The following is a 115343-nucleotide window of genomic DNA, read 5'->3' on the forward strand; positions in this document are numbered from 1 at the left end:
CTTATTTCAAACTGACCCACTACCAGAACGCGCTGTTTCTTTTCGCCATGGCCGCCACCTGCCGAGAAGCGCGTGGTTGGAGGTAGGACGCGGGTGATCGCTGTTCCGGAAGTACGGAGTGTGCCGTCGCGGAATGCTGTGTCCACGTAGGCGCGGGTTTCGTCCGGGCGAAGGTTCTCGTCAGTGATGATCTGCTCGAGCTCGGCATCGCGCCTTTTTGCAATGAACGATCGCCATTCGTTGTCGACCTCTCCTGTGGCGGAAAGGGAGTCTACAAAGTCCTCGACCAGATCCTTCTTGTTCCTGAGCGTTGGCGAGGAGTCAACGGCGCGAATGATCTGAGCGCGGATTTCGACGTCGTTGCCGTCGCCCTTTGCCTCGCGAAACTTTGCCACGAGCATCAGGATGTAGTCAACATTGATCTCGACCTGCTTGATCAGCTCGATCTCGAAGACGATGTCGTCGTTGATTTCCTCCTTGTCAGAGTCTCGGCCCTGCCGGAAGTCAGCGTAGATGTCGAGGTAGACGCTTCGGTAGTCCTGCCCATGCCGTTCGCTGAGGATCTCGTGTCCCTCGAAGTCATCGAAGGATGTCAAGATGTTCTGCAATCTCAGGATCGCGCCAAAGAGGCTGACGAAGTCCTTCTTGGCTTGCTCGCCAACGATCTGTTTGCCAAGTGGGAAGGTCGTCACCAGTTCCTGCACCTTCGCTTCGTACTCGCCGTAGTATTCGCCGTATGGCTTGAGAATGGCGATGCCCTTGGCGTCCTTGTTGCCGAACAGTGCCAGGGCGTCGTTCGTCTCTTGCTCAAGGTCGCGGAAGCTGACGATGTTGCCGTAAGCCTTCACCGAATTGAGAATGCGGTTCGTGCGCGAATACGCCTGGATCAAGCCATGGGCGCGAAGGCCTTTATCGACGAATAGAGTATTGAGCGTGGTCGCATCGAAACCGGTCAGGAACATGTTGACTACGATGACGAGGTCGATCTCGCGGTTCTTCATCCGGAGCGACAAGTCCTTGTAGTAGTTCTGGAACTTCTCGTCAGAAGTGTCGTAACTTGAGCCGAACATCGTGTTGTAGTCTTTGATCACGGAGTCCAAGAAGTCGCGTGAAGAGCTGTCGAGTGCGCCAGTTTCGAAGCCTTCCTCTTCGAGGGCACCATCCTCTACAGCTTCGTTGGCGGCAAAGGTGAAAATCAGCCCAATCTTGATGCGTCGGTCTGGAGTCGATCCCTTTTGCAGCTCACCAAACTGCGCGTAGTACCGCTTGGCAGCCTCGATCGAAGCCGTAGCAAACAGGGCATTGAATCCTTTGACACGGCTGGGGACCCTAAGAGCATCGATCTTGTTCCGGCCGCCGGCAACATCGCTCACGTTTGCGATCAGGGAGTGGATATAGCCGCTTGAGCGCTTCGTCTTCTGATCAAAGTGCTCCAGGATGTATTCAGCTACCTGGCGTACACGCTCGGAAGCAAGAAGGGCCTTCTCGGTGTCGATCGCGGAGACCTTTTTGTCGAGGACATTCCCGACCTTCATCGTGTTCACGTAGTCGATTCGGAAGGGCAGGACATTCTTGTCGCTGATTGCATCGACAATCGTGTAGGTGTGGAGCTTCTCACCGAACGCCTGCTCCGTGGTCTTCAGTTGAGGGTTACCACCGCTCGACATGTTGGCGGTAAAGATCGGCGTCCCAGTGAAGCCAAACAGGTTATAACGCTTGAATGCACGTGTGATCGCCGTATGCATATCGCCAAACTGGGAGCGATGACACTCATCGAAGATGATCACGATGTGACCCCCAAAGATCTCGTGCCCCTTGTTTGCCGCGATGAAGGTCGCGAGCTTTTGGATCGTGGTGATGATGATATGAGCGTCTTTGCTCTCGAGTTGCTTCTTGAGAACTGAGGTGGAGGTGTTCGAATTGGCCGCGCCCTTTTCAAAGCGGTCATACTCGCGCATGGTCTGGTAGTCGAGATCCTTGCGGTCAACCACGAAGAGCACTTTGTCCACACTCGGCGTGTGGCTGGCCAACTGTGCGGTCTTAAACGACGTCAGCGTCTTGCCCGAACCTGTGGTGTGCCAAACGTAGCCGCCAGCCTCGACTGAACCGAGTTTCTTGTAGTTGGTTGAAATCTCAATCTTCTGGAGAATGCGTTCAGTCGCCGCGATTTGATACGGACGCATCACCAGCAGCATTCGGTCGGCGGTCAGCACGCAATATCGGGTCAGGATGTTGAGGATCGTGTGTTTGGCGAAAAACGTCTTCGTAAAGGCGCCCAAGTCTTGGATCGGCTTGTTCTTAGAATCCGCCCACCAAGAGGTGAATTCAAACGAGTTGGAAGTCTTCTTGACCTTCTTTGCTCCGGCGGCGTCCTGGATGTGCTGCCTGCGCGTTGTATTGCTGTAGTACTTCGTCAGTGTCCCGTTGCTGATCACGAAGAGCTGAACGTATTCAAAGAGTCCAGATCCCGCCCAAAAGCTGTCCCGCTGGTAGCGGTCGATCTGATTGAACGCCTCGCGGATGTCCACGCCCCTTCGTTTGAGCTCGACGTGTACCATCGGCAAGCCGTTCACGAGCACAGTCACGTCGTAGCGATTGGCACGCGCACCTTCAACCTCGTACTGATTGATGACTTGGAGGCGGTTGTTGTGGATGTTCTGCCGATCGATTAACTTGATGTTCTTCGTTGTGCCATCGTCGCGAGTAAGGAGCTGAACCGGTTCTTCCTGGATCCGAACGGTCTTCTCCACTATGCCGTCGTTCTTGCCAGCGATCTTGGTCTCATAGAACTGCTTCCACTCGGCGTCGGAAAACGTGATGCCGTTCAGAGTTTCGAGCTGAGTCCGGAGGTTGGCGATCAGTTGCTCTTCCGAAGTGATCTTCAGGTGATCGTAGGCTTGCTTCTCAAGTTGATGGATGAGGGCGCGTTCGAGGGCGTCTTCGCTCTGGTAGGTTGCCTCACGGACAACGCTCTCGGGCACGTACTCGGCCACAACAGTGCTCTCGTTGGAAACTGCGATGGGGTCGTACTGGTAGGCCTTGCGCTCTTCGCTCATCCTGCCTCCTGGAATGTGAGTAAGCGGTTACGGTAGTGCTCGTACTGCTGGCGTCGGGCATTCAGCTCGGCTGGAAGGCCACTGGCGAGGTCGTTCACGAGGGCATCAAACTTGTCTAGAAGGGAAACGATCTGCTCTTGCTCTGATAACGGCGGGATGGGAATCGAAACAGATGCCATAGCGTTCGCCATCAGCTTAGGGTTCCCCATTCCTGCGCTCACGTATGCCTTCGCATGTCTCAAGAGCTGGTAATACATAAACTTCGTTGAAAGCACGCTTCGATCCTTTACCTTTAGTAAACCGCACACATTGGTGATACTAAACCGCTCATTGTCGTGAAAAAACACGGAACCCGCGTTCGCGCCATCCGTAGTCCAAGTGACAGATTCGAAGTCATATGCGTAGGTATCGATATAGCCGAATACCCCACTGTTTTGGGTTTGTGAAGAGTAAACAGGGTAGTCTCCTGCATGATCTCGAAGGAAATCCTTCGAAATTACTCGGCCTCGTGAAATATCACAGACTTCACCCATTCTTGCCCAACTGACTGCCCCTCTCTCCCCATCGGTGAACGTCAGCAGTCGGTCACGATAAAAAGTGTACTGAACCCATCGGGCGTCCAGCTCTGCCTCCAGCTCTGCCTCCAGTTCTGCCTCCAGCCTACTAAAGGTATCAAGAACCCTTACAATCTCTCGCTGTACCTCGATAGGTGGAACGGGAATGCGGAGTTTTGATAGGCTCTCTCCTGAAAGACGTCGCACCTTCGTTCCTGTGATGCTGCGCTTCTTTTGGTTCTGGAATTGGTCTGATTGGAAGAAATACGACACATACTTTGGCTCAAGCGAGTGGTGGTAGATACAGGCATCACCGCTTACGGCAACCTCGGTAGTGCCAATCCAAGCAACTGCTTTGCCAACCGCCTCATCATCTTCGCTGGTAGTCGCAATGATGAGGTCGCCGGGCTCCGCTCGGCGAAGTTTCTTGGCAAACTCTGGCTTTACAAAAGAAATTGTGGTCTCCGCCGATGTGCCATAGTGGGTGTGAACTTGCCCGTAATGAATAGCAGGAAAGCCACTATCGGTCAGGTCACTCTTTTGCAGGCCGTTTCCGCGAATGAACTGACCGACCTCACCTAAAGTCTTGAACTCGACCCCGATTGGGCAAAGTTCTTTAACTAGATCGTCGATTTTGCTCATACGAAGAAATCCTCATCAATTTCTACGATGTCCACGGACTGCTTCACCTGGACTCCGACTCGGTACTTAATCATCAGGTTGAGAAGGAGTGCGCCATCTATTAGGATGATGCGAGCTCGAGCATCGCGTTGTGCGTACTCTTTCGCGCCAGGACTGAATCGCCCTGTGGTGATCATGACTCCCTGTTCTGCTTTCCCGCTCAGGGCTCCAACAAAGGCTTGAACTTCGGGCCGATTGACGGCGTTATCTCTGCCGTACCGCTTCGCTTGGATGTACACCTTACTGAGTCCGAGGACATCCTGGTCAATGACACCATCAATCCCGCCATCGTTGACGAGGTCAGTCGCCGCCGCTTGACCTCCGGTTCCGCCGTAACCCATAGCAACGAGAAGCTGGACGACCGCATGCTCGAAGAAGGCGGGCTCACTGGCCGTGAGTCGCTCGAATAGCTGGGCCTTTACATCCCCTTGGATGAGTTCGATGCCCTGCGAGATCATCTCGACCGGATCAAGTGATTCGGCTTCAGGAGATTCGCCTTTCGTACCAGTGGCATCAGGCTTGGGCTGCTTTGATTTTGGGGCCCACCATTCGTCTCCATCCTTGGCGACGGCACGAAGATCGGACTCGGTTATGCAGTCCGGGTGCTTGGCAAGGAACTCCCGACCGAAGGGAGTGATCACATATGTGCCTCGCTTCGGACGTTCCAACGCTCCGACGCGAGACAGGTAAGACGCAGCCCACCCTATCCGGTTGGCAACCACTTGCTGGCCCGATGCAAGGAGCTCCGAACGCTGATCTGGAGTAAGTCGTTCGGCGTCGGAGACGGCAGAGATCAAATCTCGCAGGACTCGAGTGCCTCCATCTGACTGGACGCGCAGAACTGGAACCATAAACTCATCCCAAGTCGGAATCCCGCTCATTTGTTGCTCCTTTCCAAATCAGCAACTATGTTATCAATCTGCGACCGGATCACCGCCTGCCTCGCGACGATTCGGCTGATTTCGGTATTCAGGGCTGTGATATCGACCGCAACCGAGGTATCGAGTCTTTCGACATAGGACGTGACCGAGATAGTGTAGTTGTTCTCGGCAAGTTCTTCTTTCTTAACTAGCCTCGTGAAGTGATCCACATCCTCGCGGGCAGTAAACACATCGAGGATCTTCTGTTGATGGTCAGACGTCAGCCTGTTCTTGTTGCCGACGCGAGTGAACTCCGCCGAAGCATCGATGAAGAGTACGGAGTTGTCCTTCTTCGACTTCTTGAGCACGATGATGCAGGTCGCGATTGTCGTGCCGAAGAAGAGGTCTGGCGGAAGTTGTATGACTGTGTCGATGTAGTTATTGTCGATGAGGTATTTGCGAATCTTCTGCTCTGCACCGCTACGATAGAGCACTCCAGGAAACTCAACGATGGCTGCCGTGCCGTTAACGGCAAGCCAACTGAGCATATGCATCGTGAACGCAAGGTCGGCGGCTGCCTTTGGGGCTAACACTCCGGCCGGTGCGAACCGAGGGTCATTGATCAGGAGAGGGTTGCTGTCGCCGTCCCACTTGATGGAGTACGGCGGATTAGAGACGATCGCCTCGAACGGCTCGTCGTCCCAATGTTGCGGGTCTACAAGGGTGTCACCATGCGCAACATCGAACTTCTCATAGTTCACGTCATGCAAGAACATGTTGATGCGGGCGAGGTTGTAGGTGGTCAGGTTGATTTCCTGCCCGTAGAACCCTTGGCGGACGTTTTCTTTGCCCAGCACTTTGGCAAACTTCAGGAGAAGGGAGCCTGAGCCGCAAGCGGGGTCATACACCTTATTCACCTGGGTCTTGCCGACTACAGTAATGCGGGCAAGAAGTTCAGAGACCTCCTGGGGCGTGTAGTACTCGCCGCCGGATTTGCCAGCTGAGGATGCGTACATTTGCATCAAGTACTCGTAAGCGTCGCCGAAGACGTCGATGGAATTGTCCTCGTAGTTGCCGAGAGGCAGGTCTCCGATGGCGTCGAGGAGCTTTACCATCTTCTCGTTTCGCTTGGCAACGCTTTGCCCAAGCTTTTGGGAATTCACGTCGAGGTCGTCAAAGAGGCCCTTGAGGTCGCCTTCGCTGTCTGTGCCGACCGCCGAACCTTCGATGTTCTTGAAGACCCTTTGCAGAGTCTCATTAAGATTCTCGTCCTTAGGTGCTTGTTTACGGATATTCTGAAAGAGTTCGGAGGGGAGGATATAGAAGCCCTTTTCTGCTACAGTCTCCGTGCGCCCGAACTCGGCGTCCTTGTCGGAGAGCTTCGCGTAGTCGAAGTCCATTTCACCCGCTTCACGTTCGAGCTTATTGATGTAAGCAGTCAGGTTCTCGGAGATGAACCTATAGAAGAGCATGCCGAGGACATAGGACTTGAAGTCCCAGCCGTCGACGCTGCCTCGAAGATCGTTCGCGATCCGCCAGATGGTCTTGTGCAGCTCAGCGCGCTGCGCCTCGCTCGTGGTTGGGGCCATTAGAACGCCCTCCCCAGGATCCGTTGTTGCGCCATCTGCAAATCACCGGCTTGATAGCCGACCTGTGCTCCTGATTCCCCATTCACCATATTGTCGCCCTGCCGTGTCTGGTTCATTGTGACCGATGATCGTTAGCCCAATCCTAGCCTGATTCGGCCCAGATGGGAAGCTGCGTTGTCTCGGAGTGTCCACAGTTGCGCCGACAGATGTTCTTGAACTTCCATGGCAGCATGGCCAACTGCTACCGATGCGGGCGGGCGATCGAGGACGATTTGCGCATTCGGCGTCGAGTGAAGACCGGCGAGTGGGTTCGGCGTCGGTATCCAAAGTCCTCGGTCAGCCACGTTCAATCCACCTTCGGCATGCGGATCGTGTGCAAGTGGTGCGCAGGGCAGATCGACCGGCAGGAGCTTCGGGTCGCCTTTCGAGGACACATGGCCGCACTGATCGCGCTCGCGACCCTCATGGTCGCGCTCCTGCTCCGTGGGTTCGTGTGAGTTCTAGCAAACAAAGAAAGACCCCTCGCGATTGCAAGGGGGAGGAATCAAGGGGGTGTGGCATCTAGGCTGGCTCTTCTTCGAAGCTCACGCCGTGCAAGTAGTCGGCCGCCTTTTGTGCCTTGGAGGCAGCCACGACCACGGCCCTGGTGTCCGACTTGAGCGCGGTCAGCCATGACTCGATGTAGCTCGCCGAGTTCTCGACGAGCGAGTTGTCGAGCCCGATGCTCGCGCAACAGAAGGCAGAAGTCAACTCCGCTACCAGCTCTTCGCGACCGTAACAGGCGGATCCGAACTGGACTTCTCCCGTCACTGAAGGACGGTTGAGGCGCTTCTCGTGGCCCGTGGCATGACCTAGCTCGTGAAGAAGGGTCGCATAGTAGGCGTCGGGGCTGTCGAACGTAGAAAGTGGCGGAATCTGGACGACGTCTTCGGCGGGTCTGTACCAGGCTGAAGCTCCTTGTTCTCGGATCGTTGGCGGGTCTTGGACGGCCTTCACGAACGCTTCAGCCCGATCGATCCGAGCATTGAGGTGTTCCGAGCTTGTCAGGGACAGGCTGGGGAGTTCCAAGCCGTCGCACTGCTCCGCGTTGAAGACGTGGTACTTCTTAAGGATCGGGATTCGCCATTTGAGGACTTCACCGGTCTCTTGGTCGGTTCCCTCGACGTTCCAAGGCTTCCAAAACACGACCGGCGTGGATCGCTCGCCTCGGCGCACTGTACCGCCGAGCTCCTTGGCCTGGTTGAAGGTGAGCCACCGATGGTCTCTGAATGGACTGAGCGCCAGAAGGAAGACGTTGACGCCCCGGTACGGCTTCTTGCTCACCGCGTTGGCAGGGAGCGAGTCACCACCGGCCCACGGCTTTCGCCAGGGTACGACGCCCCGCATCAGTGCGTTCGTGATCTGGGCCGTGACCTGCTCGTAGACTTTGTCGTTCACGAAGCCACCCCTCTCTCACTGGGGAGGCTGCGATGGATTTGAATGTGCATGTTGACCTCGATTGCCCAGAGCCCCGTGGCCCTGGGCTGAGGCAATCCTACGAGCGTCTTGAGTCGAGTTCAAGAACTGCGTTGTCTGTGCAAGTCTGCCGCTCCTAATTGCACGGATGTGGCAGAAGTTGGGTCATCTGGTCGATCGCCGTTTGATGTTAGGGACACGCCCGGCACTAAGTGCCGCCAGCGGGTCGAGAGGACTCGACCATGGCCCTTACCAACCAGAAAACGGCGCCCGCAAGAGTGGCGCACCTCGACACTCCTCCTCGGCGCTGTACGCGCTATGAGGACGAACCCAGTTACTACGAAGCCGGGGCACTTTGGCTCTACGGCAACGTCCGACTGCTCCACGCCAAGCTCTCGTGCATCGAGACCGCCTTCGGCCCTGGCCCTTGGGACAGGTCGGCTCTCGACGAAATCGAGCAGGCGGCCGAACGCCGGATCCTCAACGCCGAGATCCTCGTCTGCGGCGTCCACAACGAGGCGCACCAGCGTGCGGCCGTGGTTCCGCTCCGATGGGGGGCGCCGAGAGTCATCGTCTTTTCCGGCGGCATCCGCGTCCACCTTGGCGACGACCTGAAGAACGAGCCGTTCCGCGCCGCAAGGCTCTGGCGTTACCAATGGGACTCGCGCACCGACCTCGCCGTTTCCCGTCGGGCGCCCCACAAGCTCCCGACGTTCTCCCGGTTCAACCCTACGGTCGACCGCCTGATCCGCTCGCTTGCGGACGGCGATTGGCCCGGGCTCTCAAGCCCCGTCGATCCATTGACGCGCTCGTCTGCGCCGTCAAGTTCCCAAGCCCTGCGGTGACGCAGGGCTCTCTTTGTATTCAGTCTAGAGCCGTGACGCGCTCTGCTAGGAGCAGGAACGACTCGCGCATGTCCCGACCCAATGCTCTGACATAGTCCACGAGGTCGACGAACTCGACCCCTTTCTCCCCGTTCTCAACCTTGTGCACGTAGTTGTTGGGCCTGGCCATAGAAAGCGAGAGTTCTCGCTTGGTCAACCCCGCCTCTTTCCTCCATTCGGCCAAGGTCATTCGGAGCACGTCGTGCTCCCTGCGTTCGACTGGCTTAGGACGTTGCACATGGTTACCGTCCCTTTCACAATCATACTAATCTAGTATGATTGTAGGACTGTGGGCAGGTCGTGGAAGACGAGAGTGGCCATCCCATTCCCGGCGGTCGCCGGTGCGATCCGCGGGCAGCTGTGGAGCCTAGGCACAGGTGGAAACTACTTCACCGGGCGCTTTGAAGCGGCCAAAGCGAAGGCGGTTCAGGTGATCGTGCTGCCTGGCGAGACCGTTTGGGACGTGGGTGCGCACCGGGGTTATTTCACGCTCGTGCTTGCAGAGGCGGTGGGCCCTTCGGGGCGTGTATACGCCTTTGAACCGGATCCTGACAACCTGGCGCTCTTACGACGCCATGTGCTGTGGAACGGACTGCGGCAAGTCAAGGTCATGCCTTGTGCACTCGCGAACAGTGAAGGCAGGCTTCCGTTTCAAAGAGGCTCATCGTCGCTTGCCGGAAAACTAGACTTGAGCGGCGACCTTTTTGTCGACGTGCGGTGTCCCAGCTCGCTGGTCACGTCTGGTGAGTGTGCCCGACCAAGCTTCGTGAAGATCGACGCTGAGGGCGCGGAGTCCGATATCCTTGAGGGCATGTCGCCGTACCTGGACGATCCTCGACTGGCGCTCGTGGTCTCTACCGACAGTTCGCAGTTGCACGAAGCTTGTCGCCGGAAACTTGAGTCTGCAGGATTGACAGTGATTGACAGCGGAAAACTCCGTGCACGGGATCCCTGGAGGCAGTTTGGAGATGTTGAGCTATTCGCGTTTGGCCGGGATCGTTTGCCTCTGCCAATCGTCATGAAGCATATCGAAGCAATCGGCGGGGATCCGTAGCTAGACTGTTCGCAAAATACAGTACTTAACGAGAGTTGCTTGATTGATCCTGAAGGGCTATTGTGGAAATACTAGTCACAGTCGGAAAAAATGGAGAAACCAGTTTTCTTTGAACTAGACGGCAAGTTTGCTGCTTTCGTACCAAAATCAGACGGAGGAGCCTCAGTAATTAAAGACTCTGGAGCACCTAATATCGCAGACTTCATGCAAACTGGCACTGTAATCGGTTTTGATGATTTGCCAGAGGATTTTCAAGCTTCAGTTCAAGAGGTGTTAGCCAAGTCCAAAGCTGCCTGACACCCATTGCTACTATACTTGTAGTATCAGTAATAGGAGAAGTAATGGACAAACCAACTTTCTTTGAACTAGACGGCAAGTTTGCCGCTTTAGTACCACGACCAGATGGAGGAGCTACAGTAGTCAAAGACTCTGGAGCACCTAATTTCGCAGACTTCATGGAAACCGGCTCTGTAATCAAACCAGAAGCCGCTCCCGCTTCTATGCGAAGGTCTGTAGAAGGTGTTTTAGCTAGGTCTAAGGCCGCCTGATACCCTTTAATCCCTTATCACTCCTCGGAGCAGGGCTTACTCAGTCACACCCATCTCTGGCACGTACCTGATGCTAGTGATGAGCCCGTACGTACCTGAGCAGTTCCCACATCACCTTGCAGTCAACTAGGTTGTACTCCTCGATCTCAGCCATGAGCGGACGACCGTCGTCAAGCGCAGACTCGTTTGGGGAGTTTCCCCGGGCTGCCGCTTCCTTGTAGCACCACCATGCGGCGGCCATCGCAGCGATGCCGTCGCCTACAGCGCTATCGCCCCAGACTGTGTCGATGGCACCGCCCTTCGAAAGCGCTCGAGCGATCGGCTTGATGCTAAATCCGGACACCCCTGCGATGGTGACTGGCTGGGCTTTGAACACCTTGTCCATGAGGTCATACCAGGGGAGTGTGCTCCACGGCTCCTCGTTGCTACGCTCGGCTGCCTTGGCGACTTCTTGCGGCTCGTGGCGATACCAGTGGTAGAGCCTCGGCTGGGCTCCGGGTGCAAGGCGCATTCGAACCTTGCCCATGTGTTCCAGCCAAGCTCGGATGATCTTAGCCTCAGCTTCGACAGACTCATTTTCTGCAGTCCAAACTTCGAATCGGAACTCACCCTCTTCCTCGTGTCCGCACCCGATCATAAAGATCATCTCCTTCCCGTTCGGGAGGGGTAGTTTTGAGAAGTCGTCGTTCATGCTGTTGAAGGTTTCGAAGTCGACGAAAAACTCGAAGTGGGCCGGCTCGAACCACTCTTCTCGGTTCGCCTCGAACCGTTCCGGAAGCATGAGGACAGCTGCTTCGCTTGGCTGTGAGAGTTGATCCATGATCGACTTTTTCGCCTCGTGCCACGGTGAGTCTTCGTTGTTCTTGGAGTTCGGTCGAAGTCTTGCGTCGCTCGGCGGACTGACTTGCCACGAGCGGCCGTGCTCTTCAAGTTCGATGAGCCAGTCGATGCCCCGCTCGATCTGCTCCAAGACCCTGGGATCATTCGGTTTCGCCCATCCGAGTCTTGAAAAGCATCCAAGCCTCTTTCCTGCAGACCCGGAGAGACTTCGTCCCAAGAGGAACGCCGGAGCTGGTTCGCGCTGGAGCATCTCGGCCAGGGCGTGCTCATAGATTGAGATCTGCACCTTGTCCCACTTGTGACTTGCTGCGAGGTCGCCATTCTTGTTGAGATCTAGCCCCTTGTACTTGATGTCGAGAACATAGTAGTGCCCAGCATCAAGATCACCGAGTGAGCCAGGAACGACGGACTCCAAAACGTCGCCACGAACGATTAGGTCTGGGACTCCGAACAGTCCATGGGCCCTGTCCCGCACAAGTCCCTGCCAGATAGCCGGCTGCCCGGCGGAGACAGCCGCGAGGGTCGCCTCATACGCTGAATCCTCATTGGCCGCCGCCCCTTGGATTGAGGTGAAAGCGATTCGCTCCTGGAGGAGGTCGAAGACCCGCGATTCGAACTCCCGTCCCTTCGCGCGTGTGAATACTCCAAGATCCGCTTGGGGAACGTACCCAGGCAGATCGGTGTCCTTGACGAATCCCGCTTCCTCGCCGTACCTTTCCAGCCAGTCCAGCAACGGGTCTTCCAGAACCCAGTTTCGAAGTTCAGAGGCGGCAATCATATGCACGTGAGACTATGGTAGCGGCTCCGCCGACTTGCTCGCAGGTACAGCGTGCGATTCGGTCGTGCCAAGGTTACTCCCAATCTAGCGATTTCGACTGTCTTGCACCAGCGCACCAGATCGCTTGACCGCCCTAGTCCCATTTAGAACAGAGAAGGTGAATACTCGCCTTGGCGAGCCTCAAGGGTTCGGCGTGAAGCGGCCGAGATGGTCTCTTTACCGAGATTTGCTATGATGGGGCTGATTTCAAACGGCCTTATGAATCCCCAGCTCCTCAAGCAGCTCAATCAGCTCGATGGCCTAAAGCATGGGCGCCTCGGCGATCAGGAGGTCTACTTGCATGAAGATCACCGCTGGCTCTTGCCGATTGTCTTCGACGCCCAAGAGAGGTCACTTCTTCCCAGTCCATGCACGCTTGTGATGTTCGATGCGCACCACGATGGGCTCGTGCCAAACAAGCTGGATAAGGTACGTTACCTGTCAGCCCAGGGTGTTACAGCACATGGTCTCATCGAACTGTGTGCAAACGATCTCGCAAAGAACGATGATGATTGGGTGATCGCTGGGATGGAACTTGGCATATTTGACCATGCCGTTGTCTTCGGTGTCGAGCATCATGTGCCGATGGACAACTGCATTCATCATATCGATGCGGCCGGTAAGAGACACTTGATTTGGGCGTCTTGTTATCTGCCAGGAACCGGCCTTCTGTATCAGGGCGAACTGAGCGATCATGCCAAGAGCGAGCACCTGAAGCAGCTCTGGGATATTCTCGACTGGGAGTCAATCAGCGGGAAGTTCCAGTTCAAGGATGATGCTCCGACTCTGCTTCTTGACTTCGACCTCGACTGTTTCTCGGCCACATACCGAAGCGCTCGCTTCACTTGGCCCGACGCTGTCTATGACCAAGAGCTACACCGAGTCTCTGACTACAGACCTACCGAGGGGTGGACTGGGAGGCTCTTCGTCGACAGGATTCGAGATCGGGCCGGGATCATAACCATCTGTCGAGAGGCTAGATGTTGTGGAGGCGAAAACATTTGCAATGAAAACCTTGCACAGGTGCTGAAACACTTTTTCGACCAGGAGTTACAGCTCTTCGGGAAGCCTGCCAACAAGTGATGCCGTTAAGATAGTCGTGCCCGTCGAACAGATTGGATCCGATCGCAAAGGCAAAGTCGCCTGGACGCCGGGTCAAGGGTAGCGCAATGTCGAAGTCGCTACTCTCTGGCCGTGTTCGGAAGCCCACGATCCGATGGTAAAAGGGCGTAGTTGCACAGATTGCATGCCCTGATTGCGCAAATGTAAACTCAGTGATCAAAGATATCCGGCTCTGGTAGGGCCGGAAACACCTCGTTGGACAGCTCCGCACAGGTTCTAACGTGGTGTAGTAATGCCCACCAATCAGAATTCGATCCCGCAGAATCCCCGACTTCATGCCTATGAGAGCGGGGATTTGCTGGTTCTAGTGACAGTAGTTTGTCGAGGCGCGGATCGATCTGAATTTCGAGCGATCCCAGAGTGAGAGTGTACGAGGCTCCAAAGGTGCGTGCGACCGCCTTCTTCTGCTCGAGTGAATTTGACGAGACACGGGCGTACGCATCGCGAGTGAAGCAGAGGAGGTTTCTGGCGCTTTCGTACTGGTTCCTGGTTCTGACTTCTTGTGTCTCTTGTTCCCAGTGGACTCGGTTCAACTCTGCTTGTAGCCGACTCTTTGTTTCTCGGAACTCATCGGGGGAATAATCGCCTTCCAGATAGCGATCACTGAGGCGGTCGAGTTTGGCCCGGATGCCTCGAGTCAATTGGTGTCGCTCTTGGGAGATCGCCTCATCGGCGATTCGAAGTTCGCCATGTTCGCGCTCGAGTACTCCGAGGGCCCAATCGACGAATTCGGGCGCGAGCCGCACCCTTTCGAGGTCTTGCAAGAGTACTGCTTCGAAGTCCGATTCTGTCACAGCGCGCTTCGGACAGCCATTGCGTCCGCACCGATAGTATGTGTACAGGCGTGAGTTGCCCGTCTTTGGATAGTGCTTCCATTTTCGTTCTCCCGTCACGGCGGCTCCACAAACGCCGCATTGGATCAGGCCCGTGAAGGCAAACTCGTGAGACTTAGGTTTCGGCCTGATCTCACGCCCGAGGATGATCTGCGCTTGCTTGAACTGCTCTTTGGTGACCATGGGTTGGTGCGTGCCCTCCATGAGCTCGCCTTCGAATTGAAAGTAGCCGCAGTAGAATGGATCACTAAACATTTGATAGAGGCCAGACGGCAGGAGGGGTCGGTCTCCTTTCTTGAGCGACCTTCTTGTCCGGTAGCCCATTGCATTGATGCGCTCCAAGATCCTAGGCCCGCTGTAGGACCCGGTAAGCAACATGTCCCATGCTCTCTTGAGTAGATGGAATCGGGCCGGGTCGGGCACGTGGTCTTTGGTGATGGGGTCGACCTGATAACCTGCCTTGGGTCGATACGGGTACATCCCGCGCCTCACTTTTCCCTCCAAACCACGTCGGACACCGAGCCGAAGATCGATGATCTCTTGGTTGGCAGCACCCTGTTCGACGGAGAGGAGAAGGACGTTGTCGGAGGACAGATACTCTCGTAGCGGCGTGAGGATGCTCTTCAGCACGCCCGTTTGCAAGAGCCACGAAACGTGTCCGCCATCCACTGGATTACGGGAGATCCTGTTAAGGTGCCAGGCTAGGATGCCGTCGGCCTCTCCGCGGCGAATCTTGGCCAGCATCTCGTTGAAGACGGGGCGCTCGCCTGGAGACTTGGCCGAGTGCTTCTCGATCAGTTCACAGGCGACCGTCAAGCCACGCTTCGCGGCCAAGTTTCGGAGCTCGGCGAGTTGGTCGTCGATGGACTGGACTTGGCGGTCTGAGTTGTCCGTGCTCTTCCGGGCATAGAGGATGTACCGCGTAGTTGCAGGCATAGAACATGTGTAGGTAACTGGTGGCAAGATAGTTGGCTTCGTCCAAGCTCAACTCTATCGAAAAGACGTCGCGGTACAAGTCGCGAAAGGACTCAACCTCCGCAGAATTTGGCAGGGGAAGCCGCATACGATCACGAAATCGTGTCGAAGCTCTGATGGGAAACGGCGCCACGACCGCGCAATCGTTGCATCGACGCTCAAGCACTTGTTCGGTCTATGTTCGGTGTGTTGTCATAAATGACATGAAGCACCCACCCTCAACGCAGGCCTTCGGGCCGGTCATCAATCGGTTCACCGACGTGATGGCGCATTCAGACCGGTTCGCCTTCAAGGGCACGACAAGACTTGCCCTTGACGCCGGAGTCAGCCCCTCTTCGGTCTCGCGCCTCATCCATGGGGAGATCAACCCGTCGTTCGTCTTGGTCGCCCGCCTGACCGCGGCGGTGGAGAAGGAACTCGGGTTCCGGATCGATCCCAGGGATCTTGTGGCGGAGTCTGGCCGTTTCTTGACCTGCTTCACTTGCGGATTGGTCGGGTGTCGGGGTTGCCTTCCCGACAACGCCCGTGACGAGTTTGGGTCACTAAAACCAGCATATGAAGGGGTCGCGCCAGGAACCTGGGTGACCTCACGCTACCCGAAAGGGTACAGCGAGAAAGGAGTCCGATGACCGATGTCCAAGTGAAATACGCGTTGCAGAACTGCTCGCTCCACTCGCTCCTCATGCTCACGTCCAAAGCGCTTAAGCGGGCCGGGTTCGGTGACGTGCAAATCCTCGACCGTCGGCAAAGCCGTCAGAAGTCGCGCTATGGCGGTCACGAACTCTTGTGCCAGACCGAGTTCGGGACGGTTCCGGCCAAGGTGGTGGTTAAGGTCGTGCGCGACTCGGTCAGGCAGCGAATGCTCGACGAGCTGGCCGGGACGGTGATCCGGCGCAACGCCGACATGGGGATCCTCGTCGCCACAAAGCACGTCTCAGCCCTGGCACGACGCAACCGGGAACGGTACAACCCCCTGCGGCTGGAGATCATCGACGGCGACGCGCTGGCCGGCCTTCTGGCCAAGTACGGCATCGGAGTGCGACCCCACGGTGAGGTCGACTACGCCTTCTTCGGCAAGCTCGAGGAGCAGTCGTTCCGGGTCTTGTCGTTCCTAGCGTCGAGCCAGTCATGAGCCTCGAAGAGAAGACACAACTCGCGGTCGCGCTCATGAGGATCGGGGTCAGCAAGCGCGGCGTCGAGGAGCTCCTCACCAACTACCCGGTCGAGACGATCAAGCGCCAGCTCGCGTTCTTGCCGTTCCGCAAAGCGAGGCGGCCGGAAGCCCTCATCGTCGAATCGATCCGCAACGACTTTAGCCCGCCAAAGGAGTTTTACTATGCCTCGAATCAAGCTCACCCTTCCTCGGCCGCTCACGCCGTGGACGAAGGTGCCCAACCATCTGATCCAAACCTTGCTCCCGACCTTGACCGACACGGAACTGCGGCTGCTCCTGATCCTGTTGCGCCAGACCACGGGCTGGAACAAGCCGGAGTCGACGGTGACCTTGCCGTACCGCCGCTTGATGCAATGGACTGGTAGGAGCAGCGAGACGGTTTGGAAGGCCGTCCAGTCGCTCAGGGCCAAGGGACTTATCCACAGCCCGAAGGCAAGGACGATTCAGAGGCTGAACGACAGCGTTTCAGAATCCGAGCAGCAACAATACAAAGACAGTCTTCAGATAGAACAGCGACCGGGCCAGAGTTGTCCCCAGCATGCCGCCGACCAGGCTTCTTTGGCAAGAGGGATTGGCAAAGAAGGTCAGGTTTTGGCTTGAGCCTGGCACAGACTCAAGAACCCCGCACAAGGCTGTGCGGGGTTCTGTGCTAGGCAAATCCCGACCGACAGACCGACGACAAAACCTGCAGACAGGGCGGGAGGGCGGGAACTATAGACCTTCCGTCGCCCGCAAGATCAGCTGGTCGGCAGCTCGGTGGTGATGGAGGTTCATCCTCTCGAAACAGTAGTCGGAGATTCCGCGAAGCCGTTCGAGCGCCTCCTCCGTCTCGTTGCTGGCAAGGCAGAGTTTGGCCCGCGTCAGGGCTGACTTCTCGACGATCTCCATGCCGTCCTTGAGGCCCTGCTCTTCAATCTCCTCGAGCGTTTGTTCTGCCCTGAACACGTCTCCCATAGTGATCTCGACCCTAGCCCGGACTTCCATGCCCATGTAGTAGAAGCCTGGTGAAGCCCCGATGTCGATCGATCTTTGGACGGACTGGCGTGCCTGTTCCAGGAGGTCGGATGGCTGGGGGTGCCGCTCGTGGGCGCGAAGGACGTTCAGGGCAAAGTCACGGTCCATCTGTGAACGCCGGTCTTTCCAGCGCTCCCTCTCGGCCGGCGAGGAAGGAGAGTAGTTCGTCGCAAAGGAGACAGCGGCAAGGTGGGCTCCCATCACCGTTTTCGAGGTGGCGCTCTCGAGGTTTCGAAGAGCATTGGCCTTCATCCAAAGGGCCGTCAAGTGGTCGACCCGGTCGTCCCGTTCCCGTGCGCTTCGCTCCATCTCATGGATGATCTGAGCGGCCGCACCTGGTCGAGAGAGTCTCAGTAGCAGGTGGGCGGTCTGCTCTGACAGGGTCTGCCAAAGCTCTTGATCGTGGACGACGCTTCGACGTGCCAGGGCCAGGTCTACGGCACGAGTTGGGAGCTCTTCTGCGAGCTCAGCGATCTGGGTCAATAGGGCGCCGTCCTCCGCAGCCAGACTCTCAAAATCCTGCACCGGCGAGCAATCGCGAAACCAGGCTCTACGGATCTGCTCTTGAAGTGCGAAGGACTGGAACGCCGCGAGCAACCAAGAAAGGGTCTCGCGGTCAGGAGTCTCGGGCCCCTTCACGATCTGACTGATCCTCCCCTCTGACTTGCCTGTGGCGACCGCGAATGTCTTGTTCGTTCCGAACTCGCGCACGATGGCCTCCCTGAGCACCAGGCGGAAGTGCTTCGGTTTAGTCGGGGCTAAATAACCCGTGGTAAGGGGCGGATCGTTCACTTAAGATCGCCCAGATTATGGGCCAGACATGGTTATCAGACTATTTTTCGAAGCCATTGGATTTGCCTTCCACATGCTTTTCGACTTCATTGAAGGGCTCGGGCGAATGTTCTCCGGCGAAGATACGAGCGGGCTGGGCGTCGACTTGGAGACTGGCCGTCGTTTTGGCTTCACTTGGAAGGATCTCCTGCGGCATTGCTACATCCTGGGAAGAACCGGTTCTGGCAAGACATCGTTGATCTTGCAGATGCTCGAAGCGGACGTTCGAGCGGCCCACTCCGTCGTTGTCGTGGACTTGCGCGGAGACCTCGTCTCCGGCGTCTTGGCAATGTGCGAGAGGCTCAAGGTCGGGCCTGGTCGAATCACGCTGATCGACCTTCGCGAGGAATCCGGTGGGCACGGGTTCGACCCCCTTTCCGGGGCCGGAGCGCCGTACGTGCACGCGCTCCACCTTCTTGAGGTCGTCTCGAACGAGCGCACGAATTGGGGGGTTCGGATCGAGGAGACGATGAGGTGCGCCCACATGCTCTTGTCCGCGGCAAAGAAGCCGCTGACGTGCATCGAGTCGGTGTTCTTTGACGAACAGTTCCGGAACGCTTGCATGGAGTGCGTCCAAGACGAAGCAGTCGTCGGGTTCTGGACGAGGTTCGCTCTCTTCAGCCCTGCCAAACAGCAGGAATATGCCCTTGCAGTCTTGAACAAGCTCACGCCGTTGCTGGCGGTGCCGCCCCTGAGAAACGTGCTCGGCAGCGATACGCCGATCGATCTTGGAAAGGAGCTGGCAAACCGGGGCCGGATCATCTTGGTCTCCCTCGCCGTGGACGAACTGCAGAGGTCAGGACGAATGTTCGGAAACCTGGTCGTCTCGGCAATCGCGAGGGAGATGATGGCCCGGGTTCGCGTTCCAGAGAAAGACCGAAACCCCGTCCGGATGTACGTCGACGAGTTCGAGAACATGGCTTCGGAGGCGTTCGAGGGCCTGATCGCCGAGGGGCGGCGGTTCAAGTTGTCCCTGGTGCTCTCTCACCAGACGCTCGCACAACTGCCCTCAAAGCTCCGGTCGGTGGTTCGCAACAACGTCGGAGTCCAGATCCTGTTCCAGTGCGGGTTCGAGGACGCCCAGGCCCTCAACCGGGAGATCCAATCTGAAGACGACGACGAAGACGGAGACCTGAGGGCGCTCGAAGTCGGGGAAGCGTACGTGGTGGCAGGCGACGGGACGGTGAAGTCTGTGCGGTTTGATGCCCCGAACGAAAGTCAGAACGTTCCTGTCAGCGACCAGTACCGTGCCCTGGTCCTTGACCGGCGACGCCGTTCGTCCGCGCAGGAGACCGCGCCGGACTCTGACAGTCAGGGGTCGAGTCAAGTCGACCTGGACGAGTGGCTTTGAAACTCACCGGACGCGACCTTCGGGTTCTGGGTGACGCGGCTCTGAGCCACGTCCTGAGCCGTGACCAACTGTTGAATCTGGGGTACTTCACGTCGGTGTCGCGGTGCAACCGCACGATGAGAAGGCTGCACGAGGCCGGTCTTGTCCGCGTGCTTAAGACCCCTTTCTTCATGCAGAACCTCTATTCAGTGCGGACTGAAGCCTCGGACCTACTGGACGCGCGAATCGCCGCTCTCGTGAAGGGTCGGAGCTCTTCACCCCGGTTCCTGCAACACGCCCTCATGGTGACCGAAGCAAGGATCAGGCTTATCGAGAAAGGAGCGACGGGTTGGCGGTTCGAAGCCCAGGTGCGAGACTCGTTCACCCTCCACGGAGCGAGGCACGACGTGAAGCCGGACGGCATGGTCTGGATCGATGGCAGACCCGTCCTCCTCGAGGTAGACCTAGGTCATGTCGCCTCCGGCAAGTTCAAGAGGAAGGTCGACACGTACAAGAGCTATGAGCGTTCCGGCGCGTTCGCCGGCGCCTACGGCTCCCCGAAGCTCTCCGTCGTCACTCTGACGACGGGCCAGACAAGGAAGCGCCGCCTCGCCAACCTGGCTGGCCTAAGCGACATATTCGAGTTCTTCACGTTCGAGGAGTTCGGAATGCGCCTCATCGGAGCGTGGTCGTGAGTTGCTGAAGCATCGGTATAATTCGGCGCAAGAGGCTCGCCATAAGGGTAGACCAACGATTCGGTAGGTACGAGGTCGTTCGTGAGATCAGTAGGTCGAACGACGTCACGTACGAGGCGTGGGATCCTGTGAACCGCCGCAAAGTCTCAGTCAAAGCGCTGGTCACCGACCAGACCCTGCCCCCTCGTCGATGGGCAGAGAGATTCGCCCGATACGAACGTGAGGTGCGAGTCGGAGAACTGGTCTCATGTCTCTACGTCTTGGAAGTCTTGGATAGCGACCTCGAGCATGAACCACCTTACATCGTCTACGAGTACCTAGAAGGAGAGACGCTACTCGACCTGCTGGACAGGTCTGGAAGCCTCCCCTTCAAAGAGAACTCTAGAATCATGGGGCAGGTGCTTGGAGGACTCGTCTCGGCCCATGAGAAGGGTGTAGTTCACCGAGACATCAGGCCCGAGAACATTGTGCTGGGAAAGGGTGGCTACGTTAAGTTGACTGGTTTCGGCCTCGCCAGTTTCCCTGGTGAGAAGACGTTGTCGGTTCCGATTGAGAGTTGGGGGGCTTCGGGATACCTTTCGCCAGAGCAGTTCGAACGAGGCAGCAGTGACGCAGCGACCGACCTTTGGGCTGTCGGTGTCATAAGCTATCTCATCGAGACGGGCCACATGCCGTTCAACGGGGTTACTGTCGAGGAGATTGCGGTAGCAACGTTGCACCAAGAGCCCGACTGGAGCTCAATCGAGAACGAAGATTTCGAGTTCTTCCTAAAGAGCATGTTGAGAAAGGATCCTGCGCAAAGGCCCCCGGACGCACTCGTCGCCGTCGCTCTGCTTTGGGAGGTTGACATGGACGACTATATCCGAGCAACGGAACCTTCACCCACTAGATCTTCACAGGACTCGGCTCAAACGACGCCCGATCGCCAGCCACTGACCCAAACGAGCCCGAACTCGTCAGGGATCGGCTGGATTGCGGCCGTGATGCTGTTAGCCGCCCTCACCTTGGTCTGGGTGGTGGCATCTGGCGCACTCCCGAGCGCGGGTAACAGGAGCCACGACAACCGCGTTGGTTCCGCCAAGGACGGTATGAGTCTCGGAGGTGCCGCGGTCAAGTTGCCGACCAGTTCCGCTGTGACAAAGCCGACCAACGCTGCGAGGAACAAGCATTCCCAAGAAAAGGTTGCGAAACCAGCGAGTCGCGATCATTCAGGTACGCCACCTCGAAAACCGTCGCAAGCAACGTCGCATCCAAATGTTTCGAAAAGATCGAACACGGCCAACGAGCAGCCCATCCATCAGCCTAGCGGCGCTGTGACCGATGGGCCAAGGTCTTCTGCTAAGCGGGACTCCGAGACACCCCTACATCAAGGAGGCGGATAGTGCCGTTGCCCCAACTTGAGACACCATGCCAGTTGAGGCCGAGTGTGTCCGAAGTGCAATTCCGTGGATCGTGGCGGGGGAGTGATTTGCAACAGTTGGCTCAAAGGAAACCATCAAGATGATCCTCATTTCACAATTGAGCTTCTTGCTCCTTGCATTGTCAAGACCCGAGACTGTCCAAACGGAACCCGGAGTCCCGCTTTCGACACTAGACTTCGTGGTGAATCATGGATGTCAGTGGTTTGAAGGGAAGCGGTCGATTGCCAGTCATATCGTCAAGGGTGGTCTGGGGAGGATTAGTAACAACGTTGAATGGGAAGATCGGACGGGCCCGATCTTTGCGATTTTTGACCTTGAAGGCAAGTACAGCCGATTCAAGGTCGTTTTCGGGCTCCCCGATGACATAGACCAATCGCTAAAAGGCAAGTACACAGTGAGCGTCGACGGTGACGTGATCGCTCACGGAGACACTGACAGCACCGCTGCTTATCAACCGCTCGACCTAGATGTCTCCGGTGGCAGGACACTTCGAATCGAGTTCCAGCTGTGCTTTGTCGCGGATCCGATTCTGTACAAGTCCAAGCCAATGATCTCTGGCGACGGGCCCCGCCTCATCGAGCCGGAGAACAGGACGACCATTTCGGGCGATTCGGTCAAGCTTAAGTGGGCGTCCGTTGAGGGTGCGACTGCCTACGGTGTCGAATTGATCAATACGCAGTTAGATTCAGAGGCTCAGGCTGATGACCGGATTCTTGGCTACACCGTTCGGAACGGTAAGACAGAGTTGGAAATCGAAACTGACAAACTGGCGGCAGGGACGTACCGATGGTGTGTGATCGCCTTTGGGCCGACAAGTGCCCTTTCAGGCTTCAGCAAGGAAAGAGCCTTCACGGTCAAGAAGTAGCGCGACCCACAGCGACATCTAGGGCAACTTAGAGTCAACCGATTGTAGGTCGCGTCCTTTAGCCTCGACTAAAGAACGGGCGGGTGCGTCGAGTTGCTCTCAGGGAATGAGCCTAACCTGCGTTCGTGCCGTCGGATTCTCGCCTACCCATAGGAACGAACAGCGAGGGAGCACAGCGATACCTGGGGTGCTCTCACTCGATGTTCGAGGAACTCCGGTCTCGCCGGATCGTGCGTAGTCTGCGGAGGGACTGGTATTCGTACGACGATCTAGACGACGCCATACGTCTACTTCGCAAGGAACGCGACCAAGGGATACAACCCAGACATGCAGACACCACCGAAAGCCTACCGAGTCAAGAACCGGCCCAACCTCTGGGCCGCAAAAGGCGTCGATCCAGCTACCCTTCGACGGAAGAACTACTTCGGCGGATCGGCTGAAGAAGCATCACGGAAGGCGGCAAGTTCGTTCGGGAACTCTGACGATTTCAGTCTGTTCCAGCACTATACGTACACGTATCTGCCGACAGTGAAGCACCGAAGCGCCAACTGGTTGGCGCAGATCGCGTGGTCGATGGACAAACACGTCCTGCCCGAGTTCGGCCATCGGGACATCCGCGACCTCAAGCGGCCCGAACTCCAGCAGCACTTCAACCGGCTGAGCCGGGATATGAAGGCGTCGAGCCTGGAAAAGGTCAAGATCGTCTTCAGCGGCGTCATGCGATTGGCGATGGCCGACGAGATCATTGCGAGCAACCCGCTCGCGTTCGTCCGCCTGCCGGCCAAGGATCCGGTCGAGAAGACCGTCCTGAGCCTCTATGAGCTCAAATGCCTTGTGGATGCTTCTGGAAGGCTCGTGAAGCCCTTTGTCATCTTGGCCGGTTGCGCCGGGCTCAGGCTGGGCGAGGCGGTCGGCGTGACCCGCGCCGCGGTTTCCAGGGAGGGCGTCCTCGCCGTGCGCCAACAAGTGCTCCAGCTCAAGGGCCGGTGCGAAGTCACGAACAAGCTGAAGACAGACCACAGCCGTCGCGACATCCCGTTGCCTTCGGCCATGCGGGAAGCCCTGCTGGACTGTAGTCAGGTCAGTGACATTTGGGTCTGCTCCGACACGAAGGGTGGGTACGTGAAGCCCAAGAACATCACCCGCGAGCTGAAGGCCGCCTGCAAAGCGGCAGGCGTGCCCGAAGTCAGCCCGCACGAGTTGAGGCACACCTTCATCTCGACCATGGACGCCGAGCTCGAAGCCCCTCGCTCCGTCGTCATGGCGCTCGCCGGACATGCCAAACAGACTATTACGGACGGGTACTCGCACGTAAAAACCGAACAAAAACTCCGGTGGATGGAGCGGTTCTGGACTCAGATGTCTACGGCTTGTAGCCCAGAAGCGTGGGCTACAAAGCCGAGAATCGCAGGTTGAATTGAACCTGACAAAACTTGTGGTGCCCAGGAAAGGACTCGAACCTTCACTCCCTTGCGAGAACTAGTACCTGAAACTAGCGCGTCTACCAATTCCGCCACCTGGGCACGGGGCGAGCCGGGAATATACCCCGCTCGGACGGGGCGCCGCCCGGGTTCCAGGGACGTCGACCGTCCGGACCGGAACCCAGACGGCGCCTCTCAGTGCATGTCCTTGTCGCCGTAGAGGGTCTGGACGAAGGCGATCTGCCCCAGGTGGTACGTGAAGTTCCAGCGGGGGTAGTCCATCATCTCGGCCACCGTGAAGTCGCGCCCGCCGTCGTAGGGCAGCCACTTCGTGCGCTTGAGGTCGTCGTCGGACAACGTGGAAAAGAGCGCGAACAAGGCTTTGAGGTTCCGGTCGCACTCGGCTTTGCAGGCGTCCACGTCCGGGAACGCGTCCATCTCCTGCTGGACCTTGGCCTGCGTCTCTTCGCTCCATTCCGGCATCGGCTTGTCCTCGATGATCTCGGCCGCCCACTTTCCGCACAGGGCCATTTCCTGGCAAAGCTGGAGCACGCTCCGTGACGTGTCCGAGGCCTTCCAGGCGACCTTTTCGTCCGGAACGGCCTTCGCGTACCGGAACGCTTCGTCGGCGGCCTTTTGGGTCGCGTCCTTCATATACTCTTGATAGTCCATTTTCGTCTCCTTGCCGGCAGATAGCAGACAACTGTCTGCTATCTTACCACAGGTTCGGCGAGAGATCGGTCCGCCGAGGCTCCCAGAGGCTCCAAGTCCGGATATTCCGGGTGCCACATGGCCTCGTCGATCCGGGAGGCCAGTTCCGCGTCCTCCAAGGCGTCAGCGACCCCGGCTGCGATCGCAGCCCGCCCGACTGCGGCGGCGATCCTTCGGGACACGTCGCGGATGGCGGTGAGCGGCGGGAGCACCGGGCCACCGGGACACTCCTTGGCGAACGCCGCCAATTCAGCGGACGCGGCCATGAACATGCTTTGGGTCACCCTTTTGGCCTTCACGGCGACGACGCCGAGCCCGACGCCAGGGAACACGTAGCTGTTGTTGCATTGGGAGACGCCGATCGTGCGACCCTCGTACGGGACCGGTGGGAACGGACTTCCGGTCGCCACGATGACCCTCCCTTCGGTCCAGGAGACGAGGTCTTCGGGCGTGGCCTCGGCTTTGGACGTCGGGTTCGAAAGGGGGAAAACGACCGGGCGGTCGACATGGCGGGCCATTTCGCGCACGATCTCTTCGGTGAAGGAGCCCGGTTGTCCGGACACGCCGATCAGGGCTGTCGGCCGGACGCGGCGGACGACTTCGTCGAGCTTATAGCAGCCGTCCTCCGACGCTGTCCAACCGTGAAGGCTCGCAGCGTCGCGCGCGAACCGCCGTTGGAACGGCAAGACGCCTCCGCTGCCATCGTGGACCAGGCCCTTCGAGTTCAGGAGCCAAAACCTGCGGACGGCTTCGGATTCGGGCGTGCCCGTCGCCACGAGTTCGTCGGCCAACTGTCCTGCGATTCCGACGGCGGCAGAGCCCGCTCCATAGAGCACGACCCGCTGATCGGCAAGGCTCGTCCCGGTCTGGCGCATCGCGGCCAGCATCGCCGAGACGGTGACCGCGGCCGTGCCTTGGATGTCGTCGTTGAAGGTGCACAGCTCGTTGCGGTAACGGTCCAGGAGCAGCGACGCGTTGTCCCGCGAAAAGTCTTCGAACTGGAGGAGGACGCCCGGCAGCGTCCGCTTGACGCTCTGCACGAAACGGTCCACGAAGTCAAAGTACTCTTCGCCCCGGATCCTCGTGTGCCGCCATCCGAGGTAGTGCGGGTCGTTCAACGACAGTGGATTGTCGGTCCCGGCGTCCAACAGCACGGGCAGCGTGCGTGCCGGATGGATGCCACCGCAAAGCGTGTAGAGGGAGAGCTTCCCGATGGGGATGCCCATGCCGCCCGCGCCCTGGTCGCCCAGACCGAGGATCCGTTCGCCGTCCGTGACGACGACGACGTCGACGTCCTCGAAGGCGCGGTTCGCGAGGATCGCATCGATGTCGTCCCGCTCGGGGAACGGCACGAAGAGGCCGCGAGGACGGCGGTAGATGTGGCTGAAGTGCCGGCAGGCGTCGCCGACGCAGGGCGTGTAGACGAGCGGCATCATCTCTTCCAAGTGGGTCAAGAGGAGCCGGTAGAAGAGGACTTCGTTCCGGTCTTGCAACGACCGGAGATAGATGTGTTTCTCCATCGCGCTCGGCTTGAAGCTGAACTCGTGGTACGTGCGTTCGAGCTGTTCGCCGATGTCGGTGACGTGGGGAGGGAGGAGGCCGTCGAGTCCGAACGTCGAGCGTTCGTCCTCGGGGAACGCGGTCCCCTTGTTGTAGACCGGCGTCTCGAGCAGGTGGAACCCGCCGAGTCCGGTCTTGACGATGTCGCGGCGGCCGTTCCGGCCCCGCTCGATCTGGAATTGCATCAAGGATCACCCCTGAACCGGTGGCACTTCGAGTGTATCGCGGTGCCGGTGAGGGCCCGGGGACGTCCGGCCGACGGTCCGGCCGTCCTCTCTTGTACTCAGGGAGCCGCCGAAGCTATACTGGTGGTTCTGCAGATGCACGACACGACCTTCCGAGGAGAACACGAATAGGCCGGATGCCGATGCGGCGCCCGCGCCGCGAACCCCTGCCCGACATCAACGAGCGCCTTTTGCGCTTCGACCAGGTCCGCGTCGTCGGCCCGGACGGCTCGCAATTAGGCGTCATGGCGTGCCGCGCCGCGCTGGACATCGCCCGCGGCGAGGGCCTCGACTTGGTCCTGGTCGCGGAAAAAGCGACCCCGCCCGTCGTCAAAGTCGTCGATTACGGCAAGCACAAGTACGAGCAGTCCAAGCTCAAGAAAGACAAGAAGCCCAAGGGCCAGGACGTCAAAGGGGTAAAGTTGAGCCCCAATATCGGCGAACACGACGTGCAGGTCATCGTCAGGAAGGCCCGTACGTTTTTGTCCGAGGGGGACAAGGTCCGGGTCGTCTGCCGTTTCCGGCAGCGCGAGCTGGCCCACCCGGAAGTCGGGAAGCGGAAGATCGAGTCGGTCATCGAGGCCGTCGCCGATCTCGGAAAACCGGACAAGGACCCGTTGCTGAACGGCCGGGAAATGGTCGTCGTGATCAACCCGCTCGCGGGCACTGGAAAGAAAGATGGCAAAGCTGACAGCAAAGAAGACGGCGAAGCTCAAGACGTGTAAGACGGCCGCCAAGAGGTTCAAGATCTCGGGCACCGGCAAGATCATGCGGCGTAAGTCGTATAACAACCACATGTTCTTCCACAAGTCGGGCGGACAGAAGCGACGCCTCGACCAAGCCGCCGAACTGAGTCCGACGGAAGCCAAGCGCGTCCGCCGGCTCCTCGCCCTGTAACAAGGGCAGCGTCCCTCGTACCGCTACGGCCCTGATGGGTTCGGAACCGGTCCAGACGGCGGAGGCAACCCTCCCGCCACCAAACTGAAGGAAAACCATGGCAAGAGTCAAACGTGGCCTGATGCGCCACAAACGTCATAAGAAGGTCATCAAGGCCGCTTCCGGCTATTTCCAGCGGAAGCGGAACGTCTTCAAGAACGCCCACGAACAGGTCATGAAGAGCGGCCAGTACGCTTTTCGCGACCGGCGCCGCCGCAAGCGCGATTTCCGCCGCCTTTGGATCGCCCGTATCAGCGCGGCGTGCCGCCAGTGCGACGTCAAGTACAGCCGCCTCATCGACGGGATGACGAAAAAGGGCATGCAGGTCGACCGCAAGATGATGAGCGAACTCGCCATCGCGGACTTCGACGCCTTCAAGAAGCTCGTCGAACAAGCCACGGCCTGACGCCCGTCAAGGTTCAGTTACCGACGCGACCGGAACGTCAGACGTTCCGGTCGCGTCTTTATCCGGTGCGTCCCCCCGATGAATCTTGACAGGCCCTTCTCCGTTCAGGTAGAGTTTTGTCTAGCGGTTCCGGGGAGGGCGACCGCAGGAGACGACCCACATGAAACTGAGAACCTGTTTGCTGCCCCTCGTGGCGGCCGTCGCGCTCGTCACCCAGGCCTCCGCCCAAGGCGCACCTTCGATGGCCGCCCCCGACGAAATGAAAGCCCTCGCCTACCTGACGGGGACTTGGACGGGCAAGATGAAAATGTACGGCATGGGGCCTGAGCCGATGGAGGCCGAGAGCCAGATGGTCTGCGAGTCCATCCTTGGCGGACGCTTCATGCGAGGAATGGTCACGTACGACATGGGCGGCATGAAGATGAGCGGAATGCAGCTTCAGACGTACGACGCCGATGCCAAGAAGTGGAAAGTCTGGTGGTTCGACTCTATGTCCGCCCAACCCGTGGAAATGACGGGCGACATGAAGGGTGACACGTGCGTCCTGGAGAGCAAGCCGATGAAGATGACCGGCATGGAAGGAGAATCGGTCTTCCGGGCGACCTACACGAAAGTCTCCGATACCGAGTTCACCATGAAGCTCGAAATGAAAGACGGCGACAAGTGGTCGCCGATGATCGAAGAGACGATGAAGAAGAAGGCCTGACGGTGGCCCGACCCGGCCGTCCGGCCTGCCCGGACGGCTTCAGCGTAGAATGACGGCCATGGATCGGACGCTCGCACGCCATGGCCGTTCGGCCGGAGCGAGACGTGTCCGCTGAACACCTGCCCGTCGTCGCGATCGACGGACCCGCCGGGGCGGGGAAGTCCACCGTCGCGCGGATGCTCGCCCACCGCCTCGGACTCAGGATCTTGGACACGGGCGCGATGTACCGGGCCGTCGCCTTGAAATGCCGCCGCCTCGGGGTCGAGTCGTCGGACGGGGAAGGTGTCGCGCGCGTGTGCAACGGGACGGTCGTAGGGTTCGGGGAAGGCGATCCGCCACCCGTCCTTCTCGACGGCGTCGACGTCAGCTCCGAAGTCCGGAACTTGGAGATCGGGCAAGCCGCCAGCGAACTCAGCGTGCATTCCGCGGTTCGGCGGGCGGTCGTGGCCAGGCAGAAGGAGCTCTTGGGCGAAGGCGGTTTCGTTTTGGAGGGGCGAGATACGACGACGGTCGTCGCCCCAGACGCCGACCTCAAGGTGTTCTTGACCGCCAGCATCGAAGAGCGCGCCCGACGCCGCTGGCTCGAACTGCAGGCGAAGGGCGGGCACGACACGTTGCAGGAAGTCGTCGTCGACGTCGTCCAACGCGACCATCGCGATTATTCGCGGGCGGACAGCCCTCTCGCCTTGGCCGAAGACGCGGTGCTCGTCGAGACGTTCGGGCTCCGGCCCCCTGAGGTGGTGGACAGGATCCTGTCCGTTTACGAAGCCCGGTTCGGGCCGGTCTGACCCACGGACGGGCCACTGGGACGGCCTCTTCCCCTGGGCCGTTTGAGCCGATCTTAAGTTCAGGGACGGTATCCTTTAGCGTCACCTGCCTGCCGGAGTGTGCCATTGTCCACGACAGAAGCCGATCAGCGAAGCGCCCTCAAAGAGACCTTTGAATACGGGCCGTACAGCAAGAAACTCAGCGCCGACGACCATCGCGAAATGCTGCGCCAGCTCTTCTTGGCGCGTTACTTCGACGTCCGGTTGATCAAAGAGAAGAAAAGGGGGCGCCTGACGGGCACCTTGTATTCCAGCCACAACCAAGAGGCGATCATCGTGGGATCGCTCTTCGGCCTGAAGCCCAACGACTGGATCAGCCCGATCCACCGTGACATGCCCGCGTTCTTCATGAAGGACATGCGCGCCGGTTGGCGGAACCAAGACCGGATGGGGATGACCGTCCAGCAAGTGTGCGCGCAGGTCTGGGGACGAGTCGATTCGCCTGGACGTGCCAGGGACAACTGGTCCCACCTCGGGTCGAAGGCCAAACACATCGTCCATTCGACGTCCATGCTCGCGGGGACGATCCCGGCGGCGGCGGGCGTGGTGTACTCCGACAGGTTGAACGGAGGCGACGCGGTCGTCCTCACGTTCAACGGCGAAGGCTCGACCGCACAGGGCGTCTTCCACGAGGCCGTGAACTTCGCCGCCGTCCATAAGCTTCCGGTCGTCACGGTCATCGAGAACAACCACTGGGCTTATGGGACGCCGACTTACCTCGAATACCCGCTCGAGGACTTCGCCCGTCGCGCCGACGGATACGGCATCCCCGGCCTCGTCGCGGACGGCCAGAACGTGCTCGACGTCTACGATAAGATCATGGAGGCCGTCGACTTTGCCCGCTCTGGCAAAGGCCCGTCCATCGTCGAATGTAAATCCTTCCGTGCCTATGGACACGGGGACCATGACGACGACCGTGCGGCCAAGTACCGACCGACGGAAGAAGTCGAGGCCGGACGCTCTCGCGACCCGATCGCCGTGATGAAGCGCATCATGGTCGACAAAGGTTTCATGACCAAGGACGAGGCCACGCAGTTCGCGGCCGAGAACAAGGGCGCTTCCGAAGCGACCAACGACGATTTCCCGCCAGAGGTCGTCGAGTACCTCTCCGAGGGCATCGAGTTCGCGATGCAATCCCCCCTTCCGCCGGCAGAAGAAGGAGGGATGTGGGTGTTCCGAGAGTAGCCGCCCACGTTGCAGACCGACGAAGCGGCCCCGGTCGGAACCGACCGGGGCCGCTGTCTTGTCTGACGGTCAGGACGTTACTGTCCTTGGCCGGGTGCACCCATGGGCTTGCCGTCCATCGCCATTTTCTGCGACGTCCACTTCATGACCGCCAGCTTCCAGACGCCGCCTTCCTTGCGATAGGTGTTGGTCGTCGTCCCAGAGAAGGTCAACGTGTGCGTCTTCTTGTCCTCGCCGGTCATGAGGCCGGTCATCGAGTGGGTCTCCGTCGACGTTCCGACGTTCCCTTTGACCTTCAAAGTCACGATTTTGGCCTGCGAGTGCGTGACCTTCTTCATCATCTGGAAGCTGGTCTTCATCGTTTCGACCATTTGGTCGAAGTTCATGGTCTGGCCGTTTTCGACGTGTTTGAAGTCCGAAGTGACCCGGGGCTTGACGACCTTGATAAAGGCGGCGATGTCCCGCTTCACCAGGGCGGCTTGGACCTTCGTGTTCATCGCGTTGATCTCCGACCGGAGATCGGCATGGGCCGACGCCGCACCCGCGAGGCAGACGACGGCTAGGGTCAAGGCTTTCATCCCGACGATTATGCCTACCTTATCGGACGGATTCCAACCGGACCCTGAAGAGGCGGTCTTCGAGCGGGCCCGAGCCGTCGTTCCAGGCCCGGGCCGTTTGAACCGAGAATGAATCTGACGGGCGGTAGAATCCGCTCCAAGAACCGCCCACGAGGCGAACCTCACTATGGCCGCTGTCAAGACCCCGACCGAGACGACCGACGTCTCTACGAAGAAGAACTACCTCACTGCGCTCAAGGAAGCGGTGTTCGAGGAGTTCGAGCGCGATCCGAAGATGATCGCCATCGGTGAAGACATCGGGTTCCTCGGAGGCGCCTTCGGCGTGACGGAGGGTCTGAAAGAGAAGTACGGCCCTAACCGGGTCATCGACGCCCCGATCAGCGAAGCCGCGATCGTCGGCGTGGCCTGTGGAATGTGCTTGGAGGGCCGGCCGGTCATGGTCGAGATGCAGTTCATCGACTTCATCTCCTGTGGGTTCGACCAGATCGTCAACATGACGGCGACCTACCACTACCGGACTGCGGGCGAGGTCAGCATCCCCATGGTCATCCGGGGCCCGGCCGGCGGCTACGGAGGCGGCGCCCTGTATCACAGCCAGATGAACGAAGCGTGGTTCGCCAATTCCCCTGGGCTCAAAATCGTCTGCCCGTCGACCCCGGCCGAAGCGAAGGGTCTGCTCAAGAGCGCCTTGCGCGACCCGAACCCCGTGCTCCTTTACGAGATGAAGGAGCTCTACCGTCAGAACAAGATCGCCGAAGAACTCCCCGTCGGAGAGGACGCGCTCGTGCCGATCGGCAAGGCCCGGATCCGGCTGGAAGGCGAAGACGTGACCATGGTCACGTACGGCAACAACGTGTACCACTGTCTCCAGGCGGCCGAGAACCTCAAGAAAGAGGGGTTCAGCGCAGAAGTCATCGACATCCGGTCGCTCGTCCCGCTCGATCAGGACACGATCCTGGAGTCTTTGAAAAAGACCAACCGCTTGGTGGTCGTCAACGAAGCACCGAGGACGTGCGGTTTCGCGGGCGAGATCTTGGCCCGGCTGAGCGAAGAAGCGTTCGAATACCTCGACGCGCCGCCGATGCGGGTGACGCGGCTCGACACGCCCGTGCCGTGGGTCAAGCCGCTCGAACTCTTCGTCCTACCGTCGGTCGAGAAGATCACGGAAGCCGCGCTCCGCGTCTGCAGGTTCTAGGACGATGCTGTCGGGTCGTTGACGACACCGACGAAGAGAACGCACCCGGACGTCGTCTCTCGGATCATGAAGGCGAAGGGCCTGTCCACGATGAAAGACCCCTCGTGCTCTTCGGACTTCACGGCGTCGGCGGTCGTAGCGGCTTCGGCCCGCGTCCCCTGCTCGTCAAAGTCGACGACGGTCTTTTGGACGAATTGGGACAGACGGTCGAACGTCGAGTCGTGCATCAGCAAGCTGAAGTCGTTGCCCCGTTCAAAGAGGCCCCCAGCTCCGATCGCTTTCATGACCGGACGCATGTCCTGGTCGGTCTTGAACGAAAACTTCGGAAACTGAAAGTCACCCTGAACGACGTTTCCCTTGACGAGTCGTCCGAGGCGGCCGTTGCCCAGGCCCTTCCAAAACGCCGCTGAGCCTGCCGGCGCGGCTCCCTTGTCCGGAAGGAGGAACGTCGCTTCCAAGGTCGATCCCCCATAGGCCAGCGTCGCCGCCGTCACGCCGCCTTCCGACACGGTCCGGAACTCTCGGGAAGGGTCACGCATCGTCAAGGCGCGGACGATGCCGCGGGGCGTGTGGAAGGGCTTCTCGGACGCGGGTTCAAAGGACCGGCCCCACTCGGCTTCTAGCGTGATGACGTCGACCATGACCAGCTCGACTTCGGGCGACAGGTCGTCGAACAGGCGCTTGATCTTTCCGTCAGTCCGCTGGTCGACCCAATCGTTGACCTGTTTCAGGGCCCCCTCTCCAGCGGAGCCCAACTTTTTGACTTCGGCGTCGTAGACCCTCGCCATGTCGTCTTGGAACAGCTTTTTGAACCTTACGGGTTGGACGGCCCATAGAGCGTTGGCGACGCGGACCTTAGCCTGTGGTTGCGACGCGAAGACGTCGAGCAGTTTCGATTGGGCGGCGTTGTGCTTTTCGGTCGTCGGATCGGTCGATCCGAGGACGGCGGAAAGGGTCTCGAAGGTACGGCTCTGAGCGCCGTTCAAGAACATGAGGAGCGGGATTTGGACTCCGTACGGAGAGAGGCACCCGTTTTTGCCGTCGTCCCCGAGCTTTGCCGCCGTGGCGACCTTGAGGGCAAAGGAGGCGTTTTCAAGCCTGGAGGTGTCTTCAGGCCTCAACGCTGCGACGGCCTTCTCGACCGACGTCCCCGACCGTTGCTCCACGAACTTGTCGTGCCGTCCCAACATGCCCTGCCCGAACCCGCCCAAGATCAGGAACACTACGAACGCGCAGACCCCGAGGAACACGAGAAAGAACACGAGCGCGCTCGAGAGCTTCATCGCGCCCAGTGTACGGCTCCTCACCAAGGTGTGTTAGTCCGTCCGAGTCACCGGGCCGTACAATGCGGGCCTCCGTGACTCGAGGACGGTCGTCTCATAGGCGCCAGGGACCATGACGTTCCGCTTGTCCCGGGACAAGAGCGGGTCGAACCGGGCGGATATGACCTCCTCGCCGTCGCCCGCGCGGGCCAGGGACTCTCCTCCCAATCCGAAGATCCCGGAACGGCCGATGAACGTAAAACCGTTCTCGGTCCCGACCCGGTTACAGGCGGCCAGGAAGACCTTGTTCTCCGCAGCCCGGGCCGGAGCGATGTGTTCCGGTGCGGCGTGGGCGCCGACGGGCCAGTTCGTAGGCAGGACCAAGATGTCGGCACCATCGAGAGCAAGGCACCGGGCGCATTCCGGATGACGGAGGTCGAAGCAGATAAAGACGCCGATACGTCCAAGTCTTGTCTCATATACCGGTAATGAATCTCCCAGTTTGACGAACTTGTCCAGACCAAGCTCCGGCAGATGGGTCTTGCGGTAGACCCTCGGCGTTCGACCCGGTTCGAGCAGGGCCGCCGAATTGTAGACGGTGTCGCCATCGGCTTCCGCGAAGCCGATGACCGCCAGGACGTCCGAGCGGTCGCAAGCTTCTTGGACGGGGGCCAAAGCGTCCCGTCCGACCGCGATCGCACGGGCTTCTGCGCCCGAAGACACCGCGTACCCGGTCAAGAAGCACTCGGGGAACACCAGGAGCGCCGTACCGGCGCGCGCCTGTTCCTCAAGGACGGCGACCGCCTTGGCCGCGTTCGAAGCCGGGTCTCCAAAGGCGACGTCGAGTTGGGCGCAAGCGACTTGGATCATCCGATGGTCAAGAGCACGTCGCCGGGCTGGACGAGTTGGCCGTTCTGGGCCACCACTCGCTGGACCGTTCCCGCGACCGTCGCGCTGATCTCGTTAAAGACCTTCATGGCTTCGATGAGCCCGATCACCTGTCCGGCCTGGACGACGTCTCCGACTTTCACGAACGGCGGGGCGCCTGGGTTGGGCGAGGAATAGAAAATGCCGGTCGTCGGGCTCTGGACGGGCACCCCGCTCGGAGCGGCGGGCGCAGCCTTCGTCGACTTTGCCCTGTTCGGGACGGTGCGTCGGGCCGGCTCGGGAGCGACGACGGCCGTGCCGGCGTCGCGTCGGAACTCGACCGACCAGTCCTCGCCTTCCAGTACGGCCTTCTCAAGGCCGAACTCCTCCATGAGGCCGACGACCAGTCCTACCTTGTCCGACACGCTGTCCACGACCCATTATGACCGTGGTTCCGAAGGGCGTCACCCGACGTAGGATCGTCGCATCCGGGCCGGCCTTAACGTAGATCGTTTTGAAGACAAAAAAGTTCGGTCAAAAACACGTGGTTTCATCGTATGATGTGATGGGGAGAGGATCAGGACAGGAGACTCAAAATGAATATTGGAAAGACGGCGGCACTGCTGTCGATCGTCGCCTTGGCATTGGCGGCGAACGCGCAGGGTCGACCCGATACCGCTCCAAACCCGAAGGGCCAATGGACCCCGAAGGCTTGGAACCCTAAACTTGTACAGGGCTTGCCAAAGGCCGAGCCACATTTCACGAGCACGGTGACCGCTCCGCTCGGAACGACGTCGCCCATGTTCGAGCCCAACAAGGGCGGGAAATGGCGCGGTGAGAAGATCACGGCGTACGACCATCCCGAGAAGTTCACCGAACCGCCCGCGCAAGGCGTCGGTATCCAATCGGGGCCCGTGATCATCGGCTTCGACGGCATCGGCCAGACGAGCCTCACGCCTCCCGACAACAGCATCGCGGTCGGGCAGAACTACATCGTCGAGACGGTCAACTCCACGTGGCGCATCAGCGACAAGTGTGGCAACACCCTCTACGAGAACACGATCAACTCGTTCTTGGGCGACAACGGCTTCATCTTCGACTGTCGCGTCATGTTCGACCCTTGGCGGGCTCGATGGATCATGCTGTGGCACAAGCTCGACACGGCGGCCAAGGACTCGCGGTTGATCTTGGTGGTCAGCGACGACTCCGACCCGTTCGGCAACTGGTGGTGGTACTACTTCCCGGGAGATACCGGTAGCGGCGCCACGGAAGCCTGGTGCGACAATTACGACCTGGGCTACGGCTCGGCCGCGCTGCACGCTTCCGGCAACCAGTTCACGTACAGCGGCTCGAGCTTCACGACCGCCACGTTCCGCACGTGGAACCCTTCCGAGATCTACAACGCCCTCTCGGCGTCCATGATCACGGACCAAAACCTGACGAACGCTGACGGTTCGGCGACCTTCGCTCCGCGCGTCGCCAGGATGCTCAACGGCGGAAACGGCGGCGTCTACTTCGCCAACAGCCGTGCAGGCGGCGGCGACCGGATCACGGTCTGGTCCTTGACCGACCCTCTCGGAGCCCACAGCCTGAGCCGGTTCGACAAGGTCGTGAACCAGTACGCTTCGCCCCCCGACGCTCGGGACCAGGCCGGCAACACGATCGCGACCAACGACGCGCGACTGACGACCGCCTATGGCGTCTTCTCGTCGGCGCTCGGTCGGTTCCGAATCGTGACCGGCTTGTGCTGCGCCAACCCGTCGCAGAACGGTTACTCGGCGTCCCGCCTCTACGTCCTGGACGCAAACGGTGGAACGACCGACCTGGACTGGAACTACTGGCATTCGTCGCAGTGGAACTACTACGCGTCGCCGGCCGCCAACTATGAGAACACCTTCACCTGGGTGTACTCCTACTCGAGCAACACGTCTGGCTTCCAGGCGTACCCGTCGATGGCCTACGTTTCGTTCTACAACGAGACCTTCACCAACTCTTACGTCGTCGCGAAAGCGGGGACGTCCGGATACGGCGGCTATCGCTGGGGCGACTACTTCCAGGGCGACTTGGACTGGGGCGACTACTACGGCGGTGGCGGATCGACCGGGCACCAGAAACTCTGGATGTACGGCGAGTACGCCAAGTCCGGCCAGTGGGCGACCTACGTCGCCGCGACGCGGACGGACAACATTACGTCCGGCACCCTGACGACGAACACGACGGGTGCAATGTCTTGGTCCGGCTATGAAGGCCAGTCCTTCGCCAACGGCGGCTATAACACGACCGTCGGCAACAGCGGCAACGTCGGCTTCAACTATCTCGTTTCGACGCCGAGCTGGCTCACCGCCAGCCCTGATTCGGGACAGATCTTCGAGGGCGGCAGTACCGTCGTCAACATCGACGCGAACGCTAACGCGAGCGCGCTTCCTTACGGCCACTACACCGGCAACGCCGTCTTCGAGAACTGCTACAGCGGTGCGACGAGGACCCGGTCCGCCGACCTGTACGTGTGGGCCATCGTCAACCCGACCGCGTTCGCCGTCAAACTCGGCAAGCAGAACTCGGGCAACCTGGCCAGCCTGCAAGCGGCCGACGGCAACGCCCTCCGGGTGTGCAAGTTCGTCGTGCCGAACGCCACGGCTGCGCCGGTCCAAGTCGAGATAACGGCCAAGGCCCCAGGCTCGACGACGGGCGGCGTCTACTTCATCACCCGCGCGAAGATGGCGAACAACGGCGTCTTCCAGCAGCGGATGGAGATGTGGAACAAGAACACCGCCAACTGGGACACGACGGACTTCCGCACCGACGCCCTGACGACGAGCTACGCGTACTTCACGCTGGCGTCCACGGGCAACCACAACCGGTACATCGATGCGGGGAACGTGTTGAAAGCCAAGTACTCGGTCAAAGCGACCGGCCCCAGCGCCGTCGCACTGTGGTGCGTCGACACGGACACGGCCTACTGGATCCTCTCGCCCCCGTAGGGACGGCTGAGAGACGACACGAGGGGCGGGCCGCGCAAGCGGCCCGCCCCCTTTTCGTCTTTCGAGGACGACGTTCAGTCCGGGATTCCGGACGCAGGCGGCAAGTCCGGTTCATCGCCGAAGACGTCGACCGTCGACCACTGGAAAAGCCCCCCGCTGTAACCCCACCGCATCGAAAGCGCACGGGACGTCCTCATGGCCGCTTGGGACGACCGGATGGCCTCGACCATCCGCGCGTCGGCTCCGGCCACGGCTTCGGCTACGGCTGCGTCCTTCGCCTCTTGCGTCTGGTCCCGTCCGCGCCACTTCACGATGTCGCCGAGTTCTTCGTCCTGCACGAACACACCGCCGCACTGGGGGCAACCGTCCAAGACGACCGGGCTCGAGTACTGATACCGATAACGGTCGAGCGCGCAGGCACAGGCCGGACAACTGAAGACGGCCGGGCCGTCCGACGGACTGGAGGGCGCGTATCGGTCTTCGACGGCATCGATCGAGGCCCCGTCCGACGCGAGCAGGTTCGCCAGCTCGCCCGACGGGAACCAAAGGCCGCCGCAGTCTCGGCACGCTTCGAACGAGGCGCCGTTGGCAGGGACTAGGGCCATCGGAGTCCGGCATGCAGGGCAGTTCACGGGCCGATTATGACCGGAACGCGCCGTAGGACGGACGTGTCGACGTTCTGCGTCGGCGTCAGACGTCCAGGACCGTGGGCCTGATCCGTCGGGCCGGCAGATCACCAGGCATGAAAAAGCGGCTCCGAGGCCGTCCCCCGGAGCCGCCTCGACTGTCCTGACTTACTTGGAGACCGTCGCCGATTGGGCGATCGTCATGTTCTGTTGCATCGAACCGACACCGAAGTCGATGTTGTTCGCCATCTTGGACTCGCCTTTGACGGTGACGCCGGTGGCCAGGTCGACCCAAACGAAACCGTTGCTGGTCATCGTCATGCTTCCGCTCGAACCCGCGGCCGCGATGTCGAACGTGGCTTTCGCGTCCATGAAGACCTTGATCTTCACGGTGTCCATGGCGTCGACCTTTTCGAAGGCCTCGATCGTGAACTCCATCGGGGCCTTGCCGGCGGCGTTGGAGATCATCGGGTTCGAACCCATGACCTTACCGAGGTCCAGCTCTTTGGTCCACTTGTCGCCGACCCCGACCGCGTCCTTCGGGAACGTCAGCGCCATAAACCCGATCTGCGACCATTGCTCCAGCATGCTGGACATGCTCTGCTTGGTCATCATGTCGAGCTTGTCGTCGTCGGCGATGGTGACGTTGCGGGTCGTGCCGGTCGGGTCGAACTCGCCCTGGATCTTGACGGCCTTCATGGCCGTGGCCGGATCGGTGCCGCCGCCCATGCCCATGTCCATCGTGTCGCCTTCCATCTTGAAGTCCGTGGTCTGAAGGATGAACTTCAGCCAGGTGCCGTCGCCGGCGGAGACGTCCGTCTTGTTGACCATCGTGATCTTCGACTTCATCTCGTTGTCGTTCCCCTGAACGCTGAGGTTCATGACGCCGTCGGTGACGGTCTTCATGGTGATGGAGTTGCCTGCGGCCAAGTTCAGGCGCAGGACTTTCTTTTCCGGAACGGCGGCCGTCTGGGCCATCGCTTGGGCGACGGTCAAGGCCGCGACGAACAAGAGGGTCGGTTTTGCGATCATGTTTCCCTTTCCTTGAATCGGCTTATTGTGACTCTACGTGCGGTTTGACGGACGGTCCGGCCCGACGGTTGCACGAACCTGGGCCCGTCGAACCCGCTTTCATGACGTGGGCTCAGAGGTAGAGGCGTACTCGGCACCTGCTGGACACGGGCCCGGACCGCCCGCTCCGGGTAGGTGTCGAGCTTAGAGACGACCTACAGGGATGTCACTGAAAACCTGGATAGCGGCGGATCCTCGCGTGTCGGGATACTGGCCCGTTGGTACGAGGGATGAGTGTCCAGGTGTTCGGTGCGTTGGCGTTTCGGGAGTGCGGGGCCGTGGTCGACGCTTATCCGACCACCAAGTCGCGGGACGTCTTGGCGCTCGTCGCCCTTCAAGAAGGCCGGAGCGTCTCTCGGGGCTGGGTCATGCGTCGCCTGTGGCCCGGTTCGGGCGAAAGGGAGGCGTCGGCGCGATTGAGCGTCTGCCTGAGCCAACTCCGGAAGACGTTCGCCGAGGCGGGGACCGAATTGGAAAGCCATCTGAAGACCGACCGCAAAGTCCTGCGTTGCCTTGCCGAGGGGCCAGAGGCGAACGAATGGACGTTGTTCAAGTCGCTCCAGGCGCCCGTCGGGGGCGCTCCGGGACTTCAACAGGCACGGCGACTGGTCGACCTTTACCGGGCCCCGCTCCTCGTCGACGTGACCGGCGACTGGGTCCGCCCTGCCCGATGGGAGGCGTTGGCCGCGTTCGAAGACGCTGTGCGCAAGCTGGCGGAAGCGGCGCGCGGGGCGGGCGACGACGTGCGGGCGGCCGCACTGGAAGAAAGGGCCAGAGTGGCCCGGGCGGAGGGACTCGAACCCCCGACACCCAGTTCCGAAGACTGGTGCTCTATCCACTGAGCTACGCCCGGGCGGGAACGTGATGGTACCCGCTTACGGTACGGTCCAAAGGCGCGTCCACCGTCTGGTAACGTTGTCGCGAAAGGAAACGCTTATGAAACGGACCCTTGCCCTTGTCGCGGTCGCGTTGACCGCCATCGCCGCGAACGCCCAAATGCCGGACCTCAAACTTTCGCCCCAAGTCGAGAAACTGTCGTGGATGCTCGGCAAATGGTCCGGCAACATGAAATGGACCATGGAAGGAACGGAAATGGACTCGACGATGTCGTTCGAAAACGTGGTCGACGGGCAGTTCATTCGCTCGACCTCGCTCATGGACATCATGGGGATGAAGATGACGGAGTCCGGCTTCACAGGTTGGGACGAGAAAGCCAAGGCTTACAAGAGCTGGACGTTCACGAACTTCGGCGCGGCACCGCGCACCGAGACGGGCAAACTGGACGGCGACACGATCGTCTTTACGAGCGATCCGTGGCAGACCATGATGTCGCCCGAGCCCACGGTCAGCCGCTCGACGATGAAGAAGGTCTCGGACACCGAGATGAAACTCGTCCTCGAGTTCCAGCAGAACGGCAAGTTCGAGAAAGTCGGCGAAGGCACCTTCAAGAAGGGCTAACGGCCGCCCAGTCCGCTCAGCGTCACGCCTTCGATGAAGAAGCGCTGGGCAAAGGCGAACAACGCGATCACCGGGACCACCGACATCGTCACGAACGCGGTCAGGAGTCCCGGTTCGCCGTTCCTCTCGCCGTTGAAGAGCTGGACGGCATAAGAGACCGGCATGGTTTCCGGCGACGACGAGTACACGAGCGGGCCCATGAAGTTGTTCCAAGCGCCGAGGAACGTCATGATCGCGATGACCGCCAGTGCGGGTTTGACCTGCGGCAACATCACCGACCACAGCGACCGCAGGTAGCCACAGCCGTCGATCTTGGCCGCGTCCTCCAACTCATAAGGTACTTGCATGAAGAACTGGCGGAGGAGGAAGACGTTGAACGCGGCCGCGAACCACGACGTCACCCACATCGGCTTGAGCGAGTCGATCCAGCCCAGCGACCGGAAGATCAAAAACTGGGGCAGCAACGTGACCGCTGCGGGCAGCATCATTGTGCTCAGCATCAGGGTGAACAGCAGTTCCTTGCCCGGGAACCGGAGCCGGGCGAAGGCATAAGCGACGAGGCTTCCCGAGATCAAGGCTCCCGCCACGTTCATGACGACGAGCCAAAGTGTGTTCTTCAAATACGTCAGGCCGTACAGCGCCTCGGGAGGCAGGAATTCAAGAGCCTCGACGTAGTTGCGCCACCGAAGGCTGACAGGGCGGACGTGTTCGGTCTGGCGAGGGGCGAAGACGTGGCGACGGCCCTTCATCGAAGCAGGTTCCAAGATCTGGACGTCCTCGCTCCCGTCGGGGAGTTTTTCGAAGACCACGCCTTTCACCGCCTGGCCTTCGAAAGTTGCGGTGACGAGGGGCATGTCGCGAGGGACGCGCTTGGCTTCCGCCTTCGGCACGTTGAACGAGTAGCCGCCATAGTAGGCCGGTCGCTCGATCCGGAGCGAAAGCGTGCCGTCCGGGTTCTCCTTGTCAAGGTCGGCTTTGACCGTCAGGCCGTGGTAGCGGGCCTCGTAATACGGGTGTGCGGGGTTGTCGACGGGCATCGTCTGTTCGACACGCGGTACCCAAACGATCCCGTCCTTGTTCGACATGTCGCGGTCTTCTTTGAAGCTCGTGACGAGCAGGAACAAGAAGGGGAGCCCGAACACCACACATCCTACGAGAAGGGCGATCTGGGTCGACACGGCGCGGAAGACCTCTTTGCCGCGCGCTGATTTAGCCGACCACGCCATCGCTCCGACCGCCAAGGCCGCAAAGACGACCAGCCACGCCAGTCCGACCGGACTCAGGTGGATCTGACCCGTCAGGAACCGGGGCGGGTCGGAGTTGGCCCGAGGAAGGAACGTGACTCCGACGGTGACCGCCGCCCAGAGTAGGGCGTTGCGGACGTGGCTTTGACGCCGTCCCGGGCCATCGTCGCTAAAGGCCTTGACCACTGAAACGAAGGCGAACACGACTGTCACGGTCGCGAGCCATAGCTGCACCGAGAGAACGGGCCAGAACACGGGCAGGCCGAAGTTCGGAGAGCCTCGCAGGAGGACGGAGACCACGATCGCGAGAAGGCCGCCACCCGCAAGGGCCGCACCTTTCGTCCGGGCGGCGTCGGGTCCGCTCAAGGACGCCACGAACCGGGCGCCACCGAAGACCAGGGCCGCCGCCCCGCCCCAGAACAGGACCGTGGCCAGCACGAACAGCCAGGGCATCAGGGGTCCCTCCTCATTTGTCCGCCTCGTAATAGACCCACCGCTTGCGGAGGCTCAGTTGGACGACCGTCAAGGCAAGGATGACGAAAAACACGACCCAGGCCAAAGCGGACGCATAGCCGAGTTTGAAGAAGCGGAAGCCTTGCTGGAACAAATGGACGACGGGAGTGAGGAGCGAGTTCGAGGGCCCTGCAAGCCCGGTGTCCGGGCCCATGAAGATCCAGATGCGGTCGAACTCTTGGACGGCCCCGATGACGCCTGTGATCGCATTGAAGAAGACGATCGGACTGAGCATGGGCAGCGTGACCCGCCAGAACTGCTGCCAAGGGTTGGCCCCGTCGAGGTGGGCTGCCTCGTAAAGCTGGCCGGGCACGCCCTTGAGACCTGCGAGCCACAGGATCATGCCTCCTCCCGCGCCCCACAGCCCCATGAGGATCAGTCCCGGTTTGGCCCAGTCGGCGACCTGGAACCAGCCCGGCGGGGGCACGCTGAGCCAATGGGAGACCGTGTTCGTCCAGACGGCGTTGACGAGGCCCTTGGTCGCGTCGCCGCTTAAGACCCAGCTCCAAAGGACGGCACTGGCAAGGGCAGGCACGATCGAGGGCATGTAGTAGACCGTGCGGTAGAAGCGCGTCCCCGTCGTCGCCTTGTTGAGCAACATCGCCACGACGAGCCCTGTGCAGAGTCCGAGCGGCACGCCGATCCCGGTGAGGTAGAAAACGTTCCCGAACGCTTTGAGGACGTTCTCACGGTCGGTCGTGAGCATCTCTTGGTAGTTGCCGAGGCCCAGGGCCCGCGGCTCGCTGAGGACGTTGTACTGGGTGAAGCTCATCGTCAACGACGCGAGCATCGGGCCGAGCGTGAACACCAGGAACCCGATGATCCAAGGCGAGATCAAGAGGTAGCCCCAGAAGGCTTCGTGCCGTGCCAGTCTGCCGAGGTTGAGCTTGCGGAACCGGACGACGGCGACGGCCACGATGCCGAGCAGGACGACGCCCAAAACGCCCATCGGGATCCGGAAATTGAACGGCTTAAGCGTCTCGTACCGGAGGTTGGCGTCCAGGTCGGCCTGCACGGCCGCCTGACTTGCGAGCAGCGCCTGCTTGGGGGTCTTTTCGAGCTTGCAGGCCGTTTCGAGCGCCTTGACATGCTCCGACCAGAGCGTCTGCCCCACGATCGTCGGGGGCCTGATCCGCCCGACGTCGGCGAGCTTGATGTGCATCGCCAAGGCGTCGGCCAGGTTCTTGTTCGACGGTCGGATGAGCTTGGCGTACTCTTGGTTCGCTTCTCGGTGGCCCTGGATCCGAGGGATGAACTCCCGGCCACGGCTCTTCTCGTAGGCGGCCTGGGCCCGGGCTTCGATCAGGCGCGCTTCGAGGCTCGTGAAGAACTTGATGAAGCGCCAGGCGCCTTCGAGGTTCTTGGCGCCGTTCGGGACGGCATAGCTGAATCCGCCCGTCCACGTGACGTACGTGTCCTTCTCGTCGGCGAACGCTCCGCGCTTGTAGAAGCGGTCGTCGGGAACGGGGGGCGGGGCGACGCCGAAGTCCAAGTCGGGGGCGTAACGGCTGAGCGACGACAGGATCCAATCGCCGTCGATCTTCATCGCGACCTTGCCGACGATAAAGGCGTCGTGCTCGTTGGAGAGGAAGCCGCTCTTGAACTTTTCGGCTTCGTCGTACCCGCCCAAAAGTTTGTATCCGGCGATCATGAAGTCGAGCGCCTTCTCGGCTTCGGGCGAGTCGAGCGTGCAGGTGCGCCCGTCCGGGGACATGAAGCTGGCGTTCATTTGGAACGCGTACATGTAGAGCCACGAGTTGCCGAAGTTGGGGATGAAGCCCGCGACCCGCATAGCGCCGCTCTCGTTCCGTTCCGTCAGGACCTTGGAGTAGGCGAGCGTCTCGCTCCACGTCCGAGGCGGACGTTCGGGGTCGAGTCCGGCCTTACGGAGCCCGTCTGCGTGACGCCGGAAGATCTCGCGGTTCCAGTAGAGGATCCGGTCGTCCGCGCCCGTCGGGATCCCGTACGTCTTGCCCTTGTACTGCGTCTCGGACCAAGCGGCCGTATAGTACTGTTCGGCTTTGGGGCACAGCGGGTCGGTGCCTTGATCGCGGGCGATGAGGTCGTCGAGTGGGCGGAACGCGCCGCGACTGGCCCAGTCACTGATGCTGAACCGGTCTTGGGCGATGACGTCCGGCGGAACTTTGCCCACGATCGCGGTCATGAGCTTTTGAGGGTTCATGTCGCCGGCCCCCATCTTCGTGGACTTGATCTTCAAGTCGGGGTTCCGGCGCTCGAACTCGGCCATGACGGCCTCGATACCCTTCGAGTCCGGGCCGGCACCGAGACCCCAGACGGTGACGGTCTGGGGCTTCTGCACTTGCCCGAAGGCTTGCAGGGCGGCAAGGCACAAGGCGACGATCACCGCTCGCCCTAGCCCTGGGCCGCCCCGCCTCGTTGCCATGCTCTTCAGAGTCTATCCAAGGACGGGGCCGATCAGTTGCCGGTCGACGTCCCCGTTTTCGACCGCGCCTCTTGCTCGCTGCCTGTCGGAGGCGCGGTCGTCGCATCGACACCGTTGGCGTAAGCGGAGTCCCGTTCGGCCCTTGTCTTGCTTTGCTCGATCGCGAGGTCCTTCTGTTGCTGGGTCAACCCTCCCGAGTTGCCCGACATCATCCAGATGCCGACGAGCGCAGCGACGCCGAGCACGGCCACGATGACGATCGCAACGGGAGGGATCTCCTTCTTCATGGACTTATTCTCCGGGGAGCTTGCAGACGGCGTCGGTCGCTCTTGGGAGAGCGTCGAGGCACGAGATGCCCCTGTCCCAGAACGGGTCGCCCGAACCGCCGACCCAGGCGCCGGCCTTCTGTTCGTAGCCTTTGAACAGCGTGCCTTGGAAGACCCCGTCGCTCGCAGCACCGTTGACCTTCTGGAACCGGGCGTGCCCGTCCACGAAGCCCCAGACCGATCCCTCGGCGTACGGATTGTCGATGTTGCCGTACTTCGCCCTCGGGTCTCCGGTGTTCTTCCAGTCCGAGCGGCGGGTGTTCTCGATCGAACTGGCCAAAACCCATTCGGGTTTGGTCCACGGATCGGGATAGTTGCCGACCGAAATGTCCTGTCGCTGTTCGCCCATCGCGATGGTCTCGGCGGGAAGCGGGACCGATGTGAACGACTTGGCCCCGCGGTAGAGCTGCGGGTCTAACGAGTACGTCGTCGTCCCGATGCGGACGCCTTTCCGCGGCTGGATCGCGGTGAACACGTTACGTGCGACCGCGAAGCTCCTGCGAAGCTTGCCGAACGGCGTCTCGTACGTCGGGAACTTGTCTTCCGTCGAGTAGAGGATGTTGAAGTTCTTCGTGTACGGCTGGATCAGCTTGTCCCACGACATGCCTTCGGTCTGGTCGCCGCCGCCACCGCTGGCGCCATAACCCGCGCGCCATTGGGGACAGGGCGTGTCGTCGTTGTCGCCCGCATACAGGAAGTGGGCGTTCATCGTCTGTTTGAAGCCGCTGATGACGACGACCTTCTTCGCGGCGACCTTCGCCTGGGCGAAGACGGGGAAGAGGATCGCGGCCAGGATCGCGATGATCGCGATCACGACCAGAAGCTCGATGAGGGTAAAGGCGGACCGGGTCCGGATGTTCATACGTGTCACCTATCGTGTCGACAAAGAGGTTCGGGAGCGGGGTCGGGGCGACCGGGCGGGCGACGCCACGGTCACAGAGAGGGGAGAGACCGTCAGGGTCACGGCGCCGTTTTCGGGCGCGGCTTTCCTGCGGTAGGAGCCGGTCGAGACCGGGTCGTTTCGGAAACTTTCGACGTCAAGGCTCCCCGACGTCCAGGGAAGGCGGACCTTTTGCGGTTCTGAGCCGTCGTTGACGGCTACCACGGCCCACTCGTCACCGACCTGCCGCCGGAAGACGAGAAGGCCTTTGTCGTCGTCGCAGGCCACAAGGGTCGGGTCTCCACTTTGAAGGGCTGGGCTCGACGCGCGTAGGGCGGAAAGCAACGTGTACGTCCGGAGAAAGCCGTTGTCGACGTGGGCGAGGTCCCAACGCATTCCACGGCGGTTCGCCGGATCGCGTCCTCCCGCCATGCCGAGCTCGTCACCGTAATAGACGCACGGCGCCCCGGTCCACGTGAACTGGAGCATCGCCGCGAACCGAGCTCTCTGCGGATCGCCGCCGCACTCGTCGAGGAGTCGCGGCGTGTCGTGCGAGCCAAGGAGGTTCATCATGTTGCGGCTGACCTGGGGCCCGTAGTCGTCATAGACCTTCATCAGGGCGTTCCAATACTGCCTGGGCGTCGTCTTGCCCCGCCCTGCGAACGCGAGCACCGCGTCCCGGAAGCGGTAGTTCATGACCGAATCGAACTGATCCCCCTTGAGCCAAGGGGAACCGTCGCCCCAGATCTCGCCCACGATCCACTTGTCTTCCCCGTGGGCCTTGACGCGCTTGCGGAACCGGCGCCAGGTGTCCATTGAGACTTCGTTCGCGACGTCGAGGCGCCACCCGTCGATCTTGGCCGTCTTGTCCCAAAAGTCGGGAACGGACATCAGATAGTCGCTCGTCGCAGGGTTCGTCGTCATGAGCTTGGGCATCGACTTGAACCCGAACCAGGCTTCATAGGGCGGCGGATCGCTAACGGTGACCGGGAAGGACTTCACGGAATACCAGTCGAGGAACTTCGATCCTTGCTGGTTCTTCAGGACGTCGGAGAAGGCGAAGAAGTCGACAGCGGTGTGGTTGAACACGCCGTCGAGCACGGTCTTGATCCCTTGGCGGTGCATGTCGCGCGTGAGCGCGGCGAACTCTTGGTTGGTCCCGAACCGATGATCGATCTTCTTGTAGTCGGTCGCCTCGTAGCGGTGGTTGCTGGGGCCCTCGAAGACCGGGTTGAAGTAGACGCATCCGACGCCGAGCCTCTTGAGGTGGCCCAGGTGCGCTCGGACCCCGGCGGCGTCTCCACCGAACCAATTGCCGTACGTCGGCTCGCCGTTCCAAGGCATGACGTCGGCCGGATCGTTCGAAGGGTCGCCGTTCGCGAAGCGGTCGGGAAAGATCTGATAGACGACGCTCGTCTCGACCCACTTCGGAGGGGTCAGCGGCCGGAACGATTTCGGTTCGAGGACGAACCGAGAGTCGCTGCCCTGAGGGCCGACCCCCCGAGCGTACCAAAGCCCTGTCCGGTCGAACGTCGCGGGCCCGCGGCCCCCGTCGTCGAGGGAGAAGGAGTACCGGAAGGGCGATTTTCGGTCCCAAGGCACCTTCACCGAGTAGCGCGTCGTGAACTCGTCGCCTCCTTGAGGGGCCATCGCGGCCTGTCGAGGCCGGCCCGAGCCCGTCTGGTACCAGACGGAAACGCCTCGGACGTCGTCCGGACGCGCCGTCACGGTCAGGGACAACCGGCCGCGGTCCCAGTTCAGCGACGGCGGCCCTTGGGCGTGGCGCACCCCCGAAGCGGCGATGCGGCCGTCTCCAGGAGATGCGGGAACCAGATAGTCAGGTGGCCAAATGTAAAGCACCGAGTTCGTGTTACCGTTGCCGTCGTCCTCGTTCTTCGATGCCTTCGGGTCGACCGTCCACGTGTCGCCGTCGACGACGAACTTGTACCAATACTTGCCCGGAGGGAGCTGCAGTCTCACGGTCCAGACCGATCCGTCCCGTTTGAGGAGCGTCGCGTCCTTGTTCCAATCGTTGAAGCTCCCGGCGACCGCGACCGACTTCGCTGCCCGGCCCGGATCGAACGCGAAGTCGACGTCGTACTTCTCTTGGAGGGCCATCGCGGACGCAAGGGCCAGCACGGTCAAGGTCATAAGAGGCCCCCCTGCCGGATCGACGAGCCGCGCACTTGCAACAGGCAGGGGACGATGGCGCGCTTCGGCTCCGAGGCGTCGCCGCTGACGACGTCGAGCAACGTCTCCAGGGCGGTATGGACGAGCCGCGGGATGTCGAGGCTGACGGACGTCAGGCCGCCGTCCAGCATGAGGCAGACGTTGCTGTCGTTGAAGCTGACAAGGCCAAGGTCTTGAGGAATGCGCAGCCCGGCCCGTCTGGCCGCCACCACGACGCCCATCGCCATGAAGTCGTCGAGCACGACGAGCGCGTCCGGCCGTTGCGGGCCTGCGAGGGCGGCCATCGCCGTCTCGCACGCGGCCTCGAGGCCGAAATCCGAATGGAACACGGTGACCGGCGCCTCGTACTGGTGGGCGATCCGGGCGTAACCTTCGATCCGGTCGTCACTGACGGTGATCCCGGGCCGACCCGCCAGGAATCCGACGTGGCGGTAGCCGCTTTCGAAGAGGTGTTGCGTCGCGATCTGTCCCGCGTACACGTTGTCGTTGTCGATCGACCAGACTTTGGCCCCCATCGGATTGCCGATGAGGACGAACGGAAACCGGTCGCACTGGAGCCGGACAAGGCGTTCGTCCTGCGCTTCGGACTCGACGAGGATCAGACCGTCGACGCGGCGGGAGCGAAGAAGCTCGTCATAGACGTTCCATTGGCTCTTACCTTCGGCGACTGTCTCGATGCACAGATGGAACGGCGTCCCGTCGAGGCCGTCGAGGATCTCGGAGATCAGGCTGGTGTAGAACGGGTCGCCGTCGAGCCCTCCGTGCGGCCGTTTGACGGCCAGGCCGATCAGGCCCGTGCTTTGCTTCCGGAGGTTCCTGGCGCGGACATCGGCCCGGTAGTTGTGCTGCTCGATGGCCTCCAGGACCTTGTCACGGATCTCAGGCTCGACCCGCTCGTCGCCCGCCAAGACGCGCGAGACCGTCGCTTGGGAAACCTGCGCGTACTTGGCGATGTCCTGTTGTGTGACCCTCATCGAAGCGTCCCGGTGCCGTTACCGAAGAATACGTATTCTCAGTATAGCAGGCTTTTCGTGACGCAAGGCGATCGCGGGCGTTTCTCAGGGGGGCCGTCCGGAAAGAAAAGAGGGGCCCGACCGTTTCGGTCGGGCCCCTTGAAGGCAAGCGCAAGCGGTTCAGGCGGCCCGTTCTTCTTGGACGACCTGACAGGATTCGAGACGGTCGAGCCGGATCTCCCCCACGTCGGTGATCATGCAGGGCCCGTACAGCGGGACGAACCCGATATCGAACACTTCTGCGACTTTTTCGACCTTGCGGCCGGACCGCTCGACATAGGTGAGGGAAACGAACTGGCCGACATAACGTTTGGCTTCAGACAGCAACATTGGTCTCGTCCTCCGAATCGCGGAGCTACGTCCGCAGCCCCACGGAAGGGGTGTTCCATCCCGTCCGCCCCGTCGTGCCCGCAAGCCTATCGGCTTCCCTGGAACCGAACGGGAATCCCGGATAAGATGCGGGTGTCTCGTGGCGCGATGAAGCACACTTACGACTCTGCAGTCTGCCGGGACTATCCGGTCTCCTCGCAGTTGGAATGGATCCTGACGAACGGGATCGGGGGGTTCGCCATGGGCACCGTCGCCGGTTCGAACACGAGGCGCTATCACGGGTTGCTCGTCGCCGCCGTCCGTCCTCCGACCGAACGCGTCGTCCTCCTGGCAGCGGTCGAAGCGTTCGCGATGGTCGAGGGTCGGAGCTACGGCCTGTCGACGAACCAGTACGTGGGAGCGGTCCATCCGCAGGGGCACCTGCTGATCGAGGAGTTCAGCGTCGGCTCTCACGCGGAATGGAGCTATGACTTGGACGGACACCGTCTGCGGCGCCGGATCCGGATGCATCCTGGAGAGAACGCCTGCACGATCGAGTACCAGAACATGTCGGCCGTACCCGTCCTACTTACGCTGCGGCCGCTCGTCTGCCACAAGTTCTATCATGATAATTTCCGGGTCACCGACTTCTACCCGCAGTTTCTCGTGTTCCCCGAGGGGCGGACGGTGCTGACCCACGAAGGCGACAAACTCTGTCTCGAACACCCGGACGCGGACCGGACACCGACGACGGGCTGGTACTACCGCTTCGAACACCCGCTCGAAGCCGTCCGCGGGCTCGATCCGATCGACGACCTTTACTGCCCGTGCGAACTCCGCTACACGCTCGGCGCAGGGCAGACGGCCCGGTTGGTCGCATCGACGTCCGAAGACTCCGACCCGATCGGGTTCGAAGACGAAAAACCGGCCGTCGACGCCTCCCCGATCGACCTCCTGAAGTGCGCCGCACGCCATTACCTTGTCCGGACACCTGACCGTGCGACCGTGATCGCGGGTTATCCGTGGTTCACCGATTGGGGCCGGGACACGATGGTCTGCCTTCCTGGGCTGTGCCTTCCGACGGGCGAGACCGGATTCGCCAAGGACGTCCTCAGGTCGTACGCAGCCCACTTGGACCGGGGACTCGTCCCTAACCGGTTCGCCGACAGGGATTCTCGTCCTGAATACAACACGGCCGACGGAACGCTGTGGTTCGTCCAAGCCCTGCACGCCGTCCTCGAGGCGGACTGGGACGAAGAGTTCGCGCAAGAAGCCCTGACGTGGTGTTTCGACGTCTTTGAATGGCACGTCAAAGGCACGAAGTTCGGGATCGGACTCGACAAGTCCGACAGCCTCCTCCGGCAAGGCGTGCCCGGTGTGCAGCTGACTTGGATGGACGCCAAGGTCGGCGACTGGGTCGTCACGCCCCGCCACGGCAAACCCGTCGAAGTGAACGGACTGTGGATCAACGCGCTCCGTGTGATGGAGCGACTCGCCCAGAAGCTCGGCGCCGATCCGGGCACCTTCACAGAACTGGCTGAAAAGGGTGAAGCCTCGTTCCGGGCCAAGTTCTGGAAGGAGTCGCTCGGTCACTACTTGGACACGGTGGAACCGGACGACGGAAGCCTACGACCGAACCAGCTCATCGCGATGTCGCTCCCGTTCGGGCCTGCCGAAGGGCCGAACGCCGTGCAAGCGCTCGAACTCGTCCGGCAGAAGCTCGTGACGCCGAACGGCGTCCGGACACTTGGCCCGGCCGAGCCCGGGTACCGAGGACGGTACGAGGGACCGATGGCGGAGCGGGATTCCGCGTACCACCAAGGCACGTCCTGGCCCTGGCTGCTCGGTCCGTACGCTTCGGCCGTGCTGCGGTTGAAAGGCGACGTCGAAGAAGTCAAAAGCCTCCTCAGCCCGGTGCGGCACTGGCTCTCGACCTATGGGATCGGCGGGATCGCCGAGGTCTACGACGGCGACGCGCCGCAAACGCCCGGCGGGTGCCCGTGGCAGGCCTGGAGCGTCGCGGAATGTCTGCGGGTCATGGACGCCGTCGAACGAGGAACCTAAGACTTCTACCGGTCAAAACCGGCCCGTTTCGAACGGGGCATGCGTTACACTCCTGTCCATTAGAGGTTTCTTCCTATGAGACGCTCCTTGCTGCCGGCCGTTTTCGGCTCTTTCGTCGTTCTGGCCGGTCTTGCCGCCGCCGGCCGCCTTGTCCAACAAGGAGGGGCGACTGTGAAGGACGGCGTCGAGGCCATCGGCTCCAAGGCGCTCGCGTTCCGATATGCGCAGCGGCTCGATGGTCGGAACGGGGTCCGGGCGGACGCGATGATGCGGGCCGTCGCGCAACGTAAGGCCCTGATCGAGGCTCAAGGCGGTCAGATCGCGGGCGGGCCCGTCTGGACGTATCTCGGGCCCGACAACGTCGGCGGGCGCGTCCGATCGGTCGTGCCGCATCCGACCGTGGCAGGGACGCTTTGGATCGCATCGGTCGGGGGCGGCATTTGGAAGACGACGAACTCCGGTTCGAGCTGGTTTCCGCTGAACGAAAACCTCCCGTCGCTCTGCATCGGCTCTTTGATCATCGACAAATCGAACCCGAGCGTCCTCTACGCGGGCTCGGGTGAGAGCTACTTCGACTCGGAATTCGCCGAAAACAACAAAGCTGCGGTCCAAGGCGCCGGGATCTACAAGACGACGGACGGAGGGACGTCGTGGAACCAATTGGCTTCGACCGTCAATCCTGACTTCAACTGCGTCAGCCGCTTGGCGATGAGCCCGACCGACCCGCTGACGATCTTGGCGTCGACCGACACCGGCCTGTTCCGGACGACGGACGGCGGTCAGACGTGGGTCAAGGTCTATAACGGCAAGGTCTTCGACGTCGACTTCCACCCGACCGACCCGAACCGCGCGGTGGCGGGCCTGCCCGCCGCTCCGGGCGTCGTGAGATCGGCCGATGGAGGTCAGACATGGTCGGCCTCGACGGGGATCGCGTCGACGATCCGCTGTGAGACGGCCTGGTCTAAGAGCGCGCCCAACAACGTGTACGCTGCCGTCTGCACCGGTAGCTCGTTCAAAGTCTGGAAATCGACCGACAGCGGTCAGACATGGGTGGTCAAGACGACCTCGAGCTTCGGAAACTACGAAGCCTATAACTGCATGATTTGGGTCGATCCGACCAACGACAACAACCTGATCGTCGGCGGTGTCAACGCTTACCGCAGTACGAACCAAGGCGTTTCCGGTTCCCAGGCGTTCACGAACGTCCATCTCGACTTCCATTGGCTCGCCGAAGAGCCTGGGTTCGACGGGACGACGAAGAGGCGCGTCTGGTTCGGGACGGACGGTGGCGTCGCGACCGCGGCCAACGTCTACGCCAACACGACGACCGACCTGAACAACAGCCTCGGGATCACGCAGTTCTACGGCGGGGCGATGAACGACTCCACGGGCCGTATCGTCGCAGGGGCGCAGGACAACTATACGCAGGTCGGCTCAGGGTCCTTGAACTGGGTGGCCGAGATCGGCGGGGACGGCGTGCATTGCGCCAACGACCCGTCGTTCCCGAACACGTTCTACGCCGGCTATTACTACATGAACATGTTCCGGAGTACGGACGGTGGGAACAACTTCGGAACGGACGTGACCGCAGGTATCTCGGACCGGGGAAACGAAGTCAACTGCAACTTCATTCCGTACTTGACCCTCGACCCGAACCAGTCGAACACGATGTTGGCCTGTTGCCGACGGCTGTGGAGGTCGACGAACATCCGGACGGGTAACCCGCCGACGTGGACCGCGATCAAACCGCCGATCGCCGCCGGGCCAGGCGGAGGAGGCGGCGAAGGTGGGCCCCCGCCCGATCACTTCGCTTCAGAGATGCCCTACAACTTGTCCTTCTGCGCCATCGCAAAGGGTGATTCGAACGTGATCTGGGCCGGCCATAACAACGGGCAGCTTTACAAGACCACGAACGGGACGGCGGGCAGTCCTTCGTGGACACGCGTGGACCTGAACGGTCCGCTTCCCGCGCGCTGGATCTCGAGCATCGTCATCGACCCGGGGGACAAGGACCATGTGTACGTCGCCTTCATGGGTTGGACGGACGACAACCTGTGGGAGACGAACGACGGCGGTGCGACGTTCCATCAGGTCACGGGCATCGGCCAGAGGCATATTCCCGAGGCGCCCGTCAGCGCCTTTGCCCTCGATCCCCTCCGACCTGGGCACCTTTTCGCGGGCACGGACATCGGGATCTTCGTCAGTTGGGACAACGGACAAAGCTGGTCCGTCGAGACTCAGGGGCCCGGCACCGTCCCCATCGACTTCTTCCAGTGGAGGAACAACTCGACCCTCGTCACCTACACGTATGGGCGCGGGGCCTGGTCCGGGGCCGTCGGTCCGGCCGATACGAGCGTCGGCCCGACCGGCTTCCAAACCGTAAGAGGGCGGACGGTTGCCGGCGGACTGTCTTCGCTACAAGCGAGCGACGATGCCGATCTGACGGTCGCAATGGGCCCGATCGTTCCCGGCCAAGACGAAGCGCCGGTCACGGTGGACATGACGACCGTCGCACCGGGATCGGTCGCTAACGGGATCACGGTCACGTTGGAATCGTCCGGTTCGGCCGTCGGACTGACCCAAGAACTTTACGCCTATGACTTCGACGCTCAGGCGTGGGTCCTCTTGGACGCGAGGACAGCGACACTCGCCGATCAAGTCGTCTCGGTTCCGGTCGGTGCGTCCGCGTCCCGGTTCATCGCCCCGACGACAAGGGAAATGAAGGTGCGCTACCGGCTCAAAGCCGCGGGTCCCGCCCCGACCGGAAAGTGGCACGCGGCCCTCGACAGGGTGCGGTGGACGGTGTCCCAGTAGCTCACTTCGCGTCGCGGAACGTGACGCCCGTCGGCCCTTGGAGCACTTTCATGGCTTCAAGGGCCTTGACCTGCTCTTCCCAAGCGGCCATGCTCGACGCGACGTGCTCCGTCTTGGACTGGTAGCGGCGGGTCAGGTCGAAAACGTCGGCGGTAGGCGGCAGCTCGGCCAGCTCCTTCTCGATGGCTCGGAGGTCCTTCTCGGCTTGAGACACCTCGTCTTCGAGTTCGGCGACCAGTTTCTCCAGACGCCCGATCTCCTTGCTGACTTCTCGGGGAGACAGTCCAGGCGTCACGTCTTGCGTCTTGGCGGCGGTGGCGGGCGTCTTTGCGGAAACCGTCTCTGTCGGTTTGCGTCCGGAACGGTAGTCGGCGTACCCGCCGGAATACGCGACGGCCCCTGACTTTCGGACGTCGAGGATCCGGTCCGTCACTTGGGACAAAAGCCAGCGGTCGTGGCTGATCAGCACCAATGTCCCGCCGTACTCTTTGAGCACCTCGGCCAGCGCCTCGCGGCTGTCCATGTCGAGATGGTTCGTCGGTTCGTCTAGGACAAGGAGGTTGGGGTTCAACTGCGTCAGACGCGCCAGTTCGAGTTTGTTCTTTTCGCCTCCGCTCAGGGTCTTGACCTGACGCAAGACGTCCTCGCCGGAAAAGAGGAAACGCCCGAGCAGGTCGCGGGCGGGCCCCGTGTCCATGTTCGCTTCGTAGACCATGTATCCGAGCGGCGTCATGTCCGGGTCCAAGTCCGTGACGTCCTGTCGGAAATAGCCGCAGACGACGTTCGCCCCCAAGCGGGACCGACCGCCCAATGCTTCGTTTTCACCGAGGACGGTCCGCAACAGTGTCGACTTGCCCGCACCGTTCTCTCCGATGACGCCCCATCTCTCCCCCCAACGGACCGTCCAGTCGAGGGGAGGGAACAGCGGAGCCCCGAAACCGACCGAGAGTGTCTCGCACGAGAGAACGAGGTCGCCCGAGCGGGCGGCCTTCCCAAATCCGGCCGCCATGCCCTTGTCGCGCTCAGGCCCCGAAACCTTGCCCTCGATCAGGCGGTTCATGAGTTTCTGCCGGCCCCGGGCTTGAGCCGTCCGTTGACTGTTCATGAACCGTCGAACATATTCGTCAAGCTTCTCGATCTCGGCCTGTTGTTTCACCGAGAGGGCGGCCCGACGTTCGTCGTCCTCGGCCTTGAGTTTCAAGTACTTGTCGAAACCGCCCTCGAAACCCTTGACCGTCCGCTCCCTGAGGTCTAGGACCGATTCGGCCGTGTTCTGGAGGAACACGCGGTCGTGGCTGACGAGGAGCACCGCTCCGTGGTAGGCGACGATCCACTTTTCGAGCCACTCCGTAGCCTCGAGGTCGAGATGGTTCGTCGGTTCGTCCAGGATCAAGAGGTCCGGCTCTTCTAACAAGAGTCGCGCGAGGGCGAGCCGCGTGCGCTCGCCGCCGCTCAAGACCGAAACAGGCTTGTCGAAGTCCTCTTCAGGAAAACCCATGCGTTTCAGCACGGTCGTCGCGTCGTGTTCGAGCGAATACCCTTCGGCTTCGAGGAAGTGCTCGTGGACCAAAGCGTACTCTTCGAGTTCGTCCTCGGTCGGGCCGTCTTCCAGCCGCCGTTCCAGTTCGGTGAGGCGCTCCTTGAGCGCGAGTTGATCGGCCTGGCCCGCCTGGGCTTCTTCGCGGACCGTCCGGTCGGACTCGCGGCCGTGCTCCTGTCGCAAGTACCCGATCTTTGCTCCGCGAGCGATCTGGACCGAACCCGCGTCGGGTTCCGACTCGCCGATCAGGATCTTCAGGAGCGTCGTCTTGCCCGTTCCGTTCCGACCGACCAGCGCCACCTTCTGCTTCCGCTCGATGCGGAAGCTCACGCCTTCGAGGACGATGTCCGTCCCGAACGATTTGGAGACGCCGTTGACGCCGAGCAGCACCGGGCGAGTTTACAGGCCGCCCGCCGTCTTTGGCCGCAATGTCCTACCGCCGGTGTCGCGCGGGCCGGACGGAGTTGAGAGTAACCTCCAAGCGTGAAAATCGGTCTCTTCATCGCGCTGTTCGGCGATAAGCCCCTGGAAGAAGCCCTGGACATGGCCGTGGCCGCCGGAGTCCAAGCGGTCGAGATCGGAGCCGGGGCCTACCCTGGCAGTCCGCACATCGACGTCCCCGCGCTGTTGGAAGACAAGTCGGCACGGGAGAAGCTGATGAAAGCGGTCCAGAAACGGGAACTCGTTCTCTCGGCGCTCAGCGTCCACGGCAATCCGCTCCATCCCGACAAGAAGACCGCAAAGGAGCACCACGACGTCTTTGTCAACGCGGTCAAGCTCGCCGACGCGCTCGATGTGCGGCTTGTGAACGGGTTCAGCGGGTGTCCGGGCGACGGGCCGAAGGCCGTCAACCCCAACTGGGTGACCTGCGCTTGGCCGGACGAGTTCAGGGACATCCTGGAGTGGCAGTGGAAGGAAGCCGTCCTGCCTTATTGGACCGAGCAGGCGAAGCTTCTCAAGAAACACGACGTCAAGTTCTGCATCGAGATGCACCCCGGGTTCGTGTGCTACTCCAACGACACCCTCCTCAAGCTGCGGAACGGCGTCAAGGACGGCGAGCAGATCGGGGCCAACTTCGACCCGAGCCATCTCTGGTGGCAGGGCATCGATCCGATCGCTGCGGTCCGCCAACTGGGCAGGGAAGGGGCGCTCTACCATGTCCACGCCAAAGACACGCGCATCGATCCGTACACGTCGGCCCTGAACGGAAACCTGGACACGAAGAGCTATGGCGACATCGGAGAAAGGTCGTGGGTGTTCCGCAGCGTCGGCTACGGGCACGGGATCGAGTGGTGGAAGGACTTCGTCAGCACCCTCAGGACCGTGGGTTACGACCACGTCGTCAGCATCGAGCATGAAGACGGTCTGATGTCTCCGGCCGAAGGACTGAGCAAGGCGATCGAGGTCCTCAAACAGGCCGTGATCGAGCAGCCCGCCGGTGCCATGTTCTGGGCGAAGGACTGACTTCTGAGCAAGTCCGGACGTCGGACGACGGAATTCATCCGACGTTCAGAAGCGTGTCAAAAGTCGTCAAGGCAGGGCGTGTGAAATCGCCTTGTCATGAAACGAACGTGTCTCCTCGTCCTCGGCCTCACGTTGGCCGCCGTTTGCCACGCCCAAGACGACGTCTGGTGGCCGAAGCAGTCCCGGTCGCTCTATCAAGACCTGGGAGGGATCCATAAGGTCGCCGCGATCGTCGACGCCTTCTCGATGAAAGCGTCCATGGATCCGACCGTCCAGTCCAACGCGAACTGCAAGACGGCTTTCTCCAAGGGGATGCGCCCGTTCTTCAACTACTCCATGACGGGTTGGCTCTCGCAGATGTGGGGCGGGCCGCAGAAGTACACCGGCCCCGACATGGTCGCGTGGCACAGGGCAGCGCACATCTCGGACGAAGAGTGGACGGCCGGCTCCAAGATCTTCGTCATGGTGCTGAACGACATGAAGGTCAAGCCCGAAGTCCAGAAGCGCGTCGGAGAGTTCTTCGGAGGCTTCCGGAAGCAGATGACGATGGACGGATCGGTGTCGTTCACGATGCCCATGGCCGGATCCGAGACGCTTTTCACTCGGCTCGGCGGAACGCCGGCGATCAGCGCCGTCGTGGACGAATTCGTCAACCGGCTCGCTTCGGATCCCGTCGTCATGGGGAACAAGAACGTCGTAAAGTCCCTGACGAGCGGTCACGCGACCGGAGCCGGCATCAAGTATTTGGTGACCGAGCAGCTCGTCATGGCCTCCGGCGGGCCGGCCAAGTACAGCGGCCGTGACATGGCCGCCTCCCACAAAGGCTTGATGATCACGGAAGACGAGTGGGCGTCCAGCGCGAAGATCTTGAAAGCCGTGCTCGACGACTTTAAGGTGCCTGCGAAGGAACAAGGCGAGGTCTTCGCCGCCATCACATCGACGAAGAAAGACATCGTCGGCAAGTAGTTTCCCTCTCCTGAAATCGCTTGCTTCGCGCCCGGCGGTCACGAGCCCCGGGCGCACTTTTCAGGTCGCTTCCCGCGGTTGGAACAGTTCGATCGGATTGCCGCTCGGATCCTCGATCACGACCTGTGAACCGCCTGGACCCCTGACGACATCGTTCCTGAAACGGACTCCGGCGTCCTTCATTCCTCGGACGTCGCGCTCGATATCGTCGGTCAGGACGACGATGCGGTTCCAGCCGCCCGGTCCGGGCTTCCCTCCGTCCGGCATCGGACGTGCCGCGGACGAAGACGGTCCAGCGAGCCATAGGTCGAGTCCGTCCTTTTCCACGCGGGCGAACGGGGCTCCGAACGACTCCACGAGCGTGAAGCCGAGGGACTCCGTATAGAACGTGACCGCGGCGTCCACGTCCTCGACCATGTACCTGACCGTCGTCATGCCGTACCGATCGTACACTCTTTGCGGCGGAACGCGCGGGTAGCCTCTACGGCTTGCAGACCGACGACGACGCTTCGAACAGAAGGGACTGGCGGATCTTGACCGCTGTCGTCTTCTTGTTCACGTTCGGATTTTTCGCGTATAGCGGCGTCTTTCAGAACTTCCTCCGCGAATCGGTCGGTGTCCGCGAGCTGGGGATGGGGTCGCTGGAGTCCTTGCGCGAGGTTCCGGGCCTTCTCGCGGCCCTGACCGCCGGGACCCTCGTTTCACTGGCGGAGGCGCGCGTCGCGGGATTGGGGCTCGCGGTCTGTGGCGTCGGGATCGCGGCGACCGGGCTCTTCCCGAGCTTTGCGCCCCAGGTCGCCGTCGCCATGGCCTGGAGCGTCGGGTTCCACTTGTACGCGACGGTGTCCGGCGCGCTCACACTGGCTTTGGCGAAAGGCACCGAAGGCGGACGGCACCTCGGACGGATGAACGGAGTCGGCGCCATGGCGACCATCGCGGCTCTCGGCGCGTCCTACGTCGTCGCCAGGGCTGTCCCCGGGACACCTTATTCCGTTTACTTCGTGTCGGGCGGGGTCGCGATCGTGGTCGCTGCCGGACTGTGTTTCCGACTGTCGGATCAAGCGACCCACGGCAAGCGTCAACCGATCGTGTTCCGAAGGGAATACGGCCTGTACTATCTGTTGATCTTTCTGGAAGGCTGTCGACGGCAAATCTTCTCGATCTTCGCTTCGTTCGCCCTGATCCTCGTGTACGGAGTCCGCGTCGAAACGATGCTCTTGCTTCAGTTCGTCAATGCCGCACTCATCGCGGTGACGGCACCGGCGATGGGCCGGTGGATCGATAAGGTCGGAGAGCGACGGCCCTTGACGATCTATGCGCTCGGCTTGATCGCGGTGTTCGTGGGCTACGCCACCGCCAAGCAGGTCGGCGTCCTGTACGCGCTCTTCTTGCTCGACAATGTGCTGTTCTCGTTCTCGACCGGGTTCACCGTCTACCTCCACCGCATCGTCTGGCCAGGAGAACTGACCCCCTCGCTAGCGATGGGGGTCACGATGAACCACATTGCCGCCGTCACCGTCCCACTTGGGGGCGCGTGGCTCTGGCACCACTTCCGCGATTATCAGGCCCCGTTCTGGGTCGGGGTCGGCATCGCCGTCGTTTCCCTCGTCGCGACGCGTTTCCTTCCCGAGGGCACGCGCGCTGCCTCCGGAGCCGCCCGGGCCTGAACTCGGCCGTCGGTAAACTGGGCCATGCCCCTTGACAAGAAGACCGTCCGTGACATCGATGCGTCCGGGAAGCGCGTCCTTGTCCGTTGCGACTTCAACGTTCCGCTCGACGGAGGCGTGATCACCGACGACCGCCGGATCACCGAAGCGCTTCCGACGATCCGGTTGCTCGTCGAAGCCGGGGCCAAAACCGCCCTGTGCAGCCATCTCGGTCGCCCGAAGGGCGGTCCCGCTCCGGAGTTCTCTCTGGCTCCCGTCGCCGTCCGGCTGACAGAGCTTCTCGGGCAGAACGTCTTGCTCCTGAAGGACTGTGTCGGACCTGAGGTCGACGCGATCAAGGAGGGCCTCCAACCGGGACAGGTCGTGCTCTTGGAGAACGTCCGTTTCCATGCTGAAGAAGAAAAGAACGATCCGGCGTTCGCGGCCGAACTCGCCAAAGGGTTCGACCTTTATGTGAACGACGCGTTCGGCACGGCGCACAGGGCTCACGCGAGCACGGAAGGCGTGGCCCGGATCCTTCCTGGAGTGGCCGGCCTCTTGATCGAAAAGGAGATCAAGTTCTTGGGCGGCGCCCTGGAAGATCCGAAGAGGCCTTTCGTGGCCGTCCTTGGCGGGGCGAAGGTCGCTGACAAGATCAAAGTCATCGACAATCTGCTGCCCAAGGTCGACAAGCTTCTGATCGGTGGCGGGATGGCGTTCACGTTCGTCAAAGCCCAGGGTCACGAGATCGGAAAGAGCCTTCTTGACGAGGCGAGCGTCGAATTCGCGAAGGGGCTCCTGGCCGACCACGGCGACAAGATCGGCCTGCCGGTCGACTACGTCTGCGGTGCCGAGTTCAAAGAGGACACGGACGTCGTCGCCTGCGCAGCGGACGCCGTACCTGCGGACTTCATGGGTCTCGACATCGGCGAACGCTCTCAGCGGATGTTCGGCGGCTTTTGCCAAGACGCGGGGACCGTGGTCTGGAACGGACCGATGGGCGTGTTCGAGATGAGGCCCTTCGAAGCGGGGACGCGCGCGGTGGCCCAAGGCATGGCCGAGTGCCGGGGCGTGACCGTCGTCGGTGGAGGCGATACGGCCGCCGCCGTCGAGAAGTTCGGGTTAGCCGACGCCATGTCCCATGTCAGCACGGGAGGCGGCGCGTCGCTCGAGTTCCTCGAAGGCATCGAGCTACCCGGCATCGCCGCCCTTCAGGACCGCTGACGGCTTATGTCGCGAGCTTCGTCACGATGTCCCACTCTGCAGGTGTGACGGGCATGACGGAAAGGCGCTGGCCCCGCATCAAGACTTTCATGTCTTCGAGACCGGGCGTCCCGCGCAAGGTCGCGAGTGTTACGGGTTCGTTGAACTTGCGGACGAAGCGGACGTCCCGGGTGATCCACCTCGGCGCGTCCTTGGGGCTCTTCGGGTCGTAATACTCGCTGTCCGGATCGAACTGCGTCGGATCCGGATAGGCCTCGCTGACGATCTCGAGGGTGCCGACGATCCCCGGTACGGCACAGCTCGAATGGTAGAAGAACCCCATGTCGCCGACGCTCATCGCATCGCGGAAGAAGTTCCGCACTGTATAGTTTCGGCAGCCTTCCCAGACGTCCGGGCCGCCTTTGGCCTTGAGGTCGTCGATGGAGTAACAGTCAGGCTCGCTCTTCATCAGCCAGAACGCCATGGCTGATTCTGGCACCCGCTTTAAGCTCTCATCTTGTAGTCTTCGTCGTCCCCGTCACAAGTGCCGCCTTCCTTTCGGTCGGCAGCCCAAGCGTCGACGGCTTCGGCAAGGGTGATCACGTGCGTCCGCATGAATTCTGGGTCAGGGCACTTCGTCGTGGTGTAGTGTTCGATCAGGACGCGCAGTTCGGAAAGGATCAATCTGTTTTTCATTACGGTCAGGAATACGGCTTCAGCAAAAGCAACCAGGGAACAGAGGCAACGCTCCCCGTCCCTTTAAGTGAGAATACGTATTTTGACCAGGGGATGTTAGGGTGGCTAGTGCCACCCCGAGAAATGTCTAAGTTTGCGACGAATCACGTAGGACCAAACTCACATCCCCAGTTACGACGCTGACGTCTAAGGTCCCGGTACCCTCTCCGAGACGGCCTGTCACTTTCTGACCTTCGCGCACCATGTCGGCAAGTTCGAAACCGCACGCGACGGCTCCACGAAGCGTCGAAAGGGACACCCGACAATCGCTGCCGTCCACGATGCCGAGTTTCACGTCACCGGACACGGCGGTGATGTTGACGGCCGAAGACACGGGTTGAGAGACGTCGGCAGAGATGTCGCCCGAGGCGGCCTCGACCGAAAGCGTCGTGGGCTTGACGTCGGTCAGCGTCACGTCGCCGCTCGATGTCTTCGCTTCGATGACGCCTGTAGCGCGCGTGACGGCGATGTTGCCCGACTTCGTGTCGACGTTCAACCGGTTCGTTCCGGCGTCTTCGATCCGGACGTTGCCGCTCCGCTGGGAGACGGCCACGTTACCCGTCACATTGGAGAGCCGGACGTCGCCGCTCGAGCCGTCGGCCTTGACGGAAGCGTTCGTCCCGGACACTTTGAGATCGCCCGACGCTTGTTTCACTTCCAAAGGGACGCCGGCCGGCACGTGGACGATCAAGTTGGTCGTCACGTTCGAGCCCTCGGGCTGTTTGAACACGACGTACTGATCGCTCTCTTCGAGCATGGGGACGTATTCGTCCGCCATCTTCTGCGCCTCGGCGTCGTCGTACGACCGGAAGGTGGCGTTGACGGTCAGGGAACCCGTCTCGTGGCCGCCCTCGACCACGATGTCCCCGTTCCTGACGTCCAGCTTCAGGGTCTTGCCTTCGGGCACCGCCAAGGACATCAAGGCCGTTTTGACTTGGGCGTTGCCGAAGAACACCGAAAAGCCGCCGCCCTTCTTGGCTTCTTCGGCCGCGTGCTTGACCGCGTCGACGCCCTTGTTGACGCCTTGACGGACCTGGTTCGCGATGTCCTCCCAATTGACGTTCTTCGCGACGTCCTTACCGATCTTCTCGATCGAACTGATGAATCGGCCGACCGGATCCTCCTTTTTCCCCGATGCGTCCGTCGCGTCGGCCTTCGGGGCCTCCACGGACTCGGCCTGTCCCTCGACGGCTTCCGTCTCGTCGGGAGCGTCGTTGAAGGCCTCGATGAGTTCGGCCGCGTCGTCCGGAGAGAGCTTGCCCTCCTGGACCAGCCGCATGATGCGTTTGACTTCTTCCTTCATCTCCAGTCAGGCTCCTTTCAGCCTTGCCTTGGCCTCTTCGGCCGAAATCGTGCCCTGTTCGAGTTCGTCGAGGATCTTCGTACGGTCCAAAAGGATCTTGCTCTTCGCCCTCGTCGACTCTTTGAACGGTGCGAGCCCCATCGCGTCCAACATGGTGTCCAGTCGCGCCCTGACGGTCGGGTAACTGAGGTTCAGCTCTTTCTCGACCGTGCTGATCACCCCCCGCGCCCGGAGGAACACCTCGAGGAACTCGCGCTGTTCCTTGTTCAGCCGCGAGGTCGGGGGCAATTTGAACTTGCCTTTGATCGTGATCCCGCCTTCGACCGAAGTCAGCTCGCTCACATAGAGCGGCCCGCCGGTCACGGGGCAGGTCGTCGGGATGTCGTGCAGATCCTTCTGTTCCATCGCGCAGTTCACCGAGTCGTGTCGATTATTGATACCATACGCTAGACAATCGCCATCCGTTGCGGGTTCCCGGAATCAGAATCTAAAGGGACGTCTGAGAATTGTTCAATAATCGGTCCCTCGTCAGATCTCCGGGGAAAGCGCCGCCACGACGTCCTCGACGGTCAGGTCCGACACCGGGCGACCCTCGGCCGGTTTGATCTTTCTGAGACCGGGAACGGGGGGCGCCCAAAGCCGGTCGATGCCTTCCCGGAAGAGTGCCGCCACCGGGGTGTTCGTCGCGCAAGCCAAGTGCATGATCCCGTTGTCGAGAGTCACCACGAGCGAAGCTTTCGAGATCGCCCCGACCACGCCAGGAAGCGTGAAGGCTCCACGGTAATCCTCGACCCCGGCCGCGACCAGTCTGTCCTCGTCCGTCCCTCCTTGCCAGTACTTCGCCTGGGCTTGCGGCTTGGCCCCTAACAGGCCGACCCGCTTGCCCCTCGACTTGAGACGTTCGAGTAAGGACAGCCACTTGTCCAACGGCCATAGTTTTTCCGGCAGGCTCGCCGTAGCTGAGATCCAGACGTCGGGGACGTCCCCGTCCGGCTCGATCATGGGAAGCGCATAAGCCGGGACGTCGCCGTCGGCATAGGCGAGCCGACAGAAGAACTCGGCGATCCAGGTCGAACGGAGAAAGGGATATCGGGCCGTGACGTCCGCCGAGACCCACTCTTGGTCGAGCCACAGTCGTCCCCGATCGTCGTCGGGAAACGGAAGGTCGGCGCGTCCCTCGGGCCCGAGGCACGGACCGCAAACGGCCGTCTCCGGACCCGCGAGAAGGGCCGCGGCGCACTTGGCCCAGGTCGTCCACTCCACGTTGACGACCAGGTCGAACTCCATACCGGACAGTGCTTGGGCCGATGACCGTGGATCCGACCCGTGCAAGGGATAGAAGCGGTCGACCAACGGGCTCGCCTCGGCCAGTTCGGACACCCGGATCCCTCCGAAGTAGTGCAGGGTCCCGCCGTGCCGGGCCCGCAGCATCTGCATCAAAGGAGTGGCGATGACGAAATTCCCGAGATTGTCGTTCGTGACCACCGCCAGGTTCGGTGCGGCGCGGAGTGCCTCTCCTTGATATCTCTTCATGGACAGGCACCCAGGTTACCGCTTGGCTAAAATCGAAGGCTGATGCCGCTTTACTTGGGACTCGACTGTGGCGGCTCGACGACCCGCGCTCTGATCCTTGACGAGCAAGGCCGGACCGTCTTCGAAGGCCGCGGGGGCCCGGCCAACATCGCGACGACCCCGGTGGACACCGTCGTCGCAAGCCTCTCGGCCGCGTTGGACGGCGCACCGGGCGCCGACCTCGCCGTCGGTTGCTTTGCGGGGCTCGTCAGCGAAAGGGAAGGCGGTCTGGCCAGGGAGGCCCTCCGGGCGGCGGGCGTCGCGGCACGGAGCGACGTCCACCCTGACACTTGGGCCGCATTGGCCGCTTGTGAGGACGGGACCGATGTCGTCGTGATCGCCGGGACAGGGTCTGTGATCGCGTCTTGGGACGGTAAGGGCGGAGTCCGAAAGTCGGGAGGAGGAGGTCCCCTCTACGGCGATCTGGGATCGGCGTTCGACGTCGTCCGGCGCGCCGTCCGGTGCGTGTTCATCGACGGTCGACTTTCCGCATCGGCGCGGTTCGAAGAGGCTGTCGCCCGGACTCTGGGAACGGTCGTCCCTCAGGAGGTCGTCAGCGTCGTCAACGACGTCCGGACGACCGCCGCGACGGTCGCGGGCCTTGCTCCGGTCGTCGGCGAGGACGCTTCCGTCAGCGAAGCCTACGCGGTATGGGCCGTGCGGTCGGCCCTCACGGATTTGGCCGACGGAGTCCGTGCCCACACTCTGGGAAAAGGGGGACGGATCGCCCTGACGGGCGGGCTTTGGGACGCGCACCCGGTATTTCCATCGGTCTTCTTGGAGGCGCTCGCCGAAGGGAACGAAATCGTCCCGGCACCACGTCCTATTGGTCAGTATCATGTGGAGCGCTTAGTACGGCCGCCGGTCTACGGCGCCGTCCGGCTCGCACGACGATTGTCCTATGGGCACTGAATCCAGGAACCCGCGCTCGATCGGCCTCGACAAGATGAGTGCCCGCGAGATCGTCCGGCTGATGAACGAAGAGGAGACCGCGGTCAACCGGGCCGTCTCTTCGGCCGAGGCGCAGATCGCAGAAGCCGCCGAACGGGCCGCCCAAGCGTATCAAGCGGGCGCACGCGTCATTTACGTCGGTGCGGGGACGAGCGGACGCGTCGCTACGATGGACGCGGCCGAAATGGTGCCGACCTTTGGGCTCGACGGGGGCCGGTTCGTGGCCGTGGTCGCCGGCGGTGCCGCGTCCGAGGGCCGTGCGATCGAAGACGCCGAAGACGACGAGCACGTCGCGATCTCGCGATTGAACGACCTCGCGATCGTGCGGGACGACGTCCTCGTCGCATTGGCCGCTTCGGGACGGACACCGTTCGTCGTCGCGGCGGCTCGGCACGCCGTGCAAAAAGGCGTCTGGACGTGCGGCATCGCGAACAACAAAGGCGGGCCGCTACTGGACGTCGTCGACCTTCCGATCGTCCTCGACACCGGTCCGGAAGTCTTGACGGGCTCGACGCGCCTCAAGGCCGCGACCGCTCAGAAACTCGTGCTGAACGCCATTTCGACGACGGCCATGGTCCTCAGCGGCAAGGTCGTCGAAAATCTCATGGTCGACGTCAAAGCGAACAACCAGAAGTTGCGCGAGCGGTCCGTACGGATCCTACGCGACCTGACGACCGTCAGCGAGAGCGAGGCCGAGCGGCTTTTAGGGGCACACGGATGGAACGTCAGGCATGTCCTCGGTGTGCTTCGGGCCAACGAGCTCGCGAGCTAGTTCCCGGACGTGCGTTTGACCTCGTTCCAGAGGTCGTCCCAGGCTTCGGGCGAGAGTTCCGTCAGGGGCACCGAAGACCGGGCTTCCATCGCTTGGAACCGCAACGTGAACCGGTCGACCATCCGCCTCAAGGCGTCTTCAGGGTCCACCTTGAGCCAGCGCGCGACGTTGACGAGGGTGAACAGTAAATCGCCGAGTTCGTCTTCGACGCCTTCGCCCCGTTCCACGGCCTCAGCCAACTCGGCTTCTTCTTCACGGACTTTGTCCCAGACAGCACCGATGTCGGGCCATTCGAAGCCGGCCCTCGCGGCCCGCTTGCTGACTTCGTACGCCCGGAGCAACGAGGGGAGCGACGGAGGGACGCCGTTCAAGATCGAAGCGGGTTTCTCGTCGCCCTTCTCCGCGGCCTTGATCCGGTCCCACTGGGCAAGCACGGCGTCGGCGTCCCTCGCTTCACTGTCGCCGAAAACGTGCGGGTGGCGGCGGACAAGCTTGTCCGTCACCGCTTTCGCGACGCCGTCGGTGTCCCATCCTCCTGCCTCCGACCGCATTTCGGCATGCATGACGGGCTGCAGCAGGACGTCGCCCAGTTCTTCGAGCATCGATGCGTCGTCCTGACGGTCGATCGCCTCAAGGAGTTCGTAGGCCTCTTCGATCAAGTGCCTTTTGAGGGACTCGTGCGTCTGGGCTTGGTCCCACGGGCACCCTCCGGGCCCGAGCAGACGCTTCACGACCCAGACCAGTCCGTAAAGGCCGCCGGGATGGTCCGTCCGGATCGCGTGCAGGACCAAGACGTCGTCGTTTTGCCACTCTCTGTCGGCGACTTCGGCCAACGTCAGGTCGGCCCGGGTGTGGCCGCGAAGGACGGTCGCCGGTGCCCATTCGGGATATCGCTGCAAGAGCGTCCGGGCGATCGTGGCGAGACCGTCGCCGAAGCCTTCGAAAACATGGTGGGCCCGTTCGTCCGGGACGAGAAGGACGGGTGAAACGTGGACTTGATAAGGCCCTTGAAGGCGGAGGCGCCGCAGGGCTTCCATGGTCGGCCCTAGGCGGACTGCTCGCGCGCGACGACGACGTATCTCCCGCCTAACGCTTTCGACCGCCGGACGAAAAAGCCGGCGTTCTGGAACTTCGTCGCATGAAAAGCGTCGGCGTCGTCGAACACGAGCGTGCCCAAGCCAGGGATTTCGTAGTCGCCGCGGACGGTCGGACGGCCGATCTCTTCCCAGGTGACGTAGTAGCGATCCGCGATCACGGGCTGGCGCATCGGATCGAGGTTACCCGCGGCCGTCCCGGGCATAATCGCACTCGTGCCCAAGGTCGGATTCGTCGTCAACCCCAAGGGGGGCCGGGGCCGGGCCCTGCAAGCGTGGCAAAAGATCGAAGCCGCCCTTCCCGACGCCGGGGCCTACTTCACGACCTGCCCGGGCGACGCGACGGCCAAGGCCCTCGAGGCCGTCGCCGACGGATGCGAGAGGGTCGCCGTGGTCGGGGGCGACGGCTCGGTCAGCGAAGCGGCGCACGCCCTGGCCGGAAAGGACGCCGCCTTGGCCGTCGTCCCGGTCGGTACGGGAAACGACTACGCCCGGACGCTGGGCGTGCCGACGGATGCGGTCGAAGCGGCCAGGCTCGCTTTTGACGGACAAACGCTCAGAGTCGACACCGGCCGGTGCGAAGGACACCGTTCGTTCGTCAACGTCGCCGGTGCAGGCTTCGACGCGGAAGTCATGACACGGTTCAACGCTCCCGGGCCGATCGTCGGTCGGATGCCTGTCAAGGTGCGCTACTACCTCTCGATCCTGAGGACCTTCGCGTCCTACAAAGGCGTAAAGGCGACGGTCGTTGCGGACGGGGAGACGGTCGAGGTCGGCAACCTGCTCTTGTTGGCCGTCGGGTGCGCCCGGTATTACGGCGCAGGCATGCACGTCCTGCCTCAGGCCGACTTGACCGACGGTCTGTTCGACGTCGTCTGGGGTCAAGACGTCCGGCTGGCGGAGCTGAACGCGCTGATGTCATTGATCTACAAAGGAGAGCACGTCGGGCATCCGAACGTGCGGTACCGGAAGTGCCGGCACGTCTCGGTGGAGGCCCGCCCTTCGACGAGGTTCCACCTGGACGGAGACGTGACGGGCAGGACGCCCGTCACGTTCGTGACGGAACCGGCATCGTTGAACGTCGTCGTGGTTGCCGACACGTCGAAGCCGGTTTGAACGAAAACAGACACTTTCTGGATTCCGGCCGCGTCTGGGTCCATGAGGATTCAATCTCTTATGCTCGGTGTACTCGCGTTCCCGTTCTACATTCTCTCGCTCGTTTGCTCGATCATCATTCTTATCCACGCGTTCAAGAACGCGGTCTGGAAGGGCATCTTGGGCTTCTTCTGCGGCATTTACTTGCTGTACTACATGTTCGTCGAGTTCCAGCACGAGAAGAAGTGGCTGATCATCGCCGGCTCTTTGGGCGGCGGCATCATCGGTTACATTTTCGCCTTCATGGGGGCGATGCAAGCGGCAGGCAGCGTCCGCTAAGATTCAGGAGGTCCGCGTTCCCGGCTTCGTCACCGGGACCTCGGCGAGCCATGCGGGCACATCGTCCGGGTCGTAGCTTTGAGCTTCGACCCGGTACGAGGAATAGACCGGCGCCCCAAAATCGGGAGGTTCCGGCGCCCGGTCGATCAGCACGCCGACACCGGCGACGGTTGCTCCGCGCCCGGTCAACGCCGTGATCGTCTCGCGGACGCTAAGGCCCGTGGTGAGCACGTCGTCGACGACCAACACCCGCGCCCCTGGGGGGATGGTCGCCCCACGACGCAGCGTCTTTTGTCCGTCTTCGGTCTCCACATAGAGCGCAGGCAGACCCATCTGTCGCGCCACTTCGAAAGCGATGATGATGCCACCGGTCGTCGGCCCGGCCACGACGTCGATCCCTTGACCACGGAAGTGCGTCGCGATCTCGGCGCACAAGGCGCTGAGGACGTCCGGCCTTTCCAGCACCCTGAACTTCTCGAAATAGGTGTCGCTGTGCCGACCAGAGGTCAGAAGAAAGTGCCCTTTGAGCACGGCGCCGGACGATGCGAGGAGTTCACCGAGGTCCACTCCAAGATCATAACCCGACCGAAGCTCGGCGCCGGGGTTTTCAGCCCGTGACGCAGTACGGGCTCATGTCCCGGACGACCCGGTTCTCCTCGTCGAGCAGGACGACCTTCGGTTCGACGGGCTCGTCGGTCAAGGTGAACGCCGCGATGACGACGAGGTCGCCTGGCTTGAAAAAGTGAGCGGCTCCGCCGTTCAGCCCGATGGTGCCCTGCGGGCCGCTGAAGGCGTACGTCGTGATGCGGGACGTGTGGTCGACCGCCCAGACATGGACGAGCTCGCCGTCTTCGATCCCGACCCGGTCCATCAGTTCTCGGCCGATCTCGATGCTTCCCACGTAATCCGGGTTCGCATAGCTGACCCGGGCGTGGTGGAGTTTAGCTTTGAGGAGCTGGTTCAGGCGCATGCCGGTTCTCTGGACTCTTCGGGAGGGTTTCGGGTTCGGCCTCCGAGACGATAGGCTCAGGCCGAAGGGCCCTTCGAGGCCGTCGTCCCCAAGCCGCCAATCCGCCGCCGAGCGTCATGATACCGACCCCGAGCCAGACCAGGATGGTCAGGGGCTTATAGAACGCCTCAGCCACATAGGCCGGCTCGTTGTAGTGCACCTGTAAGGTCGCCGACTTGTCCTTGGCGTCGATCGACTGAAGACTGACCCGGAACTTGTCCCCGACCCGCGCCGGCTCGTTCTCGATCCCGTTCTCGCCCATTCTCAACGTCGGTTCGACGTCGAAGTGGCCGTCCGGCGTCTCGACAGAGACCTGCGCTTTGAACGTCGCTCCCTTCTGTCCAAGAGGTCCCTCCGTCTTCAGACCGTTGTAAACGAGGAGGAGCTTTTCTTCTTTCAACAACCGTTGGTCGCCCTTCGCCATCTGCGTCGGCCCTGATGCGTCCATCGTCAGGTTGTGGACGACCAAGTAAAAGTCGTAAAGCCCTCGACCGTGGATCGCGGGCCAGACCATCGGCATCGGTTGGCCGCTTTCGTCCATTCCGCGGAAGTAGAGCCCCGGTTCCATGACGAACGTCCCGTCCGGTCCGACGGCTTTGACTTTGACCTTGTTGTTCGGGTCGACGAAATTGGTCTTGGACGGTTCGGCCGTCAGCTTATAGCCGAGCGCATCGGCCGGAGCCGAGGTCGTGATCAGGAACGCGTCGACCTTTTGTTCGAAGCCTCGCGAGAAGATCAACCCGAGGATCGCAAGTCCGACGCCGACATGGGTCAGCATGCCCGCGAAGGTGGTGAACGAACGCTTGCCTGTTTCGGCCGCCTTCCAGACCGCGCCCACGACCCCGAAGAGGCAGAAGAACGTCAAGACCATCGTCCAGGCCGTTCTCGAGACCGGGAACTTGGTCAAGAGCATGGTCGTCGCGTTCTGGTCGACGGGCACGCCAGGGAGATCGATCCCGAAGAACTGGCGGCCGGCGAAATTCACCCAAATGAGGCAGAACCCGGTCAGCATGAGACTGATCGAGAACACGTTCACGATCTTTCCGACGACGTCGCGCACGGACGCGCCGCGCCACGTCAAGAACGGGCCGACGGCCATCATGACCGTCAAGGGGAGGAAAAAGAAGCTGAGGACCGTGTTGTAGAGCTGTTCCTCGACCACTTTGGGCTTCTGTCCTGCGATGGTCTGGAAGAACGGGACGCTCATCCCGATGGCCGTCACGATGCCGAAGCCGACCAAGAGCCAGACGCCGATTCCGATCAGCGACTCCCGGTTGACCGGGAACGGCTTCATGTCTTTCGGCGCGGGCAACGAAGCCTTCAACTGCGTCGCTCGGACTCCCCAGAGGGTCAGAAAGCCGGTGGTCCCCACGACGACCAAGGTGATCAAGATCCAAAGGGCCTTGCTGTCCATCTCGGCAAAGCTGTGGACGCTCGTGTCGCCCAGGAACCCCGACCGGGTCAGGAACGTGCCGTAACAGAAGAGCGGGAAGGGAAGTCCGGCCAGCACCGCGTTCGTGAAGAACCACTTTTGACGGGAGGTCTGCACCATGATGCCGTGCAAGAAGGCGGCGACGCCGACCCAAGGCACGAAGCTCGTGTTCTCGACCGGGTCCCACATCCAGAACCCGCCCCAGCCGAGCGTTTCGTAGGCCCAGAACCCGCCCATGGCGAGCCCGACCCCGAGAACGGCCGTGCTCACGAGCGCCCATGGTCGGACCGCAGGTAACCACGACGTCATGTCCTTCCGGACCATGGCCGCGACGGACCACGCGAACAGAACCGTCAAGGAACCAAAACCGCAGAAGATGACGGGCGGATGGATCACCATCCAGTAGTTCATCAAAGTCGGGTTCAGTCCGACGCCCGTCGCAGGAACGACGGCTTTGCCGCCGACCAGGTTCAAGTCGAACGGCGACTCGAACGCGAGGATCGCGGCGACACAGGCGAGGAACGCCGCATAGACGACGGAGTACCACCGTCGGTCAGCCCCCGTCCTCCCGGCCGTCAGGAGTCCGAAGAGAGCGGACGCTGAGCCCCAGAGGAGGATCGAACCCTCTTGGCCCGACCACGTGCCCGCGATCTTGTACTTCAGCGGGGTTTCCTTCGAACCGTGGTCGAAGACGTACTTGTACTGGAACTGGTCGTTGACGAACAGCGTGACGACCGAAGCCAGAGCGCCGAAGAACGCCACACAACCCAGGGTGAAAGAGAGCCTGGCCCACGCTTCGAGCTTAGGGGCCTTCGGTACGAAGAGCCACAGGACGAGGCTCGCGACCTGGAGGACAAGGGCGACCACGACGGACGCCGAGCCGAACTGCCCTAATGCGAGCGACCACGGTGGAGCGGCCACAAGGTTGGATGACGTGTTCGGGTCCACGGGCTAAGCCTTGGTCTCGTACTTCGACGGGCACTTGAGAAGGAGCTTCTCCGAGTGGAAAACGCCCTCCTTCATGCCACCGATCGCGACGACCTTGGTCGCCGAGCCCATGTTCGCCGGAGGCGGCCCTTGATAGAGCACCGTGGCCGTCTGACCTTCCTCGTCTTTGACGTCGAAACTGACGACACCCGCGCGCACGTCGGACCGGAGCGTCCCTGGGACTATGTCCCCGGAGAGGTGCATATTGTCGCCCTTCCGCACCCGCGCTTCGCGCACGGTGACATAGGGACTGGCGTTCGACATGAACGCGAAAACGACGGCTGTGAGTCCAACGACGCTGAGAAGAACGGCTACGATCGCACCTGGGCGCATGTCGACCCTTATTTTACGACATGGAAGACGGATCGCCGCACCCGACGGGGCCGCAGCGCGGACGAGTACAATCCTTCCTGGCGGGAATGCGGGCGGTCGCCGCGTTGTTCCCACCATTGGACGCCATGACGAAACCGATCGTGACGATCGCCCTGACCGGGGCCCTTGCCGCCGCCCCGTGGGCGCAGAACGCGACGCCTGCCCAAATGGCGGGGGTCAAACCCGATGCGGGCAACGGGACCATCCATTTCCAGACCCGGCTCGGCAGCTTCAGGGTCATCGACGGCGTCGGTCGGCTCGAATTTGATTTTACAGGTTCCGTCCTGGTCAGCAAACTCAAGGGGACGGCGACTTTCACGGGAAACGTGAAGAAAGAGTTCGACAAGAACCAAAAGCAGGTCTGGCACGGGAAAGGCAAGGCCGTCATTACGGGCGACTGGCGGGCCGTCCAGTGGTTCGGGCGCGACATGTCGGGCGTCTGGTACGGACGCGGCATCATCCGGCTCGCAGGCGAGTTCGACCGTGAGCAGAACACGGGCACGTATTGGTTCGAAGACCCCAAGTACAAGGAGAACTGGCCCGCCGGCGCGACCATGGACGTGCCCAACCCCAACAGTCGGCGCGGGTTGCCGGGCGACGTGCGGATCCGTAGGAAAGGCGGCGGCTAGCCCTTGCTCCAAAGGACGTTCCTTCACGTTCCCGGACTCGGTGCGCACACCGAACGCTCGCTGTGGAGCCAAGGTTGCGTCACGTGGGAGCACTACCTCCGTGAACCGGAATCCTACAACACCGGTGGGTGCGACCGTGTCCGGCTCGAGCAGACCGTCCGAAACTCCAAGACCGCGTTAATGGAACGGCGTCACCAGTACTTCGCCGACGCTCTCGGTGCCCGGGAAGCATGGCGCGCCTGGCCCGAGTTCCGGAAGTCGTGCCTCTATCTGGACATTGAAACGGACGGTGGTCAGAGCGGCGATTCCGTCACGTGTATCGGACTCTATGACGGTACGGCCTTCCGTTGCCTGGTCCAAGGCGAAGACCTCGCCCTGTTCCCGGACATCGTGTCGCATTACGGCATGATCGTCACGTTCTTCGGCTCCGGGTTCGACGTCCCGATGCTCCGTCGTGCGTTTCCACACGTCCACTTCGACCAGATCCACGTCGACCTTTGCCCGACGCTCAAGCGGCTCGGATTCCGTGGAGGGCTGAAGAAGATCGAGAAGCAACTCGGCATTGGCCGCAGCGACGAGACGGACGGTCTGAGCGGCATGGACGCCGTCCGGTTGTGGCGCGAATACCAGCGGGGCCGAACAGCGTCGCTCGACACGCTGATCCAGTACAACCAGGAAGACGTCGTCAACCTTGAGCGGCTCGCCGAAATCGCTTACGCGCGGTTAAACCGACAGACTTTGACCGAGGCGGGATGCGCCCACCTTCTCGAAGGCCAGGAGTGCCTGTTCTAGTCCGGCGTCGTCGACGTCTTTGTGGAACACGGCCCGCAAGCGGTACGGCCCCATCGGTACCGTCCTGACACCCTCGCACTCGAGAGCGTCGGCCCAAGCCGCGGCCGGAGCATCCGTGTCGATCATCAGAATGTTCGTCTGGGGAGGGACCGGTGTCGCGCCGGGAAGCCGGGACACGCGGTCGGCGAGTTCTCTGCAACGGCGGTGGTCCTCGGACAGGCGGTCGACCATCTTTGTCAGGCTGACGATGCCGCACGCAGACAGGATCCCGGACTGGCGCATCCCTCCGCCCAGTCGCTTCCGCCAATAGCGGGCCTCTTGCACGAACCCGCACGGGCCGCAAAGGACGGATCCGACGGGGGAGCACAGACCCTTACTCAGGCAAATGCTGACCGTGTCGACGTGACGTGTGACGTCTCCGACCGGGACTCCGAGCGCGACGGCCGCGTTGAACACCCTGGCGCCATCGAGATGGACGGGGATGCCGAGACTTGCGGCCGCGGCCTTGAGCGCTTGGTGCGTCGCCACGTCGGTCACCGTCCCTCCCGCGCGGTTGTGAGTGTTCTCAAGGCAGAGAAGGGTCGTGCCGGGCGTGTGCTCGCTTCGGACCAACGCCCTTCGGGAGACCGCGCCGCTGTCCATGACGCCTCCTTGGGACGGCACGGTCCGAACTTGGACGCCGCTGAGCACGGCCGGGGAACCGCATTCGTAGAAGACCATGTGGGCGTCGTCGTCGAAGAGGACGCTGTCACCAGGCTTCGTGTGCGTCGCGAGCGCGATCTGGTTGCCCATCGTTCCGCTCGGAACGAACAGTGCGTCTTCCATCCCCGTCATTCCCGCGGCCAGCTCCTCGAGCCGTCGGGTGGTCGGGTCGTGTCCGAGCACGTCGTCGTCCAATTCCGCCGCAGCCATCGCCGCGTACATGTCCGGCGTGGGCCGGGTCACGGTGTCGGAACGCAGGTCGACGGACATGGCGCCAGTTTATCTTTCGACGGAAGGGGACTGCTTCAGCCCCGGTCTCCATGAACCGGCACGGTGCGACGTGCGCTAAGGCTTGGGGGCCGAACAGAGCGTCGCCTTTCCTTGACGTCGAGGTCGACGTCGAAATGGACCTGACGAGCAGACCTAAGGGATCGTCCCATATTTTGACGGAGCCCGAATCCGTTGCCAAAACGACCCACTACCGGTCTCTGGCATTGAGGAGACGAGAGGGACTGTCTGTCACCGGCTTCGGACGGAACGACCTTGCTTGAGGAACTCCAACGCTTCGCTACGAATGGTCGACCAGCCGTCCCAACTGAAGGAATGCGACTCGCCTTGAAGCTCCACGAACTCGACGTCCGTTCCTAGACCGGTCAAGCGTTGGACGAGCGAGCGGCTTTGGTCGACGGGCACGACGTCGTCTTCGGTGCCGTGGACGATCAGGAAACGACCCCTCGCATGTTCCAGATGGCAGACCGGGCTCGCCGCCGCCCATTGTTCTTCCCGACCCTCGTAACCGCCGTCCATGAACTGCTCGAGAAACGTGAACGACAGGGGAAGGTTCGACTGCTCCGGCACTCGAAGGTCCGAGATCGCGCACACCGCCACCACCGACTGGGGCCGGACGGCCGGCTCGCCGGAGCCGGCGACGGACTCGCAAAGCCCGCACATGAGGGCGAGGTGACCGCCCGCGCTGTTGCCGAACACCGTCATGTCGTCCGTATCGATCCCGAGGGACGCCGCGTTCTGGGCGGCGAAAGAAAAGAACCGTTGGCAGTCCGCGATCGGCGTCGGATAAGGGTACAGCGGCGCCAATCGGTAGTCGATGCACGCACAGGCATAGCCGTGCGGGGCCAACCACAACGCCTCTTCCCGGTAATCGGTCCGGTCGCCGCTGATCCAGCCGCCTCCGTGTACGAACACGACGAGCGGGAACGGGCCGTCGCCCGCGGGGCGGAAGAGGTCGAAGGCCGCCGCCCCGCCCTCGACCGGAAAGCGTTGGTCGGGTAGGACCACCATGGCCGGGTTTTACCTCTGGGCAACAGTCAAGGATGAGCAAGAGTCGGACAGCGGCGCCCTCAGACCGGAGACGTCTGCAGGCTTACGGCTCGCCGAGTCCGAACCATTGCTTGACCTTGTGGACCGTCGTCTGGCGGTTCAGTTCGGCGATCGCATGGGTGAGGGGCACTTCCTTAGGACAGACCTTGACGCAGTTCTGTGCATTGCCGCAGTTGGTGATCCCCTCCTCCGTGGTCAGATAGTCCAGCCGTTCGCCCGACAGGGTCTTGCCGACGGGGTGCAGGTTGAACAAGAGGGCCTGGCCGATCGCTTGCGGGCCGACGAACGTCGTCTTCTCGCTGACCTGCGGGCAGGCTTCGAGGCAACAGCCGCACGTCATGCACTTTGAGAGTTCGTAGCGGAGACGGCGGACATGGTCGTCTTGAGGCGGGGCCATACCTCGGTCGAACGAACCGTCGATCGGCACCCAGCCTTTGACCTTGATCAAGGCTCCGAACATCGAACTCCTGTCCACCATCAGATCGCGGACGAGCGGGAATTTCCGCATCGGTTCGAGCGTGACTTCGTACGTGTCACCGACCTTTTCCGCGACCTCTTCGATCAACGCCGTGCACGCTTGCCGCACTCGGCCGTTGATGTTCATCGTGCAAGACCCGCACACTTCTTCGAGGCATGCGGCCTCCCAAGCCGGAGGCGTGACGTCTCTTCCTTCCGATACCGGGTTCTTCCGCACCTCCATCAGGGCGGAGACGACGTTCATGTTCGGATGGAGCGGCACGTCGAACGTGTCGTACCGGACGTCGGCGCCGGGGCGCTCCTGTCGGCGGATGCGCAATCGCACGAGGGACGGCATGGTCTGCCGCCAAGGATACGCCATAGCGACCAGGACTGACCGTGCCTTCCTCCCTTTTGCGGACTACACTCGTCCGAACTCCTGATGATCCGGACGCAGACGCCCGAATCCCGGCCGACCATCGGCCTCTTGGGGGCCCGCGTGAGTACGCTCGACATGGCGGGCACTCTGGCCGCTGTCGAGGAGATGGTCGCTGAAGGTGGCCCGCACATGCTCGTGACGGCCGACGCCTCCGGGTTCGTCATCGCCCGCTCCGATCTGGAGCTGGCCGCGATCTATGCCGGCGCGTCGCTCGTCACGCCGGACAGCCAAGGCGTGGTGTGGGCTTTGAACCGCAAGGGAGCCGGGGTCAAAGCGAGGGTCAGCGGGGTCGACCTTGTCGCCGAAATCTGCCGGATGAGCGCGAACACGGGACTCAGGCTCTTCTTCCTCGGTGCCGAACCGGGCGTGGCCGAAACAGCGGCCGAACGGCTCCGCTTGATGTTCCCCGGCTGCCACATCGTGGGCACGAGGCACGGCTACTTTCCGCCCGACGACGACCTGATCGTGGCCGAGGAGGTCGCGCGCTCGAAGCCGGACGTCCTCTTCGTGGCGATGGGCATCCCCCGACAGGAGAAGTTCATCGCGAAGACGATGGAGATCGTCCGGGCCAAGCTCGCGATGGGGGTCGGGGGCTCGCTGGACGTGTTCAGCGGCAGGGCCAAGCGCGCTCCGAAACTGGTGCAGGCGTTGAAGTCGGAATGGTTGTGGCGCCTGATGCTGAACCCAAGCAAGTTTTCGAAAGTGAAGACGTTGCCCAAGTTCGTCCGACTGGTCTTGCGCGAAGGAAGATGAAGATCTACACGCGGACCGGTGACGACGGAACGACGGGCCTGATCGGTGGCCGAAGGGTCGACAAGGACGACCTCGTCGTCGAAGCGTGCGGCGCTCTGGACGAACTGAACGCAGCGATCGGGCTCGTGAGGACCGTCTCTGGCGGGTGGCCCCTGGACCTTCTCCTCGAGCGTGTGCAGGGGCTGGTCTTCGAAGTCGGGGCGGAGACGGCGTCCGAGGAAGGCCGACCGCACGCCTGTACCGCCGAGCTCGTGACGATCGACCAAGACCTGGAACGGTCGATCGACATCCAGCAGTCCATGTTGCCCAAGCTCACGCGGTTCATACTTCCGGGTGGCTCGGAAGTCGGCGCACGGTTGCACTTCGCCCGCACGGTCTGTCGGGCGTCCGAACGTCGGATGGTCGCGCTGGCGAGGCAAAAACCTGTCCGGCAAGAAATCTTGACGTTTCTGAACCGTCTGTCCGATTGGATGTTCGTCGCCGCCCGGACGGCGAACCATGAGGCCGGAAGGCCCGAACACGAGTGGCAAAAGGAAGATTGAGATGACGTTGGCAGCACTGCTTTTGGTCACGGCACCCCAAGACGCGCTCCCGAAAGCGGGCGAGACCGTCTCGAAGATGATCGCGAAGTACCATGACGCGAAGACGCTCAAGGGCGATATCGTCACGACGATCCGCCTGGGCGACCAGTCCGTACAGATCTCGACCAGCCTCCAAGCACAGCGCCCGGACAAGCTCTACATCCGCCAGTCGGTCGGTGAACAGGTGTACGTCTTGACGTGCGACGGGAAGAACTTCAGTTACAACAAGCCGGTGAGCACGCTCGTCGCCAAAAGCGACCTGCGCCTCATGGAGCCGTTCGTGGCCGGAATGGGCCTTGGGGACGTTTATCGGGCCGCCGCCGAGAGCCTGGCCGAAAGGTCGGCCCCGCTCGATCTCGCGATCTCCGACATGCGGGACTTGAAGAGGCTCCGCGAACAATGGGTCGGACTGGACCTGACGGGCGAGGTCGACTGGAACGGGGAGAAGGTCTACCGGATCACCGGGCAGTGGCGCCTCACGACGACGAGCCCCGTGACCGCGAACCTAGGGCTCTACGTCACGAAGGACGGAGAGTTGCGCCGGTTCGTCCTGGACCAGCTTCCGAACGTTTTGCAGGACGACAAAAGCGGCACCGTCAAGGTCTCGCGCGACTACGATGTCCACATTTCTGTCGACACCACGGTCGATCCGAAGCTTTTCACCGTCTTGAAATAGGCACGCGAACCGAAACTATCCTTCGGTCGTAGGGTATCTTCAGGAGACAAAGTGTCGGAATCGGTCAACGCGTCGGTTTGCAGTTTTGCAGGACTCTGCCTGGGCAACAGGTGCCGTGTCGTCTGCGTCGACGCGGACGGCGGGACGGCGTGCCGGCTGATGGAAATGGGGTTGACCCCTGGCACCGAATTCACCGTGACGAAGGTCGCCCCCTTCGGAGATCCGATCGAAATCGAAGTCCGCGGTACGCGAATCTGTCTGCGCCGCAAGGAAACGCAAGAGATCTCCGTCGAAAAGGTGGGGTAGGAGTGGCGCGTAGCGCCTCGACCGACGAACGGGCCGCCCTCGTCGCGCTTGTCGGCAACCCGAATTCCGGAAAGACCAGCCTCTTCAACGCCCTGACAGGCTCCAATCAAAAGGTCGGCAACTACCCGGGTGTCACCGTCGAACGTGTCAGCGGCAAGGCCGTGTTCGACGGTGGGAAGAAGGTCACGGTCGTCGATGTTCCCGGGCTCTACAGCATGCGTCCGGTTTCCGTAGACGAAGAGGTCGCGACGGAGTTGGTGGCGGGGACGGCCGAAGAGGGCGAGCCAGACGTCCTCGTTTGCGTCATCGACGTCACCCACCTCGAGCGCAACTTGTTCTTCTTCAGCCAGATCGTCGGCTCTCAGATCCCGACGGTCGTCGCCCTGACGATGACGGACGTCCTTCAGCGCGAAGGGAAGTCGATCGACGTCGACCGATTGTCCGACGCCTTGGGAGTCCCCGTCGTCCCGGTGGTCTCGCACAAAGGCACCGGGCTGGCCGAGCTCAGGGCCGCGATCGTAGCGACCCTCGCGTCGCACGTCCGGCCCGAAGTCGACCTCGGGTTCCCGTCGATCGTGAGGGAGCCGGTCTTCCGGCTCCACGAACTTTTGGCCCGGGCAGGCATCGACGTGACCAAGAGTGCCGTCCGGGAAGCCTTGCTCGACGAGAACGCTCCGTTGAACCGGAAGCTGAAGAACACGCCGGAATTCGTCCAGGCATTTGCCGAGGAGCGCACCGCCATCATGAGCGGAGCCGTCCAAGGCAAGACCCTCGACGCTCAAGCCCGATACGCTTGGGCGGGCCGGGTCCGCCAAGAGACGGTCGTCGAACCGAACCGTCTTTCGCGTCGCGGTTCGGACAAGATCGACGCGTTCCTCACCCACCGCGTCTTCGGACTCATCTTCTTCGTGGCGGTCATGTACACCGTCTTCCAAAGCATTTACACGCTCGCGACGCCGCTGATGCAAGTGATCGAGTCCGCGACCGACGCGGTGAAAGGGTTCGTCGCCCCGATGTTGGCCGGCAATCCGACCGTACAGTCCTTGGTCGTGGACGGCGTCGTCACCGGGATCGGGACGGTCTTCATGTTCCTCCCGCAGATCCTGATCCTGTTCTTCTTCATCGCCGTCCTGGAAGGTTCCGGGTATCTGGCGCGCGCCGCCTTTCTGATGGACCGCCTTTTGGGATGGTGCGGCCTCAACGGTCGGGCGTTCATCCCGTTGCTGTCGTCGTTCGCTTGCGCCGTGCCGGGGATCATGGCGGCCCGGGTCATGCCCGACCATCGCTCACGTCTGGTCACGATCCTCGTCGCGCCGCTGATGAGTTGCTCGGCGCGTTTGCCCGTCTACGTGCTGATGATCGGCGCCTTCATCGAGCCGAAGTACGGCCCGCTCTGGGCTGGGTTCGCGCTCTTCGCGATGCACTTCGTGGGGCTGGCGTTCGCCGTACCGATCGTCTTCATCTTGAACAAGGGCGTGTTCCGGACACGCAAGCTCCCGTTCGTGCTCGAACTCCCCCGGTACCAATGGCCCCGGCTCCGCGACGTCTTCCTGACGATGGTCTCCCGCGTCAAGGTGTTCCTGAACACGGCCGGGACGATCATATTCGTGATGTCGATCGCGATCTGGGCGCTCCTTTCGTTCCCGAAGAGCGCAGAAGCCGATGCCCGCTATGCCGCCGACCACGCCCGGCTTGCGCCCGCCGTCGAACTCGGCAAGTACGTCCAAGCCAGGCAGACGGAAGACTCCTTTTTGGGTCAGTTCGGACGCGCGATCGAGCCTGCGTTCAAACCTGCCGGTTTCGACTGGCGTTTGACGACCGCCGTACTGGCCGCGTTCCCTGCGCGCGAAGTCGTCGTCAGCGCGATGGGGATCATCTTCGACATGGGCGGAGACGTCGACGAGTCGTCGGGAGACCTACGGACCGCGATCAGCCGGGCGACTTGGCCCGACGGAAAGCCGTTGATGACGGTCCCGACCTCGATCAGCCTTATGGTCTTCTTCGCCCTGTGCTGTCAGTGCATGGCGACGCTCGCCGCGATCAAACGGGAGACGGGAACGTGGAAGTGGGCCGCGTTCGCCTTCGTCTACATGACTGTCTTGGCGTACGTTTCGGCCGTCGCGATCTATCAGATCGGGTCACGGATCGCAGGCGGTTGATCTGAACGACAAATCAGGCCCCGCACAAGGCGGGGCCGTTATCCTCGAGTGGTGAAGTCGTTGACGGTCAGCCTTTGCCGCCGCCCTTGCCCTTCGCACCGCCGGCGGCAGCACGGTTCTGGGCCATTTTCTGGCGCTCGGCTTTGACAAGCGCCTCGTACTTCTTGAACTTTTCGGTGCCGATGATCGTTTTGAGCTCGCCTTCGTACCAGATCGTGACCTTTTGGAACTCGCCTCGGAACGCCTGCCTGTTGGCGTTCTTCGGGTTCTCCTTGCGCATCTTTTCGACCATCGCTTTGAGCTTGTCGTTCCGGCGCTTCATCAAGTCGGTGACCTTGTCGTTCTGGGCCTTGGTCAGTCCGAGCTTCGCGATGACGCCCTTTTCGACGTTGCCCATGGCTTGGCCTTGACCCTTGCCGCGCTGTCCAGCGGCGAAGCCCCCGCCAGGAGCCCCGCCCTTGGGGCCTGCGGCCTGGCCGAACGCGGCGGTGGCGAGAAGGGCCGTTGCGGCGATCAAAAACGCTTTGTGTCTCATGTTCCGTTCAGCCCGTGGCGTGCCAAGGCTCCGTTCAGGGCAAGACGAGGTCGGGCCGGAATTGTTCAGTAAGACCCAGTCGACCGCAGGTCTTCGGCGCGGGCCTTTTGCACGAGCTCTGCGATCTCTTCGGAGTGCGAGGCCCTGAACTCGTCCGGGGTGCCTAAGAACAGCAGGCGGCCTTCGTGGAGGAACGCGATCCGGTCGGCGACCCTGAGGACGCTCGTGACGTCGTGGCTGACGACCACACAGGTCGCCTGCGTGCGGTCACGTGTCTCGACGATCAGCCGGTCGATGGAATACGCCGTGACCGGGTCAAGGCCGCTCGTCGGCTCGTCGAACAGAAGGACGCTGGGTTCCAAGGCCAGGGCGCGGGCGAGGCCCACGCGCTTCCGCATGCCGCCGCTCAGCTCGCTCGGGAATTTACGCTCGGTCCCTTCGAGGCCGACGGCCGCAAGTTGCTCGGTGACGATCTTAGACTTCTCGGATTTGGACAGTCGGCGCCTGCGCGAGACGCCAAACACGATGTTCTCGCCCACGTCAAGGTAGTCGAACAGCGCCGCGTATTGGAAGACCATGCCCATCTTCGCTCGGGCGGTTTCCGGCTCTCGCCTGACGCTCGTTCCGTCGACGGACACGTCGCCGGACGTGATCGGGAGAAGGCCGGAGATGCACTTGAGCAGCGTGGTCTTGCCTCCGCCGCTACTGCCCATGACGACCAGGATTTCCCCTGCCTCCACCTCGAACTCGATGTCGAAGAGGACGGGCTTGGTGCCGTACGACTGGCTCAGGCGCTCGACGCGGAGCATGGGGCCGGAGGATACTCGGCCGGCTCTACGCGGGCACGGCCGGCGTTCGGGCGGCGCGAACGCGGGCGATCGTCTCTTCCGAGACCTCGCGCTCGAAGCTCCGGAATCCGGCGAGTTCAAAACCGTGTTTGCGGGCCCATCGCTGCGTCTGGTCGACCTGTTCGACGCTGACGTCCTTCCCCAAAGTGAACGATTCCGGGCGGTCCTCGAGAGCCAGCATCATCGTCTCGCTCATACAGGCGTAAGCCGTGCCGGGAGGAAAGCCGAAGTCAAGGGTCGAGACCATGTTTCCGGGGACCTTGACGATCCCGCCTTCGATGACGAGCACGTCCGGCCGTTCTCGGGCCACCCGGACCGAGACGTCCCTAGGCCTGGAAACGTCGCAGACGACGGCCCCTGGTTTCAAATGACGGGGCTCGACGATCGCTCCCCCTGCCGAAGTCACGGTCACGAGCGCGTCGGCTTCGGCCAGATCGTCCAGGTCGGTCGTCGCGACGGTCCCTGGAATGTCGCAGGCCAAGGCTTCGGTCCGGGCCGTGTCCCGGCCGACGACCAAGGTCTTCGCGAACGATCCCGCCAACACCTTGGCGCACGTCTTCCCGATCGAACCCGTCGCGCCGACGACCGCCAGAGTCGACCGGACCGGTTCGACCCCGACGAGGGCACATGCTTTCAAGACGCCCTCGATCGCCGTGGCGACCGTGTAGCTGTTACCCGTCGTCACGGCGATCGGGGCCCGTTGGGCGATCGTCACGCCCCCGTCGCCGACGACGCTCGTAAACGCTCCGAGCCCAATGATCTGGCACCCTTCGGCCGCCGCGAGCTCCGCCGCTTTGACGATCTTCTCGTAACTGTGTTCGACCGGCATACCGCCCGTCATCATCGCTGGGGTCAGAGGGACGCCGACGAAGACCCCTTCCGTCTTTGCCCCCGTCAGGCTCGTGATCCCGGTCGCCTGACCGACGACCTGAGGGCTCATGCCCCGCATGATCCTCTCAAGGATCCCGTCCGGAATGAAACGGGCGACAGGGTAGCGTTTTGCTGCCTGTTTGGGAGTGAGAGGGTGGACGACGAAGGCGAAGCGCGTCAAGTTGGCCCCGCATTTTACCGACGCCGTTCATGGTCGGACCGCTCCCCGTGGGTCGGGACGAGACTCGCGAACGCCGAGCGTCCCTAGCTCCGTCATAATCGCCTCGTGATCAAGAAGGTCCTTGTGGCGAACCGGGGCGAAATCGCCGTCCGGGTGTTCCGGACGGCCACGGAAATGGGGATCCGGACCGTCGCGGTCGCGAGCGAAGCGGACCGCGAGGCCCTCCACGTCAAAGCTGCCGACGAGGTCGTCTTCATCGGCGCGCCAGAGCCTTCGGAGAGTTATCTGAACGTCGAGCGCATCCTGCTCGCCGCAAAGGACACCGGTGCCGACGCGGTCCATCCCGGCTATGGCTTCTTAAGCGAGAGGTCTTCGTTCGCCAGGGCATGTCGGGACGCGGGTTTGACGTTCGTCGGACCGAATCCCGAGGCGATGGACCGGCTCGGCGCGAAGATCGATGCCAAAAGGCTCGCTGTGGACAACGGCGTGCCCGTCACCCCTGGGTTCTTCGAACGGGGCGCGACCATGGCACAGATCCGGGCCGCATCGGACGAGATCGGCTACCCGGTCATGCTCAAAGCGAGCGCGGGCGGTGGCGGACGAGGCATGCGAGCGGTTTTCGACCCCGCTGAATTCGAGCGCGAGTTCACGTTAGCGGTCGAGGAAGCGGAGAAGGCCTTCGGCGATGGGGCGATGATGGTGGAAAAGCTGGTCGTCCGCCCTCGCCACATCGAAGTGCAAGTCTTGGCCGACCGCCACGGACAGGTCGCCTGTCTCTTCGAGAGGGAGTGCTCCCTTCAACGCCGGCACCAGAAGGTCGTCGAAGAGTCGCCGTCGCCGGTCATGACGGACGGGCTGTGGACGAGGATGAGGGACGCCGCCGTCCGGTTGGTCCAAGCCGCCGGTTACGAGAACGCCGGCACGGTCGAGTTCATGGTCGACGAAGCCGGATCCGAGTTCTACTTCTTAGAAGTCAATGCCCGGCTTCAGGTCGAACACCCGGTCACCGAGGCGGTCACGGGGCTCGACCTTGTCGAATGGCAGTTCCGAATCGCTCAAGGCGAGCGGCTCGACCTCGGCGCCGCCCTCATGTCGGGTGACCGCCAAGCCCTAAGGGGCCACGCGATCGAGGCCCGGATCATCGCCGAAGACCCCGCTCGCGGTTTCCTGCCGAGCGTGGGGCGGATCGTAGGGTTCGCGCCACCAAGGACGTTCGGGTCCCGGTTCGACACCGGATTCGGACCTGGCTCGGAAGTCACGCGTTACTACGATTCTCTGGTCGCTAAACTGATCGTCCATGCCGACACCCGTGAGCGGGCCATCGACAAGCTCTCCGCTTCACTCATGGACACCCACGTCCTCGGCGTCAAGACGAACGTGTCGTACCTCCTCGACGTCATCCGGGCCGAGGGCTTCCGGAGCGGAGCGTTCGACACCGGATACCTGGGTCGCGAGTTCGCGGATTGGTCGCCCCCGACCGAACTCCCGGCCGCCCTCGCCGATCTTGTCAGTTCTGCGACGTCTCCCCTAGCGTCCGGTGCGGCCGGCAATCGGAGGAGCGCGACTCCGTCGTGGGACACGGCCGACAGTTTCCGTAACGCGCCGCAAACGAGGTAAGTGGAGACAGAGCCGGATGAAAGACGGGAAGTACTTCAGCGAAAAGGACGTCGGCAAGATCGTCCGAAGGGCGGCCGAGCTTCAGGAGAAGTCGACGGGCCCCTCGACGTATTCGCCCGGTGTGTCGCGCGAAGAACTGGAGAGGGTCGCCAAGGAGATGGGCATCGACCTCCCGTACCTCGACCAAGCCGTCCAGGAGCGGCTCCAAGAGGCTTCAGGCGAGGGACTGACCGTCCTCGGCGTCCCCCTGTCACGCGAGTACGAGCGCGTCATCCCAGGAGAACTGCCTCCCGAGGACTTTGATGTCGTCATCGAGGAGACGGCGTTCAACCGAAAATCGCAGTTCACCAACCAGATCGGACGGTCGCTGCAGTCTCACCTGTCGAGCGGACTCGGCTACGCCAAGATGAACGTCCATTCGCGGGACGGACGGACAAGGTTGAGGATGAAATCGATCCCGCTTTACGCGGGCTTGTTGACGCTCTATCCCGCGTTCCTGGCGGCCTTGATCTCCAGCGTCCATTTGACCGAAACCGTCGCCCATCTTCCCGGTTGGGTCGTTCCCGGCATCATAGCCGCCGGCCTGTCGCTGGGTTGGGCGGGATTCGCCGGTTTGGCGCGACTGAGCCACAAAGCCGTTGCGGACTTGACCGCCAGGATCGAAGCGCGCATCGCCGAAGCCACACGCGGTCGGTCCGGACAGGCCGTCGGGCAGCTCGAAGGGGTGCCCGACGAAGAGTCGGAAGTCCGGCACGTCAAAGGGAACTGACGAGCCGTTCGATCTGAATGTTGGCGGACCGAAGGCGTTGACAGAGGGTCCGTCCGAGGTTCCTGTAGATCGTCATCCCGGCGTACGGCCTGGCGTTCATATACGCCAGCAGCTTTTCCCCGTCCAGGTGGATCGCCTTGGAGGCCGTATGGCTCATGACCGTGGCCGACCTGTGGCCGCCCTCGAAGAACGCGAATTCGCCGATGATGGCGCCGGGCTTCAGCCGGCTCACAGGGTCGCCCGTGGCCAACGTGACCTCGGCCGCTCCTTCCACCAGGACGAACAGGTCGTACGACACGTCGTTCGCCCGGACGATGTCCTGCATCGGCTCGTAGTCCACGAACTCCGCGATGCCGAGCAAAGCGTTCACATCGTCCTCGGCCAGTCCTTCCGTCAGGTAGTTGGCCCTGAGGGCTTGAAGAAGGTCCATATGGCCGGTGAGGATACCGGCCGCGAGCGTACAAGTTCGGCCATTCCGACCAGTTCAGAACCTTTCGTCGCCGACCCAGGTCGCCGGGTCACTTCCGGACGAGGCTCTTGGCGATGAACAGCATGTTCGCGGGACGCTCTGCGAGGCGTCGCGTGAAATAGGGGTACCAAGAGCCCCCGTACGGGACATAGACGCGGACGTTGTAACCTTCGTCCCGAAGAGTGTCCTGCAGGTCGCGGCGGATGCCGTACAGCATCTGCCATTCGAAGCGCTCCTTGCCGATCCCTTCGCTCTGGGCGAACGCCTTGAGCCGGTCGACGATCGCTTGATCGTGGGTCGCGATGGCCGGGTAGTGCCCGGCGACCATCAGTCGCTTCGCCGCGTCCACGTACTTGTCGTCGACGACCGACTTGTCCTGGAAAGCGACCCGCTCCGGTTCGAGGTAGGCGCCCTTGACGATCCTGACCCGGCAACCGAGCCGGATCAGACGTTCGACGTCGGCCTCTGTCCGATGAAGGTAGCTCTGGAGGACGGTGCCCGTGTTCGGAAAATCCGGGAAGACCCGTTCGAGCATCGCGACCGTCCGTTCCGTGTAGTCGCTGCCCTCCATGTCGGCACGCACGAAAATGCCGTGCGGCAGGGCCGCCGCAAGGAGCCTCCGGTAGTTCGATTCGGCGACGTCGTCGCCTTGGTCGAGCCCGAGCATCGTCAGCTTGATGCTGATGTTGACCTTCTCACGGAAGGGGCTTTTCGCGATCCGCTCGACGACTTCGATGTACGCGTCCGTCGAGTGTCGGGCCTCATCGACCGATCCGACGTTTTCCCCCAGAAGATCGAGGGTCACGTTCAGGCACGTAGAAGCCAGGGCTTCGGCCGCCGACATCGCGTCGTCGAGGGTTTCGCCGGCGATGAAGCGGCGGACAAGGGGACGGAACAGGAACGAGCGCGTCACCAAGGCCTTGACGGGCCGGAGGGCAGAGGCCTTCAGGATGAGCGACCGGAACAACATCGTCGTTGCGGCCGGCATTTTACTTTCCTTATGGCCTCAGGGCGGCCGAGTGCCCAGTTCTCCTTGATTCAATATTCCGCAATCTGTGAATATTCTTGAACCAAATCGCTAAAAACAGACTTAAACTAGTCATGAGCACCATGAAACGGTTGAAAGCGATCTACAGGCCCGAGGGTTCGCACTGGGTCGGGGACGGGTTCCCGGTCAGGACCTTGTTCAGCTATGCTGGGCATCCCGAGGACGTCAGTCCGTTCCTGCTCTTCGACCATGCCGGGCCGAAGTCGTTCGGCCCGACCGACGTACCGCGCGGCGTGGACGAGCACCCTCACCGCGGGTTCGAGACGGTGACGATCGTCTACCAGGGCGAGCTACAGCACCGGGACTCGGCGGGCCATGCCGGGAAGATCGGGCCGGGCGACGTCCAATGGATGACGGCCGCGTCGGGCGTCGTCCACGAAGAGATGCACTCCGACGAATTCGCCCGACAAGGCGGCGTCTTCGAGGTCGTCCAGCTCTGGGTCAACCTTCCGGCACGCAACAAAATGGACGATCCGAGGTACCAAGAGATCCGCCGCGACGACGTGCCTACGGTCCGTGTCCGTGGCGGAGACGTCCGCGTCATCGCGGGCGACTTCGCCGGGACGCTCGGTCCGGCCCAGACCGTAACGCCGATCGAAGTCTGGGACGTCCGGTTCGAGGGGCCCGGAATCCTCGAACTGCCTGTTCCGCGTGGCCACAACGCCGTCCTCGCCGTTTTGGACGGTTCGGTCGAGATCGAGCACGAAACGGTCGGGGCCCATGAAGTCGGAGTCTTCGGGCCCGAGGGCTCCGGGGTCGCTGTAAAAGTCCTCCGACCCGGTAAGGCGCTGCTCCTGGCGGGCGAGCCGATCCAAGAGCCTGTCGCGGGTTACGGACCGTTCGTCATGAACACCCAAGACGAGATCCGGCAGGCCGTCGAGGACTTTCGGTCCGGCCGCTTGGGCAAGCTTTTGGCCGGGTAGATTCCCCGCCATGGACGGCGGCGCGGCGGACCGGGTCAGGGAACACTTGACCCTGAACCCGCCACGCAAGGTCCTTCTGCTCGTCCACCCCAACATCGGCGACACGGTCAACTTGACCGCGGTCGCCCGGTGGGTGAAACAGGCTTGGCCTCGTGCCTTCGTCGTCGGATGCACCGCTCAAATCCCGTCGCCCCTCTTCGAGGCGTGCCCGTTCGTCGACGAGGTGTGGCTCCGGCCCGACACCGTTTTCGGACAAGCGTCCTTTTTGGCCCGGGTCCGCCGGGCCGGGTTCGACCTGAGCCTTCATTGCCAAGGGCAGAACACCTTGCTGCGTCTGGTCAAGGCGGCAGGCGTCCCGGTCAGGGTCGGCGTCGCCGGCTCCAAACACGCCGAGGCCCTGCACGTTTCGGTGCGATGGAAAGTAGGCGAGGTCGAGCAGCCCGGGACGATGGGTCGCTTGTTATCGGCGCTCGGATGCGACTGTTCCGATTCCAGTCCGGCGGTCGAAGTCGGTTCCGAAGCCCGGAGTAAGGCGGCCGGACTCCTTGGTGAAGGCCGGTTCATGGCCGTGATGCCAGGTGCGTCCCATCCGGCCAAGACCTGGCCCTTGGAACGGTTCCGCGAGGTCGTGGCCGTCCTGCCGCACGACGTCGTCCCTGTCTGGCTCGGCGGGCCCGCCGAAGTGGGTCGGGCCGGCGAAGCGGCGGAGGGACGGGCGATCGATCTGACGGGGAAGCTGTCCGTGATCGAGACCATGGCCGTCTTGGAGCGCTCTCGCCTCCTTCTGACGAACGACAGTGGGCCGATGCACTTGGCCGCTGCGGTCGGAACCCCGGTCGTGGCGCTGTTCGGGCCGACGTCTTCGAAGCGGTTCGCGCCGTACGGCGAGGGTCACGCGGCCCTTCAGGGCCGGTGCGAGTGTCCAGTCCGCGATCTCGACCGTTGCGGCGGCGCATGCCTGAACTCGATCGGAGTGTCCGACGTCGTCCCCTTGGTCCTCGCTGCGCTCAAGCCGTGACCTCGGCCGCTGCGAACGTGCGGAGAACGTCCTCGAGCTCGGCTAGGGAATCGACGGTCGAAAGGCGGCCTCTCACCTGGGCGGCGCCGTGCTCGCCCTTGATGTAAAGGGGCAACTGTCCTCGGAGGGCGCGCAGACCGCGGGACTCCGGGGAGGGGCCGTTTCCGCCCGTGTCTTCGTCGCGCTCGTACTCGACCATGGCCCGAGCGTGTTCGAGGGCCACGGCGATGCGGTCGTGGAGCGTCGGTGCGTCGGGCGGAGACTCGCCCGTGAGGCCGCACCGGATGCGTGCCAGCCTCCAAGGGTCACTGATCGCGGCCCGTCCGACCATCACGCCGTCGCAACCCGTTTCCTCCACCATCCGTCGGGCGTCTTCAGGAGTTTTGACGTCGCCGTTCCCGACGAGCGGAACGTCGACCGCGGCCCTGAGCTCATGGATCAGCCGCCAGTCTGCTTCGCCTTCGAAGCCCTGCTTGGCGAAGCGGGCGTGAAGCGTGATCATCTTCGCGCCCGCCCCGACGAACCGCTTGGCGAGTTCAGGCGCGGCGAACAGGGAGTAGTCCCATCCTGCCCGGACTTTGACGGTGACGGGGACGGAAACCGACCGGACGACGGCCGCCACGATCCGCTCGGCCAGGTCGGGATCCTTGAGAAGCGCCGCGCCGGCACCCGTCCGGCACACCTTGGGCACCCAGCATCCCATGTTGATGTCGACGGTGTCGGCCCCGGACTCTTCACAGAGCTTGGCCGCTTCGACCATCGTGTCTTCGTCGCCTCCGAAGATCTGGATCGCCAACGGTCGCTCCCGGGGATCGATCCGGAACTTACGGAACGTCTTCTTGGCCCCGTAATGGACGGCCATCGCACTGACGAATTCCGTGAACACGAGGCCGGGCCTACCGATGCGCTTGGCGATGAGGCGCATGGGAAGGGACGTGACGTCCTCCATCGGAGCCAGGAGGAGGGGCGGGTCGACGCGGACGCCGCCGACCAGGAAGCCCGGAACGGGGGCCATTCGGACGTCCATTGTGACAGACCCGGCTTCAGTCCACGCGGGCGGGCGGCCTCGTCAAGACGATCTTCGTGTACGCGACGGTGAACCCGGCTCTCGCCTGATTGCGCTGGGACTGGCTGCCAGGCAGGCATTCACAGACCGCCAGGCTGCAAAAGTGCTCCTTGGCGTACGCCATCCGCGCGGCGAGCAGGGACGATTGGGCCCCTCGGTTGCGGAACGGGGCGAGCGTCGCGGCTCCTCCGAGGTAGACCGATCCGTCGGCCAGGAACAGCGTGGCGGCGGCGGCGGGCACACCGTCGAATCGGGCGAGGAACGCGACGGTGCCTACCGAAGCCGCGATGACGTCGCCAAGCTCGGCCATCTCGGGCGGAACGTCGTCGCCGAAGAAGCCTCGAAGGGCCACGTCCTTCCAAACGTCGCAGTCCGAGTCGCCGACGACGGACACCGTCGCCTCTCCGACCGGTGCCGGCCGCTCCCACGCGTCCAGGTCGAGCGTCAGAACGTTCTCGTACTGGACGTTCGTCCATCCCCGTCGGACGACCATCGCGAGCAGGTCGGGGTCGGAGTACGGCGTGACGACGTACTCCCAGTCCTTGGCCCGTCCCGCAAAGAACTCTTCGACGGCGTCGAGCTCCTTTTCATGGGCTCTCGAACCGACGGCCAGTCGGGCGACCTGGGTCAGGGGCGAGCCGTCGCCGCAAAAGACGGCGCTTCCGGTCCCGATCGGAGCATGGGCAGGGGCTCGGTCCGGCCATAGGGACTCGACGGCAGCGGCCGTGGCACGATAGATCTCGGATCCTAAGGCGAAGATTCGGTCGACGGTCGGATCCGGCACCCCGACATTGTGCGCCATCGCTCCAAGACTCGGGCGGGGCGACTGGCGTAAACTCGGGCCGATGTCCAAGCCAGCCTTGACCGTCGGCCTGATCGGCTACCAGTTCATGGGGAAGGCCCACAGCAACGCGTACCGACAGGCGAACCGCTTCTTCGACCTGCCCCGGCAGATCCGGATGAAGACGCTGTGCGGTCGGACGGAAGGCGCCGTCCGCCAGGCTGCGGACAACCTTGGATGGGAAGGCTACGCCACAGATTGGCGGACGGTCCTCGACGATCCTGAGATCGACGTCGTCGACGTCGCGACGCCCGGTAACTCCCACTGTGAGATCGCCTGCGCCGCCGCGGAGGCGGGCAAGATCGTCTTCTGCGAAAAGCCGATCGGGAACACCTTGGCCGAAGCGGCCCAGATCCGGGACGCCGTCCGCTCGGGGGGACGTCCGAGCGTCGTCTTCCACAACTACCGCAAGGCGCCAGCCGTGGCTTTGGCCAAGAAATGGATCGACGAGGGCCGTCTCGGCACGATCTATCACATGCGGGCCGTCTACTTGCAGGACTGGATCGCTGATCCGGAGTTCCCTTTGGTCTGGAGGCTGGACAAGTCGGTGTCCGGAAGCGGCGCCCACGGCGACATCAATTCGCACATCATCGATGTGGGCCGCTTCCTCGTCGGCGAGTTCGAGGAAGTCTGCGGGACGCTCCACACCTTCGTCAAAGAGCGACCGTTGGCAGGCGAGATCGACGACCGGATGGGGGCGAAGGCCTCGGCCGAGAAGGGCAAAGTCACGGTCGACGACGCGGCGATGTTCTTAGCCCGTTTCAGGAACGGGGCCCTCGGGACGTTCGAGGCCAGCCGGTTCGCGGTCGGTCGGAAGAACCACAACCGCTTCGAGATCAACGGTTCCAAGGGTGCGGTCGTGTTCGACCTCGAGCGGATGAACGAACTCGAATACTACAACAACGGGGATCCCAGCGAGGCCCACGGTTTCCGGACGGTCTTGGCCACCCAAAGCGACCATCCTTATGCCGGGCACTATTGGCCCGTCGGGCACATCATCGGGTACGAGCACACGTTCGTCAACCTCGTGGCGGACGCCGTGACGGCGATCCACGAGGGACGGTCGCCGAGCCCGGACATCGAAGAGGGCTACCAGAACCAGAGGATCCTGGACGCGGTCGAAAGGAGCCACGAAGCCCGTGGCTGGATCGCGCTCTGAGCGCAGGGAGACCTCAGGCGGCCCTACGGCGAGACGATTTGATCGCGTTCGCCAGCTTTTCGAGGGCCGAGTGGAAGACGGTGTTGTCGTCCTGTTCGTTGGCCATCGACCGCATCAGGAGCTCATAGGCTTCTTCTTCGGTCAAGACCACCGTCACGGTTGCGTGCCTATCCATGGCTGACATTCGGGATTCTTGGCACGCCGGAGCCCCGTGGACACGGATCGGGGCCGAAACCTGGTTTATTCACGGACGTCAAACTAGAAAATATCGCGTTTCTGGCCTAATCACGGACAGATTCGGGTGAGCCCGGGCGGAATTGCGCGATAATAGAAGATAGGATTCGTGCGCATGAGGCGGCCGACCGTCTGGTTTTTGGGGTTTGGGGCGATAGGACTGGTGCCGGTAACGGCAACCGGCCAGGTCGCGTTGCCCGCCGGGCCCGACAAGCCACAGATCGGTCAGAACGAGATCGGGGGGCGGATCGCCCTCGAACAGCTCCGCTACAGCGTCGAGCGGCCGTCCCTGCCGTTGCGTTACGGGAACGTCAAGGTCGGGTCGGACCGGGTCGAGACCGGGGGCCAGAACCTCGTCCGGGACAAAGACTATTACGTCGATTACGCCGCAGGCGTCGTCTATCTGAAGCGGCCCTTCCGGGACGGGCAGACCGTCACGGTCGAATACCGTTACGACGACACGAAAGGGGCGGCGGGGACGTACGGCCTGGTCGGTAACGGGGCCAAGTTCCAAGGGTTCACGTTCGCCGTCAATCCGAACACGTCGATGATCCTTGGCCTTGGGCTCACGGAGCGCCTGGCCGACGGCACGGTCCTGCAGTCGAACGTCTACGGCCTCAAGAACTCCTTCAGTTTCGCCGGTGGCAACATGCGCGGCCTGTACATGGTCGGCGACCGGAAGCGCGTCCAGTCCGAGAACATGTTCGGGGAGAAGGCGCGGCCGGGCACGAACGACGAAGAAGGGAAGTCGCACGCGATCGTCCAACAGTTCGACGGATCGGTCATGGGCGGGAAGGTCCGGCTCGGCTATCAGGACATCGGCGACAAGTTCGGCGGGTTCTCCGCCTTTGAAGGTTCGGGCATCGAGGACGCCCAGATCCGACAGTTCGCGAAAGAGCGGGGCTTGAAACGGACCGACCTGGCCGTCGAAGGCTTGGGAGGCAAAGCCCTCGGTTTGAGCGCGGGCATGCGGAGCGTCGGAGACGACCAAGGCACCGTCAACTGGCGCAACTACGGCGGGAACCTGTTCGGCCTCGCGGTCAACTATTCGGCCCTGAAAGTCGACCCTGGTTTTGCCCGGTTCAAAGACCTGGCCGAAGGCGACCGGGACCAATTGGCCAAAGAGCGCGGGCTCGACCGTCAGAACGTGTCGGTCGGCAAGACCTGGAAGACCGGCGGCCTCAAGTACGACACCACGAAGGTCGAGACCTTGGACGGCTTCGGGCTGTACCGTCAAGCGTTCGCTTTCAACCTTCCGTGGGTGTCCGCGTCGTTCTCCAACCAGCACGTCCAGCAAGGCTTCAACAGGTTCGGAGACCTGAGGGAAGGCGACCGCGGGCAGTTGGCCCGCGAGTCCGGGCTCGTGCGCCAGAACACGGCGTTCAGCCTCGCTCCGAAGGGCGGTTTCAAATTGAACTGGTCGGACGCGGTCGTCCGGACGGACGGCGGCGACTTCGTGGCCCGTGGCCTTGGCCTCAACTATGGCCGACTGAGTTTCTCCCATGACCGGCTGGACGTCGGTCCCGGCTTCGGCGCGCTCGGCGCCCTGAGCCCGCAGGAAATCGGCTCCCACCTGAACACGATCGTCAAAATGGCCGACCCGAACGCGGGCGTGCAGGGCCCCGACGGTGGCGCCTGGGGCAATTCGGCGGGACTGAACCGCTCGGTCTGGCGGGCCGGATACGACTTCGGAAAAGGGTCGAGCCTGGCCACGTCGTCGGAAGCGATCGAAGGTGCGAACGACCAGCTCAAAGTCCGGCAGGTCGCGCTCGTGACGCCCAAGGTGTCCATGAGCCTTCGCGACCAGCGCACCGGCGACGAGTTCGGCGAGACCACCCGGCTCCTCTTGACCGAGCAGCAACGGTTCGGGACCGCGATCGGGCTGCAACGATCGGACTTCAACCTCGCCGCCAACCTGGGCGGCATGAAAAACCTCAAGTATTCGCGGACGACGGCGGAAGACCAAGGCGGCGACTTGTCCCGCCAGATGCTCTCGTTCGCTGACAAGGGATTTTCGGTCAACTACAACAGGCGGTCGGTCGGTGCCGGCTTCGCAAGCTTGCCCGGCATGGTCGATCCCGAACGCGACTTCCTGACGGCGATGGTCGGATTCGACCAGTCCGAACTGACCGCGTCTTGGCAACTGATGCCGAGCTTGGCCTTGGAGTTCCGTGACGTCAAGGGCTTCAACGCCACGAACGGCTTCGGCCGGTTCGGGTCACTCGCTGCGATCCGGTGGCTGCCCGACAAGAACACGACGTTGACGGGCGCCTCGACATCGACGAAACAGACCGACCCGTCACAACCCCTGGTCGACCAACGGACGGACCGGATCGAACTGTCCCGAAACATGGGCGCCGTCGGCAAGCTCACGTTGATGCACGAGGAGCGTCAGTACGAGGGCTCGCAGGACGTCGATCCCGACAGCCGCACGGACACCGTCGTCTACGAGAACCAACTGACAAAGTCGACGACGCTTCGGACCGAACACAGCAAGACCCTCTTCGAAAACGGCGAGCACGAGACGAAGACCAGCAACAGCGTCTCCCAAGCGCTGAATTCCCGCCTCGGGGTCAGCGTCACCGATACGAAGATCCAACGCGAGGGCGACAAACCGTCCGTGACCCAACGAGACTATGGGTTCTGGGTCGACTTCGGCAAGAACATCCGCCTCAACTATAAGTCCGTCCGGAACCTCAACGGCCAGACCGAGGGCGAGTTGCACAACGATGTCAACGTCACGCCGGGAGAGGTCCAGGGTGTGAGCATCGGCGCGGCCCAGTATCAGTCGAACGTTTGGGACGACAAGCGCGACCAAAGCATCGGGAACGTCTCACTGAGCAACGTCAAGCCGTTGCGCTTCGGTTTCCTCCAGGACGTCCGATTCAATTACGCGGTCAACTCCGTGCGTGACATGGACGCGTGGCAGCGCGAGTTCCGCACCATGGGCTTCGGGGCCAGGATCGGCGCGTTCGCTTTTGGCGTCGATTACAAGAGCCAGTCGTTGCCGGACGGCGACCGGGCGATCGACCGGGTTTTCTCGTTCACGACCGACGTGACAGGTAAGAGCAAGATCCGAGCTGACGTCAAGTACAACTTGCGCACCCTCCCCTTCGGACAGCAGGCGATGATCCGGAACTACACCGTCACCGCCGAACCGATCAAGCACTGGCAGATCACGCACAGCTTGAACACGAACCCGCTCCAGGCCGACAACAACGCGCTGCTCGGAGCCGTCGCGACGCCGACGAGGTCCAATAAGTGGGGCGTTAGCTTCGACGGGAACGCCAAGACGAAGTTCGGAATGGGCTACGAGGAGTTCTACAACGAACAGAACAACCAGCAGATCAGCTCGTTGAAGTTCGGCGCGACGCTCTTCGCGAACAATCCGTCTCCGCTCGTCCTGGAGTACGTGACGGCCGAATCCAACGTTTCGGGGGAAATGCAGCGGTCGCACGGCTTCAACCTTCGGTTCGACCAGCGGCCAGGTCCGAACCAGTCGATGAGCCTGAAGCTAAGCAACCTCAACTGGGAGATCGCTCGGCCTTCCGACCAGAACCTCCAGAACTGGAACCTCCGGTTCGACTACAGCTGGAAGTTCTGAGCGGTTCAGCGTCGGAACGCGTAATGCGACAGCGAAGCCGACCCGTTGCCGCTCCGGTCCTCGAGTTCGATTCTTAGCGTCTTTCCCAGGTACGTTCCGAGCGCCCATTCGACTTTGGCGCTCGCCGGGCCCTTGATCTCGTGCAACGCGTTACCGGAGGTGGCGTCGATGAGGCGGACGCCCGTCTTGACATCGGCCCGGACCACGAAGCTCACCTTGCCGCCCGTCGCGACAAAGTCGAAACTCTTGACGCTTCCCAAGCGCAACGGGACTTCGTGACCCTGCCCGTCGTCCCCCGTTGACACCATGGCCGACCCGTCCGTCGTGAGACTCGGGACGATGGGCCGTACGCCCGTCGTCGCGAAGTCCCATCCGGACGTCAATGTCGCCGGCGGGTCGAAGCGAAAGGTCTTCGACTTGGCGACGGCCGTGCCGCTGACCCGGCCTTGGAAGGCGATCGTCCGCTTCGTGCGGGCGTCGACAGGCAACAGGGCTTCGAACCCGAGCGAAGAAATCGTGGCCTTTGCTCGCCAGGCCCCGCTGCTGAACGTTCCGGCCGGATCGGCCGACCGTTGATCGGGTGCAAGAACGGCCGGCGTCGCGACGACGACGAGGCGTCCTTCTTTCGCTTCGATCCTGAGGTCGGCGATGCCGGGATTGCGGCGGGCCTCGGTCGAGCGACGCTGAGAGCCGCTTACGGCGTCGACCTGGTGCGGACCAGCGTAGGGACGCGGATTCAGCGTCAAGATCGAGACGGGTCCGTCGTCGCGACCGGGCACGCAACCATCGACGCCGACCGCCCAACCACTGGAATGGACGTAAAGGCCTCCGAACTCGTCCAGAGCCCGCGCGCAATCGGCCAAGAACGAGCCTTCTCCGGTTTCGAAGCTCCGTCGCCCTACCGCTTCGCCCGTCCCAAGGTTCAGGTTCTCGCCCGTCCTGCCGAGATTGTCACCGTCGAGGGGCCCGAGCCCGTTCAAGGTATGGGTCGGATCCGTCGTCCGCGAGAAAAGGCTCCGTAGCAGTGCGACGCCCCGCTCGAACACGTCTTGACGGTCCAACATAGCGCCCGCCCGCATCAGGTCCAGGGCCGTGTCTCCGACATCGCTGGTGCGACCGGACATTCCTGCGAGCGCCAGCGTTCCGAAAGTAGGAACGTCGAGCCGAGGGTCGTCGAGGACCGACTGCCCGAAAGCGGCCGTGTCGACCGCCCGGACGAGTGCCGCGAGGTCGGCTTTCGACGTCCTGCCCGACGCCCTTCGGACCGAGTCGCCCAGGTTGGAACCTGGCCAAGACGATAGATCGAACCGGGAGCCTCCGCTTTCCGAAGCGTCAGTCACCTTTTTCGCTTGGGCGTGGACGTCCTCGCCCCAAGTGGCCGTTGCCTGGACTTCCTCGGCGAAAGCAAGGACCGTCGGGTCATGGTCGCCTGTCGAGGTCCTGTGCCGGAAGAACTCGGCCGCCAGGGAGCGTGCCGTGCGTTCGTCCGCGTCGTCCGGCCATCTGTCAAGCCAGGCACGGATCCACCGCAAAGTCGTCATGGTCGTCGAGGTGGTCGCCTCTTGGACGGGCAGCACCCTTTCGTAGTCCCACGTCTTCCTACTCAGATCGAACCGCGAGGGGAGTCGCCCGTTCTTCATCGGGGCCGCCATCGTCAAAGCGAAGTACTCGCGACCACGTTCCTGCCACGTCTTGATCTTAAGGGTCTGTCCCCACCAGTACATCCCCCAAGCGGCTTTGGCCGCGTTGCCGCGCGCGTCCCATGAGACGAAGCCGGGCTGTCGCGGCGCACCGACCTCACGACCGGACAACTCGGCGTCCCACCAAGGCCCCTCGCCTTCCGCCGGCTCTGACTCTTCCTCTTCCCCGGACGGTTTCAGCGCATAAGCGTTCTTCGTGTATCCACTGAAGGGCATGCATTGCGGAAGGGCCGTGGACATCCTCTTGTGCCCGAAGTTCGTCCAGGACCACGTGTTCGCCCGAGCCATCGCCGCGTAATCGTCGGTATCCGGGAACACCACGTACGACCAAGAGCAGACCGAGGGGGCCACCAACCGGCCGAGCGTCGGCCTTCCATCGACGATCGTCGTCCGGGCCTTTAACCCGAAACCTGCGAAACCTCCTCCGGTCATGGTCCCGCAGGAATCTGTGATTTGCCCGTCGTCGGCTGGCAAGCCGATGAACGCCGATCCCAGTGTCGCAAAGCGGGGCATGGGGCCATAACTGTCGGCCAGGGTCTGAAGCGGCCCGTCCAAGGTTGCGCCCCGAGTGTCGCTGTAACCGTCGTAGATGGAGTCTGTCGGAGACGGCCCTTTGAGTCGTGAGACTTTCGTGTCGACCGCGATCCGGTCGCCCGTGACGCGGTAAACGCGGCGCCACGTACCGACAGGGGACGTGAAGTCGACGGCGATCCGGTCGTTTCCGATTCTCTGGGCTTTGAACGCCGAAGGACGGTTGTGCTTGTCGCTGGAGTACAAGACGGTCGCCCATCGGCCGTCCGGTCCCTTCACCCGAAAAGCGACCGAGACCGGTTTGGACGCAGTATCGACAGCGACGGCGACGGTATCGGTCCGGACTTCGAGTTCAGGGGCGAGGGGGAGGAAGGACAGGACCAACATGCGACCCTTGGATTCTATCCGTTTGAGGGAAGCATCTTCGCCGCCCAGAAACCGACCGGCCCGCAAGTTGACTGCCCTTAAGTTCCCTGTCAGCAAGCCTGCCTGAGTTCGAACGAAGACCGGTAAGCACGCCGGGCGAGCCGGTAACGATCCTTCACGAAGAGGCGGAACATCCCTAATGGGAGAGGTTTGCAGGTGAACTTTTAAATGACGATGCTCTACTCGTTCGTAGCCCTGATAGTGGCTCTCGCCGCCATAGCGGGCGCCTGGTCGTTGACCAGGGAAGCGCTGCGCAAGGCGGACGTCCCAAGCCCCTGAACGTCAGGCTCCGTCGCGTCCCAGCCCTCACCGGCCCCCACATCGGGGGCCGGCTTGACTTTGTTACGGCCGTTCAGCCGTTGACGTATTCCATCCCCATCGGCGCGTAGCGGGCACCGGAGGTCTCGAAGCCGTCAAGAGCCTCGATATGGTGCGGGCTGAGCGTCACTTTCGTGGCTCCGACGTTGTCTTCAAGGTAGCGCACCCGTTTCGTCCCTGGGATCGGGACCATGTCCGGACCCTTCGCGAGCACCCACGCCAAGGCGACCTGGGCTGGAGTGCACAGAAGCTCGTCGGCGACGGCCTTGACTCGGGCGGCAAGGGCCGAGTTGCGTTCCAGGTTTTCAGGTTGGAACCGTGGAGACTGTCGTCGCCAGTCGTTCTCCTCCAGGTCTTCGGGTTTCGTGATCGTGCCCGTGAGGAACCCTCGGCCAAGAGGGGAATAGGGCACGAACGTAATGCCAAGTTCCTGGCATGTGGGAATGACGTCGGCTTCGAAGTCGCGGGTCCAGAGCGAATACTCCGATTGGACGGCTGCGATCGGGTGGACTTTGTGGGCCCTGCGGACCGTTTCCGCCGAAGCCTCGGAGAGGCCGAGGTGCCGGATCTTGCCTTCTTCCTTCAGGCGCACCATCTCGCCGACCGTCTCTTCGATCGGCACGCGCGGGTCGACACGGTGCTGGTAGTAGAGGTCGATCGCGTCGGTCCCTAGGCGAGAGAGGCTCAGTTCGGCGCACTTTCTGACGTAGGCGGGCGTCCCGTCCACGATCCAGCCTTTGTCCTGCTGGACGAGGTCCTGGTGGGAGGTCATCGAGCGGTCGTAGACGTTGCCGAACTTGGTCGCGAGGAAGACCCGGTCGCGGCGCCCCTTGAGCGATCCGGCAAGAAGCTTCTCGTTGTCGCCAGCGCCGTAGACGTCGGCCGTGTCCCAAAAGTCCACGCCGAGCTCGAGGGCACGGTCGAGCGTTCGGAGGGCTTCGTCTTTGTCCGCCGTCCCATAGGCCCAAGACATGCCCATGCATCCGAGCCCGAGGGCGCCGACGTTACGGTCTGCGATCTTTCTGTTTTCCATTCGAGTGGGTTTCCTGTGTAGCGGAGTCGGTCGGGGCGGCGAAGCCGCCGCTAGTCTAAGAGTTTCCTTTCAGGAACAGTGGTGAGAATAAGGAGAGAAATCTCAAGGCCCGCAAGTCCGGCAATCAAATTGATCCAAATGCTGCCAAACTGCAAAGTCAAAGACGCACCAATTGTTGCAAGAAGACAGACAGTTGCTATCCCCGCCGAAAGGGAGATCCGTTTGAAGTACCGCGATGTGACAAGGATACATGTCAATGCCACCCAACCAACAAGTAATTGCGCGAGGTGTGACAGGTTAGTGCCTGTGCGGCTAATTTCGTAAATCGCAAGCAAGACGATTATAATGCACAGGACGGCGGTCAGGCCTGATACCCATCCTGAGCTTCGACGTAATTCTCTTTGCGGCTGGTTGGTCTTCATATGAGTGAAGTATTGGGGATGGCTTCCTTTCAGTCAAAGCCGCACGTACTTACAAGTACTCCTAACTGAATCGTCGCGTAAAGTGCAGCTTCTATCACAACTGTTTAGCTGCCTCCAGACTCCGCAAGGCACCTCAAGCCGCACGTCGCCGAACCTAGTCTGGAGGCTTCGTCCGCGCCGTCTCACAACGCGCGGTTTCACGGGCCGGTCTGATGCAGCGCCCTTGCCCCGGTCTGCAACGGTCTTCGGGCGGGTGGAATGAAGCGTGGACACCGTTGCCAGACCGAGCCACCCCCAGAAAGACGTCACCGCGGGTCGATTCATCATTCGTCATTGGCGGTCATGAGGTTTTTCGGCTAAACCTTCTTTTTGTCCTTGCATCTTTTTAGATAATAGCGAGCTAACATATAATACCAAGCTGGCTGCGATCAAGAGCGGTACGACATTCCGATGTGTAGCTACTGACCCGCAAGCAACTATCGAGGCTACAGCCAAGAGCAGAAAAAGAACGAGCATCCATTTATTGTTCTGCAGTATTGACAGATGCCAAGCCAATCCAACAAGGATAGATAATACCCAAAGAGGAAAATACAGCGGCACGATCCGGAACATGAATAACGCTATAGGGAATGCTGCCGAAACAAAAATGGCAGACTACACTATGAGTGTTAATAGTTTGCTCATGGCCCAACACCCTCAGATATTGCTTGTAGGTCTATAAAGAATTCGGCAGTTGGCCCGACCGATGGTGACTTCGCGCAGGGTGGCCGGGCTGAGAGGGGATGGCTCGCGTCCGTTTGCAGCCCAGTTCCGAAGGAACTTACCTCCGTCGCTGGTCGTGCGCGGAAGGGTCTCGCGGCCATGGGTAAGGTTCTACCCTGAGAGCGCCCTGCTCCAAGCGGTTTTGTCCTTCGGACCTGTCTGTCGCGGCCAATCGAGAAGATTGCCCATGAAAGGACTCGCGACAAGCAGGCCACCCCGGATGCCGTCACCCTCGGTCCTGCCACCCGCCGCCGCGGTGCCAAGTACATGGCCACACCCAATCGCAAGCGGGCAAGAGCGGTGGCGGTCATGACCTCTGGTGTTAGTCACTTTTCGAAACCTTGACTGAACAAGACAAGAAATACAACGAACCGAGTACGGTTAGTCCCAGGATAAGAGGAGCATAGGGGCCATCAGCTCCCAGTTTTCTGACTGGTTTCCTCGGGGCCGCTGAAGCAGCTTTCCTTGCTTGGTCATAGAACGGCATGTTCAACCGTATTGCCACAAGGAAGTATACAGAAACGGCTAGCACTGTAAGGCAAATGATCGTTACAGGAAAGTGAAAGAAGATCGTCCTTCCAAAGAGTGTTGTTTTCCGGATCATATTCATACGGCGGGTCACCCTTGGTCTGGCCACCGTATGAAGTCGTTCAGCAGCTCCACAGTCGTGACCTTAAAAGGTGGCAGCACTTCGACGTAGGCCCACAGGGCTTCGCAATCCCGCTGGCTGCGCCCTTCAATGTGCTTCAGGATCGATTCCGTTAGGGACGCTTCCGTCCAATCAGCCGACTCGGCGTGACCCACGTTTCCAGGGTTGAGCAACGCGCCGGACAACTGGTGCACCTGTTCGTTTACCAAGTAGTACGGGGAGTCGTACACTTGGGCGACGCGACATGCGACTTGTCGTTCCCCCTCGTGATCTTCCATCAACCATCCTCGGACCACCACCGTCAGGGCGTGGATCAACTTCAGTCGCAAGGAAAGGAGTTCGCTGGAGCTTAATTGCCGAAGTCGCCGAAAGTCACTCGAGGTCGTCATACGGACTCCTGTACGTCTTAAACGGCGGGTGGGCAGACCAATTGTGAATGCCCGGAGTATTGCACGGGTGAAACGGGCCGCAACGCGTCCTCATTGTACAACCGCCCCCGCCCGTTTGCACCCATGTCCGAAGGCTCGCAGCGACGTGGCCATCTGGGAGAGCCGATGTCCCACCTTGGAGAGCACACGCGTTCGAACAGCATGTTCCTTCGGAACCAGGACAAGGCCGCACGATCATCGCCCTTGTCCTGGCCACCCAAGCGAGAGGTCGCCCTTGGTCTTGCCACCCGCCGCTAGTCTAAGAGTTTCCTTTCAGGAACAGTTGTGAGAATAAGGAGAGAAATCTTAAGGCCCGCAAGTCCGGCAATCAAATTGATCCAAATGCTACCAAACTGCAAAGTCAAAGACACACCAATTGTTGCAAGAAGACAGACAGTTGCTATCCCCGCCGAAAGGGAGATCCGTTTGAAGTACCGCGATGTGACAAGGATACATGTCAATGCCACCCAACCAACAAGTAATTGCGTGAGGTGTGACAGGTTAGTGCCTGTGCGGCTAATTTCGTAAATCGCAAGCAGGACGATTATAGTGCACAGGACGGCGGTCAGGCCTGATACCCATCCTGAGCTTCGACTCAATTCCTTTTGGGAGTGGCTAGTTTTCATATGAGTGAAGTGTAGGGAATGGCTTCTTTTCAATCGGCGGGTGGCCCGACCGAAGGTGCGTTCACGATAGGTGGCCGGACTGAAAGGAGATGGCTTGTGCCCGTCGGCAACCCTGTTCCGAAGGAACTTACCTCCGTCGCTGGATCTGCGCGTAAGGGTGTCACGGCCACGGGACGGTTCTACCCTGAGAGGGCCCTGCTCGAGGCAGATTTGTCCTTCGGACATGCCTGTCGCGGCCAATCGAGAAGATGGCCACTAACAATCTCGCGACTAGCCGGCCACCCCGGATGCCGTCACCCTCGGTCCTGCCACCTGCCGTCGAGCGAGGAACGCCCTACGTCAGGAAATGACTTTTCACCACGGAATCTATTGGGAGGTCACCCTCGGTCAGGCCACCCGCCGCTAGCTGCGCGCCTTCGCCTAACGATGTCGTCGAATGCCTCGCATACGGCCACCACCCAAACGCTGGGAAGCGCGAGAAGGTACGGCTCAAAGTTACAAAAGCAGAAGGCCATACTCGAGCCAAGCCCGACGAGGCAGGCCGCTAGGCGGAGGCCGTGCGATGAAAGGGCTAGGAGACCGCTGACCACCATGACTCCGCCAAGCCATTGTAGTGCGGTGGCGTGGGAACGTTCGACGTAAACGGCTACGATGGACAGGATGATGCATCCGCAGACAATCGCGACAGTCATGTACCTACGTATTAGAGTCGACAGTGATGTCACTGCAAGCTTTCCTCATAGGATATGGCCATTAACGCTCCGGCAACTGCGCACGTACTGATGAGGGTAGATGTTACGGCTGGGTGGCCTGACCGTGGGTGACCTCCCGATGGGTGGCACGATGACGGGCCGCGCCTTCGGCGACCGACCGTTCCCGTCTGACCGGCGGCCCTTCGTCGTGTCCGGGACGGATCCTCAAGTACGCTCGGAGGGTGCTGAAGGGTGCTCCGAAGCGACGGGTCTTCAACGACCCTGGCCATGCGCACGAGCTTACCTTTGGCTGCCTCCAGACTACGCACGTTACCTCAGACCGCACGTCGCCGAACCTAGTCTGGAGGCTTCGTCTGCACCATCTCACAACGCGCCGTTTCACGGGCCAGTCTGATGCAGCGCCCTTGCCCCGGTCTGCAACGGTCTTCGGGCGGGTGGAATGAAGCGTGGACACCGTTGCCAGACCGGGCCACCCCGTCCAACAATCTCGCGACTAGCCGGCCACCCCGGATGCCGTCACCTTCGGTCATGCCGCAGCTGACCTCTGGCTACCCCAGTCTCGGTACGTGTGCCGGCCGAGCAGCTCCTTGTTACGCTAGCGCAGCAACTAGGCACCCACCGATCCCCACCGTCGGCACACGGCTGAACCTCTTTGCAGGCCAGGACACGCTCGGGGGAAAAGTCCGCTCTTCACTGACCTATCAGCAGAACCTGTAGACGTCCTCTTCTAAAACGTAGACGCAAGCCTAGACGCGACATGAATTCTCCGCCTGGAAACCCGTCAAGGGCCCGAAGGAGGGAAGAAAGTGGTGAAACGTGGGGATTTCTGATGTACAGTCTCGACACGGCCGGAGCGGACAGGACGTCAGAGAAAGCCGGAACCCGAGCGGGGTGCTCGGTAAGGAGTCTGGTCGGGCCGCCATGGACGGTGGCCCTCCCACCGCCCCCGAAACACCGCCCGGAGAAAGGCCATGGCCGAGACCCAGCCGCCCGTGTTCGACGAGATGGCCGGCGGCGACGAAGTCGCCGTCGACGAGAAAGGCCGCGTCGTGATCGGGAAGGAGCTCAGGGAATCGGTCGGCGAACCGTTCGTCTTAGGTCGCGGCGAGGTCGGGTGTCTGATCCTCTATCCGCGCGACGAGTGGAACGCACTCAACGCGATGGTGAAGCAGGTCGACCCGTGGAACCCGGCGCGCAGGACGTTCGAAAGGTTGATGGTCGGCGGCGCGCAGGTCGGCGAGAAGTTCGACAAGCAGGGAAGGATCCTGGTCCCGAAGGACATGCGCGAGTTCGCGAAATTGAAGGACCGGGCGAAGGTGATCGGGATTTCGGGCCGGGTCGAGGTGTGGGCTTCGCAAGAGTTCGCGGCCTACCAGAACGACCCTGAGGGCTACAACCGCGAAAGGCGGGAGTCGGTGGAACGGGCTTATTGGCGGCTCGCGGGCGAGGCATGACGCCGACCCACGTGCCCGTGATGCTCGAAGAGGTTTTGGCGGCGCTTCCTTTGGCGCCCGGAGCGACCGTGGTGGACGGGACGCTCGGGCTCGCAGGGCACGCCGTCGAGATGGCGGAACGGATTTCGCCAGGAGGACTGCTCGTGGGACTCGATTGGGACAAGGATATGTTGAGCAAGGCGAAGGAACGCCTCAGTGGCCTGAAAGACGTCGAGGTGAAGACCCGGCACACGGATTATCGCGCCTTGCCCGAGGCCCTTGAGGAAGCGTGCCGCGAGAGCGGGCGCACGCCTGAGGCCGACGCCGTCCTTCTCGACCTCGGCCTGAGCAACGTCCACCTGGAAGACGCCTCCTACGGCATCAGTTTCCTCCGCGAAGGCCCCCTCGACATGCGCATGGACCGCACGAGAGGCGAGCCCGCCGCGGCCTGGTTGAACCGCGCCTCGGCCAAGGAGATCGAAGACGTCCTTTTCACGCTCGGCGACGAACGGTGGGCGCGTCGCATCGCCTCCGTCGTCGTCGAGCGTCGCAAGACCCGTCCCTTGAAGACCACGTCCGACCTGGTCGAATGCGTCCACGCCGCCATACCTGTCGCCAAGCGCGAAAAGCGGATCCATCCGGCGACAAGGACGTTCCAGGCCGTCCGCATCCACAGCAACAAGGAGCTCGACGAAATGGAAGAAGCGATGTTGCGCATCGCTCAGATCCTCCGCAAAGGCGGCGTGCTGTGCGTCTTGAGCTACCACAGCGGGGAAGACCGTGCCGTCAAGCACGCCTTCCGGTCGCTTGCGAAAGCGGGCACCCACGAGGAGCTTTACCGAAAGCCGCTCGTCCCGAGCGACGCCGAAGTCGCCGCGAACCCGAAAGCGCGCAGCGCGAAGATGCGCGCCGTCCGGAGGGTCTCGTGAGCGCAGCCCCTGTCTATCCCTCCCGAAAGCCGGCCCGTCAGGCACCGCCGCGCCGCCGACGTCCGGCTATACGGAGACAACGGCGCGCCGCCTGGGGCGCGTTCGTCGCCAACACGGCGTTCGTCGCCATCAGCCTCTTCGCTGTGTCCTTCGGGGCTTCCTCCCTCCTGGGACATTCGATGATGGAGCACGCCCGGCACGAAGCCAATCGAGCCGTCTCCCGTGCGAAATCGGCGAAGGGCGACGTCGCCAAACTCTCCAAACGGTGGGACCGTCTGTTCGCCATGAAGACGACGGACGACTGGAGCCGCGCCAACGGCTTCGTCCCGCCCTACGTCCGGCCGGAGCCGGCAAAGGTCGCTAAGACCCCGCCGGCACCGCCTCGACCGGAGAAGGCGAAACCCGTCGTCGACGTCGTCGCGTCACGGTTCGGAGACCGCGATGAAGTCCGCTGAAGCCGTGCGTTACCGGGCCGTCGGTTGGTGCTTCGTCGGTGCGTTCGTCGTCGCGGGTTACAGCCAAGCGAAACTCCAAGTCGTCGACCGCCAGCGCGTCCTCGACGTGGCCGACCGTATCGCGCACTTCGACCAAGACAAGGTCGAAGTCCCTCGCCGGGGATCGGTGCTGTCCTCTGACGGCAAAGTCTTGGCCCAGACCGAAGACGAATCGGAACTCGGCCTGAACTATGAGAAGATCCCCTCCAGCCCGGCGTTCTTTATGGAGCTCTCGTCCGCGACGGGCATTCCGGCGACCGAGCTCTCGGTCCGGCCTCCGAAACGGAACGGCCGGGTCTGGCGGACGCCCTTGACCGCGGATCAAGCGCGGGCCGTCCGAAAAGTCCGTCGGGAATGGAGCGCGGACGGTGTTTCCCTCGAAAGCGCGAAAGGTCGCGACTACCCGTTGCTCGACGCCTGCTCCGGCCTCGTCGGTGCCGTGCGGGACGGCGTGGCGATCGCCGGCCTCGAGAAGAGCCAGGATTCGCGGTTGAAGGGCGTCGAAGGCGAGTCCCGCGGGTTCATCGACAGGACGGGTGCGTTCGTTCCGGACAAAGACGCTCGGAACCGGCCGAAACAGAACGGAGCCGACATCGTCCTGACGATCGATTCGGGGCTGCAGATCGCCGCCGTACAATCGCTCCGGGCCGCGGTCGAAGCGAACAAGGCCAAGTCGGGATGTGTGATCGCGATGGACCAGAAGACCGGCGACATCCTTGCCATGGCGAACTGGCCCTCGTTCGATCCCACCGGAAGTTGGAAGCCCGGCGACGATTTCAACATGGCGTCGATGGGCGCGTACGAGCCCGGTTCGACGTTCAAGATCTTGACGTTGGCCAAGGGCCTCGACTCCGGGGCCGTCAGGTCGGGCGACCACTATCAGTGTTCGGGCCAGATCCAGGTCGGCGATCGGACCATCCATTGTGCGGACCACCACGGGAGCCGCGCCCACGGCGACGTTGACCTCGAACGTGCGATCGGCAAGAGCTGCAACGTCGCGGCCGCGAACTGGGCGCTCAAAGTCGGTCACGACGAGTTCGTCCGGTTCATGGACAGCATGGGGCTGTTCGAGAAGACCGACCTCGGCCTCCCGTCGGAGCGGAAGGGACAATTCAACCGGAAAGACTATGCGAAGCGGGTGCAGACAGCGACGAACGGGTTCGGACAATCGATGAACTGCGTGCCCGTCAACCTCGCCGCCGCCTATTGCATGATCGCGAACGGCGGCAAGATGATGGTCCCCCGCTTGATCCGCAAACTTGGAAACGAAGAGGTTCCCGTTAAAGAACGTGGACAAATCGTCAAGTCAGAAGTCGCCCAGGAAGTCATGAAGATGATGGAGTCCGTCATCGAGTCGGACTTCGGTACGGGCAAGAAGCTCAAGGTTGCGGGATACAAGCTGGCAGGCAAGACAGGGACGGCCCAAAAGGTCGGGACCGCCAAAGGCAAGTACGTCGCGAACTTCGTCGGCATGGTGCCCTCGTCGGACCCGCGCGCGGTCGTGCTCGTCATGATCGACTGTCCGTCGGCAGGCAAGTACTACGGCGGCGAAGTCGCGGGGCCGGTTTTTGTGGACATGGCCAAGGCCGTGATCCGCAGGTTCGGCATCCCGCCCACGGAAGGTCACGGACGGTAGTCTAGCGACCGTGAAGCCGAAGAGACTCTCCGAAATCGTCGACGGCGCTGCCGTGCGTTGTTCGACCGATTGGGGCAGCGATCCGACCGTCCGGTGGGTGACGGCGGACTCGCGGGACGTCCGCCCGGACTCGCTCTTCGTCTGCATGCCGAGCGCCCGTCAGGACACTCACGCGTTCCTTCCGGCAGCCGCCGAAGCCGGCGCAGTCGCCTGTGTCGTCCACTCACCGGACGCGGTCGCGACGGCACAAGGCCTCGGACTAGCCGTCGTCGGGATCGCGAACGAAGGTCAAGCGTTCCACTTCGCAGTCGGTCGGCTGTGCCGGAGCGCGTTCGACGACCCTACGTTGGAAACGACCGTCGTCGGCGTGACCGGAACGAACGGGAAGACGACGACGGCTTGGATGGTGCGCAACGCCCTTGTCGACCTCGGGGCCCAAGCCGCCTATCTGGGCACCCTCGGGTTCCAGACCACGGGAGCGATGAGGCCGCTAGAGAACACGACACCGTTCCCGGTCGAAACGTGGCGGCTGCTCGAAGAGGCCCGCGAGTCGGGGTGCGAGGCGGTCGTCTTGGAAGCCTCGTCCCACGCCCTTTACCAGCGAAGGTTGGCCGGAGTGTCGTTCGACGTCGGCGTCTTCACGAACCTGACGCAAGACCACTTGGACTTCCATGAGTCGATGGAGTCGTACGCCGCGGCGAAGAAACTGTTGTTCACGGAGTACGCCGCCGCCTCGTCCAAGGAATTCGCGGCCTGCGTCAACATCGGTGACGCCACCGGCGCGTCGTGGATCCCGGACTTGGCCTGCCCGGTGTTCACGTTCGGCAGCGCCGACGCGATGATCCGGACCGAGGGACAGGACGTCCAAGTCGACGGCCTGACGCTCGCCGTCGAGGGCGGGCCGTCGAAGCGGCTCAAATTCGGCGGACATTACAACGTCGAGAACGCGACGTCCGCCCTCGCGGCCCTGACCGCTTTGGGGTACGAGGCGGAAGAGGCCTTGGAAGCCCTCGCGACGGTGTCGCCCGTTCCGGGCCGTTTCGAGCCGGTCCCGAACGGTCAAGGGATCGGCGTCCTCGTCGACTACGCCCACACGCCTGACGCATTGGACAACCTGCTTCGGTCGGTGCGCGAGCTTCGGCCACGCCAGATCGTGACCGTGTTCGGTTGCGGGGGCGACCGGGACAGGACGAAGCGGCCCAAAATGGCCGCGGCCGCGTCGTCCCTCTCCGACGTGACCGTCGTGACGAGTGACAACCCTCGGACGGAAGACCCTGAAGCGATCATCGACGAGATCGTGCCTGGGATCAAGAACGGGGCCCGCTGGGAGCGCGTCACCGACCGTCGCGCCGCTATCGAACGCGCCGTACGGATTGCCGAACCTGGGGACGTCGTCGTGATCGCCGGTAAGGGGCACGAGGACTATCAGATCATCGGTCGGGAGAAGGTCCATATGAGCGACCAGGAGATGGCGGCGGAGGCCCTGAAGGGCCGATCGGCGGTGGAAGCTTGAAGCCTCTGTTGATCGGATCGTTCGCTCAAAAGTGTGGGGGGCGGCTCGTGGGCTGTGAACCGTTTCGGCTGATCACTGGGTTCGCCCTCGACAATCGGGAAGCAGGGCTCGGCGACCTTTTCTTGGCCATCAAGGGAGAGCGGCAAGACGGTCACGACTTTGCCCTCGACGCGATCGAGAGAGGGGCGACGGCCGCAATGGTCGAACGGCCGATCGAGGGCCCTCACGTGCTCGTCGACGACCTCGTCGAAGCTCTTGCGCGGTTCGCTGGGTCGTGCCGGGCCGACTTTGAAAGCCCGGTCGTCGCCGTGACGGGCAGCAACGGTAAGACGACGACCAAGGAGATGACGGCAGCGGCCCTTACGCCGCTCGGCCCCGTCCTCAAGAGTCCGGCGAACCGCAACACGGAGTACACGTCCCCTTTGGTCTGGGCCGACGCTGCAGGCCAGAAGTCGGCGGTCATCGAGATGGCGATGCGCGGGCCCGGTCAGATCGCCCACTTGGCCAAGTTCACGCGGCCAGACGTCGGCGTCGTCACGGTCATTGGGACGGCGCACGTCGAAAAGGTGGGCACGCGGGAAGGGATCATGCTCGCCAAGGCCGAGCTCCTCGAGGCCCTGCCCGCTGACGGCGTCGCCGTCGTGTGGCGCGAAGACGACTTTTGGCCCGACCTCTGCGAGAGGTCGGCCGCACCGGTCCGGTCCTTCGGCTTTTCGGTCGAAGCCGAGTGCCGGATCTTAGGTTATCGGGCCGTTTCCTGGGACAGTTGCGTCGTCCGGCTTTCGCTCGACGGAAAGGTCGCAGACGCGCACGTGCCGGCGGTCGGCCGGCACCAGGCCCAAAACGCGGCTGCGGCCGTGCTCGCGGCCCACAGTGTCGGCGTCCCCGTCGACCAGGCGGCCGAAGCCCTCGCCAGGACCGAACTCCCGCCCTTGCGGCTCCAGGTCCGCGAGAAGGACGGGGTCACGGTCATCCTGGATACGTACAACGCCAGCCCCGACAGTACGGTCGCTGCGATCCAGACCATCGACGAAGTGCCTTGCGAAGGACGCCGCGTGGCCGTGCTCGGAGAGATGAAGGAGCTTGGCGACTTCACAGAGAGCGGGCACCGGATGGTCGGTAAGGCGCTGGCGAACTCGTCGATCGACTACGTTTTCTTGACGGGCGGGCCGACGGGTTACATCGCGGACGAGGCGACCATGGCGGGTTATCCTGCGGACCAGGTCGAACAAGACGAGGCCCTCGATATCGGCCACGTGCGCCGCTTTCTCGGATCGCTTCGGCCGGGCGACGTCGCCCTCGTGAAAGGGAGCCGCGCCCTCGGATTAGAACGGGCGCTCGAGGACGGTGCCGATGGCGCTTGACCCGTTCGTGCGCGACGTGGTCGTCGCCGGCGGCGTCGGGCTCGTCGGAGCCGCCATCGCGGCCCCGCTCACGTACCAGGCGCTCTTGAAGACCGGCAGCAGACAGACGGTCAGCGAATTCGTTCCGGAACATTCCGGGAAGCAAGGCACTCCGACGATGGGAGGCATCATCGTCATCGTCGGCATCCTCACCGCGCTCATGGCCGTCCAGCCGGTGCACCTCTTCGCCGTCGTGCTTGTCGCGTGGTACGGGCTGATCGGGTTCTTGGACGACTATGTGGTCCCAAAGATGATGCCTGGCAAGCGCGGCCTCGGCTGGATGCCGAAGCTGGCGATGCAGGTCGTACCGTTCCTCGTGCTGTGGGCTTTGGCGCCAGGCAGCCCTCCGTGGATCATCGGTGTCACGGCGTTCGTCGTGCTCTTTTTCGCGAACGGGTTCAATTTCGCCGACGGCATGGACGGACTTGCGGGCGGGATCGGCGTCGTCCTTGCCCTGTCGATCGCCGTCTTGAGCCTCGTGCCCGGAACCGGGGTCGACCGGACCTTGACCGCAGGAATGATCGCGCTTGCTTGTGCCTTTGTGCCGTTTCTGGTCTTGAACGCACCACCTGCGAAAGTGTTCATGGGCGACGTCGGCTCGCTTCCGATCGGAGCGCTTCTTGGGCTCGCATACTTGCAGGCGACGTTGTTCCGCGTGCCGGCGGCGCCCGATTGGAAGCCCGTGCTCCTGACCCTTCCTTTACTGATCGTCCTGCTCGTCGAGATCGTGCCCGGACCGCTCCAGGTGGCATCGGCGAAGCTCCGGAAGGGGAAACGCCTGTTTCCGTTCAAGACGCCCGTCCATCACGGTTTCCAGGCTGCGGGATGGCCCGAAACCCGGGTCGTGGCCCTGTTCGTCCTGACCCAGTTCGTCGGATCGATGGTCGCGCTCGGGCTCTTCGTCTGGGGGATGTCGTCTTGAGGTTCGAAAGACGGACGGTCGCTGTCGCAGGAATGGGCGTGAGCGGCCTGGCCCTGGGCAAGGCGGTCACCTCGTTGGGCGGGCGGGCGGTCGTGTTCGATCAGAAGCCGAACGACAACCCTGGAGTCATGCGCGCGGTCGACGCCCTGGACGCGGCCGGGATCGACGCCGTCACGGGTTGGCACGGCCGACTCGACCCTGACGAGTTCGACCTGCTCGCCGTCTCGCCGGGCTTCCCGCGCGAGCACCCCGCGATCCGCGACATGCTTACGGCGGGCCGCGAGGTCTGGAGTGAGGTGGAGTTCGCCTCCCGCATCGCAAGGGCGCCGATCCTCGGGATCACAGGGACCAACGGAAAGAGCACGACGACCGTCATGTTGTGGTCGTTGCTCGTCGGCTCGGGCCGTCGGGCCGTCCTTTGCGGGAACATCGCTGGGAGCGGTTATCCGGAGCGCACGTTGACCGAGGCCGCCCTGAATGCGGACCAGGACGACGTGCTGGTAGCCGAGATCAGCAGCTATCAACTGGAATGGACCTCTCACTTCCGGCCCCGGGTCGCGACGGTCACGAACGTCACCCCGGACCACATGGACCGCTACAAGTCGTTCGACGATTACTTTCAGACCAAGTTGCGACTGTTCGCTGCGATGGGCGACGGAGACTCGGTCGTCGCAAACCTCGACGAGCCGTCACTTCCGGAACCGGTGATCCAGGCGGCCGTTCCCGCCGGGGTCCGGACCGTGGGCTTTAGCCCTTCCGGTGGACGACAGGGAAGCGGGCACACGTTCCGTGACGGCGACCGGCTACGGTTTAGCGGCTTCGATGCCCACCTCGATGACTTGCCCCTGTTCGGCGAGCACAACGTGACGAACGCCATGGCCGCATGGGAAATGGCGGCTTCGGTGACCGAACCGGACGAAGGGACGTTCGAAGCGCTACGCGCCTTCAAAGGGCTTGCCAACCGGATGGAGCGGCTCGGAGACCGCGACGGAGTGACGCTGGTCAACAACTCGATGTGCACGAACCCGGCGGCGGTCGTGGCGAGCTGTCGGAGCCTTAAGGGCCGCCTGCACATCCTGATGGGAGGCGTCACGAAGAACTTGGATTTCGCCCCGGTCGGTGACTATCTTAGGTCGACGCCGCACCGCGTTTGCCTCTTCGGGCCGGATCCGGACAAGATGAACGCGATGCTCGGTTCGTCCTGGCCGCACTACCCCGACATGGAGCGGGCGTTCGAGGCGGCGGTCGGTCAGGCGGCGACAGGCGACACGGTGATCCTGGCCCCGGGTTGCGCCAGCGCCGAGCCATATGCCAATTTTAAGGAGCGCGGTGACGCGTTCCGCACGATGGCCAGGGACTGGTTACACAAAGTGCAAGCCTAGTTCGAAAACTTGTATAGAACAAAAGAGGTCACGGAGGACCTTGATGATGACGAAGACGAAACGAATGGATCCCGTCCTGACGTGGCTCGCCTGTGCGGCCACGTTCATCGGACTTTTGGCGATTTATGACGCCGGATATGCGCGTGCGGCAGCGGACGGAATGGTGGTCCCCCGCGAGTTCCGGAGCCAGGTCGTGTCCACGGTCGGAGCCTTGATCGGCGCAGGTCTGTGCTGGATCGTCCGGGCCAAAGAGTGGAGGACATTGGCCTGGGTCGTCTACACCGTCACGCTCGTCGGGCTCGTCCTGGTCAAACTGATCGGGACCGAGATCAACGGCGCGACGCGGTGGATCGACCTCAAGGTGATGACGGTCCAGCCCGCGGAGTTCGCGAAGATCGCCGTGATCCTGGTCCTCGCCTCCGTGCTCGCCTTCCGTAAACCCGCGGCCAAGCCTCCGCGCCCGCCCCGGCATTGGGCGGAGAGGTTGGACTGGGTCTGGATCCCGCGCATCGGACGATCGTGGCCCTTGCTCCTGGTCGCCGTCCCGGCCGCGCTCGTCGTCTTCGAACCCGATCTGGCGACGGCCATGGTGATCGCCGTGGTCGCAGGCGTGATGCTCGTGATCGGCGGAGTCAGCCGTGGCTCTTTGGTCACGCTCGGGCTTGTGACGACGGTGCTCGTCGGTGTGCTCGTCATCAAGGAGCCGTACCGAATGGAACGGATCCTCCACCACGGCGACCGATGGAGCGCCGAGAACATCGAGGGGATCGGCTATCAGACGACCCAGAGCGAAGCGTCGATGGCGGAAGGGAGCTGGCTGGGCGTCGGCCTCGGCGAGGGCCGGGCGAAGCACACGTTGCCTGCCCCCACGACCGATTTCATCGGGACGACGATCGCGGAAGAGACGGGGCTGGTCGGAATGCTCGTCGTCCTCGCGGTGATGGGAGGCCTGACGTGGAGGCTGTTCTATCTGGCCCGGAACGCACAGGACCGGTTCGGTAAATTGGTGCTCGGCGGGACGGCGGCGTGGATCGGCGTCCAGTCGTGTACGAACGTCGTGATGGCCAACGGCTTCGCCCCTCCGATCGGGGTCCCGATGCCGTTCGTCAGCGCAGGCGGTTCGAGCCTATTGGCCTTATGGATGGCACTCGGAGTCTGCCA

104 protein-coding genes, 2 tRNA genes and 1 pseudogene (1 of these 107 running past the window's edge) are annotated in these 115343 nt (G+C 62.2%); 53 read left to right on the top strand and 54 right to left on the bottom strand.

Annotation, left to right across the window (positions count from 1 at the left end; genetic code table 11):
• The 5 genes from JST30_09680 to JST30_09700 all read right to left on the bottom strand — a co-directional run.
• Positions 1-3056, bottom strand: a 3056-nt coding sequence (locus JST30_09680; protein ID MBS1714592.1) for a type I restriction endonuclease subunit R, incomplete at its 3' end; no start/stop codon positions are given.
• Complete coding sequence (locus JST30_09685; GenBank protein MBS1714593.1) at positions 3053-4252, bottom strand: restriction endonuclease subunit S; 1200 nt, start codon at positions 4250-4252, stop codon at positions 3053-3055. The genes JST30_09685 and JST30_09680, both read right to left, overlap by 4 nt.
• On the bottom strand, positions 4249-5172 hold the full coding sequence (locus tag JST30_09690) for a restriction endonuclease (GenBank protein MBS1714594.1): 924 nt from the start codon (positions 5170-5172) through the stop codon (positions 4249-4251). Before JST30_09690 ends, JST30_09685 begins: the two co-directional genes overlap by 4 nt.
• The gene (locus JST30_09695; GenBank protein MBS1714595.1) at positions 5169-6740 is read right to left on the bottom strand and encodes a type I restriction-modification system subunit M; all 1572 of its coding nucleotides are present in this window, start codon (positions 6738-6740) and stop codon (positions 5169-5171) included. Before JST30_09695 ends, JST30_09690 begins: the two co-directional genes overlap by 4 nt.
• 561 nt (positions 6741-7301) lie before the next feature.
• Positions 7302-8177 carry a DUF1738 domain-containing protein gene (locus JST30_09700; GenBank protein MBS1714596.1) on the bottom strand — a complete coding sequence of 292 codons (876 nt, stop codon included), beginning with the start codon at positions 8175-8177 and terminating at the stop codon, positions 7302-7304.
• Positions 8178-8437: 260 nt separating this feature from the next.
• Here JST30_09700 and JST30_09705 point away from each other — a divergent pair, with 260 nt between their 5' ends.
• The gene (locus tag JST30_09705; GenBank protein MBS1714597.1) at positions 8438-9040 is read left to right on the top strand and encodes a hypothetical protein; all 603 of its coding nucleotides are present in this window, start codon (positions 8438-8440) and stop codon (positions 9038-9040) included.
• A 19-nt stretch (positions 9041-9059) separates the two neighbouring features.
• On the opposite strand, the gene JST30_09710 is transcribed toward JST30_09705, so the two are convergent.
• The gene (locus JST30_09710; protein MBS1714598.1) at positions 9060-9278 is read right to left on the bottom strand and encodes a helix-turn-helix transcriptional regulator; all 219 of its coding nucleotides are present in this window, start codon (positions 9276-9278) and stop codon (positions 9060-9062) included.
• Between the two features lie 114 nt (positions 9279-9392).
• Here JST30_09710 and JST30_09715 point away from each other — a divergent pair, with 114 nt between their 5' ends.
• Together JST30_09715 and JST30_09720 are read left to right on the top strand one after the other, a co-directional pair.
• Entirely contained in the window at positions 9393-10133 is a 741-nt protein-coding gene (locus JST30_09715) for an FkbM family methyltransferase (GenBank protein MBS1714599.1), read from the top strand.
• Between the two features lie 90 nt (positions 10134-10223).
• The gene (locus JST30_09720) at positions 10224-10430 is read left to right on the top strand and encodes a hypothetical protein (protein MBS1714600.1); all 207 of its coding nucleotides are present in this window, start codon (positions 10224-10226) and stop codon (positions 10428-10430) included.
• A gap of 324 nt (positions 10431-10754) precedes the next feature.
• Here JST30_09720 and JST30_09725 read toward each other — a convergent pair whose 3' ends face one another.
• Positions 10755-12305 (bottom strand): hypothetical protein, encoded by a 1551-nt coding sequence (locus JST30_09725; GenBank protein MBS1714601.1) that lies wholly within the window; start codon positions 12303-12305, stop codon positions 10755-10757.
• Between the two features lie 225 nt (positions 12306-12530).
• Here JST30_09725 and JST30_09730 point away from each other — a divergent pair, with 225 nt between their 5' ends.
• Complete coding sequence (locus tag JST30_09730) at positions 12531-13421, top strand: UPF0489 family protein (GenBank protein MBS1714602.1); 891 nt, start codon at positions 12531-12533, stop codon at positions 13419-13421.
• A gap of 188 nt (positions 13422-13609) precedes the next feature.
• Here JST30_09730 and JST30_09735 read toward each other — a convergent pair whose 3' ends face one another.
• Complete coding sequence (locus JST30_09735; GenBank protein ID MBS1714603.1) at positions 13610-15229, bottom strand: recombinase family protein; 1620 nt, start codon at positions 15227-15229, stop codon at positions 13610-13612.
• 242 nt (positions 15230-15471) lie between these two features.
• Between JST30_09735 and JST30_09740 the strand changes: the two genes are divergently transcribed.
• Genes JST30_09740 through JST30_09750 form a run of 3 tightly spaced genes read left to right on the top strand, consistent with a single transcriptional unit; the run spans position 15472 to position 16807 of the window.
• Positions 15472-15897, top strand: a complete 426-nt coding sequence (locus tag JST30_09740) for a helix-turn-helix transcriptional regulator (protein MBS1714604.1) — start codon at positions 15472-15474, stop codon at positions 15895-15897.
• Positions 15894-16400, top strand: coding sequence for a restriction endonuclease (locus tag JST30_09745; protein MBS1714605.1), 507 nt, complete (start codon positions 15894-15896; stop codon positions 16398-16400). Before JST30_09740 ends, JST30_09745 begins: the two co-directional genes overlap by 4 nt.
• A complete protein-coding gene (locus JST30_09750; GenBank protein MBS1714606.1) occupies positions 16397-16807 on the top strand; it encodes a hypothetical protein in 411 nt (136 codons plus the stop codon). Before JST30_09745 ends, JST30_09750 begins: the two co-directional genes overlap by 4 nt.
• Positions 16808-17153: 346 nt before the next feature.
• Here the strand turns inward: JST30_09750 and JST30_09755 are convergent, their stop codons facing one another.
• The gene (locus JST30_09755; protein MBS1714607.1) at positions 17154-18167 is read right to left on the bottom strand and encodes a hypothetical protein; all 1014 of its coding nucleotides are present in this window, start codon (positions 18165-18167) and stop codon (positions 17154-17156) included.
• A 109-nt stretch (positions 18168-18276) separates the two neighbouring features.
• Between JST30_09755 and JST30_09760 the strand changes: the two genes are divergently transcribed.
• The 5 genes from JST30_09760 (at position 18277) to JST30_09780 (ending at position 24014) form a co-directional block, all read left to right on the top strand.
• Positions 18277-19638 (top strand): type IV secretion system DNA-binding domain-containing protein, encoded by a 1362-nt coding sequence (locus tag JST30_09760; protein ID MBS1714608.1) that lies wholly within the window; start codon positions 18277-18279, stop codon positions 19636-19638.
• Positions 19629-20312, top strand: a complete 684-nt coding sequence (locus tag JST30_09765; GenBank protein ID MBS1714609.1) for a replication-relaxation family protein — start codon at positions 19629-19631, stop codon at positions 20310-20312. The genes JST30_09760 and JST30_09765 overlap by 10 nt, the downstream gene beginning before the upstream one ends.
• A 128-nt stretch (positions 20313-20440) precedes the next feature.
• On the top strand, positions 20441-21694 hold the full coding sequence (locus JST30_09770; protein ID MBS1714610.1) for a serine/threonine protein kinase: 1254 nt from the start codon (positions 20441-20443) through the stop codon (positions 21692-21694).
• A gap of 145 nt (positions 21695-21839) precedes the next feature.
• Positions 21840-22598, top strand: a complete 759-nt coding sequence (locus JST30_09775) for an NPCBM/NEW2 domain-containing protein (protein ID MBS1714611.1) — start codon at positions 21840-21842, stop codon at positions 22596-22598.
• Positions 22599-22925: 327 nt separating this feature from the next.
• Entirely contained in the window at positions 22926-24014 is a 1089-nt protein-coding gene (locus tag JST30_09780) for a site-specific integrase (GenBank protein ID MBS1714612.1), read from the top strand.
• Positions 24015-24034: 20 nt separating this feature from the next.
• On the opposite strand, the gene JST30_09785 is transcribed toward JST30_09780, so the two are convergent.
• The 3 genes from JST30_09785 to JST30_09795 all read right to left on the bottom strand — a co-directional run bounded on the left by JST30_09785 (position 24035) and on the right by JST30_09795 (position 26475).
• A tRNA-Leu gene (locus JST30_09785) sits at positions 24035-24121 on the bottom strand.
• A 93-nt stretch (positions 24122-24214) separates the two neighbouring features.
• Positions 24215-24691: a DinB family protein gene (locus tag JST30_09790; GenBank protein ID MBS1714613.1), complete on the bottom strand. Its 477-nt coding sequence runs from the start codon at positions 24689-24691 to the stop codon at positions 24215-24217.
• A 38-nt stretch (positions 24692-24729) separates the two neighbouring features.
• Positions 24730-26475 (bottom strand): NAD-dependent malic enzyme, encoded by a 1746-nt coding sequence (locus tag JST30_09795; GenBank protein ID MBS1714614.1) that lies wholly within the window; start codon positions 26473-26475, stop codon positions 24730-24732.
• Between the two features lie 182 nt (positions 26476-26657).
• Between JST30_09795 and JST30_09800 the strand changes: the two genes are divergently transcribed.
• The 6 genes from JST30_09800 to JST30_09825 all read left to right on the top strand — a co-directional run bounded on the left by JST30_09800 (position 26658) and on the right by JST30_09825 (position 30574).
• Entirely contained in the window at positions 26658-27239 is a 582-nt protein-coding gene (locus JST30_09800; protein MBS1714615.1) for a translation initiation factor IF-3, read from the top strand.
• The gene (rpmI, locus tag JST30_09805; protein MBS1714616.1) at positions 27193-27411 is read left to right on the top strand and encodes a 50S ribosomal protein L35; all 219 of its coding nucleotides are present in this window, start codon (positions 27193-27195) and stop codon (positions 27409-27411) included. Before JST30_09800 ends, rpmI begins: the two co-directional genes overlap by 47 nt.
• A 97-nt stretch (positions 27412-27508) precedes the next feature.
• On the top strand, positions 27509-27856 hold the full coding sequence (gene rplT / locus JST30_09810; GenBank protein MBS1714617.1) for a 50S ribosomal protein L20: 348 nt from the start codon (positions 27509-27511) through the stop codon (positions 27854-27856).
• A 160-nt stretch (positions 27857-28016) separates the two neighbouring features.
• Complete coding sequence (locus tag JST30_09815; GenBank protein MBS1714618.1) at positions 28017-28562, top strand: DUF1579 family protein; 546 nt, start codon at positions 28017-28019, stop codon at positions 28560-28562.
• Positions 28563-28666: 104 nt separating this feature from the next.
• The gene (locus JST30_09820) at positions 28667-29350 is read left to right on the top strand and encodes a (d)CMP kinase (protein MBS1714619.1); all 684 of its coding nucleotides are present in this window, start codon (positions 28667-28669) and stop codon (positions 29348-29350) included.
• Between the two features lie 105 nt (positions 29351-29455).
• Positions 29456-30574: a thiamine pyrophosphate-dependent dehydrogenase E1 component subunit alpha gene (locus JST30_09825; GenBank protein MBS1714620.1), complete on the top strand. Its 1119-nt coding sequence runs from the start codon at positions 29456-29458 to the stop codon at positions 30572-30574.
• A gap of 77 nt (positions 30575-30651) precedes the next feature.
• Here JST30_09825 and JST30_09830 read toward each other — a convergent pair whose 3' ends face one another.
• Positions 30652-31152, bottom strand: coding sequence for a nuclear transport factor 2 family protein (locus JST30_09830; protein MBS1714621.1), 501 nt, complete (start codon positions 31150-31152; stop codon positions 30652-30654).
• A 166-nt stretch (positions 31153-31318) separates the two neighbouring features.
• Between JST30_09830 and JST30_09835 the strand changes: the two genes are divergently transcribed.
• Positions 31319-32347, top strand: a complete 1029-nt coding sequence (locus JST30_09835) for an alpha-ketoacid dehydrogenase subunit beta (GenBank protein MBS1714622.1) — start codon at positions 31319-31321, stop codon at positions 32345-32347.
• Here JST30_09835 and JST30_09840 read toward each other — a convergent pair.
• From JST30_09840 to JST30_09850, 3 genes are read right to left on the bottom strand one after another with little or no spacing between them, the layout of a single operon-like run.
• Positions 32344-33630 carry a serpin family protein gene (locus JST30_09840; protein MBS1714623.1) on the bottom strand — a complete coding sequence of 429 codons (1287 nt, stop codon included), beginning with the start codon at positions 33628-33630 and terminating at the stop codon, positions 32344-32346. The two genes, JST30_09835 and JST30_09840, sit on opposite strands and share 4 nt — an antisense overlap.
• Positions 33631-33663: 33 nt before the next feature.
• Entirely contained in the window at positions 33664-34479 is an 816-nt protein-coding gene (locus JST30_09845) for a carbon-nitrogen hydrolase family protein (GenBank protein MBS1714624.1), read from the bottom strand.
• Positions 34476-34910 carry a biotin carboxyl carrier domain-containing protein gene (locus tag JST30_09850; protein MBS1714625.1) on the bottom strand — a complete coding sequence of 145 codons (435 nt, stop codon included), beginning with the start codon at positions 34908-34910 and terminating at the stop codon, positions 34476-34478. Before JST30_09850 ends, JST30_09845 begins: the two co-directional genes overlap by 4 nt.
• Before the next feature lie 162 nt (positions 34911-35072).
• Here JST30_09850 and JST30_09855 point away from each other — a divergent pair, with 162 nt between their 5' ends.
• A complete protein-coding gene (locus JST30_09855; GenBank protein MBS1714626.1) occupies positions 35073-37457 on the top strand; it encodes a hypothetical protein in 2385 nt (794 codons plus the stop codon).
• A 74-nt stretch (positions 37458-37531) separates the two neighbouring features.
• Here the strand turns inward: JST30_09855 and JST30_09860 are convergent, their stop codons facing one another.
• The 3 genes from JST30_09860 to JST30_09870 form a co-directional block, all read right to left on the bottom strand.
• On the bottom strand, positions 37532-38089 hold the full coding sequence (locus JST30_09860; GenBank protein MBS1714627.1) for a zf-TFIIB domain-containing protein: 558 nt from the start codon (positions 38087-38089) through the stop codon (positions 37532-37534).
• 162 nt (positions 38090-38251) lie between these two features.
• Positions 38252-39115: a hypothetical protein gene (locus JST30_09865; protein ID MBS1714628.1), complete on the bottom strand. Its 864-nt coding sequence runs from the start codon at positions 39113-39115 to the stop codon at positions 38252-38254.
• An 816-nt stretch (positions 39116-39931) separates the two neighbouring features.
• Positions 39932-40007: transfer RNA gene (locus JST30_09870), tRNA-Arg, on the bottom strand.
• An 83-nt stretch (positions 40008-40090) separates the two neighbouring features.
• Here JST30_09870 and JST30_09875 point away from each other — a divergent pair.
• Positions 40091-40612 carry a hypothetical protein gene (locus tag JST30_09875; protein ID MBS1714629.1) on the top strand — a complete coding sequence of 174 codons (522 nt, stop codon included), beginning with the start codon at positions 40091-40093 and terminating at the stop codon, positions 40610-40612.
• Here JST30_09875 and JST30_09880 read toward each other — a convergent pair.
• The 7 genes from JST30_09880 to JST30_09910 all read right to left on the bottom strand — a co-directional run bounded on the left by JST30_09880 (position 40609) and on the right by JST30_09910 (position 49512).
• Positions 40609-42309, bottom strand: coding sequence for a carbohydrate ABC transporter permease (locus JST30_09880; protein MBS1714630.1), 1701 nt, complete (start codon positions 42307-42309; stop codon positions 40609-40611). The two genes, JST30_09875 and JST30_09880, sit on opposite strands and share 4 nt — an antisense overlap.
• Before the next feature lie 13 nt (positions 42310-42322).
• Positions 42323-44773, bottom strand: coding sequence for an extracellular solute-binding protein (locus tag JST30_09885; GenBank protein MBS1714631.1), 2451 nt, complete (start codon positions 44771-44773; stop codon positions 42323-42325).
• 32 nt (positions 44774-44805) lie between these two features.
• Entirely contained in the window at positions 44806-45060 is a 255-nt protein-coding gene (locus tag JST30_09890; protein MBS1714632.1) for a hypothetical protein, read from the bottom strand.
• Between the two features lie 4 nt (positions 45061-45064).
• Complete coding sequence (locus JST30_09895; GenBank protein MBS1714633.1) at positions 45065-45961, bottom strand: prepilin-type N-terminal cleavage/methylation domain-containing protein; 897 nt, start codon at positions 45959-45961, stop codon at positions 45065-45067.
• Between the two features lie 9 nt (positions 45962-45970).
• Positions 45971-48130 carry a hypothetical protein gene (locus tag JST30_09900; protein ID MBS1714634.1) on the bottom strand — a complete coding sequence of 720 codons (2160 nt, stop codon included), beginning with the start codon at positions 48128-48130 and terminating at the stop codon, positions 45971-45973.
• Positions 48127-49143 carry a LacI family DNA-binding transcriptional regulator gene (locus tag JST30_09905; protein ID MBS1714635.1) on the bottom strand — a complete coding sequence of 339 codons (1017 nt, stop codon included), beginning with the start codon at positions 49141-49143 and terminating at the stop codon, positions 48127-48129. The genes JST30_09900 and JST30_09905 overlap by 4 nt, the downstream gene beginning before the upstream one ends.
• 159 nt (positions 49144-49302) lie before the next feature.
• Entirely contained in the window at positions 49303-49512 is a 210-nt protein-coding gene (locus tag JST30_09910; protein MBS1714636.1) for a hypothetical protein, read from the bottom strand.
• A gap of 126 nt (positions 49513-49638) precedes the next feature.
• Between JST30_09910 and JST30_09915 the strand changes: the two genes are divergently transcribed.
• Together JST30_09915 and JST30_09920 are read left to right on the top strand one after the other, a co-directional pair.
• On the top strand, positions 49639-51555 hold the full coding sequence (locus JST30_09915) for a glycogen debranching enzyme family protein (GenBank protein ID MBS1714637.1): 1917 nt from the start codon (positions 49639-49641) through the stop codon (positions 51553-51555).
• Positions 51556-51630: 75 nt separating this feature from the next.
• Positions 51631-54369, top strand: a complete 2739-nt coding sequence (locus JST30_09920; protein MBS1714638.1) for a hypothetical protein — start codon at positions 51631-51633, stop codon at positions 54367-54369.
• A gap of 1 nt (position 54370) precedes the next feature.
• Here the strand turns inward: JST30_09920 and JST30_09925 are convergent, their stop codons facing one another.
• Positions 54371-56299, bottom strand: a complete 1929-nt coding sequence (locus JST30_09925; GenBank protein MBS1714639.1) for an ABC-F family ATP-binding cassette domain-containing protein — start codon at positions 56297-56299, stop codon at positions 54371-54373.
• A 93-nt stretch (positions 56300-56392) separates the two neighbouring features.
• On the opposite strand from JST30_09925, the gene JST30_09930 reads away from it, so the two are divergent.
• Both JST30_09930 and JST30_09935 read left to right on the top strand, forming a co-directional pair.
• Positions 56393-57373: a sugar phosphate isomerase/epimerase gene (locus JST30_09930; GenBank protein MBS1714640.1), complete on the top strand. Its 981-nt coding sequence runs from the start codon at positions 56393-56395 to the stop codon at positions 57371-57373.
• 96 nt (positions 57374-57469) lie between these two features.
• Complete coding sequence (locus JST30_09935; GenBank protein MBS1714641.1) at positions 57470-58339, top strand: hypothetical protein; 870 nt, start codon at positions 57470-57472, stop codon at positions 58337-58339.
• Positions 58340-58399: 60 nt separating this feature from the next.
• On the opposite strand, the gene JST30_09940 is transcribed toward JST30_09935, so the two are convergent.
• Positions 58400-58774: a VOC family protein gene (locus JST30_09940; GenBank protein ID MBS1714642.1), complete on the bottom strand. Its 375-nt coding sequence runs from the start codon at positions 58772-58774 to the stop codon at positions 58400-58402.
• Positions 58775-58827: 53 nt separating this feature from the next.
• On the opposite strand from JST30_09940, the gene JST30_09945 reads away from it, so the two are divergent.
• Positions 58828-60006: a hypothetical protein gene (locus JST30_09945; GenBank protein ID MBS1714643.1), complete on the top strand. Its 1179-nt coding sequence runs from the start codon at positions 58828-58830 to the stop codon at positions 60004-60006.
• Between the two features lie 24 nt (positions 60007-60030).
• Positions 60031-61209, top strand: a complete 1179-nt coding sequence (locus JST30_09950; protein ID MBS1714644.1) for a phosphoglycerate kinase — start codon at positions 60031-60033, stop codon at positions 61207-61209.
• 4 nt (positions 61210-61213) lie between these two features.
• Here the strand turns inward: JST30_09950 and JST30_09955 are convergent, their stop codons facing one another.
• The 5 genes from JST30_09955 to JST30_09975 all read right to left on the bottom strand — a co-directional run bounded on the left by JST30_09955 (position 61214) and on the right by JST30_09975 (position 64759).
• The gene (locus tag JST30_09955; GenBank protein MBS1714645.1) at positions 61214-61672 is read right to left on the bottom strand and encodes an EVE domain-containing protein; all 459 of its coding nucleotides are present in this window, start codon (positions 61670-61672) and stop codon (positions 61214-61216) included.
• A gap of 20 nt (positions 61673-61692) precedes the next feature.
• Complete coding sequence (locus JST30_09960) at positions 61693-61884, bottom strand: hypothetical protein (GenBank protein MBS1714646.1); 192 nt, start codon at positions 61882-61884, stop codon at positions 61693-61695.
• Between the two features lie 127 nt (positions 61885-62011).
• On the bottom strand, positions 62012-63226 hold the full coding sequence (locus JST30_09965) for a DUF4097 family beta strand repeat protein (GenBank protein MBS1714647.1): 1215 nt from the start codon (positions 63224-63226) through the stop codon (positions 62012-62014).
• Between the two features lie 6 nt (positions 63227-63232).
• The gene (locus JST30_09970; GenBank protein MBS1714648.1) at positions 63233-63643 is read right to left on the bottom strand and encodes a DUF2089 domain-containing protein; all 411 of its coding nucleotides are present in this window, start codon (positions 63641-63643) and stop codon (positions 63233-63235) included.
• Positions 63644-63754: 111 nt separating this feature from the next.
• Entirely contained in the window at positions 63755-64759 is a 1005-nt protein-coding gene (locus JST30_09975; protein ID MBS1714649.1) for a glycosyltransferase family 9 protein, read from the bottom strand.
• A gap of 42 nt (positions 64760-64801) precedes the next feature.
• Here JST30_09975 and JST30_09980 point away from each other — a divergent pair, with 42 nt between their 5' ends.
• Both JST30_09980 and JST30_09985 read left to right on the top strand, forming a co-directional pair.
• Complete coding sequence (locus JST30_09980; protein MBS1714650.1) at positions 64802-65710, top strand: hypothetical protein; 909 nt, start codon at positions 64802-64804, stop codon at positions 65708-65710.
• Positions 65700-66521, top strand: coding sequence for an N-acetylmuramic acid 6-phosphate etherase (locus tag JST30_09985; protein ID MBS1714651.1), 822 nt, complete (start codon positions 65700-65702; stop codon positions 66519-66521). Before JST30_09980 ends, JST30_09985 begins: the two co-directional genes overlap by 11 nt.
• On the opposite strand, the gene mazG is transcribed toward JST30_09985, so the two are convergent.
• Both mazG and JST30_09995 read right to left on the bottom strand, forming a co-directional pair.
• Positions 66518-67558 (bottom strand): nucleoside triphosphate pyrophosphohydrolase, encoded by a 1041-nt coding sequence (gene mazG / locus JST30_09990; protein ID MBS1714652.1) that lies wholly within the window; start codon positions 67556-67558, stop codon positions 66518-66520. The two genes, JST30_09985 and mazG, sit on opposite strands and share 4 nt — an antisense overlap.
• Before the next feature lie 8 nt (positions 67559-67566).
• Positions 67567-67821 carry a hypothetical protein gene (locus JST30_09995; GenBank protein ID MBS1714653.1) on the bottom strand — a complete coding sequence of 85 codons (255 nt, stop codon included), beginning with the start codon at positions 67819-67821 and terminating at the stop codon, positions 67567-67569.
• Between the two features lie 10 nt (positions 67822-67831).
• On the opposite strand from JST30_09995, the gene JST30_10000 reads away from it, so the two are divergent.
• Positions 67832-68731: a diacylglycerol kinase family lipid kinase gene (locus JST30_10000; protein MBS1714654.1), complete on the top strand. Its 900-nt coding sequence runs from the start codon at positions 67832-67834 to the stop codon at positions 68729-68731.
• Between the two features lie 60 nt (positions 68732-68791).
• On the top strand, positions 68792-69049 hold the full coding sequence (locus JST30_10005; protein MBS1714655.1) for a hypothetical protein: 258 nt from the start codon (positions 68792-68794) through the stop codon (positions 69047-69049).
• Positions 69050-69052: 3 nt separating this feature from the next.
• On the opposite strand, the gene JST30_10010 is transcribed toward JST30_10005, so the two are convergent.
• From JST30_10010 to JST30_10025, 4 genes are read right to left on the bottom strand one after another with little or no spacing between them, the layout of a single operon-like run.
• Positions 69053-69616 carry an orotate phosphoribosyltransferase gene (locus JST30_10010; protein ID MBS1714656.1) on the bottom strand — a complete coding sequence of 188 codons (564 nt, stop codon included), beginning with the start codon at positions 69614-69616 and terminating at the stop codon, positions 69053-69055.
• Between the two features lie 40 nt (positions 69617-69656).
• On the bottom strand, positions 69657-70019 hold the full coding sequence (locus tag JST30_10015; GenBank protein ID MBS1714657.1) for an aspartate 1-decarboxylase: 363 nt from the start codon (positions 70017-70019) through the stop codon (positions 69657-69659).
• Complete coding sequence (ccsA, locus tag JST30_10020; GenBank protein MBS1714658.1) at positions 69991-72411, bottom strand: cytochrome c biogenesis protein CcsA; 2421 nt, start codon at positions 72409-72411, stop codon at positions 69991-69993. The genes JST30_10015 and ccsA overlap by 29 nt, the downstream gene beginning before the upstream one ends.
• 30 nt (positions 72412-72441) lie before the next feature.
• Complete coding sequence (locus JST30_10025) at positions 72442-72810, bottom strand: cytochrome c maturation protein CcmE (GenBank protein MBS1714659.1); 369 nt, start codon at positions 72808-72810, stop codon at positions 72442-72444.
• Positions 72811-72896: 86 nt separating this feature from the next.
• Between JST30_10025 and JST30_10030 the strand changes: the two genes are divergently transcribed.
• Entirely contained in the window at positions 72897-73478 is a 582-nt protein-coding gene (locus JST30_10030; GenBank protein MBS1714660.1) for a hypothetical protein, read from the top strand.
• Between the two features lie 3 nt (positions 73479-73481).
• On the top strand, positions 73482-74270 hold the full coding sequence (locus JST30_10035) for a ribonuclease H-like domain-containing protein (protein MBS1714661.1): 789 nt from the start codon (positions 73482-73484) through the stop codon (positions 74268-74270).
• On the opposite strand, the gene JST30_10040 is transcribed toward JST30_10035, so the two are convergent.
• The 3 genes from JST30_10040 to sdhB form a co-directional block, all read right to left on the bottom strand.
• Positions 74202-75242: a threonine aldolase family protein gene (locus JST30_10040; protein MBS1714662.1), complete on the bottom strand. Its 1041-nt coding sequence runs from the start codon at positions 75240-75242 to the stop codon at positions 74202-74204. The genes JST30_10035 and JST30_10040 overlap by 69 nt on opposite strands.
• A 249-nt stretch (positions 75243-75491) precedes the next feature.
• On the bottom strand, positions 75492-76271 hold the full coding sequence (locus tag JST30_10045; GenBank protein MBS1714663.1) for an alpha/beta hydrolase: 780 nt from the start codon (positions 76269-76271) through the stop codon (positions 75492-75494).
• 82 nt (positions 76272-76353) lie between these two features.
• On the bottom strand, positions 76354-77124 hold the full coding sequence (sdhB, locus tag JST30_10050) for a succinate dehydrogenase iron-sulfur subunit (protein MBS1714664.1): 771 nt from the start codon (positions 77122-77124) through the stop codon (positions 76354-76356).
• An 84-nt stretch (positions 77125-77208) separates the two neighbouring features.
• Between sdhB and JST30_10055 the strand changes: the two genes are divergently transcribed.
• Genes JST30_10055 through feoB form a run of 5 tightly spaced genes read left to right on the top strand, consistent with a single transcriptional unit; the run spans position 77209 to position 81680 of the window.
• Entirely contained in the window at positions 77209-77958 is a 750-nt protein-coding gene (locus JST30_10055) for a WecB/TagA/CpsF family glycosyltransferase (GenBank protein ID MBS1714665.1), read from the top strand.
• Positions 77955-78500: a cob(I)yrinic acid a,c-diamide adenosyltransferase gene (locus JST30_10060; GenBank protein ID MBS1714666.1), complete on the top strand. Its 546-nt coding sequence runs from the start codon at positions 77955-77957 to the stop codon at positions 78498-78500. The genes JST30_10055 and JST30_10060 overlap by 4 nt, the downstream gene beginning before the upstream one ends.
• Before the next feature lies 1 nt (position 78501).
• Positions 78502-79215 (top strand): DUF2092 domain-containing protein, encoded by a 714-nt coding sequence (locus JST30_10065; protein ID MBS1714667.1) that lies wholly within the window; start codon positions 78502-78504, stop codon positions 79213-79215.
• Positions 79216-79266: 51 nt separating this feature from the next.
• Positions 79267-79521: a ferrous iron transport protein A gene (locus tag JST30_10070; GenBank protein MBS1714668.1), complete on the top strand. Its 255-nt coding sequence runs from the start codon at positions 79267-79269 to the stop codon at positions 79519-79521.
• Positions 79522-79523: 2 nt separating this feature from the next.
• Positions 79524-81680 (top strand): ferrous iron transport protein B, encoded by a 2157-nt coding sequence (feoB, locus tag JST30_10075; GenBank protein ID MBS1714669.1) that lies wholly within the window; start codon positions 79524-79526, stop codon positions 81678-81680.
• Between the two features lie 67 nt (positions 81681-81747).
• On the opposite strand, the gene JST30_10080 is transcribed toward feoB, so the two are convergent.
• The 3 genes from JST30_10080 to JST30_10090 form a co-directional block, all read right to left on the bottom strand.
• A complete protein-coding gene (locus tag JST30_10080) occupies positions 81748-82215 on the bottom strand; it encodes a hypothetical protein (protein ID MBS1714670.1) in 468 nt (155 codons plus the stop codon).
• A gap of 65 nt (positions 82216-82280) precedes the next feature.
• Positions 82281-83024, bottom strand: a complete 744-nt coding sequence (locus JST30_10085) for an ATP-binding cassette domain-containing protein (protein ID MBS1714671.1) — start codon at positions 83022-83024, stop codon at positions 82281-82283.
• A gap of 25 nt (positions 83025-83049) precedes the next feature.
• On the bottom strand, positions 83050-84114 hold the full coding sequence (locus tag JST30_10090; GenBank protein MBS1714672.1) for a shikimate dehydrogenase: 1065 nt from the start codon (positions 84112-84114) through the stop codon (positions 83050-83052).
• A 102-nt stretch (positions 84115-84216) separates the two neighbouring features.
• On the opposite strand from JST30_10090, the pseudogene JST30_10095 reads away from it, so the two are divergent.
• Both JST30_10095 and JST30_10100 read left to right on the top strand, forming a co-directional pair.
• Positions 84217-85731, top strand: a pseudogene (locus JST30_10095) (ATP-grasp domain-containing protein).
• Positions 85732-85747: 16 nt separating this feature from the next.
• Positions 85748-86500 carry a hypothetical protein gene (locus JST30_10100; GenBank protein MBS1714673.1) on the top strand — a complete coding sequence of 251 codons (753 nt, stop codon included), beginning with the start codon at positions 85748-85750 and terminating at the stop codon, positions 86498-86500.
• On the opposite strand, the gene JST30_10105 is transcribed toward JST30_10100, so the two are convergent.
• Both JST30_10105 and JST30_10110 read right to left on the bottom strand, forming a co-directional pair.
• On the bottom strand, positions 86487-86930 hold the full coding sequence (locus tag JST30_10105) for a cyclic nucleotide-binding domain-containing protein (GenBank protein MBS1714674.1): 444 nt from the start codon (positions 86928-86930) through the stop codon (positions 86487-86489). The genes JST30_10100 and JST30_10105 overlap by 14 nt on opposite strands.
• 88 nt (positions 86931-87018) lie before the next feature.
• Positions 87019-87939 carry a proline dehydrogenase family protein gene (locus JST30_10110; protein MBS1714675.1) on the bottom strand — a complete coding sequence of 307 codons (921 nt, stop codon included), beginning with the start codon at positions 87937-87939 and terminating at the stop codon, positions 87019-87021.
• 140 nt (positions 87940-88079) lie between these two features.
• Between JST30_10110 and JST30_10115 the strand changes: the two genes are divergently transcribed.
• Both JST30_10115 and JST30_10120 read left to right on the top strand, forming a co-directional pair.
• Positions 88080-88940, top strand: coding sequence for a pirin family protein (locus tag JST30_10115; GenBank protein ID MBS1714676.1), 861 nt, complete (start codon positions 88080-88082; stop codon positions 88938-88940).
• Positions 88941-88950: 10 nt separating this feature from the next.
• A complete protein-coding gene (locus tag JST30_10120) occupies positions 88951-89958 on the top strand; it encodes a glycosyltransferase family 9 protein (GenBank protein ID MBS1714677.1) in 1008 nt (335 codons plus the stop codon).
• Here the strand turns inward: JST30_10120 and dusB are convergent.
• A complete protein-coding gene (gene dusB, locus JST30_10125; GenBank protein MBS1714678.1) occupies positions 89948-90973 on the bottom strand; it encodes a tRNA dihydrouridine synthase DusB in 1026 nt (341 codons plus the stop codon). The genes JST30_10120 and dusB overlap by 11 nt on opposite strands.
• Before the next feature lie 28 nt (positions 90974-91001).
• On the bottom strand, positions 91002-91808 hold the full coding sequence (locus tag JST30_10130; GenBank protein ID MBS1714679.1) for a hypothetical protein: 807 nt from the start codon (positions 91806-91808) through the stop codon (positions 91002-91004).
• Between the two features lie 61 nt (positions 91809-91869).
• On the opposite strand from JST30_10130, the gene JST30_10135 reads away from it, so the two are divergent.
• On the top strand, positions 91870-93024 hold the full coding sequence (locus JST30_10135; GenBank protein MBS1714680.1) for a Gfo/Idh/MocA family oxidoreductase: 1155 nt from the start codon (positions 91870-91872) through the stop codon (positions 93022-93024).
• A gap of 13 nt (positions 93025-93037) precedes the next feature.
• On the opposite strand, the gene JST30_10140 is transcribed toward JST30_10135, so the two are convergent.
• The gene (locus JST30_10140; GenBank protein MBS1714681.1) at positions 93038-93199 is read right to left on the bottom strand and encodes a hypothetical protein; all 162 of its coding nucleotides are present in this window, start codon (positions 93197-93199) and stop codon (positions 93038-93040) included.
• Positions 93200-93421: 222 nt separating this feature from the next.
• On the opposite strand from JST30_10140, the gene JST30_10145 reads away from it, so the two are divergent.
• Positions 93422-96862, top strand: coding sequence for a hypothetical protein (locus JST30_10145; protein ID MBS1714682.1), 3441 nt, complete (start codon positions 93422-93424; stop codon positions 96860-96862).
• A 5-nt stretch (positions 96863-96867) separates the two neighbouring features.
• On the opposite strand, the gene JST30_10150 is transcribed toward JST30_10145, so the two are convergent.
• From JST30_10150 to JST30_10165, 4 genes are all read right to left on the bottom strand, one after another.
• Complete coding sequence (locus JST30_10150) at positions 96868-99480, bottom strand: hypothetical protein (GenBank protein ID MBS1714683.1); 2613 nt, start codon at positions 99478-99480, stop codon at positions 96868-96870.
• Between the two features lie 391 nt (positions 99481-99871).
• Positions 99872-100870, bottom strand: coding sequence for an aldo/keto reductase (locus tag JST30_10155; GenBank protein ID MBS1714684.1), 999 nt, complete (start codon positions 100868-100870; stop codon positions 99872-99874).
• A gap of 50 nt (positions 100871-100920) precedes the next feature.
• The gene (locus JST30_10160) at positions 100921-101292 is read right to left on the bottom strand and encodes a hypothetical protein (protein MBS1714685.1); all 372 of its coding nucleotides are present in this window, start codon (positions 101290-101292) and stop codon (positions 100921-100923) included.
• Positions 101293-102672: 1380 nt separating this feature from the next.
• The gene (locus tag JST30_10165) at positions 102673-103032 is read right to left on the bottom strand and encodes a hypothetical protein (GenBank protein MBS1714686.1); all 360 of its coding nucleotides are present in this window, start codon (positions 103030-103032) and stop codon (positions 102673-102675) included.
• A gap of 2409 nt (positions 103033-105441) precedes the next feature.
• Here JST30_10165 and JST30_10170 point away from each other — a divergent pair.
• The 9 genes in view from JST30_10170 to JST30_10210 are tightly spaced (at most 43 nt apart) and all read left to right on the top strand, a layout consistent with a single transcriptional unit that may run on beyond the window.
• Complete coding sequence (locus JST30_10170) at positions 105442-105924, top strand: cell division/cell wall cluster transcriptional repressor MraZ (GenBank protein MBS1714687.1); 483 nt, start codon at positions 105442-105444, stop codon at positions 105922-105924.
• On the top strand, positions 105921-106832 hold the full coding sequence (rsmH, locus tag JST30_10175; protein MBS1714688.1) for a 16S rRNA (cytosine(1402)-N(4))-methyltransferase RsmH: 912 nt from the start codon (positions 105921-105923) through the stop codon (positions 106830-106832). Before JST30_10170 ends, rsmH begins: the two co-directional genes overlap by 4 nt.
• On the top strand, positions 106829-107287 hold the full coding sequence (locus JST30_10180) for a hypothetical protein (protein ID MBS1714689.1): 459 nt from the start codon (positions 106829-106831) through the stop codon (positions 107285-107287). Before rsmH ends, JST30_10180 begins: the two co-directional genes overlap by 4 nt.
• Positions 107274-108962 (top strand): penicillin-binding protein 2, encoded by a 1689-nt coding sequence (locus JST30_10185; protein MBS1714690.1) that lies wholly within the window; start codon positions 107274-107276, stop codon positions 108960-108962. The genes JST30_10180 and JST30_10185 overlap by 14 nt, the downstream gene beginning before the upstream one ends.
• A 10-nt stretch (positions 108963-108972) precedes the next feature.
• Positions 108973-110475, top strand: a complete 1503-nt coding sequence (locus tag JST30_10190) for a UDP-N-acetylmuramoyl-L-alanyl-D-glutamate--2,6-diaminopimelate ligase (protein ID MBS1714691.1) — start codon at positions 108973-108975, stop codon at positions 110473-110475.
• On the top strand, positions 110472-111839 hold the full coding sequence (gene murF, locus JST30_10195) for a UDP-N-acetylmuramoyl-tripeptide--D-alanyl-D-alanine ligase (GenBank protein ID MBS1714692.1): 1368 nt from the start codon (positions 110472-110474) through the stop codon (positions 111837-111839). The genes JST30_10190 and murF overlap by 4 nt, the downstream gene beginning before the upstream one ends.
• On the top strand, positions 111829-112800 hold the full coding sequence (locus JST30_10200) for a hypothetical protein (GenBank protein ID MBS1714693.1): 972 nt from the start codon (positions 111829-111831) through the stop codon (positions 112798-112800). The genes murF and JST30_10200 overlap by 11 nt, the downstream gene beginning before the upstream one ends.
• Positions 112797-114182, top strand: a complete 1386-nt coding sequence (murD, locus tag JST30_10205) for a UDP-N-acetylmuramoyl-L-alanine--D-glutamate ligase (protein MBS1714694.1) — start codon at positions 112797-112799, stop codon at positions 114180-114182. Before JST30_10200 ends, murD begins: the two co-directional genes overlap by 4 nt.
• Positions 114183-114225: 43 nt before the next feature.
• Positions 114226-115343 carry the 5' portion of an FtsW/RodA/SpoVE family cell cycle protein gene (locus JST30_10210; GenBank protein ID MBS1714695.1) on the top strand. 94 nt of this gene lie beyond the right edge of the window, so the window shows 1118 of its 1212 coding nt (coding positions 1-1118); its start codon is at positions 114226-114228; its stop codon lies beyond the right edge, outside the window.

It is taken from the genome of Armatimonadota bacterium (assembly GCA_018268395.1).
GTDB lineage: Bacteria > Armatimonadota > Fimbriimonadia > Fimbriimonadales > Fimbriimonadaceae > JAEURO01.

Bases quoted from the DNA above. Each gene is read 5' to 3' on its own strand.
- JST30_09685 (MBS1714593.1), bottom strand. From the start codon at position 4,252: ATGAGCAAAATCGACGATCTAGTTAAAGAACTTTGCCCAATCGGGGTC.
- JST30_09690 (MBS1714594.1), bottom strand. From the start codon at position 5,172: ATGAGCGGGATTCCGACTTGGGATGAGTTTATGGTTCCAGTTCTGCGC.
- JST30_09695 (MBS1714595.1), bottom strand. From the start codon at position 6,740: ATGGCCCCAACCACGAGCGAGGCGCAGCGCGCTGAGCTGCACAAGACC.
- JST30_09705 (MBS1714597.1), top strand. From the start codon at position 8,438: ATGGCCCTTACCAACCAGAAAACGGCGCCCGCAAGAGTGGCGCACCTC.
- JST30_09720 (MBS1714600.1), top strand. From the start codon at position 10,224: ATGGAGAAACCAGTTTTCTTTGAACTAGACGGCAAGTTTGCTGCTTTC.
- JST30_09730 (MBS1714602.1), top strand. From the start codon at position 12,531: ATGATGGGGCTGATTTCAAACGGCCTTATGAATCCCCAGCTCCTCAAG.
- JST30_09735 (MBS1714603.1), bottom strand. From the start codon at position 15,229: ATGCCTGCAACTACGCGGTACATCCTCTATGCCCGGAAGAGCACGGAC.
- JST30_09740 (MBS1714604.1), top strand. From the start codon at position 15,472: ATGAAGCACCCACCCTCAACGCAGGCCTTCGGGCCGGTCATCAATCGG.
- JST30_09745 (MBS1714605.1), top strand. From the start codon at position 15,894: ATGACCGATGTCCAAGTGAAATACGCGTTGCAGAACTGCTCGCTCCAC.
- JST30_09750 (MBS1714606.1), top strand. From the start codon at position 16,397: ATGAGCCTCGAAGAGAAGACACAACTCGCGGTCGCGCTCATGAGGATC.
- JST30_09760 (MBS1714608.1), top strand. From the start codon at position 18,277: ATGGTTATCAGACTATTTTTCGAAGCCATTGGATTTGCCTTCCACATG.
- JST30_09780 (MBS1714612.1), top strand. From the start codon at position 22,926: ATGCAGACACCACCGAAAGCCTACCGAGTCAAGAACCGGCCCAACCTC.
- JST30_09790 (MBS1714613.1), bottom strand. From the start codon at position 24,691: ATGGACTATCAAGAGTATATGAAGGACGCGACCCAAAAGGCCGCCGAC.
- JST30_09795 (MBS1714614.1), bottom strand. From the start codon at position 26,475: ATGCAATTCCAGATCGAGCGGGGCCGGAACGGCCGCCGCGACATCGTC.
- JST30_09800 (MBS1714615.1), top strand. From the start codon at position 26,658: ATGCGGCGCCCGCGCCGCGAACCCCTGCCCGACATCAACGAGCGCCTT.
- rpmI (MBS1714616.1), top strand. From the start codon at position 27,193: ATGGCAAAGCTGACAGCAAAGAAGACGGCGAAGCTCAAGACGTGTAAG.
- rplT (MBS1714617.1), top strand. From the start codon at position 27,509: ATGGCAAGAGTCAAACGTGGCCTGATGCGCCACAAACGTCATAAGAAG.
- JST30_09815 (MBS1714618.1), top strand. From the start codon at position 28,017: ATGAAACTGAGAACCTGTTTGCTGCCCCTCGTGGCGGCCGTCGCGCTC.
- JST30_09830 (MBS1714621.1), bottom strand. From the start codon at position 31,152: ATGAAAGCCTTGACCCTAGCCGTCGTCTGCCTCGCGGGTGCGGCGTCG.
- JST30_09835 (MBS1714622.1), top strand. From the start codon at position 31,319: ATGGCCGCTGTCAAGACCCCGACCGAGACGACCGACGTCTCTACGAAG.
- JST30_09840 (MBS1714623.1), bottom strand. From the start codon at position 33,630: ATGAAGCTCTCGAGCGCGCTCGTGTTCTTTCTCGTGTTCCTCGGGGTC.
- JST30_09845 (MBS1714624.1), bottom strand. From the start codon at position 34,479: ATGATCCAAGTCGCTTGCGCCCAACTCGACGTCGCCTTTGGAGACCCG.
- JST30_09855 (MBS1714626.1), top strand. From the start codon at position 35,073: ATGAATATTGGAAAGACGGCGGCACTGCTGTCGATCGTCGCCTTGGCA.
- JST30_09865 (MBS1714628.1), bottom strand. From the start codon at position 39,115: ATGATCGCAAAACCGACCCTCTTGTTCGTCGCGGCCTTGACCGTCGCC.
- JST30_09875 (MBS1714629.1), top strand. From the start codon at position 40,091: ATGAAACGGACCCTTGCCCTTGTCGCGGTCGCGTTGACCGCCATCGCC.
- JST30_09880 (MBS1714630.1), bottom strand. From the start codon at position 42,309: ATGCCCTGGCTGTTCGTGCTGGCCACGGTCCTGTTCTGGGGCGGGGCG.
- JST30_09885 (MBS1714631.1), bottom strand. From the start codon at position 44,773: ATGGCAACGAGGCGGGGCGGCCCAGGGCTAGGGCGAGCGGTGATCGTC.
- JST30_09890 (MBS1714632.1), bottom strand. From the start codon at position 45,060: ATGAAGAAGGAGATCCCTCCCGTTGCGATCGTCATCGTGGCCGTGCTC.
- JST30_09895 (MBS1714633.1), bottom strand. From the start codon at position 45,961: ATGAACATCCGGACCCGGTCCGCCTTTACCCTCATCGAGCTTCTGGTC.
- JST30_09900 (MBS1714634.1), bottom strand. From the start codon at position 48,130: ATGACCTTGACCGTGCTGGCCCTTGCGTCCGCGATGGCCCTCCAAGAG.
- JST30_09905 (MBS1714635.1), bottom strand. From the start codon at position 49,143: ATGAGGGTCACACAACAGGACATCGCCAAGTACGCGCAGGTTTCCCAA.
- JST30_09910 (MBS1714636.1), bottom strand. From the start codon at position 49,512: ATGTTGCTGTCTGAAGCCAAACGTTATGTCGGCCAGTTCGTTTCCCTC.
- JST30_09915 (MBS1714637.1), top strand. From the start codon at position 49,639: ATGCGGGTGTCTCGTGGCGCGATGAAGCACACTTACGACTCTGCAGTC.
- JST30_09920 (MBS1714638.1), top strand. From the start codon at position 51,631: ATGAGACGCTCCTTGCTGCCGGCCGTTTTCGGCTCTTTCGTCGTTCTG.
- JST30_09935 (MBS1714641.1), top strand. From the start codon at position 57,470: ATGAAACGAACGTGTCTCCTCGTCCTCGGCCTCACGTTGGCCGCCGTT.
- JST30_09940 (MBS1714642.1), bottom strand. From the start codon at position 58,774: ATGACGACGGTCAGGTACATGGTCGAGGACGTGGACGCCGCGGTCACG.
- JST30_09950 (MBS1714644.1), top strand. From the start codon at position 60,031: ATGCCCCTTGACAAGAAGACCGTCCGTGACATCGATGCGTCCGGGAAG.
- JST30_09955 (MBS1714645.1), bottom strand. From the start codon at position 61,672: ATGGCGTTCTGGCTGATGAAGAGCGAGCCTGACTGTTACTCCATCGAC.
- JST30_09960 (MBS1714646.1), bottom strand. From the start codon at position 61,884: ATGAAAAACAGATTGATCCTTTCCGAACTGCGCGTCCTGATCGAACAC.
- JST30_09965 (MBS1714647.1), bottom strand. From the start codon at position 63,226: ATGAAGGAAGAAGTCAAACGCATCATGCGGCTGGTCCAGGAGGGCAAG.
- JST30_09975 (MBS1714649.1), bottom strand. From the start codon at position 64,759: ATGAAGAGATATCAAGGAGAGGCACTCCGCGCCGCACCGAACCTGGCG.
- JST30_09980 (MBS1714650.1), top strand. From the start codon at position 64,802: ATGCCGCTTTACTTGGGACTCGACTGTGGCGGCTCGACGACCCGCGCT.
- JST30_09985 (MBS1714651.1), top strand. From the start codon at position 65,700: ATGGGCACTGAATCCAGGAACCCGCGCTCGATCGGCCTCGACAAGATG.
- mazG (MBS1714652.1), bottom strand. From the start codon at position 67,558: ATGGAAGCCCTGCGGCGCCTCCGCCTTCAAGGGCCTTATCAAGTCCAC.
- JST30_09995 (MBS1714653.1), bottom strand. From the start codon at position 67,821: ATGCCCGGGACGGCCGCGGGTAACCTCGATCCGATGCGCCAGCCCGTG.
- JST30_10005 (MBS1714655.1), top strand. From the start codon at position 68,792: ATGCTCGGTGTACTCGCGTTCCCGTTCTACATTCTCTCGCTCGTTTGC.
- JST30_10015 (MBS1714657.1), bottom strand. From the start codon at position 70,019: ATGCGCCTGAACCAGCTCCTCAAAGCTAAACTCCACCACGCCCGGGTC.
- JST30_10025 (MBS1714659.1), bottom strand. From the start codon at position 72,810: ATGCGCCCAGGTGCGATCGTAGCCGTTCTTCTCAGCGTCGTTGGACTC.
- JST30_10030 (MBS1714660.1), top strand. From the start codon at position 72,897: ATGCGGGCGGTCGCCGCGTTGTTCCCACCATTGGACGCCATGACGAAA.
- JST30_10040 (MBS1714662.1), bottom strand. From the start codon at position 75,242: ATGTCCGTCGACCTGCGTTCCGACACCGTGACCCGGCCCACGCCGGAC.
- JST30_10045 (MBS1714663.1), bottom strand. From the start codon at position 76,271: ATGGTGGTCCTACCCGACCAACGCTTTCCGGTCGAGGGCGGGGCGGCG.
- sdhB (MBS1714664.1), bottom strand. From the start codon at position 77,124: ATGCCGTCCCTCGTGCGATTGCGCATCCGCCGACAGGAGCGCCCCGGC.
- JST30_10055 (MBS1714665.1), top strand. From the start codon at position 77,209: ATGATCCGGACGCAGACGCCCGAATCCCGGCCGACCATCGGCCTCTTG.
- JST30_10060 (MBS1714666.1), top strand. From the start codon at position 77,955: ATGAAGATCTACACGCGGACCGGTGACGACGGAACGACGGGCCTGATC.
- JST30_10065 (MBS1714667.1), top strand. From the start codon at position 78,502: ATGACGTTGGCAGCACTGCTTTTGGTCACGGCACCCCAAGACGCGCTC.
- JST30_10080 (MBS1714670.1), bottom strand. From the start codon at position 82,215: ATGAGACACAAAGCGTTTTTGATCGCCGCAACGGCCCTTCTCGCCACC.
- JST30_10085 (MBS1714671.1), bottom strand. From the start codon at position 83,024: ATGCTCCGCGTCGAGCGCCTGAGCCAGTCGTACGGCACCAAGCCCGTC.
- JST30_10100 (MBS1714673.1), top strand. From the start codon at position 85,748: ATGAAAGACGGGAAGTACTTCAGCGAAAAGGACGTCGGCAAGATCGTC.
- JST30_10105 (MBS1714674.1), bottom strand. From the start codon at position 86,930: ATGGACCTTCTTCAAGCCCTCAGGGCCAACTACCTGACGGAAGGACTG.
- JST30_10110 (MBS1714675.1), bottom strand. From the start codon at position 87,939: ATGTTGTTCCGGTCGCTCATCCTGAAGGCCTCTGCCCTCCGGCCCGTC.
- JST30_10115 (MBS1714676.1), top strand. From the start codon at position 88,080: ATGAAACGGTTGAAAGCGATCTACAGGCCCGAGGGTTCGCACTGGGTC.
- JST30_10120 (MBS1714677.1), top strand. From the start codon at position 88,951: ATGGACGGCGGCGCGGCGGACCGGGTCAGGGAACACTTGACCCTGAAC.
- dusB (MBS1714678.1), bottom strand. From the start codon at position 90,973: ATGGCCCCCGTTCCGGGCTTCCTGGTCGGCGGCGTCCGCGTCGACCCG.
- JST30_10135 (MBS1714680.1), top strand. From the start codon at position 91,870: ATGTCCAAGCCAGCCTTGACCGTCGGCCTGATCGGCTACCAGTTCATG.
- JST30_10140 (MBS1714681.1), bottom strand. From the start codon at position 93,199: ATGGATAGGCACGCAACCGTGACGGTGGTCTTGACCGAAGAAGAAGCC.
- JST30_10150 (MBS1714683.1), bottom strand. From the start codon at position 99,480: ATGTTGGTCCTGTCCTTCCTCCCCCTCGCCCCTGAACTCGAAGTCCGG.
- JST30_10155 (MBS1714684.1), bottom strand. From the start codon at position 100,870: ATGGAAAACAGAAAGATCGCAGACCGTAACGTCGGCGCCCTCGGGCTC.
- JST30_10160 (MBS1714685.1), bottom strand. From the start codon at position 101,292: ATGAAGACCAACCAGCCGCAAAGAGAATTACGTCGAAGCTCAGGATGG.
- JST30_10170 (MBS1714687.1), top strand. From the start codon at position 105,442: ATGGCCGAGACCCAGCCGCCCGTGTTCGACGAGATGGCCGGCGGCGAC.
- rsmH (MBS1714688.1), top strand. From the start codon at position 105,921: ATGACGCCGACCCACGTGCCCGTGATGCTCGAAGAGGTTTTGGCGGCG.
- JST30_10185 (MBS1714690.1), top strand. From the start codon at position 107,274: ATGAAGTCCGCTGAAGCCGTGCGTTACCGGGCCGTCGGTTGGTGCTTC.
- JST30_10200 (MBS1714693.1), top strand. From the start codon at position 111,829: ATGGCGCTTGACCCGTTCGTGCGCGACGTGGTCGTCGCCGGCGGCGTC.